100 protein-coding genes, 5 tRNA genes, 5 pseudogenes and 1 riboswitch (1 of these 111 only partly in view) are annotated in these 113139 nt (G+C 71.5%); of the genes and pseudogenes, 61 read left to right on the forward strand and 49 right to left on the reverse strand.

The features are described 5' to 3' along the window. From FJR00_RS01450 to FJR00_RS01475, 6 genes and pseudogenes are all read left to right on the forward strand, one after another. A pseudogene (locus FJR00_RS01450) lies at positions 1 to 182 on the forward strand (nucleotide sugar dehydrogenase); the annotation flags it as partial. Between the two features lie 5 nt (positions 183 to 187). Continuing rightward, positions 188 to 1396 carry a glycosyltransferase gene (locus tag FJR00_RS01455; RefSeq protein WP_238330266.1) on the forward strand — a complete coding sequence of 403 codons (1209 nt, stop codon included), beginning with the start codon at positions 188 to 190 and terminating at the stop codon, positions 1394 to 1396. Further along, entirely contained in the window at positions 1393 to 2385 is a 993-nt protein-coding gene (locus tag FJR00_RS01460) for an ATP-grasp fold amidoligase family protein (protein WP_141337168.1), read from the forward strand. The genes FJR00_RS01455 and FJR00_RS01460 overlap by 4 nt, the downstream gene beginning before the upstream one ends. A gap of 116 nt (positions 2386 to 2501) precedes the next feature. Then, complete coding sequence (locus FJR00_RS01465) at positions 2502 to 3440, forward strand: glycosyltransferase family 2 protein (RefSeq protein WP_141337169.1); 939 nt, start codon at positions 2502 to 2504, stop codon at positions 3438 to 3440. Between the two features lie 56 nt (positions 3441 to 3496). Next, complete coding sequence (locus FJR00_RS01470; RefSeq protein ID WP_141337170.1) at positions 3497 to 4717, forward strand: O-antigen ligase family protein; 1221 nt, start codon at positions 3497 to 3499, stop codon at positions 4715 to 4717. 68 nt (positions 4718 to 4785) lie between these two features. Beyond that, positions 4786 to 6204 carry a lipopolysaccharide biosynthesis protein gene (locus FJR00_RS01475; RefSeq protein WP_141337171.1) on the forward strand — a complete coding sequence of 473 codons (1419 nt, stop codon included), beginning with the start codon at positions 4786 to 4788 and terminating at the stop codon, positions 6202 to 6204. A gap of 173 nt (positions 6205 to 6377) precedes the next feature. On the opposite strand, the gene FJR00_RS01480 is transcribed toward FJR00_RS01475, so the two are convergent. From FJR00_RS01480 to FJR00_RS16165, 5 genes and pseudogenes are all read right to left on the reverse strand, one after another. Continuing rightward, a complete protein-coding gene (locus FJR00_RS01480; RefSeq protein ID WP_272949562.1) occupies positions 6378 to 6572 on the reverse strand; it encodes a hypothetical protein in 195 nt (64 codons plus the stop codon). A gap of 215 nt (positions 6573 to 6787) precedes the next feature. Further along, positions 6788 to 7014: pseudogene (locus FJR00_RS16620) on the reverse strand (integrase core domain-containing protein); the annotation flags it as partial. A 14-nt stretch (positions 7015 to 7028) separates the two neighbouring features. Further along, positions 7029 to 7220, reverse strand: a pseudogene (locus tag FJR00_RS16625) (IS110 family transposase); the annotation flags it as partial. Between the two features lie 839 nt (positions 7221 to 8059). After that, entirely contained in the window at positions 8060 to 8404 is a 345-nt protein-coding gene (locus FJR00_RS01500) for a hypothetical protein (protein WP_141337173.1), read from the reverse strand. Positions 8405 to 8514: 110 nt separating this feature from the next. Continuing rightward, positions 8515 to 9237: pseudogene (locus FJR00_RS16165) on the reverse strand (transposase family protein); the annotation flags it as partial. A gap of 56 nt (positions 9238 to 9293) precedes the next feature. Between FJR00_RS16165 and FJR00_RS01510 the strand changes: the two are divergent. After that, positions 9294 to 9641, forward strand: a pseudogene (locus FJR00_RS01510) (IS1634 family transposase); the annotation flags it as partial. A gap of 668 nt (positions 9642 to 10309) precedes the next feature. Here FJR00_RS01510 and FJR00_RS16630 read toward each other — a convergent pair. The 6 genes from FJR00_RS16630 to FJR00_RS01540 form a co-directional block, all read right to left on the reverse strand. Further along, on the reverse strand, positions 10310 to 11230 hold the full coding sequence (locus tag FJR00_RS16630; RefSeq protein WP_141337175.1) for a methionyl-tRNA formyltransferase: 921 nt from the start codon (positions 11228 to 11230) through the stop codon (positions 10310 to 10312). Further along, positions 11217 to 11987 carry a sugar transferase gene (locus tag FJR00_RS01520; RefSeq protein WP_238330242.1) on the reverse strand — a complete coding sequence of 257 codons (771 nt, stop codon included), beginning with the start codon at positions 11985 to 11987 and terminating at the stop codon, positions 11217 to 11219. The genes FJR00_RS16630 and FJR00_RS01520 overlap by 14 nt, the downstream gene beginning before the upstream one ends. Next, positions 11885 to 13192 carry a glycosyltransferase family 4 protein gene (locus FJR00_RS16635; protein WP_420359008.1) on the reverse strand — a complete coding sequence of 436 codons (1308 nt, stop codon included), beginning with the start codon at positions 13190 to 13192 and terminating at the stop codon, positions 11885 to 11887. Before FJR00_RS16635 ends, FJR00_RS01520 begins: the two co-directional genes overlap by 103 nt. A 137-nt stretch (positions 13193 to 13329) precedes the next feature. Further along, positions 13330 to 14526 (reverse strand): DegT/DnrJ/EryC1/StrS family aminotransferase, encoded by a 1197-nt coding sequence (locus FJR00_RS01530; protein WP_141337178.1) that lies wholly within the window; start codon positions 14524 to 14526, stop codon positions 13330 to 13332. 121 nt (positions 14527 to 14647) lie between these two features. After that, positions 14648 to 16423, reverse strand: a complete 1776-nt coding sequence (locus tag FJR00_RS01535; protein WP_238330244.1) for a polysaccharide biosynthesis protein — start codon at positions 16421 to 16423, stop codon at positions 14648 to 14650. A gap of 165 nt (positions 16424 to 16588) precedes the next feature. Further along, positions 16589 to 16873 (reverse strand): DUF4235 domain-containing protein, encoded by a 285-nt coding sequence (locus FJR00_RS01540; protein WP_141337179.1) that lies wholly within the window; start codon positions 16871 to 16873, stop codon positions 16589 to 16591. 144 nt (positions 16874 to 17017) lie between these two features. Here FJR00_RS01540 and FJR00_RS01545 point away from each other — a divergent pair, with 144 nt between their 5' ends. After that, positions 17018 to 18205 carry a thiamine ABC transporter substrate-binding protein gene (locus FJR00_RS01545; protein WP_141337180.1) on the forward strand — a complete coding sequence of 396 codons (1188 nt, stop codon included), beginning with the start codon at positions 17018 to 17020 and terminating at the stop codon, positions 18203 to 18205. Between the two features lie 24 nt (positions 18206 to 18229). On the opposite strand, the gene FJR00_RS01550 is transcribed toward FJR00_RS01545, so the two are convergent. Both FJR00_RS01550 and FJR00_RS01555 read right to left on the reverse strand, forming a co-directional pair. Beyond that, positions 18230 to 18478: a hypothetical protein gene (locus FJR00_RS01550; RefSeq protein ID WP_141337181.1), complete on the reverse strand. Its 249-nt coding sequence runs from the start codon at positions 18476 to 18478 to the stop codon at positions 18230 to 18232. An 80-nt stretch (positions 18479 to 18558) separates the two neighbouring features. Beyond that, the gene (locus FJR00_RS01555) at positions 18559 to 19350 is read right to left on the reverse strand and encodes a 3'(2'),5'-bisphosphate nucleotidase CysQ (protein WP_141337182.1); all 792 of its coding nucleotides are present in this window, start codon (positions 19348 to 19350) and stop codon (positions 18559 to 18561) included. Positions 19351 to 19406: 56 nt separating this feature from the next. Next, positions 19407 to 19513: riboswitch (TPP riboswitch) on the forward strand. Between FJR00_RS01555 and FJR00_RS01560 the strand changes: the two genes are divergently transcribed. Both FJR00_RS01560 and FJR00_RS01565 read left to right on the forward strand, forming a co-directional pair. Further along, complete coding sequence (locus FJR00_RS01560; RefSeq protein ID WP_141337361.1) at positions 19510 to 21249, forward strand: ABC transporter permease; 1740 nt, start codon at positions 19510 to 19512, stop codon at positions 21247 to 21249. Its footprint overlaps the riboswitch before it by 4 nt. 1 nt (position 21250) lies before the next feature. After that, positions 21251 to 22285 carry an ABC transporter ATP-binding protein gene (locus FJR00_RS01565; RefSeq protein WP_238330245.1) on the forward strand — a complete coding sequence of 345 codons (1035 nt, stop codon included), beginning with the start codon at positions 21251 to 21253 and terminating at the stop codon, positions 22283 to 22285. Between the two features lie 25 nt (positions 22286 to 22310). On the opposite strand, the gene FJR00_RS01570 is transcribed toward FJR00_RS01565, so the two are convergent. Continuing rightward, entirely contained in the window at positions 22311 to 22787 is a 477-nt protein-coding gene (locus FJR00_RS01570; protein WP_181409452.1) for an RDD family protein, read from the reverse strand. Between the two features lie 317 nt (positions 22788 to 23104). On the opposite strand from FJR00_RS01570, the gene FJR00_RS01575 reads away from it, so the two are divergent. Further along, complete coding sequence (locus FJR00_RS01575; protein ID WP_141337184.1) at positions 23105 to 24649, forward strand: N-acetylmuramoyl-L-alanine amidase; 1545 nt, start codon at positions 23105 to 23107, stop codon at positions 24647 to 24649. Positions 24650 to 24741: 92 nt separating this feature from the next. Here FJR00_RS01575 and FJR00_RS01580 read toward each other — a convergent pair whose 3' ends face one another. The 4 genes from FJR00_RS01580 to FJR00_RS01595 all read right to left on the reverse strand — a co-directional run bounded on the left by FJR00_RS01580 (position 24742) and on the right by FJR00_RS01595 (position 32663). Next, the gene (locus FJR00_RS01580; protein WP_141337185.1) at positions 24742 to 27702 is read right to left on the reverse strand and encodes a S8 family serine peptidase; all 2961 of its coding nucleotides are present in this window, start codon (positions 27700 to 27702) and stop codon (positions 24742 to 24744) included. Positions 27703 to 27928: 226 nt separating this feature from the next. Beyond that, positions 27929 to 30700, reverse strand: coding sequence for a S8 family serine peptidase (locus tag FJR00_RS16475; protein WP_141337186.1), 2772 nt, complete (start codon positions 30698 to 30700; stop codon positions 27929 to 27931). Between the two features lie 152 nt (positions 30701 to 30852). Continuing rightward, on the reverse strand, positions 30853 to 32022 hold the full coding sequence (locus tag FJR00_RS01590; RefSeq protein WP_141337187.1) for an SGNH/GDSL hydrolase family protein: 1170 nt from the start codon (positions 32020 to 32022) through the stop codon (positions 30853 to 30855). Between the two features lie 53 nt (positions 32023 to 32075). Further along, positions 32076 to 32663, reverse strand: a complete 588-nt coding sequence (locus tag FJR00_RS01595; RefSeq protein ID WP_141337188.1) for a hypothetical protein — start codon at positions 32661 to 32663, stop codon at positions 32076 to 32078. Positions 32664 to 32809: 146 nt separating this feature from the next. Here FJR00_RS01595 and FJR00_RS01600 point away from each other — a divergent pair, with 146 nt between their 5' ends. Further along, positions 32810 to 33427: a DUF4230 domain-containing protein gene (locus FJR00_RS01600; protein WP_141337189.1), complete on the forward strand. Its 618-nt coding sequence runs from the start codon at positions 32810 to 32812 to the stop codon at positions 33425 to 33427. 200 nt (positions 33428 to 33627) lie between these two features. Here FJR00_RS01600 and FJR00_RS01605 read toward each other — a convergent pair whose 3' ends face one another. Continuing rightward, positions 33628 to 34413, reverse strand: a complete 786-nt coding sequence (locus FJR00_RS01605) for a thioesterase family protein (protein WP_238330247.1) — start codon at positions 34411 to 34413, stop codon at positions 33628 to 33630. Between the two features lie 22 nt (positions 34414 to 34435). Between FJR00_RS01605 and FJR00_RS01610 the strand changes: the two genes are divergently transcribed. Together FJR00_RS01610 and FJR00_RS01615 are read left to right on the forward strand one after the other, a co-directional pair. Next, on the forward strand, positions 34436 to 35488 hold the full coding sequence (locus FJR00_RS01610; protein WP_141337191.1) for a DUF2891 family protein: 1053 nt from the start codon (positions 34436 to 34438) through the stop codon (positions 35486 to 35488). After that, positions 35485 to 37008 carry a sensor histidine kinase gene (locus tag FJR00_RS01615; protein ID WP_141337192.1) on the forward strand — a complete coding sequence of 508 codons (1524 nt, stop codon included), beginning with the start codon at positions 35485 to 35487 and terminating at the stop codon, positions 37006 to 37008. Before FJR00_RS01610 ends, FJR00_RS01615 begins: the two co-directional genes overlap by 4 nt. A gap of 51 nt (positions 37009 to 37059) precedes the next feature. On the opposite strand, the gene FJR00_RS01620 is transcribed toward FJR00_RS01615, so the two are convergent. After that, positions 37060 to 37323 (reverse strand): hypothetical protein, encoded by a 264-nt coding sequence (locus tag FJR00_RS01620; RefSeq protein WP_141337193.1) that lies wholly within the window; start codon positions 37321 to 37323, stop codon positions 37060 to 37062. 236 nt (positions 37324 to 37559) lie between these two features. Then, positions 37560 to 38606, reverse strand: a complete 1047-nt coding sequence (locus tag FJR00_RS01625; protein ID WP_141337194.1) for a PDDEXK family nuclease — start codon at positions 38604 to 38606, stop codon at positions 37560 to 37562. A 282-nt stretch (positions 38607 to 38888) separates the two neighbouring features. On the opposite strand from FJR00_RS01625, the gene FJR00_RS01630 reads away from it, so the two are divergent. From FJR00_RS01630 to FJR00_RS01685, 12 genes are all read left to right on the forward strand, one after another. Continuing rightward, positions 38889 to 39554 carry a response regulator transcription factor gene (locus FJR00_RS01630; RefSeq protein WP_141337195.1) on the forward strand — a complete coding sequence of 222 codons (666 nt, stop codon included), beginning with the start codon at positions 38889 to 38891 and terminating at the stop codon, positions 39552 to 39554. 101 nt (positions 39555 to 39655) lie between these two features. Beyond that, positions 39656 to 40915, forward strand: a complete 1260-nt coding sequence (locus FJR00_RS01635) for a glycosyltransferase family protein (protein ID WP_141337196.1) — start codon at positions 39656 to 39658, stop codon at positions 40913 to 40915. Beyond that, the gene (locus FJR00_RS01640; RefSeq protein ID WP_141337197.1) at positions 40905 to 42287 is read left to right on the forward strand and encodes a glycosyltransferase; all 1383 of its coding nucleotides are present in this window, start codon (positions 40905 to 40907) and stop codon (positions 42285 to 42287) included. Before FJR00_RS01635 ends, FJR00_RS01640 begins: the two co-directional genes overlap by 11 nt. Continuing rightward, positions 42284 to 43612, forward strand: a complete 1329-nt coding sequence (locus FJR00_RS01645) for a glycosyltransferase family 4 protein (protein ID WP_141337198.1) — start codon at positions 42284 to 42286, stop codon at positions 43610 to 43612. The genes FJR00_RS01640 and FJR00_RS01645 overlap by 4 nt, the downstream gene beginning before the upstream one ends. Continuing rightward, on the forward strand, positions 43599 to 45410 hold the full coding sequence (locus FJR00_RS01650; RefSeq protein WP_238330248.1) for an ABC transporter ATP-binding protein: 1812 nt from the start codon (positions 43599 to 43601) through the stop codon (positions 45408 to 45410). Before FJR00_RS01645 ends, FJR00_RS01650 begins: the two co-directional genes overlap by 14 nt. Beyond that, positions 45407 to 47662: a phosphotransferase gene (locus FJR00_RS01655; RefSeq protein WP_141337199.1), complete on the forward strand. Its 2256-nt coding sequence runs from the start codon at positions 45407 to 45409 to the stop codon at positions 47660 to 47662. Before FJR00_RS01650 ends, FJR00_RS01655 begins: the two co-directional genes overlap by 4 nt. Beyond that, on the forward strand, positions 47659 to 48282 hold the full coding sequence (locus FJR00_RS01660; RefSeq protein ID WP_141337200.1) for a hypothetical protein: 624 nt from the start codon (positions 47659 to 47661) through the stop codon (positions 48280 to 48282). Before FJR00_RS01655 ends, FJR00_RS01660 begins: the two co-directional genes overlap by 4 nt. A 34-nt stretch (positions 48283 to 48316) precedes the next feature. Continuing rightward, positions 48317 to 49141 carry a CPBP family intramembrane glutamic endopeptidase gene (locus tag FJR00_RS01665; RefSeq protein WP_141337201.1) on the forward strand — a complete coding sequence of 275 codons (825 nt, stop codon included), beginning with the start codon at positions 48317 to 48319 and terminating at the stop codon, positions 49139 to 49141. Positions 49142 to 49167: 26 nt separating this feature from the next. Continuing rightward, positions 49168 to 49518: a GNAT family N-acetyltransferase gene (locus FJR00_RS01670; RefSeq protein WP_141337202.1), complete on the forward strand. Its 351-nt coding sequence runs from the start codon at positions 49168 to 49170 to the stop codon at positions 49516 to 49518. Further along, on the forward strand, positions 49515 to 49775 hold the full coding sequence (locus FJR00_RS01675) for an RNA-binding S4 domain-containing protein (RefSeq protein WP_238330249.1): 261 nt from the start codon (positions 49515 to 49517) through the stop codon (positions 49773 to 49775). The genes FJR00_RS01670 and FJR00_RS01675 overlap by 4 nt, the downstream gene beginning before the upstream one ends. A 45-nt stretch (positions 49776 to 49820) precedes the next feature. Then, positions 49821 to 50630 carry a bifunctional hydroxymethylpyrimidine kinase/phosphomethylpyrimidine kinase gene (locus FJR00_RS01680; RefSeq protein WP_141337203.1) on the forward strand — a complete coding sequence of 270 codons (810 nt, stop codon included), beginning with the start codon at positions 49821 to 49823 and terminating at the stop codon, positions 50628 to 50630. A 1-nt stretch (position 50631) separates the two neighbouring features. Beyond that, the gene (locus FJR00_RS01685; protein WP_141337204.1) at positions 50632 to 51033 is read left to right on the forward strand and encodes a hypothetical protein; all 402 of its coding nucleotides are present in this window, start codon (positions 50632 to 50634) and stop codon (positions 51031 to 51033) included. A gap of 43 nt (positions 51034 to 51076) precedes the next feature. Here the strand turns inward: FJR00_RS01685 and hisC are convergent, their stop codons facing one another. Continuing rightward, positions 51077 to 52183 (reverse strand): histidinol-phosphate transaminase, encoded by a 1107-nt coding sequence (gene hisC / locus FJR00_RS01690; RefSeq protein ID WP_141337205.1) that lies wholly within the window; start codon positions 52181 to 52183, stop codon positions 51077 to 51079. Between the two features lie 90 nt (positions 52184 to 52273). Between hisC and FJR00_RS01695 the strand changes: the two genes are divergently transcribed. From FJR00_RS01695 to FJR00_RS01720, 6 genes are all read left to right on the forward strand, one after another. Further along, positions 52274 to 52651, forward strand: a complete 378-nt coding sequence (locus tag FJR00_RS01695) for a phage holin family protein (protein WP_075957978.1) — start codon at positions 52274 to 52276, stop codon at positions 52649 to 52651. A 4-nt stretch (positions 52652 to 52655) separates the two neighbouring features. After that, on the forward strand, positions 52656 to 53408 hold the full coding sequence (locus FJR00_RS01700; RefSeq protein ID WP_141337206.1) for a dienelactone hydrolase family protein: 753 nt from the start codon (positions 52656 to 52658) through the stop codon (positions 53406 to 53408). 146 nt (positions 53409 to 53554) lie between these two features. Next, positions 53555 to 54733, forward strand: coding sequence for a pyruvate dehydrogenase (acetyl-transferring) E1 component subunit alpha (gene pdhA / locus FJR00_RS01705; protein WP_238330250.1), 1179 nt, complete (start codon positions 53555 to 53557; stop codon positions 54731 to 54733). Positions 54734 to 54744: 11 nt separating this feature from the next. Next, positions 54745 to 55794, forward strand: coding sequence for an alpha-ketoacid dehydrogenase subunit beta (locus FJR00_RS01710; protein WP_075957980.1), 1050 nt, complete (start codon positions 54745 to 54747; stop codon positions 55792 to 55794). A 10-nt stretch (positions 55795 to 55804) separates the two neighbouring features. Next, positions 55805 to 57355, forward strand: coding sequence for a dihydrolipoamide acetyltransferase family protein (locus tag FJR00_RS01715; protein ID WP_141337208.1), 1551 nt, complete (start codon positions 55805 to 55807; stop codon positions 57353 to 57355). Positions 57356 to 57445: 90 nt separating this feature from the next. After that, the gene (locus tag FJR00_RS01720; protein ID WP_075957981.1) at positions 57446 to 57847 is read left to right on the forward strand and encodes a hypothetical protein; all 402 of its coding nucleotides are present in this window, start codon (positions 57446 to 57448) and stop codon (positions 57845 to 57847) included. Between the two features lie 157 nt (positions 57848 to 58004). Here FJR00_RS01720 and FJR00_RS01725 read toward each other — a convergent pair whose 3' ends face one another. The 3 genes from FJR00_RS01725 to FJR00_RS01735 all read right to left on the reverse strand — a co-directional run bounded on the left by FJR00_RS01725 (position 58005) and on the right by FJR00_RS01735 (position 60549). After that, positions 58005 to 58961, reverse strand: a complete 957-nt coding sequence (locus FJR00_RS01725) for a patatin-like phospholipase family protein (protein WP_238330251.1) — start codon at positions 58959 to 58961, stop codon at positions 58005 to 58007. A gap of 2 nt (positions 58962 to 58963) precedes the next feature. After that, on the reverse strand, positions 58964 to 59875 hold the full coding sequence (locus FJR00_RS01730; protein WP_141337209.1) for a maleylpyruvate isomerase family mycothiol-dependent enzyme: 912 nt from the start codon (positions 59873 to 59875) through the stop codon (positions 58964 to 58966). Between the two features lie 128 nt (positions 59876 to 60003). After that, a complete protein-coding gene (locus FJR00_RS01735; RefSeq protein ID WP_141337210.1) occupies positions 60004 to 60549 on the reverse strand; it encodes a hypothetical protein in 546 nt (181 codons plus the stop codon). Between the two features lie 173 nt (positions 60550 to 60722). Here FJR00_RS01735 and FJR00_RS01740 point away from each other — a divergent pair, with 173 nt between their 5' ends. From FJR00_RS01740 to FJR00_RS01755, 4 genes are all read left to right on the forward strand, one after another. Beyond that, complete coding sequence (locus tag FJR00_RS01740; RefSeq protein ID WP_141337211.1) at positions 60723 to 62708, forward strand: bifunctional copper resistance protein CopD/cytochrome c oxidase assembly protein; 1986 nt, start codon at positions 60723 to 60725, stop codon at positions 62706 to 62708. Beyond that, positions 62705 to 63526 (forward strand): carbon-nitrogen family hydrolase, encoded by an 822-nt coding sequence (locus tag FJR00_RS01745; RefSeq protein ID WP_141337212.1) that lies wholly within the window; start codon positions 62705 to 62707, stop codon positions 63524 to 63526. The genes FJR00_RS01740 and FJR00_RS01745 overlap by 4 nt, the downstream gene beginning before the upstream one ends. Before the next feature lie 153 nt (positions 63527 to 63679). Then, a complete protein-coding gene (locus FJR00_RS01750; protein WP_075956786.1) occupies positions 63680 to 63910 on the forward strand; it encodes a DUF6458 family protein in 231 nt (76 codons plus the stop codon). After that, positions 63858 to 64388: a GtrA family protein gene (locus FJR00_RS01755; protein ID WP_238330252.1), complete on the forward strand. Its 531-nt coding sequence runs from the start codon at positions 63858 to 63860 to the stop codon at positions 64386 to 64388. Before FJR00_RS01750 ends, FJR00_RS01755 begins: the two co-directional genes overlap by 53 nt. A 16-nt stretch (positions 64389 to 64404) precedes the next feature. On the opposite strand, the gene FJR00_RS01760 is transcribed toward FJR00_RS01755, so the two are convergent. The 3 genes from FJR00_RS01760 to FJR00_RS01770 form a co-directional block, all read right to left on the reverse strand. Further along, on the reverse strand, positions 64405 to 66267 hold the full coding sequence (locus tag FJR00_RS01760; protein ID WP_141337213.1) for an acyl-CoA dehydrogenase: 1863 nt from the start codon (positions 66265 to 66267) through the stop codon (positions 64405 to 64407). A 179-nt stretch (positions 66268 to 66446) separates the two neighbouring features. Beyond that, positions 66447 to 67520, reverse strand: coding sequence for a glycerate kinase family protein (locus FJR00_RS01765; protein ID WP_141337214.1), 1074 nt, complete (start codon positions 67518 to 67520; stop codon positions 66447 to 66449). A gap of 9 nt (positions 67521 to 67529) precedes the next feature. Then, positions 67530 to 68915 carry an FUSC family protein gene (locus FJR00_RS01770; RefSeq protein ID WP_141337215.1) on the reverse strand — a complete coding sequence of 462 codons (1386 nt, stop codon included), beginning with the start codon at positions 68913 to 68915 and terminating at the stop codon, positions 67530 to 67532. Positions 68916 to 69007: 92 nt separating this feature from the next. On the opposite strand from FJR00_RS01770, the gene FJR00_RS01775 reads away from it, so the two are divergent. The 5 genes from FJR00_RS01775 to FJR00_RS16585 are packed head-to-tail and all read left to right on the forward strand — an operon-like array spanning position 69008 to position 74463. After that, entirely contained in the window at positions 69008 to 70609 is a 1602-nt protein-coding gene (locus FJR00_RS01775; protein ID WP_238330253.1) for an ABC transporter substrate-binding protein, read from the forward strand. 54 nt (positions 70610 to 70663) lie between these two features. Beyond that, positions 70664 to 71614, forward strand: coding sequence for an ABC transporter permease (locus tag FJR00_RS01780; RefSeq protein WP_141337217.1), 951 nt, complete (start codon positions 70664 to 70666; stop codon positions 71612 to 71614). Beyond that, positions 71611 to 72540 (forward strand): ABC transporter permease, encoded by a 930-nt coding sequence (locus FJR00_RS01785; RefSeq protein ID WP_141337218.1) that lies wholly within the window; start codon positions 71611 to 71613, stop codon positions 72538 to 72540. Before FJR00_RS01780 ends, FJR00_RS01785 begins: the two co-directional genes overlap by 4 nt. Continuing rightward, a complete protein-coding gene (locus tag FJR00_RS16580) occupies positions 72537 to 73598 on the forward strand; it encodes an ABC transporter ATP-binding protein (protein WP_337678379.1) in 1062 nt (353 codons plus the stop codon). Before FJR00_RS01785 ends, FJR00_RS16580 begins: the two co-directional genes overlap by 4 nt. After that, entirely contained in the window at positions 73591 to 74463 is an 873-nt protein-coding gene (locus FJR00_RS16585; RefSeq protein WP_141337219.1) for an ATP-binding cassette domain-containing protein, read from the forward strand. The genes FJR00_RS16580 and FJR00_RS16585 overlap by 8 nt, the downstream gene beginning before the upstream one ends. Before the next feature lie 36 nt (positions 74464 to 74499). Here FJR00_RS16585 and FJR00_RS01800 read toward each other — a convergent pair whose 3' ends face one another. Further along, positions 74500 to 75789, reverse strand: a complete 1290-nt coding sequence (locus tag FJR00_RS01800) for an MFS transporter (protein ID WP_141337220.1) — start codon at positions 75787 to 75789, stop codon at positions 74500 to 74502. 83 nt (positions 75790 to 75872) lie between these two features. Between FJR00_RS01800 and FJR00_RS01805 the strand changes: the two genes are divergently transcribed. From FJR00_RS01805 to FJR00_RS01820, 4 genes are read left to right on the forward strand one after another with little or no spacing between them, the layout of a single operon-like run. Beyond that, positions 75873 to 76520 (forward strand): helix-turn-helix domain-containing protein, encoded by a 648-nt coding sequence (locus FJR00_RS01805; protein WP_141337221.1) that lies wholly within the window; start codon positions 75873 to 75875, stop codon positions 76518 to 76520. Further along, positions 76517 to 77626: a P1 family peptidase gene (locus FJR00_RS01810; protein WP_141337222.1), complete on the forward strand. Its 1110-nt coding sequence runs from the start codon at positions 76517 to 76519 to the stop codon at positions 77624 to 77626. The genes FJR00_RS01805 and FJR00_RS01810 overlap by 4 nt, the downstream gene beginning before the upstream one ends. A 28-nt stretch (positions 77627 to 77654) precedes the next feature. Continuing rightward, the gene (purU, locus tag FJR00_RS01815; protein ID WP_141337223.1) at positions 77655 to 78554 is read left to right on the forward strand and encodes a formyltetrahydrofolate deformylase; all 900 of its coding nucleotides are present in this window, start codon (positions 77655 to 77657) and stop codon (positions 78552 to 78554) included. 44 nt (positions 78555 to 78598) lie between these two features. Continuing rightward, complete coding sequence (locus FJR00_RS01820) at positions 78599 to 79429, forward strand: SDR family NAD(P)-dependent oxidoreductase (protein ID WP_181409454.1); 831 nt, start codon at positions 78599 to 78601, stop codon at positions 79427 to 79429. Here FJR00_RS01820 and FJR00_RS01825 read toward each other — a convergent pair. Further along, positions 79413 to 81095, reverse strand: a complete 1683-nt coding sequence (locus FJR00_RS01825) for an AMP-binding protein (RefSeq protein ID WP_141337224.1) — start codon at positions 81093 to 81095, stop codon at positions 79413 to 79415. The genes FJR00_RS01820 and FJR00_RS01825 overlap by 17 nt on opposite strands. A gap of 95 nt (positions 81096 to 81190) precedes the next feature. Between FJR00_RS01825 and cutA the strand changes: the two genes are divergently transcribed. After that, positions 81191 to 81604 (forward strand): divalent-cation tolerance protein CutA, encoded by a 414-nt coding sequence (gene cutA / locus FJR00_RS01830; RefSeq protein WP_075956774.1) that lies wholly within the window; start codon positions 81191 to 81193, stop codon positions 81602 to 81604. A gap of 21 nt (positions 81605 to 81625) precedes the next feature. On the opposite strand, the gene FJR00_RS01835 is transcribed toward cutA, so the two are convergent. The 3 genes from FJR00_RS01835 to FJR00_RS01845 all read right to left on the reverse strand — a co-directional run bounded on the left by FJR00_RS01835 (position 81626) and on the right by FJR00_RS01845 (position 82718). After that, entirely contained in the window at positions 81626 to 81991 is a 366-nt protein-coding gene (locus tag FJR00_RS01835) for a VOC family protein (RefSeq protein WP_141337225.1), read from the reverse strand. Positions 81992 to 82055: 64 nt separating this feature from the next. Beyond that, complete coding sequence (locus tag FJR00_RS01840; protein WP_141337226.1) at positions 82056 to 82517, reverse strand: VOC family protein; 462 nt, start codon at positions 82515 to 82517, stop codon at positions 82056 to 82058. Positions 82518 to 82644: 127 nt separating this feature from the next. Continuing rightward, a tRNA-Gly gene (locus tag FJR00_RS01845) sits at positions 82645 to 82718 on the reverse strand. Between the two features lie 110 nt (positions 82719 to 82828). On the opposite strand from FJR00_RS01845, the gene dcd reads away from it, so the two are divergent. Beyond that, a complete protein-coding gene (gene dcd, locus FJR00_RS01850) occupies positions 82829 to 83410 on the forward strand; it encodes a dCTP deaminase (protein ID WP_075956771.1) in 582 nt (193 codons plus the stop codon). Positions 83411 to 83431: 21 nt separating this feature from the next. On the opposite strand, the gene FJR00_RS01855 is transcribed toward dcd, so the two are convergent. Continuing rightward, a complete protein-coding gene (locus FJR00_RS01855) occupies positions 83432 to 85969 on the reverse strand; it encodes a (Fe-S)-binding protein (RefSeq protein WP_141337227.1) in 2538 nt (845 codons plus the stop codon). Positions 85970 to 86129: 160 nt separating this feature from the next. Between FJR00_RS01855 and cysK the strand changes: the two genes are divergently transcribed. Next, entirely contained in the window at positions 86130 to 87065 is a 936-nt protein-coding gene (gene cysK / locus FJR00_RS01860; RefSeq protein WP_141337228.1) for a cysteine synthase A, read from the forward strand. Then, on the forward strand, positions 87065 to 87679 hold the full coding sequence (gene epsC, locus FJR00_RS01865; RefSeq protein ID WP_141337229.1) for a serine O-acetyltransferase EpsC: 615 nt from the start codon (positions 87065 to 87067) through the stop codon (positions 87677 to 87679). Before cysK ends, epsC begins: the two co-directional genes overlap by 1 nt. Before the next feature lie 91 nt (positions 87680 to 87770). Here epsC and FJR00_RS01870 read toward each other — a convergent pair whose 3' ends face one another. Then, on the reverse strand, positions 87771 to 88115 hold the full coding sequence (locus tag FJR00_RS01870) for a YtxH domain-containing protein (protein WP_238330254.1): 345 nt from the start codon (positions 88113 to 88115) through the stop codon (positions 87771 to 87773). A gap of 119 nt (positions 88116 to 88234) precedes the next feature. Continuing rightward, a tRNA-Ser gene (locus FJR00_RS01875) sits at positions 88235 to 88317 on the reverse strand. Positions 88318 to 88596: 279 nt separating this feature from the next. Here FJR00_RS01875 and FJR00_RS01880 point away from each other — a divergent pair. Continuing rightward, positions 88597 to 88800, forward strand: coding sequence for a cold-shock protein (locus FJR00_RS01880; RefSeq protein ID WP_075956768.1), 204 nt, complete (start codon positions 88597 to 88599; stop codon positions 88798 to 88800). 99 nt (positions 88801 to 88899) lie between these two features. Here FJR00_RS01880 and FJR00_RS01885 read toward each other — a convergent pair whose 3' ends face one another. After that, positions 88900 to 90549, reverse strand: coding sequence for an LCP family protein (locus FJR00_RS01885; protein WP_141337230.1), 1650 nt, complete (start codon positions 90547 to 90549; stop codon positions 88900 to 88902). 133 nt (positions 90550 to 90682) lie between these two features. On the opposite strand from FJR00_RS01885, the gene FJR00_RS01890 reads away from it, so the two are divergent. Next, a tRNA-Ser gene (locus FJR00_RS01890) sits at positions 90683 to 90774 on the forward strand. 85 nt (positions 90775 to 90859) lie between these two features. Here FJR00_RS01890 and FJR00_RS01895 read toward each other — a convergent pair. Further along, complete coding sequence (locus tag FJR00_RS01895) at positions 90860 to 91195, reverse strand: hypothetical protein (RefSeq protein WP_141337231.1); 336 nt, start codon at positions 91193 to 91195, stop codon at positions 90860 to 90862. Then, on the reverse strand, positions 91195 to 93018 hold the full coding sequence (locus FJR00_RS01900; RefSeq protein ID WP_141337232.1) for a phosphoenolpyruvate carboxykinase (GTP): 1824 nt from the start codon (positions 93016 to 93018) through the stop codon (positions 91195 to 91197). The genes FJR00_RS01895 and FJR00_RS01900 overlap by 1 nt, the downstream gene beginning before the upstream one ends. Before the next feature lie 148 nt (positions 93019 to 93166). On the opposite strand from FJR00_RS01900, the gene FJR00_RS01905 reads away from it, so the two are divergent. Together FJR00_RS01905 and FJR00_RS01910 are read left to right on the forward strand one after the other, a co-directional pair. After that, complete coding sequence (locus tag FJR00_RS01905) at positions 93167 to 94477, forward strand: cation:proton antiporter (protein WP_202876571.1); 1311 nt, start codon at positions 93167 to 93169, stop codon at positions 94475 to 94477. Between the two features lie 15 nt (positions 94478 to 94492). Then, positions 94493 to 94565 (forward strand) — tRNA-Arg (locus FJR00_RS01910). Between the two features lie 68 nt (positions 94566 to 94633). On the opposite strand, the gene FJR00_RS01915 is transcribed toward FJR00_RS01910, so the two are convergent. Further along, positions 94634 to 95596 carry a 2-hydroxyacid dehydrogenase gene (locus FJR00_RS01915; protein ID WP_141337233.1) on the reverse strand — a complete coding sequence of 321 codons (963 nt, stop codon included), beginning with the start codon at positions 95594 to 95596 and terminating at the stop codon, positions 94634 to 94636. A 115-nt stretch (positions 95597 to 95711) separates the two neighbouring features. On the opposite strand from FJR00_RS01915, the gene FJR00_RS01920 reads away from it, so the two are divergent. Further along, positions 95712 to 97130, forward strand: coding sequence for a sugar porter family MFS transporter (locus FJR00_RS01920; RefSeq protein ID WP_141337234.1), 1419 nt, complete (start codon positions 95712 to 95714; stop codon positions 97128 to 97130). A gap of 18 nt (positions 97131 to 97148) precedes the next feature. Here the strand turns inward: FJR00_RS01920 and FJR00_RS01925 are convergent, their stop codons facing one another. Genes FJR00_RS01925 through nirB form a run of 3 tightly spaced genes read right to left on the reverse strand, consistent with a single transcriptional unit; the run spans position 97149 to position 101919 of the window. Beyond that, complete coding sequence (locus tag FJR00_RS01925) at positions 97149 to 98294, reverse strand: uroporphyrinogen-III synthase (protein WP_238330255.1); 1146 nt, start codon at positions 98292 to 98294, stop codon at positions 97149 to 97151. Then, positions 98291 to 99313: a uroporphyrinogen-III C-methyltransferase gene (gene cobA / locus FJR00_RS01930; RefSeq protein ID WP_141337235.1), complete on the reverse strand. Its 1023-nt coding sequence runs from the start codon at positions 99311 to 99313 to the stop codon at positions 98291 to 98293. Before cobA ends, FJR00_RS01925 begins: the two co-directional genes overlap by 4 nt. Then, on the reverse strand, positions 99313 to 101919 hold the full coding sequence (gene nirB / locus FJR00_RS01935) for a nitrite reductase large subunit NirB (RefSeq protein ID WP_141337236.1): 2607 nt from the start codon (positions 101917 to 101919) through the stop codon (positions 99313 to 99315). The genes cobA and nirB overlap by 1 nt, the downstream gene beginning before the upstream one ends. A 247-nt stretch (positions 101920 to 102166) precedes the next feature. Between nirB and nirD the strand changes: the two genes are divergently transcribed. From nirD to FJR00_RS01955, 4 genes are read left to right on the forward strand one after another with little or no spacing between them, the layout of a single operon-like run. Further along, positions 102167 to 102556: a nitrite reductase small subunit NirD gene (nirD, locus tag FJR00_RS01940; protein WP_141337237.1), complete on the forward strand. Its 390-nt coding sequence runs from the start codon at positions 102167 to 102169 to the stop codon at positions 102554 to 102556. Next, a complete protein-coding gene (locus FJR00_RS01945; RefSeq protein WP_141337238.1) occupies positions 102553 to 103968 on the forward strand; it encodes an MFS transporter in 1416 nt (471 codons plus the stop codon). The genes nirD and FJR00_RS01945 overlap by 4 nt, the downstream gene beginning before the upstream one ends. A 56-nt stretch (positions 103969 to 104024) precedes the next feature. Continuing rightward, positions 104025 to 106241: a molybdopterin oxidoreductase family protein gene (locus tag FJR00_RS01950; protein ID WP_141337239.1), complete on the forward strand. Its 2217-nt coding sequence runs from the start codon at positions 104025 to 104027 to the stop codon at positions 106239 to 106241. After that, complete coding sequence (locus FJR00_RS01955) at positions 106238 to 107878, forward strand: FAD-dependent oxidoreductase (protein ID WP_141337240.1); 1641 nt, start codon at positions 106238 to 106240, stop codon at positions 107876 to 107878. The genes FJR00_RS01950 and FJR00_RS01955 overlap by 4 nt, the downstream gene beginning before the upstream one ends. Here FJR00_RS01955 and def read toward each other — a convergent pair. Continuing rightward, on the reverse strand, positions 107852 to 108421 hold the full coding sequence (gene def / locus FJR00_RS01960) for a peptide deformylase (protein ID WP_141337241.1): 570 nt from the start codon (positions 108419 to 108421) through the stop codon (positions 107852 to 107854). The genes FJR00_RS01955 and def overlap by 27 nt on opposite strands. 47 nt (positions 108422 to 108468) lie before the next feature. Between def and FJR00_RS01965 the strand changes: the two genes are divergently transcribed. Further along, a complete protein-coding gene (locus tag FJR00_RS01965) occupies positions 108469 to 109095 on the forward strand; it encodes a YgjV family protein (RefSeq protein WP_141337242.1) in 627 nt (208 codons plus the stop codon). A 28-nt stretch (positions 109096 to 109123) separates the two neighbouring features. Here FJR00_RS01965 and FJR00_RS15645 read toward each other — a convergent pair whose 3' ends face one another. The 5 genes from FJR00_RS15645 to upp form a co-directional block, all read right to left on the reverse strand. Then, positions 109124 to 109291 carry a hypothetical protein gene (locus tag FJR00_RS15645; RefSeq protein WP_022922122.1) on the reverse strand — a complete coding sequence of 56 codons (168 nt, stop codon included), beginning with the start codon at positions 109289 to 109291 and terminating at the stop codon, positions 109124 to 109126. Positions 109292 to 109432: 141 nt separating this feature from the next. Next, entirely contained in the window at positions 109433 to 110278 is an 846-nt protein-coding gene (locus tag FJR00_RS01970) for a PH domain-containing protein (protein ID WP_141337243.1), read from the reverse strand. 5 nt (positions 110279 to 110283) lie between these two features. After that, positions 110284 to 110454 carry a hypothetical protein gene (locus FJR00_RS15650; protein WP_181409455.1) on the reverse strand — a complete coding sequence of 57 codons (171 nt, stop codon included), beginning with the start codon at positions 110452 to 110454 and terminating at the stop codon, positions 110284 to 110286. Between the two features lie 160 nt (positions 110455 to 110614). Next, positions 110615 to 111796 (reverse strand): aminotransferase class I/II-fold pyridoxal phosphate-dependent enzyme, encoded by a 1182-nt coding sequence (locus FJR00_RS01975; protein ID WP_141337244.1) that lies wholly within the window; start codon positions 111794 to 111796, stop codon positions 110615 to 110617. A 12-nt stretch (positions 111797 to 111808) separates the two neighbouring features. After that, positions 111809 to 112447, reverse strand: a complete 639-nt coding sequence (gene upp / locus FJR00_RS01980) for a uracil phosphoribosyltransferase (RefSeq protein ID WP_141337245.1) — start codon at positions 112445 to 112447, stop codon at positions 111809 to 111811. Between the two features lie 83 nt (positions 112448 to 112530). Here upp and FJR00_RS01985 point away from each other — a divergent pair, with 83 nt between their 5' ends. Further along, positions 112531 to 113019 (forward strand): nucleoside deaminase, encoded by a 489-nt coding sequence (locus FJR00_RS01985; protein WP_075956799.1) that lies wholly within the window; start codon positions 112531 to 112533, stop codon positions 113017 to 113019. 60 nt (positions 113020 to 113079) lie between these two features. After that, positions 113080 to 113139 (forward strand) — tRNA-Ser (locus tag FJR00_RS01990); it runs 27 nt beyond the window's last position.

The raw sequence follows: 113139 nt of genomic DNA on the forward strand, positions 1-113139 counted from the left end.
GGACCTCGGTGCCAGAGGCCGTCCGGGTCCAGGACGCCGCCGCGGCGGTCGCGCAGGCGGACCTGAGCATCCTGGTGCAGAACCACCGTGAGTACGACGTCGACGCTCTCGCCTCCGCCTCGCAGGCCTTCTTCGACACCCGCGGCAAGGCCACCGAGGGGGAGAAGGTCACCCGGCTGTGATTGAAATGGCACCGACAAATGAGGAACCTTGCGAAGGGGACATTGGGCCCGGAACTGCAATTTGCATCCCGCCCACGGCCAGTCTCCGCATACTGTTTCTACTGGGAGGCGATGGCGCAGGAGGAACAGAAAAGCAGGCCGCTCGACTTGTAGAAGAGCTACGGAGACGGGGGCACACGGTGACCCTGGCTGTTCTCGAAGGCCACAACAATTTCCACGGCGTGAACGCGGACGTTCACTTTCACATTGAACGACGGCTCACTCCCAGAAACATGCTCCGGTGGATGAGGATGCTTTTCTACATGCTCCGACACCTGAATTCAGACCAGTACGATGTGGCCCACGCTGCCATGGCCCGAGCATACACAATCGCACCCATCCTCGCGACCTCTTCGAGGGCGCTTCCCGTCGTCGCCTGGCGGCGAAACCTGGGGATTCACCTAAACGGCAAACCGACCCTCAGAAGCTTGGAAAAGTATGCGGCCCGAAGAACCAGGACCATCCTTTGCAATAGCACGGAAGTCCGAGATTACTGGATTCAAGAATACGGGTTGCCCAATGGTCGCTACAAAATCGTGCCAAATATTGTCGACACTAATGCCACCCCATTAAACATAGCGACACCGGGCGCTCTCAAGCGAGGAAAGGCCCCAGGCGCTGCAACCCTAGTATCTATTGGAGTGTTGAAAAAGATAAAGCGACATGACATGTTGCTGGACGCTTTGGCGAACATGCCATCCCCCTGTCACCTTATGATCATCGGCGACGGCCCAGAAAAATCCCGACTAGTCGACAGGTCGGCGCTACTACCCGAACACGTCACAGTGGAGTTTGCGGGCTATAAGGAAATGCCATTTGATGGTCTCGCGCCCGGATCAATCCTGGTCCATAGCTCAGATTCCGAGGGTATGAGCAACGCCATCCTAGAAGCCATCGCTCGAAAAATGCCGGTGGTCGCAACTGACTCGGGAGGACTCGCTGCCGTTTTCGGTCAGGACGTGACGACTGTACCCCCAGGTCGCCCAGATTTGCTGCTTCAAGCGATAAAGAATGTGCTGGAGGATCCGGCTTTAGCTGCGGATCGGGCAAATGCGGCTGCGAATAAATTACGCTCAGCGTTTTCCCCACAGGCTGTCGTGAGTGCGCACGAGGCCATTTACGCTGAAGCCGTCGCCCGCGCCGCGCCCGGCAACAGGAAGAAAGGAAGGTCATGAAGTCATACAAGAAGATCAAGACGAAAACTCGGAATCGACTGATGCAGACGTCTGTGGGGCATGCGGCATATCAGACGGCCAACCATTTTCGAGTCGGATTGTCCAAAAAGCTTCCCGACCACATCGTTGCCCACATACGCTATCGTGAACGGACGGGCGAACCGTTAAACCTGAAGGATCCTCGGGGGTTCAACGAAAAGCTCTGGTGGCTAAAGTTGAACAATAGGGATCCGCTAATGACATTGTGTTCAGATAAGAGCGCCGTTAGAGAGTACGTTGCGCGCGAAGGGTACCAGCACATCCTAAGTGAGCAGTACGGAGTTTATGAAAGTCCGAACGCTGTCGACTTCGCAAAACTCCCCAAGAAGGAGTTGTTCTTTAAAACAACGCACGGCAGTGGGGGAAACCTGATCGTCGACAACAGTGCACCTGTGGCCCGGCGCAAATTTCGCAAGTTCTTCAAGTCTGCTTTGAAGGCTAACTACTTCTGGCAGTCCAGGGAATGGAACTACAAAGATATCCCTCCTAGATTGGTCTGCGAGGAAGTGTTAAGGGACTCTAGTGGATCGCTTCCTAACGACTTCAAATTCATGTGCTTTGATGGAGAGCCGCGTCTGCTCTACTATTCCGAAGGTCTCGCCAGGCGGGATGGTCGGCATGAAACACAGAACCGATATACAAACATCTATGACATGGACTTTGACCTCCAGTCGTTCAAGCGGAGCGACTTTGCAGTGAACCCTGACTACGTCCTGCCACCCAAGCCTATACTCGAAGAAATGCAGGCAATCGCGGCGAGACTATCTCGTCCATTTGTCTTTTGCAGAGTCGACCTGTATGAGGTGGACCAACGGATCTACTTTGGTGAAATTACCTTCTTTCCAGCAGGCGCATCCGGTACGGTGGAACCAGAGGAATGGGAGCTTCGTATGGGAGATTGGATCAACCTTTCGAGCTCGAAGATCAAGCTTAAGGATCGGAGTGACTAGCGTGGCCGGCCACCACCTCCTGGGTGGAAGAACGCCTTTCGATTACGTTCTTTGCCACGGTAGAAGAAGCACGTACGGTGATGCATTTGCCGGGTCCAGAAACAGGGATTTAGGATATGTCTGACTGTAAAAAACAGCCGTTCTTCACCGTCTTCATTCCATCCTACAATCGAGAGAAGACGCTTCCCAGGCTTTTCCGCAGCTTAGGCGCTCAAAGTTTCACGGACTTCGAGGTTGTCTTCGTCGACGACGGCTCGACGGATGGCACTAGGCAAGTTGTTGACGAGTGGAGAGACAAGCTTAAACAACCGGTGCGGTATCTGTATCAGCCGAATATGGGGAAGCCTAGTGCCCGCAACGCCGGCGTGGCGATGGCGAGGGGCTTCATGTTCAAGACCGTCGACTCAGACGACATCCTTGATGCGGATGGCTTGAGGCGTCTCCATGAAGAGTGGGGCAGCATTGAGGGCGACAAGTCCAAGTGTGCCGGTGTGGTCGGCCTCTGCCTTGACTACGGCACGGGCCGCGTCCTTGGACGTCCCTTTCCTAATGCGCCAGTACATAGCACACATGCGGCATGTCGTGAACTGTTTGAAGTGACGGGTGACAAAAGTCAGTGCGTCCGTACTGACATCATGAAGAAGTACCCCTACCCTGTTCTCTCTGGTGAGAAGTGGATAGCTGAATCCCTGGTGTGGAACCGGATCGGACTACACCACACGTTTCGGTTCGTGAATAGGGTTATCAAGCACGTCGAGTACCAAGACGACGGCCTGAGCTCCCAAGCGATCTCGTTGCGTTGCGCTAACGCACGCGGAGCAACGCTCTACTATTCTGAGTACCTCGACAAGATCCTCCCGAGCCTAGGCAATCCCCGAAAGGCTGTATTTCGAACCAAGATAAATCTTGTCCGGTTCTCGCATCACTCTAAGCACCATCAATGGGGAATCACGACCCAATCGCATCGTCCATCGGCCGAGGACGTCGCCTGCTTTCTTATCGGTAGCCTAGTGTATGTGCGAGATCGCTGGCTCCTGCAACGGGGATCAAAGTGAAGGATGGGGGTCGCGGAACGAATGTCCCCGTTTTGTGCCTCCATGGAGCAGTTTTCATGACTCCGTTTGATGCGCTCCGCCTGCCGTTCGCTTATTTGACACTGGCCGATCTCCTGTTCCTCGTCTGTGGGATGTTGGTATTCCGGCGTGCCGACGTCGGACCGTCCCGGAATCCGTTCGGGCCGTTTTGGGTATTAGGTCTGTACATGATTCTTGTCGGATACTTTTCAGGGGCACTATTTAATGGAAGTGCCCCAGCCATGGACTCGGTGACTAATGGCCTTCAGTTGGCGTTCGTCTTTGCTTACCTTCCATGGCTTATCGCTAGATACGGCCAAATGGACCATCTACTTCTGTTGCGGACGTTCGTCCTGGGATTGACCGCATCCGTGGTAGCTGGAGCTGTTATCCAAACGTATTTTCCGGGAATGCACGGAACCTTGTCGTCGCTCGGCTTGTACTCGACTTCTGAAAGGCGATTCGGGGCGTTCATAGGATCCAATGGACTGGCCAAGTTGATAGCCTCTATGGTGCCGATAGTCATACTTCTCATCGTCTCGAAGAGGTTCGATGTCCGTAGCGGTGCGGTCGTCTTGGTGACGTTGCTCTTTGGGCTTGTCCTTACTGCCAGTAATGGCGGGGCTCTTGCGCTAGCGGTTGGCCTGGTTTCCATTCTGCTGCTGGTGCGCGGACCTAAGGTTCGGCGCGTTCTCTTCGCGGTGATGGTTCTGACGGCTGGTCTAGTTTGGCTAGGCGTTCGTGTCCTAGGGCTCAACACCTCTGTCTTCACGACGCGAGTCTATGAGACTTTGCTCGCGGGGGATATTGAGTCTGCCGGTAGCTTTGAACAAAAGCTGGCGATTGTTCGGGTGGCATTGGGAGAACTTGCGAGGAACCCACTATTGGGCCGTGGGGCGGGTTGGTTTGCGGATGCCTTCGGCATCAACGTGCATAACACTTATCTCCTGATATGGGTCGAGGCGGGTGCATTCGGGCTGCTTGGTCTAATTCTGATCCTAACAACCCAGGCAACGCTAAGTCTCAGGATGGGTAGATTTGCGCAGCCCAGTCCCCTTGCTGGTCTCGCTCTTTCGTTTCTGATTGTATTCTCTTTCAACCTCTTGACAGGTACCGACATGTATCAACGGTTCCGGATACTGCCTCTGGCTTTGCTTGCCTTTGTCTTGGATGCAGAGTTCAGACGGTTGCTTTCTGAATCTCCCGACCATGGTAGGGGTCGAGGTGAAGATTCAATGACGGCCGGGGCATCGTCGTGAGAGGGGTTTCGCGGAATGTTTTTGCTGCGCTTGCCTCCTACATCATTATACTAGGTTGTGCATTTGGTGTGCGGACCGCCTTCGTGAGGTCTCTAGACGTCGAGTATCTGGGGCTGAACGGGCTGTTCACCAGCTTAACAAATATTCTATCTGCCGCCGAGTTGGGTATTGGTACGGCTATCGCGTTTCGTTTATATGCAACCCTTGCCAAGGGTGAAAAAGCGGCAGTTTCGGGGTACTACAATCTGTTGAAGCGGATAAATTTCGGGTTAGCGGGGGGAATTGTAGTTCTCGGGCTGCTGAGTCTCCCCATCATCGGCTGGTTTATAGGCAACGTGCCTCAGGTGCAGGAGAGTGTCAGTCTGCTGTTCCTGCTGTACCTTGCAGCGACAATCGTGACCTATGTTTTCGCTCACTACAGTGCCTTGTTGATTGCAGATCAAAGTGAGTATCTGGTAGCTGCATCGTTGGCCGTCGTAACGGTGGTCGTTAGCGTAGCTCAAGGTTATGTACTGTTGAGTGGTCGCGGTTTTGTTGCCTATCTGGCTCTGCAGCCAGTTATTCCGCTTGCTCAGGGTCTAGTCATGTGGGCTTTGGTGAGGCGGCGCCTTCCTTTCGTTCGGGAAGAGTCCAAGACGTTGGGTCCTGAGGCGAGACGCGATTTGTGGCGTGACGTCAGGGCCGTAGCCATTTTTCGCGTCGCAGGGGTTGTTATCGCTGGCGCGCCGCTGTTGCTCATGGCTGGGTTGTTTGGAGTCGTCACTCTCGGTGTCTTCAGCAACTATCACATGCTGGTTCATGCACTGCAGAACGTCATTCGGAAAGGGTTTGCTGCTTTGACGCCGAGTCTGGGCGCCTTAAATGCCAAGGCGCGAGTTGAGCGAAAGTCGGAGGCCTACCGTGGTGTGTCATTCGCCGCAGTGCTGATCTTGGGGGCTGCTGCTGCAGGGCTGTTTGATTCGCTGAACGGTTTTGTGGTCGCGTGGATTGGGGCTGAGTATCTCCTTGACGCTCGGGCTGTTTTGGGTTTGTGTCTGGTGTTTTTCTTGCAGGGTGTTACGAGAATCTCCAACGTGTTTAGAGACGCGTTCGGACTGTTCCAGCAAGGTCAGTTGCGGCCACTTTTCCTAGCGATACTTGTTGTAGTCCTGGCCTGGCTGGGCGGTACCTTCTTGGAGATACATGGATTCCTAGGGGGGTGGGCGTTAGCTTACTGCTTAGTCCCTCTTTGGTTCGACCCTTGGGTTGTCCATCGACACGCGTTGAACCTTCCAGTGGGTCCATTCTTCCTCCGTATGCTTGGTTGGACCGCGACGGTGATTGGTGCGTACGCAGTTGTTCGACCATTGGATCTCGGCGGTTTCTGGGGAGTAATTGGTCCGGTTGCCGAAGGTGCGGTGACGATGGCCGCGATCGTCGTGATGGGTGTGGCCGCCTGGTGGAAGTCGGCGGAGTGCAGATGGCTCGTGCGGAGAGTTTGGAAATAGAACTGTTGGACAACCGTCGTGGCTGCGGAGATGAGGGTGAAATGCCCCAGGTTGTCCGCGGTTCTCACCTGGTGTCAAGGGACAGTGGGACTTCCCTGTAGCCGGACAGTAAATCACCTTGCTGGCGGACAGTTCATCTCCCTGTCCGTGGTCAGCTGATCTCCCTCGAGCGGTTAGGTCAAGGGGATCACTCCTCGTCCGGTGGTGGCCTCGCCGAGGCGGAGTGAGGTGCCCTCGGTCATGGTGACGTGGGCGTGGTGCAGAAGCCGGTCGGCGGCGGCGGTGGCCAGCGTCTTGGGGATGATCGTGTCGTACCCGGAGGGGTGGATGTTGCCGGCGCTCAGGTGAATCTCCCCAGTTCTGCTCACTGAAATTCCCCACCCTGTGGCCCCATCCGGGGACGGGCGGGGCTCCTTCGATGATGGCGGTCTCTGACCACACGCCTACTCGAAGGAGCCCCTCGTCCCATGCTGTCATGGGAGGAAGTGAGTGTGCCAGTCTGAAGTGGCCCCACTTGGGGGTTTAGTGGTGCTTTGAAGTGGCCCCACCCTCGACCTGAAGCGCCCCAGGTTCTCTGCCGCTCTCATGTGGGCTGAGGCTCGGGGTTGAGTGCGCGTAGTGGTCCTGCTCGTACTCGGCCGGTGGGACGTTGCCTAGGGTCGAGTGGAGCCGGCGGTTGTTGTACCAGTCGACCCAGCCGGCGGTCCCGTACTCGACGTCGGCGATGGTCTTGTAGGGGCCGTCGTGGAAGACGGTGGTGCGGATGCACTCGGCCTTGTACAGGCCGTTGATCGTCTCCATGAGCGCGTTGACGCCCCTATAGGTCAAGACTGGCGGTCGAGGGGTGCTGGAGCTGTGCGTTGCCGGGCACGGTGGTCGGTCATGACCGCCTGGTAAATCTCGCGGGCGAGGTACCTCTTCAGGCAGCGGATGATGTCGCGCTTGGACAGGCCTTCGGCGGTGCGTCGGGTCACGTAGTCGATGGTCGGCTGGTGGAAGCGCATCCGGACGATCACGACCCACCAGATCAGGGTGCCGTTGAGGGACTCGATCCAGGCCTGGTCGGTCGGGGTGGCGGGCCGGCCGAAGTGCTGGGCGATGGCGACCATGGCCATGAACTTGCGGGTGTGGCCCGCGATCATCTGCGAGCCGTTGTCCGAGACAGCCAGCAGCAGCGGGGTGGCCTCGTCGACCCCGTCCAGGCCCAGGGGTGCGCCGATAGCTTCGGCGCGGTCCAGGGCCGCCTCGAGCAGCCCTTCGGCGTCCAGGGCCTGCTCGAAGGCGAGGCGGACCTGGGTGTGTGTTTCCTGCGCCGAGACGACGTGGGTCAGCCACTTGCGCGAGACCAGGTCCTCGATGATCAGCACCGCCATCCCGGCACGCGGGAAGTGCGTCGAGTCGTAGATCCAGATCGAGTTCGGGGTGTACGTGGCCCAGTCCGGGAACGGTCGCCGTTCACCGCGTGGTGGGCGTGGAGGGTGACGAAACCGCAGGTCATGATCGTTCAGGACGCGTCGCACGGTGGACGGGGAGGCCCAGAACAGGTCCTCGTAGGAGCCGCGGTGGGCCAGGCGCCGGTGGGAGAAGTCCTTATCCCCGAAGGTCTCGAACGCGGACACGATGGCTTCGATCTCCGCCGGCGTCAGCGCGTTCAGGGAGGCACCTGGGCGGGCGTCGACCAACGGGGTCCCGGTGTCCTTGCGCCGGGTCCAGCGGCGGGCCCGGCGTTCCTCCAGCCCAAGCACGGCGCAGGCCTTCACCAACGGCCAGCCTGCCTCCAGCGCGTGGTTAACGGCCTCGAGCAGGACTGTCTTGGTGGCCGCGTCGACGCGGGCCGGCACCGGGGCCATGGGCATCAGTCCAGCCCCCCTTTTTTCTCCAGCAGGGTCAGCTTGACCGCCAGCTCCTTGACCGCCTCGCCGAGTCGGTCGATCTCGGCGTTGGCCTCCTCCAGCTCCACGTCTCGGGCGCTCTTGCCCGGTGTCCCAGGACGGGAGGCGGCCAGCGCCGTGAGGGCACCGTCCTTGGCGACCTGCCGCACCCGGATGATCGTGGACCGGTCCACCCCGGCGCTGGTCGCGGCCTGCCCGATCGTGGCCTCACCTCGGACCAGCTGCAACCAGATCTCGTACTTCGCCGACGCTGACAGGACCTTCTTCGGCCGACGCTTCCTCGGGACCGAGGCATCGCTCGTGCTCATCGCGCACCCTCCTACAGGTGTCACGAAGACCGTACAGATGTTGCTTGATCCTCAGCCCGAAACCGGACACGAACGCTGGAGCAACCCACAGGTGGGTGCGGGCGTAGCGGAAGTAGTTCTCCTGGCGCCACCGTGAACCCATCCGGTGCAGGGATCGTGGTCCGCACGACCTTGTCGCGGCGTACCCCGGACAGGCCCAGGATGGTCATGGCCCGGTCCACCGCCCCGGCCGAGGCATCAGGAAGGACGGTGCGGCGCACGTAGGCGGTCATCTTCCGACGCCCGTACAGGCCTTCAGGGGTCAGCTTGCGCCAGCCGTGACGGTCGGTCCTCCAGGCGATGTCCCGCACGGCGTCCACGACCTGGGCGTCGGTGACCGTGCGCGCGGCCAGCACCCGGGTGGTGCACCTCCAGCTGCGGTAGGTCCGTGCGGCGATCTGGCAGCCCTGCTCGCGCAGGACCCGGCAGACCGACCCGGGCCGCGTGGCCCTGGGCCCTCATGGTGTCGATGAAGCCCATGATCAGCGGTTGCGGGGGTCGAGCTCCCCCACGAAGAAACTCGTGGCCGCCTTCAGGATCGCCACGTCCTCGCGCAGCCGCCGGTTCTCGGCCTTGAGGCGCTTGATCTCCTCATGCTCGGCACTGGAGACGCCGGGACGTTCACCGGCGTCGACCTGGGCCTGGGTGACCCAGCGACGCACCGACTCCCGCGCCACCCCCAGCTGGTTGGCGACCGCGGTCATCGCCTCGGTCACCGTGGCGTAGTCCTGCTGATGCTCCCTGAACAGACGCACCGCCCGGGCACGAAGCTCCGGATCGATCTTCCTCGGCATGGTGCTTCTCCTCCTGTACTCAAACAGGAGCGGCATCAAACCCGGGGCGCTTCAACGTCACCAACATCGGCCTCGAGCAGATGGACGGCCCCGCGGTCGTGGCCGCCTACCAGGACCTGTACCAGGTCGAACGCTCCTTCCGGATGGTCAAGTCCGACCTGCGAGCCCGGCCGATCTTTCACCACCTGCGCGACTCGATCGAGGCGCAACTGACCATCGTCTTCGCCGCGCTGGCGATCTCCCGCGAGGCCCAGCAACGCACCGGAGCCTCGATCAAGAAGATCCTCAACACCCTCCGGCCGCTGCGCACCGCCACCATCACCGTCGGCGGCCACCAGATCACCGTCGACCCCCAGATCCCCGACGAGGCGCGCGAACTCCTGAACTACCTCAACCCCGGGGTGCAACTAAAACGTCACAACTCAGGCCCGGGACACCGCGCGCGGCTCGGCCCGACAGACCGTGATCACCCGCTCGACCAGCCGCGGCGTCACCCTCGCCCGCGGCGGGCAGCTGGTCGGTCTCCTCGGTGAACGACCGTCGTGGGCACAGCGCCTCGGTGCAGGCGTAGCGGCGCTTGCTCACGAGCACGTCGAGCCGCTGCCCGCCGCACGGCACGACCTTCACGCGCCGAGTGGGCCGGGCCTGGACCCGAGAGGACAGTACCCCGCAGGAGAGGGGCAGGCGCCCTCAGTCGTGGTCGTCTCGATCAGCACCTGCCGCGGCTGCTCATCGCCGACGGCAGGACTGGCCGAGAGGACTCGGTAGCCGGACAGGTTGAACAGGATCGACGCCGCATCGACGCCGAACGTAGGCTGGTGCACGCTCGCGGTCCTCGCTCATTGGATGCCAAGACAACACCATGTTGGCGCAGGGCCGCGAGCCCTACTTCAGGGCCCCCCACCACGCGCAAAGTTGAAGAGCCGGACTAGTGCGCAGAATCGGCGGCCAGCAGCCACGAACCCGCTCGTCACACGGGGTAGTGACAGTTCCGCCCCTGTGCACCGACCCCACACCGCCTGCGGGACCCGGCCCCCGTCACCCGGTTGATCACACTACACGGTCAGTACATTCAGGTCAACGTCTGTCGTGGCGACCGGATAACGTCGTGTGCGGGCTTTAGGACGCCGTCAACTAGGATCGTACGGATGAGCAAAGCTTCACCAAGTCCACATAACACCTCGACGCCTTTCGAAGAAATGCGCCCGACGCGACCCGGCACGTGACCCTCAAAAATGGGCCCCGCGACCGGCTCGCACTCGACCAACACAATTTTTGTGCCTTCCAAGAAGCAGAACGCGCCCGGGAATGGCGGTGCTACAGCGCGGACAAGACGATCGATTCGGGCTGATGAATCCCGCCAGTCGACTCGACTATCCGAGGGGTTTCGTGCGCACCCATACGTAGCGAGATCTTCGTTCTGCGGGATAGCAGTTGCAATAGCCTTGTCTAGGTGCGGAAGAACCTCGTCAAGAAGATCTTTCAACACTTTCAGAGACTTAGAGTACAAAGTATTGATGTCGTCGCGGGGTCCAATCAGGATAGGACTGGAAGCGACGATAGGGCCCGAGTCCACCTCGTCCTGCAATATAAAAAGACTTATGGCCCACTCCGGTTCCCCATTGATTATCGCCCAGTGAAGAGGCGCGAAACCTCGGTAGCGGGGCAATGGCGCAAAGTGCGTCCCGAGAGAACCTTTGCTTACCGCGTTTCGGAGCTCCCTTGAAATCATACGACGATAGCCAAAACTCATCAAGTACTGAGAACTCGTTGTCCGCTGCCAAGCGTCCAAGGCATCTGCGGAATTGGAGATAATTGAAATCCCTAAACGCACACACAGACGCTTGATTCTGTCCCAGTCGCCGGGGTCTTCGTGGGCGTGCGGGCGGTCGAGTATCACGGTGTCGATGCGAAATTGACTATCAGCCACCGCCTTAAGTGCGCAGATGCCAACCGCGCCTCCGAGAAAGAGGGTCGCGCTAGGTTGCGACATTCGAGTCTCCACGGGATGTCTGATGTACTCGAGCGATACCCACTGGGGTGACCAGCGACACAAACGTTCTCAATAGAATCCGCAGATCGAAAAGCACAGACACATTACGGGCGTAGAACACGTCATTACCCAACCGTTCCGACCAGGGGATGGAATTCCTGAAGTAGGCCTGGTTGTAGCCCGTGACTCCAGGCCGAACAGTCAATTTCTTACGCGTCAGGTCATCGTAGTACATGGCTTGCTCAATCAAATCCGGCCTTGGACCCACAAAACTCATGTCTCCCCGAAACACGTTAAAAACTTGCGGCAACTCATCAAGACTCGTCTTGCGCAAGAAGTTCCCTAGGTGTGTTACGCGAGGGTCGTTGGGTCCGCTGTATGTAGAACCATCGGGGTTGCGCAAATCCGGCGCGTCGACCTGCATCGTCCTCAGTTTAAACATGGTAAAGGGGGCTCCATGTAACCCGACACGAGTGGCCTTGTGGAAGACGGGTCCACCATCCTTCAGCTTGATAGTCGGGGCCAGCAAACCGATGACGACCGCGCTGAAGGGGCTCAAAATCAAGGCCAATCCGAGATCGCAAATACGCTTCCCCCGGCGGGCGTAGAAGCTTGATGCTCCAGAAAACGGCCTACCGGCGACACGGCCCATTGTCACGGTTCTCCCTTCCTCTGCGAAGAAGCGGCGATCATTCGCGGTTGTGAGTGCATACTTGGAGGCGGGGTAGCACCCGTACCTGCGCCGCTCGAACGCCACGCATGTGCAATTAACTGACCTGTCACGGCACGGACATCGAATAAGGCTCGGGCTCGCGTCCTGGCCGCTACACCGTGCGTCTGGACTAACTTCGGCGACGAGATGTAGACCTCCATTGCTTCCGTAAGTTTGGCGACGTCTTTGACGGGGACGACGATGCCACTCTCTCCGTCGACTATAACATCCCTGCATCCCGGCGCGTTCGACGTGATAATCGCCCGCCCCATAGACATTGCCTCGAGCGTGCTTCTGGAAAGCCCCTCCCTGTGCGACGGGAGAATGAACACATGACTATTTGCCAGCGCGTCTCGTACATCGCTCAGATGCCCACAGAGTTCCACCTCTGGGAGGCCGTCGACGAGCCCTGACAATTCAGCCTCGGTGATGCTGTCCGAGTGGCCGAGGTCGTGCCATCCGACCAAGCGCAGGCGGAAATCGGCGCCGGACTGGTGCAACGACCTGGCAGCCCGGAGTAGTTCAACAAGCCCTTTGGATTTAAGGAATCGGCCCACGAATACGAAACTAATGGGTGGCGACTGAAGGGGCCACTGGGGATACGAATCGGTGTCTACGCCTGATCCGCGGACGATGTCAGTCAACGAATCTGGAGGAATTAATCCCATCGAGTGGAAAAGGTCATTATCATCAGAGTTTTGAAATATGATGCGATGAAAACTGGGTAGCGCACGGCGATACAAATGTCTCTGTAGCGACGGCACGATCCCTCTGCTATTCGCATTGAAGCCGATGCCTAGGCCCGTGATGACGGCAACGCCGTGGGGCGATGTACGCAACATCCGGAGTGCCAGCCCCCCATACATGACTGGCTTGGGGCCAAAGCAGTATACGATGTCAGCGGATTCTTGCATCAAAATCCGCGAAAGCATAACCACGGATAGAACCTCCTTGAGCGGGTTTGTGCTCCGCCGGCTGAGGAAAAACCTTCTTGGCCGAATGCCCTTGCGTTTAAGGAGGCGGCGTTGCGATTGAGTGAAGCGCGGTGCGGCGACTGTTATCGTGTGTCCTTCGGCGATCAACTCATCTAAGAAGTGTGATCGAAAGGTGAAAATAGCTCTCTCGTGCGCCTCGATCGCGAGCGTCTTGGGGCGTCCGGTTGGCCCCTGGGGCGGGAGTGCGTGACCCCGTGATCGTGGGCAGCGTGCGCGTTCTCTTGGTTTCCGCTGGAACCGTAGTGGGGCGGGCATTTCGGCAACTCTTCCTGATCCTGGTGTGGAGGTTCGTTGTCCCGGTGCTTCCTGCGTCCGCAGACCGACCTTGTTTGTCCTTGGGTGGGTGGTTCGGGTGGGCGGCGAGAGTTGGGCCCGTGCTCCCTCGCGGGCTCTCACGGCATGACTAGACGAGAGTAGCGATCAATGACATACTCCGCCTGTTCATCCGTCATGCTTGTGAATAGAGGGAGCGTGACTTCGCTTCGGTAGTAGTCCATGGCGTTGGGTGTGGAGGCGATCGTGTGTCCATGTCGCTGGTATGCAGTCATTAAAGGGAGGGGTTTATAATGCACGTTGGCGGCGATCCCTTGGGTGCCCAGATCCCCGATTATCTTGTCGCGCTCATCGGTGCGATGAGATGGCAAGCGCGTTATGCAAAGATGCGCGCTCGACTTCATGCCAGGTCCATCATGTGGCATAAATTCGACGTTCGGCGACGCCGATGTGTAGATCGAAATAAGTTCGTGTCTACGTCGAAGTGACGCGTCGTATCGGCTGAGCTGCGATAGTCCGAGCGCTGCTAACGTATCTGGCATGTTCAGTTTGTAGCCGAGTTCCACGACGTCATAATCCCAGGCTCCTGCCCGTGACTTCGCCAGAGCATCCTTGCTCTGCCCGTGGAGCGCTAGCCGCCTGATCTTGGCTGCCATGGCTGCTTGTTCTGCTGGAAGATCGCTCCTCCAGGTCAATGCGCCGCCTTCGGCAGTGGTGAGATTTTTTACGGCGTGAAACGAGAACGCCGTGAAGTCGCCCAGGGATCCTGAGTTCTGGTGGTTGCGGACTGCCCCCAGAGAGTGGGCAGCGTCGGTGATCACTGCCGGCCGCCCCAGGGCCGCCTGCATGTCCGACGCGGGGGTAAACTTAGTTGTGGCGAGGGCGTCGCGTAGCCGGTCGGACGGGTAGGGGACGCCGCCAATGTCTACTGTGATGACGGCCTTAGTGCGCGGTGTTAGGGCGGTCAAAAAATCGTCAATGCTGGGGGTGGGGGATCCAGCTGCGCTATCCACAAGAATTATATTGGCAGCGACGTGGTCGACCACGGCTGCCGATGCGCTGTAGGTGTAGGCAGGGACGAGTACATCATCGCCGTCGCCTATGTCAAGAATTCTTAGGGCGATCTCTAGCGCTGCGGTACAGGAGTTCAGAACGACCGTCTCAGTGGTTCCGCAGCGGCTAGAGATCGCTTCCTCAAGTCGTTGCGCCACAGGTCCAGTCGTGATCCACCCCGACCGTAGTACGTCGGTCACGGCCCTAATGTCGTCTTCTGATATGTCTGGGGGAGAGAATGGGACTAAGAGTGGATTAGCCACCTGAGCTCCTTGTGGCGTGAGGTGCGCGGCGCATGAGCATTCGTGGGCCTTAGTCTAGCGGGCAACGAGTGGGTCGCGCCCCTGGTGCCTAATGTCTCCAGGGGTGTCCCCGTGAAGGGGATCAGGACCGCGCTCCCCAGTTCAGGTCTTCGGTTAGGCATGTGGGGGGCAGACTTGGCACGTCCACGGCCGTCATGAGGGGGTGGTCGGTTGGGAGGTGTTCTTCACCGAGCGTGAAAAGCACCTCGGTCAATTTTTCCCCAGGGCGAAGCCCCGTAAATTGTATGTCCAGGTTGCGCCCGGATAGGGATATCAGTTCCCGCGCAACGTCAACGATCTTCACCGGCGTGCCCATGTCCAAGACCATCACTTGTCCGTCACGGCCGATGGCTCCCGCCTGCAGGACAAGCTGGCACGCCTCGGGGATGAGCATGAAGTAGCGCTGGACGTCGGGGTGGGTGACGGTGATAGGTCCCCCCCGGCGGATCTGCTCGGTAAACGCGGGAATAACGGACCCGCGGGAGCCGAGGACGTTGCCAAAGCGCACCGAGACGTAACGGCCCGGCTGTGTCTTTGCGTAGTGCGCGGTCAGGCGTTCCGCCATCCGCTTCGAGTAGCCAAGAACGGACGTGGGGCTGGCCGCCTTGTCCGTGGAGATGTTGACGAACGTGCCGACGCCTGCAGCCGCTGCGGCCTGGAGGACGTTGTGGGTGCCGAGGACATTGGTCTGCCAGGCCTCCTGCGGGTAGCGCTCAAGCAGGCTGAGGTGCTTCAGCGCTGCGGCGTGAAAGACGACGTCCGGGCGTATCTCGGCGAACGCCTCCTGCAAGCGGGCCTCGTCTCGGATGTCGGCGAGGAGCAGGTCCTCACCCTCGAGCAGTCCACGCCCGGTCATCGACAGCTGGACGGCGTGGAGTGCGGACTCGTCACGGTCCAGCATGACCAGGCGTGCGGGGTTGAACCGCTGAATCTGGCGGCAGAGCTCCGAACCGATTGAACCTCCGGCCCCGGTGACGAGAACGACCTTGCCGGTGAGGTGCTCGGCAATGGCCTCCTGGTCGAGCTCGACGGCGCGCCGGCCGAGGAGGTCCTCGAGGTTGATGTCGCGCAGATCGGTGGCTTGGGGGTCGGACGCCCGCAGCCACTGCTCGATCGGGGGGAGGGTCTTGACCTGGAGGCCGGCCTCGCGGGCCTGCTCCTGGATCTCCCGCAGAAGGTCAGAGTCGGCCCGGGGGATGGCCACGGCAAGATACTTCGCCTGCGTCCGATCGGCCACGGCGGCCAGGTCGCCGCGGGTGCCCATGACGGGGATGCCCTCGATCTTGAGGCGACGCTTGGAGCGGTCATCGTCCAGGAGCCCGACCGGCGCGAACTCGGAACGGTCGTCGTGCAGCATGTTGCTGATAAGGCGACGACCGGCCAGGCCCGCCCCCAGGACGATGACACGCTCACCGTCCGGGTTCTGCGCCACCTGACGCGAGCGGTAGGTGCGCACGGTGAAGCGGACCGCGAGCATCAGCACGATCGCCAATGCCGGAGCCAGCACCGCGACGGACCGGGGGAGGAAGACCTCCGGCGTCGCCCAAGCGATTGCGATGATGGCCAGCCCAGTGATGAGAGCAGTTTTGACGACAGAGGTGACCTCATCGAAGCTCCCGCGCATGTGTCGGACCATGTATGGGCCTGTCGTGAGGCCGATGGCTCCGTGCAGGACGGCCGCCAGACCCGCGACGATCCAGGGGGAGGCCTGGGTGAGCAGGTCCGGGTCGAGACTGAGCCGCGTCCAGAGAGCCAGGAGCACGGCGATGGCCCACGAGGCGCCGTCGGTGAGCACCCACAGGGCTCGGACCATCAGCTCACGGCCTGATCGTGGATCGATCGGCTGCTCCTGGGACACGACGCATTACCCCTCTGCGACATAAGGGACGGGACCAGCCAATACTGCCGCAGGTTGACGACGTACGCAATGTGACGGCGGAGACTAACGGTGCGCCGGGCAATTTGTGGGGAGGTTGTGAGGGCGTGTCGGGCACCGCTGGGCGGTGTGTGCCCGCCGGTCAACTCACTTGTTGGTCTCGTCCGCCAGCTGTTTGGAGCTCTTGCCCTGACCCTTGGCCACGACCTTGGTGGTCTGCCGGTTGGCCAGCATGCGCACCATCCCGACGACCGCACCGGAGAGCACCGCGAAGGCGATGGCCTCCTTGATGTCGATGTCCGGGTCCTCCGGGTTGCTGGGGGAGTCCTTGCCGGTGACGAACTTCCAGGTGCCGTCGGTCATCTTGCGGGCGACGACGCTGGCGCCGATCGCGGCGGCGGTGGTGGCGAGCTTGGCGACGAGGTTACCCATGGGCCCGATCCTGCCACAGCGGTGCTAGCGTGGATAACGGAAACGACAGGGGAGCGCCCCGAAGCGCTGAGAGTGCGGCACCCGCCGCAGACCCTCGAACCTGCACCGGTTAGCACCGGCGAAGGAAGTCGACAAGGAGACGCGATGATGCCCACCCACCGGTCCACCACCCGTGCCCTGGCCCTGACGGCCGCAGCCGGCCTGGTCCTGAGCTCCTGCACCCTGCTGGGGGGTGAGGACGAGGAGCCCGCCCCGGCTCCGGCTCCCGCTCCGACCCAGGACGGGGAAGGCACGACGGGTGCCGGCGCCGACGGTGACAGCTCGACCGCCACCGACGGCGACACCAGCACGGCGACTGCCGCCGCGCCCACCACCGACGAGGTCGTCCTCGTCACCCACTCCTCGTTCAACGTGCCCGAAGAACTCGTCACGGCCTTCGAGGCCGAGACCGGGTGGGACCTGACGATCCAGTCCTCCGGCGACGCCGGCGAGCTGACCAACCGGCTCGTGCTCACCGCCGGCAGTCCCATCGGCGACGCCGTCTTCGGCATCGACAACACATACGGCACCCGCGCCCTCGACGAGGGCGTGCTGGCGGCATACACCCCCTCCGACCTACCCGAGTCGGCGGAGGAGCACGCGCTGCAGGGGGGTGCGGCATACCTGACCCCGGTCGACTTCGGCGACGTGTGCGTGAACGTGGACGACGTGTGGTTCGCCAACAACGGGATCGCTCCGCCGCAGACGCTGACGGACCTGACGGAGCCGGAGTACGAGGACCTCTTCGTCACGCCGGGGGCGAGCACGTCCTCGCCGGGGATGGCGTTCCTGCTGGCAACCATCGGGGAGTTCGGGCCGGGGCAGTGGCAGGGCTACTGGGAGGACCTGATGGCCAACGGGGCCAAGGTCACCAGCGGCTGGACCGACGCCTACACCGTCGACTTCACCGCCGGCGGGGGCGGAGGTGATCGGCCGATCGTGCTGTCCTACGCCAGCTCGCCGCCGTTCACCATCCCCGAGGGCGGCTTCCAGCCGACGACGCGGGCGCTGATGGAGACCTGCTTCCGGCAGGTGGAGTACGCCGGGGTGCTGGAGGGGGCGGAGAACCCCGAGGGCGCGCAGGCGGTCGTGGACTGGCTGGTGAGCCCGCAGGTGCAGGCCTCGATCCCGGACAGCATGTTCATGTTCCCCGTGGACGAGGAGGTCGAGCTGCCCGAGCTGTGGGCGCAGTGGGCCACCGTGGCCGAGGACCCGATCGTGGTCCACCCGGACCAGATCGAGGCCGAGCGGGAGACCTGGCTGCGGGAGTGGGCGGACATCGCGACCGGGTGAGCCGGGCGCTGTCGGCGGGGTCGGTCAGCGGCTGCGGTCACCGGCGCGTCGGAACAGGCTGCGGCGCTGGAGGGCGCGCGGCGTCTGGCCGCCGTAGGGCGACACGGCGAACTCCGCGAGCTGCTCGCCGGTCCGGCTGACGACGGCGACGCTGCCGCCCTCGACCGCGCAGCGGCGGCGCGCGAAGCCCTGCGCGCGCAGCTTGTCACCCGAGAAGAGGCGTTTGCCGGTGTCGTCCAACACCTCCCAGCTGCCACGGTCGTTCATCTTCACCACTAGACGTGTCACGGTCGTTCTCCCCTGAGTCCTCATCGTCGAGACGGGAGATTGTGACACGGCTGTGTCGCAACGGGTTAACGGCGTAAGCAGCGGTCTGCGCCAGCGTCCGGCAGGACCGCGATCGTGGTCAGCAGCAGGTCTGCGACCTCCGGTCGGCACACGACCAGGTCCGGCAGCCACGGGTCCGGCGCGTTGTAGCGCAGCGCTGACCCGTCGGTCCGGCTCGTGTGCAGCCCGTGGGCCCGGGCCACCGCCACCGGGGCCGCGGAGTCCCACTCGAACTGCCCGCCGGCGTGCACGTAGGCGTCGACCGTCCCGTCGACGACCGCCATCGCCTTGACCCCCGCCGAGCCCATCGGCACCAGCTCGGCCTGCAGCCGCTCCGACAGGTCCACGACCAGGGCATTCGGGCGGGACCGGGAGACGGCCAGCCGCAGGGGACCGGGACGCCGCGTCGGGGGCCGGCCCGCGGCGAACGGCCCGGTGCTGTGGACGACCCCTCGGGCCGGCAGGGCCACCGTCCCGGCGACCAGCTCGCCGCGCTCCCACACCGCCACGTGCACCGCCCAGTCGTCCCGTGGCGGCTCGCCGAACTCGCGGGTACCGTCCAACGGGTCGACGATCCACACGCGGTCGCGCGACAGGCGCCGCAGGTCGTCGGGCGCCTCCTCGCTGAGCACGGCGTCGCCCGGGTGGAGCCGGGTCAGGCCACCGGCGATGGACTCCTGCGCGGCGCGGTCGCCGGCGCGCTTCATCTCCCGGGGCCCGACCCCCTCGGCCCGCAGCCGGGCGCGCAGCTCCAGCAGCACCGCACCGGCCTGCTCGGCCAGGTCGCGAGACGAGGAGTGCAGCGTCCGGTCCGTCATGGCCGTTCCAGTGTGGCACTCGGCCGCGGGTCGGCACGCGTGGCCTGTAGCCTGGAGGGGTCCGACAGGGGAGCGCCCCGGCGCTGAGAGTGCGGCCCGCAGCCGCAGACCCTAAGAACCTGCCCCGGTTAGCACCGGCGAAGGAAGTCGACCTTGGCCCTGCCCACCACCTCGTCCCCGCGGAACCCGTCCGCGCCGGGCCCGCCCGACCCCGCGCCGGGGCGCACGTCCGCGCGGCGCCGGCGCGCGGCATACCCCTCCGGGCCTGGCCTGGTCCTCGGCCTGGCGGCGCTGCTGCCGCTGGCCTTCCTCGCCGTCTTCTTCGTGCTGCCCGTCGGCGGGATGCTGGCGCGCGGGTTCCTGCCCGACGGGCGGCTCGACCTCTCCGGGGTGCCCGAGGTGCTCGGGCGGGCGCGCACGCTGCGGGTGCTGTGGTTCACCCTGTGGAGCTCGGCGGCCGGCACGGCGGGCACGCTGCTGCTGGGGCTGCCGACGGCCTACGTCCTGCACCGCCTGCGCTTCCCCGGCCGCGGCCTGCTGCGGGCGGTCGTCATCATGCCGTTCGTGCTGCCGACCGTGGTCGTCGGCGTGATGTTCCGCTCGCTGCTGTCGACGGGCGGGCCGCTGGGCTTCCTCGGGCTCGACGGCACGTGGGTGCCGATCCTGCTGGCGTTCGTCTTCTTCAACCTCGCCGTCGTCGTGCGCACCGTCGGCGGGATGTGGGAGGGGCTGGACCGGCGGGCGGAGGAATCCGCCGCCACCCTCGGGGCCACCCCCTGGCAGGTATGGCGCACCGTCACCCTCCCCGCGCTCGCGCCGGCGGTGGTCTCGGCGGCCACGCTCGTCTTCCTCTTCTGCTCCACGGCGTTCGGGGTGGTGCTGACGCTGGGCGGGCTGCGCTACGGGACGGTGGAGACCGAGATCTACCTGCTGACCACCCAGTTCCTCGACCTGCAGGGCGCGGCGGTGCTGTCGGTGCTGCAGCTCGTGGCCGTCGTGGTCATGCTGACCCTGGCCGCGCGGACCCGGCGGCGCACCGAGGGGGCGCTCAAGCGGGTGGGCGCCCGGGCGGCGGCGCGTCGACCGCGCCGGGAGGACGCCGCCGCCCTGGCGGTGACCGCGCTGGCGGTGGCGCTCGTGCTCGTGCCGGTGGGGACGCTCGTCGTGCGGTCGCTGCGACGGGGCGGGGCGTGGACGCTGGAGAACTACCGCATGCTCACCGACCCGACCTCGACCCCGGTGCTGCGGGTCAGCGTGACCGACGCGGTGGAGAACTCCCTGCGCACCGCCGTCGACGCGACGGTCATCGCGATGACGCTCGGGCTGATCGTCGCGCTCGTGGTCTCGCGCCGGCCGCGGTCGCCGGGGTGGGCGCGGGCGGTGTCGCTGCTCGACGGGGCGTTCATGCTGCCGCTGGGGATCTCGGCGGTGACCGTGGGCTTCGGCTTCCTCATCACCCTCGACCGGCCGCCGCTGGACCTGCGCTCCTCGCCGGTGCTCGTGCCGATCGCCCAGGCGATGGTGGCGCTGCCGCTGGTGGTGCGCACCCTCACGCCCGTGCTGCGCTCGGTCGACCCGCGGCAGCGGGAGGCGGCCGCGGCGCTGGGGGCCGGGCCGTGGCGGGCGGCGTGGACCGCTGAGGCGCCGGTGCTCGCGCGGCCGCTGGCGGCGGCGACCGGGTTCGCGTTCGCGGTGTCGCTGGGGGAGTTCGGCGCGACGGCGTTCCTGGCACGGCCCGACCGGCCGACGGTGCCGGTGGTGATCTACCAGCTCATCTCGCGACCCGGGGCGGAGAACCTGGGGATGGCGCTCGCCGCCTCGGTCGTGCTGGCGGGCCTGACGGTGGCGGTGATGGCGGTCGTGGAGCGGCTGCGCGTCGGGTCGGTCGGGACGTTCTGAGATGGTTGAGGCGATGCTGGAGCTGAGGGACGTCACCGTGCGGTTCGGGGCGCTGGCGGCGGTGCGCTCGGTCTCGCTGTCCGTGGCCGAGGGGGACGTGCTCGCGGTGATCGGGCCGTCCGGGTGCGGGAAGTCGACGCTGCTGCGGGCCGTCGCCGGGCTGGAGCCGCTGACCGCCGGGTCGGTCGTCTGGGACGGGCGCGACCTGGCGGGGGTGCCCACGCACGAGCGCGGGTTCGCGCTGATGTTCCAGGACGGGCAGCTGTTCAACCACGCGTCGGTGGGGGAGAACATTGCGTATGCCCTGCGCCTGGGTGGCATGGGGCGCGCGGCGCGGCGCGGGCGGGTGGAGGAGCTGCTCGAGCTGGTGGGGATGCAGGGGTATGCCGACCGCCGCCCCGCGACCCTGTCCGGCGGGCAGCAGCAGCGGGTGGCGCTGGCGAGGTCGTTGGCCGCGGACCCGGCGCTGCTGCTGCTCGACGAGCCGTTGTCGGCGCTGGACCGGTCGCTGCGGGACCGGCTGGCGGGCGACCTGCGGGAGATCCTTGTGCAGACCGGGACCACGGCGGTGATGGTCACGCACGACCACGACGAGGCGTTCACGGTGGCCGACCGGATGGCGGTGATGCTCGAGGGGAAGATCGCCCAGGAGGGGCCGACCGGCGAGGTGTGGCGGGCGCCGGTGTCGCGGGAGGTGGCCGAGTTCATCGGCTACGAGACGTTCCTGTCGGGGGAGGCCGCGGAGCGGGTCGTGGGGCGGGAGGTCCTTGGACACGAGGTGTGTGGTGGCGGTGCCGGTGGGGGAGCGGACGGGCGGGTCGTGGCCCTGCGGCCGAGCGCGCTGCGGGTCGACGAGGCCGGCGGGCTCGCCGGGGTGGTCCGACGGGCGGTGACGGTGTCGGACGCCGTGCACCTGGACGTCGACGCCGAGGGCGTCGGGACGGTCGCGGCCCTGGCCGACGAGCCGGACCACCGCCTAGGGGACGAGGTGCGGCTGCGGCTGGACGACCGAGGGGTGGCCCTGCTGCCGCGGTAGGCGGGGGCGGGCCACCTGCGGCCGGTCAGGGCCGGAAGATCTCCTTGCCGAACCGGGCGCGCGGGTAGCCGCCGAGCACCGAGGCGCTGACGATCGCGTCGTGCAGCGTGCGGTTCTTGCGGTCCCACAGCGGCCACAGCATCGACAGGACGACGAGGAGACCTCCGGTCACGGGGCCGACGAGCCAGAGCACGCCCGTGCGCACCAGGCCCACCGGCCCGCCGAGGGTGGAGCCGTCGGCGTCGCGGACGACCCGCAGGCCCAGGACGGCCTTGCCCGGAGACTGGCCCTTGCTGCCGTTGAGCCAGGCCATCCAGCCGGCGAGGCCGAACCAGGCCAGCGCCGCCAGCCCGCCGAGGGTGTCCGAGACGTCCGTGAGGGTGCCCGCCACGAGCAGCGCCGCCAGGAGGACGCCGCCGTCCACGAGGCCCGCGCCGACCCGCTCGCCCCAGTCCGCGTAGCGTGTCCCGGCGGGCGGGGGCGGAGGCGCGCGGCGCTGCATACCCTCCGCGTGGGTCGGGCCCGGTGGGTTGTAGGTGGGGATGGGCGGCGGCCCGCCCGACCACGGGGCATCGTCGGGCGGCCCCTGGGTCCCTCTTCCGGGCGCGTCGTCCTGGGGTGCCCAATGCTGTCCACGGTCTCGAGACCCGTCGTCGAACCTGTCCTCGGGCGGCCAGGTCATCATGGGCGTCCTCCCCGCATCGTCCGCCCGGCCTCGTCCTCGAGAGCTGGGCTCGCCACCCAGTCTGCCGCACCTGTCCCCCTGTCGGCCCGGGGTGGTTCACTTGCCTCCTCATCCCTCCGAACCCTGGAGCTGCCGTGGCCACGTCCCTGAGCCGCAAGACCGTCCTCTACGCCGCCGTCGTCGGCCTGCTCGCCTCGATGCTGGTCTGGATCCAGCCGTCGGTGGCCGTCATGGCACCCAGCACGCTGGCCGACCGCAAGCCCGTGCAGGCCGGGCCGGTGGAGCCCGGCTTCCCGATGGACTTCGTCGGTGTCCTGCACGACGCCCCGGGGGCGCACGGCCACAGCCAGGAGCACGGGCACGCCACCTCCCAGGCCGCGGTCCGCCTGCGCCACGACGGGGTATGGGGTGACTGGCTCCCGCTGCAGGAGGACGGCGCCCAGGCCGAGGACCGGTGGACCAGCGCGCTCGTGCCGGCAGCCGGCGCGACGGCATACCAGGTCCGGGGCCTGCCCGCGTCCGCCCTGGACGCGCAGGCGGTGGCGATCAACACGACCGACGGCCCGCTGGAGAAGGTGGGGGAGCGGCCCGGCGGGGCGGCGAACGCGTGGTCGACCACGGACTGCGTGGCCCGGGCGGGGTGGGGCGCCGACGAGAGCCTGCGCGAGGAGTTCGAGCTGTCGTTCCATGCGCCCCAGGCGCTCACCGTGCACCACACGGTGACGGCCAACGACGACCAGAACCCGGCCGCGACCGTGCGGGCGATCTACCGCTACCACGCGGTGGACAACGGATGGGGCGACATCGGCTACCAGTACCTCATCGACGAGAGCGGCACCGTCTACGAGGGCCGCTGGTCCGGCACGGCGAGCACCTCGTGCGAGGACTTCGGCCACGAGGACGGTGGCGAACGTGTGGTCACCGGCGCGCACACGGGCGGCTGGAACTCCGGGAACGTCGGGGTCGCGCTGCTGGGGGACTTTACCGGGCGGGGCCGCTACAAGAGCGCGCCTAAAGCCGCGGCCGTCGACGGGCTGGAGGGGCTGCTGGCCGACTTGTCCGTGCGGCACGGGCTCGACCCGGAGGCTGAGGTCACCTACGTGAACCCGGTGAGCTTCGAGGAGAAGGTCGTCCAGACCATCGGCGGCCACCAGGACTACAACGCGACCGCGTGCCCGGGCGAGCTGCTCTACGCGCAGCTGCCGGAGATCCGGACGGCCGTGGCGGAGCGGATGGCGGCGGCCGATTCCGGTGACCCGACAGACCCGACAGACCCGACTATCCCCACCGATCCGGTTGACCCCGATCCGACCGACCCTCCGACCACCGACCCGGAGCCGCCGACGACCATGCACGTCGGTGACCTCGACGCGACCACTGTCGACATCAAGAACCAGTGGCGCGCGGACGTGTCGGTCACCGTCCTGGACGGCGATGGCACGCCGGTCGAGGGCGCCACGGTCTCCGGCACGTGGTCCACGACCGGAGGTGCCGGTTCGTGCGACACCGCCGCCGACGGGACGTGCACGGTGACCGAGACGACCGGTAAGAAGGACAACGCCCTCACCTTCGTCGTCAAATCTGTGACGGCAGGCGACCTCGCCTACGTGTCGGCCGCCAACACCGACCCCGACGGCGACTCGGACGGCACGACGATCACGGTGGTGCGGGCCGGGTAAGAATCCGGCAGCAGCACGAAGGAGGCCCCTCCCGGACGGATCCGGGAGGGGCCTCCTCGTGGGTTCGACGGTCTAGCCGTCGGTGCTCATCCTCAGGGGTTGACGGTCACAAGCGTGCTGCCCGCGAGCGTCGTGCCGTCGAGGAAGTTGACCTGACCGAGGTAGCGCTCGCTCGCGTCCAGCCCGGACCACGTCGCGGTGAGTGTGGTGGTCTCCGTCATCGTGACGGGGACGGAATCCGGCTCCACCGTGAGGTTCCCTTCGTCGATGTCGGACAGCTGCCAGCTGTGCAGCTTCAGAGACGAGACCGGCTCCTCGCTCCACACGTCGACCGCCAGGACGTAGGTGGCAGCCTCAGGATCTTCCACCGTGATCATCTCCGTCGAGCTGGCGGACCCACTGCCGGCAACGGGGTAGAGGAACTCGCCATCGTACGTGTAGAGGTTGAGGTCGATATCAGCGGCATCGACCTCCTCCCTGTAGGTCGCGAACCGGAGCACGTCGATACCTTCCGGGACCTCGAAGGCCTCGTAGCCGTCTTGGAGGGTCGGGCCGCTCTCCACCGTCATGTCTGTTGCAGTAGAGGGCAGGAGTCCGCTCACACTCGTGTTCAAGGTTCCAGTGAAGCCTGTCGTCACGGACAGGTCGGTGGACCCGTCCGTTCCGGTGCCAGCGACCTCGACCGGTGCGGCGACACCGACCGGACGAACAGCGATCGGGCTGCGGACCTCGCTGACGACCGAGTCGCTCGGGACCCAGGTGAGCGCACCGAAGGTGTACTCCTCTAGAGCAGCGTCCGTGCGGGTGATCGTGACCTCGAAGTCAGCCTCGCCACCGGCCGGCACAGTCAAGGTGCTCGGGTTCACGTCCACCGTCGTACCAGCGGGGACATCCACCCGCGCGGTGTAGGTCATCGCACCCTGGCCCACGTTGGTGACAGTACGGGTGACCGTCTGGGTTCCGGTGAGGTCTCCGACGGCGATGCTCGGGTAGTTGAGGTCGCTCGGGTTCATCGGCTCCTGTGCGGCGCAGTACCCTGCCCCGCCGACCAGCTGCAGCTGGTCGATCGAGCACGCGTAGGCGTACCAGTCCTGCCAGTCCGAGTCGTAGACCAGACCGGGGTTGTAGGACCTGGTCGGCACGACCTCGCCGGAACCGAAGTTCAGCGGGGTGGCGTCGCCCCCGGCCCACTGGATGGGCTGGCCGGCGTCAGTGGTCTGACGAGCCGTGGTCATCATGGCCGACTTGACCGCCATCGGGCTCCACGTGGGGTTCTTCTGCTTGAGCAGCGCAGCCAGCCCAGCGATGTGCGGGGCCGACATCGAGGTGCCGGAGATCTGGTTGAACGTCGGCTCACCGGTCTCGGGGTCCTCGTGGTAGGCCGCGGCGACGTCGACACCCGGAGCGGTGATGTCGGGCTTGAGCAGGTCACCGCCACCGGCCAGAGCCGGTCCGTAGGACGAGAAGCCGGCCATCGAGGGCGCGTCGACAGGGTCGGTCGACATGGCGGAGATGGTCGCGGTCGCCTCGACACCGACAAGGTCCTCGTACGCCTTGATCTCGGCGCCGTCTGTCCCGTCAACGTGGATGCTCGGCACGTGGTGGAAGTCCGCGTTGAGCGACTCGACGTCGTTGTTGTTGGCCTGGATCATGCCGATGCCACCGGCCTGCTTGACCGCCAGGCTCTTGTCGACCCGGGCGATCGCGCCGCGGTCACAGATGACGATCTTCTCGGCCGCCTCGGTGGCGTCGAGAGAGCCGGGGTAGCACAGGGCCGCGTCTGCGGACTCGGAGTCGGCGGCGGGGATGTCGCCGGCGTAGACGAGCGGCGCAGGACCGACGGCCTCGCCGACACCCACTCCCTCGTAGACCTCGCCGTTGCCTAGGGTGACGGTCTTCTCCGCGCCCCGGTTGTGCGTGCTCGCAGCGACGGTCATGGTCCACGGGGAGTTGTGGGCCACCGAGGACGTGCCGACGGTGTCACCGCTGTTGCCGGCCGAGGTGGACACGAACACGCCAGCGTCAGCCGCCCCGAGGAACGCAAGCTCGTCCGCCGTCACGACATACGTGCTCGAGCCGGAGACCGAGTAATTGATGACGTCGACACCGTCAGCGACAGCGTCGTCGATCGCGGCCACCAGTCCCGAGGACGTGCCGGAGCCGTTCCCATCAGCCGTCTGCCACAGCGCCTTGTACACCGCCACGTGAGCGGCGGGTGCCATGCCGGAGCCCGCGCCCAGGTCGGTGCCCATGATGGACATCTCGACGCCGTGGTTGCCCACAGCGGTGCCGGCGGTGTGCGAGCCGTGACCGTTCATGTCCCGCGGGCTCTCGTAGTCGTAGGCGACATTGTTGTCGTACTCAGTGCCGTAGTAACGGGCGCCGACGATCTTCTTGGAGCACTTGAACTCGGGATCCCTTGGAGTCGCACACTTGAACTTGCCCTTGGGCTTCTTCACTTTGTCGATCTGGGCGAAGCTCGGGTTGTCCGGGTCGATGCCGGTGTCGATGACGCCGACGACGATCCCCTTGCCTGCATCTGCGTCGCCGCCGAACTGCTCCTGCCACACGCCGTTGGCGCCAGTCATCCCGAGGTAGTCCGGCGTGGACACGGTGTCCGCGTGGCGGAGCTCGTCCTCCCACACGTTGACCACGCCTGTGGTCTTGGAGAGCTTCGCGGCCTCGCTTGCGGTCAGGTCAGCAGTGAAGCCGTTGATAGCCACCGTGAACTCGTGGACCTTGGCCTCGGCGGGAAGGCCGGCCTGGCGGAGGGCCTTGGCCTGCTCGTTGCGCAGATGCATCTCGTAGGCGCGGGCGTTGGCCGACTCAGTGTCCACCTTTTCGCCCTTGGCTGGCTTGGTGGCCGGGATGCCGGCGACGCCGCCGGTGTAGCTGGCTACCGGTGCGGCCTCCAGCTGGACGATGTACGTCTTGCGGCTCTGGTCCACCTGCAGCTGCGGTGCTGCGTTGGCGGACAGGGCGAGCGGCGAGACGACGACGGTGGCGGCGGTGGCGAACGCAGCGACGCGTGCACCCCGGCGCGGGGACGTCATACCCACGGGGTTCCTCTCTCACAGGGATGGGACGGATCCGGGTGGTCACAGCGGTGTGACTCCCGGACCCGCCCCGATCCTCCGCTCTCGGAAACGAGATGTACACGGTCTTTGCCAGATTGTTACCAGCAAGTCACCCCTGGGGGTGGGGCCGGCCAGGACGTGGGGGAGCCCCGGTCACCTGACGGTGACCGGGGCTCCCCGGGTGGTGATCGCTAGGACAGAGTCACGGACGTCCCTTGCCCTTGCCAGGGTTGGGGCCGTTGCCGGCACCGGTGTCCGACCCCTCGCCCCACTCGACCGTGAAGGCCGGGGAGGTCCAGGTCTCGACGTGGTCCGGGTTGCTCGGGTCACCCAGGGCCCGCAGCACCTCGATCTCGAGGACGTAGTCGCCGTCGGCAACCTTGCGCGCCTTGTCGTTGCCCTTGCCGTTGTTGCCCTGGTGGGTGCCGTCCCAGGCCAGGATGTCCGGGTCGAACGTGCGGCCCAGGTCGGTCAGGGTCAGCCAGTTGTGGAACCGGCTGTGCACCTTCTTGCCCTTCTCGCCGTCCTCGTTCGCCTCGTAGACGTTGATGGCGAGGGAGGAGACCGGGTACTCGCGGTGGTGGATCAGGTAGGGCACGTCGTCACCCACCATCGAGTAGGTGTAGCCCGCCTCGTCGTTCAGGTAGAGCCCACCGTCGATCACCACGCCCAAGGACGGGAGGGGCAGGCCGGTCGGACCGTCCGTCAGCACCTCGAGCGCCTGGTAGTCGCCGGACATCCCGGCAAACGGCACCGACAGGGTGTCGGTCTCGGTGCTGAAAGTCAGCCACCCGCCGTGGATGACGCCGTCGGTCTGGTAGGGGTCGCCGATGGTGACGTCCACGGAAGCGGACCCGCCCGCGGGGACCGTGACTGAGTCGGCGGAGAAGGTGACGTCGGTGCCGGGGCCGTAGAAGCCGGGTGCGCTCGTGCTGCCGGCGGTGGCGATACCGGCGAAGGCATCCAGCTCGTACGTGACGTCCTCAGCACCGTCGTTGGACACGGTCAGCGTGGTGGTGACCGGGCCCGCCTCGCCCTCGCCGAGCGAGATCTTTGACGCCTCGACCTTGGTGGCGGTGGTGACGGCCTGCGGGATGTCGATCAGACCGGCGCCCTGCCGGTGGACCGGCTCCAGGTATGCACCCGGGGCGCGGTACCAGCCGAGCTGGTCGGCGGTGTTCTGCAGTGCCGTCCGCACGTCGAGCGGCTCCAGGTCGGGGCGTGCCTCGAGCAGCAGTGCTGCGGCGCCTGCGGCGTGCGGCGCGGCCATCGAGGTGCCGGAGAGAGACGCGTACTCGCCGTTCTCCAGCGGGTAGGTGGAGTTGATGCTTCCACCCGGGGCCGCCACGTCGGGCTTGAGCGTCAGGTCAGCAGCCAGCCCGTAGGAGGAAAAGTCGGACATCAGACCGCCCGTTGGGTTGTCGAAGGCGACCTTCTCGTCGGTCCAGGTGATCGTGGTCGTGTCGTCCCCGATCTCCTCCTGGAGCGCCAGCCCGTCCGCCTGCAGGATGGTGACGGCCGGGATGGTGATGGGGGGATCTCCCGCGACGGTCGCGTTGATGACGCCCTCGACGTTGTTGTAGATCACGACGGCCTCGTAGCCCGCCTGCTGCGCGTTGAGCGCCTTCGAGTGGAAGGAGCAGACACCGCGCTCGACCAGCAGGGCCTGGCCCGCACTCGCCTCGGGTGCTGGCGCTGCGGCAATCGGAGGATCCGCGTCCGGATCGGCCAGGCAGGCCCTGGCCGCGTCACTCCCGGCCGGCCCGGCCGACACGAGTTCCAGCGATCCGGAGGTCGGTGCGGCCGGCGCGTCGCTGGCCTCCGCGTAGGCGACCGAGAGTCCGCCGGCCGTCTCGAAGGTCGAGGCGAGGAAGTGCGTGTTGTCCACCGACGCGACCGTGATCACGTCGTGCGCGACGCCCGGAGCGCCACCGGAGAAGGTGCCGCTGGTCCCGGAGTTGCCCGCCGAGACCGTGTAGGTCTGGCCGGCCGCGGTGAAGGCGTCGGCCGCCTGGGCGGTCGGGTAGGACGGCCAGGTCATGAACCCGGCACCCAGGGACATGTTGACCACGTCCATGCCGTCCTCGAACGCCTGCTCCATCGCGGCGAGGATGATCTCGCTGTCGGAGGAGCCCTCGCAGCCGAAGACCCGGTATGCGCCCAGGTCCGCCTCGGGAGCAACGCCGGTGATCTCGCCGGAGGCGCCGACGATGCCGGCGACGTGGGTGCCGTGGCCGTTGCAGTCGTCGGGGAACTCGTCCGGCACCGGGTTGGGGGTGCCGTTCTCGCCCGAGGCGTCGTAGTCGTCGCCCACGAAGTCGTAGCCGGCGACCACGCGGTCGTTGGGGAAGTCGACGGCCTCGTCGTTCGTGCCGCTCCCACCCAGGTCCGGGTGGTTGTAGTCGATGCCGGTGTCGATGACACCGACCTTGACACCCTTCCCGCTGAGGCCGAGCTCGGTCTGGGCCACGTCGGCGCCGGTCATGGCGACGGCGTAGTCCATCTGCGGCTCGGCCGAGGTGGTCGGACGCTCCACCTCGACGACGGGGAACACGCCGACGACGCCGGCGACGTTGCGCAGGGCCTCGACGTCCCGGTCGGCCACGTGGGCGGAGAACCCGGTCCAGCCGGCCTCGAAGGCGCGGTCGACCTTGACGTCCACGCCGTCGGCACGGGCCGCCTGGACGACGGCGGAACGGGCCCGGTCGGCGGCCTTTGCGCTGCCGCCGGCCACGCGCGGAGCGCTGTCGACCTGGACGAGCCACCGCCCCTCGATGGCGGACTCGCTGAGGTCGACGCTGGTGTCGTCGACGGTGGGCGGGGTGATGCCGAAGTCGGCGGCGCTGCCGAGGTACTCCGGCTGCTGGGGGTCGGCGGACGTCGGCAGGGCCGTGGTCCCGACCAGGCAGACGCCCGTCAGTCCGGACAGCACACCTGCTGCCAGGCGACGACGCCCTTGTGGTGCGGCTGGCATGAATTCTCCTTGGTTGCGTAACAGGCACGGGCTACCCCGACCGGGGATGGGCGGGGTGCCGACAGTCTGCCCCGGGCCCGGCCGTTTAGGGAGGCTGTTGACCCAATCGTTACCTTGCGGTAGGGGAGCCCGGCAGGCTGCTCCCGGGTGCTCTAGTTCTGGACCCGCCGCGCCTCGAACTCGGCGTCCAGCTCCTGCAGCTCGATCAGACCGGCCTCCTGGACGGCGGCGTTGGGGCTGCGCAGCTTGGCGACCGCGCGGGTGAGGCGGCCGGTGTCGACGCCGGCGACCTCGGCACGACGCAGGTTGGCCTCGGTGTCCAGGTCCATCGCCAGGACGGCCTGGGCCTGCTCGCGGACGGTGAGGTCGGACGTCCGGGTGGGGCGGTCGGCCGAGGGCGACTGGCGCACGGTGGCCGTGGCTGTCAGGTCGGCGTCGGCGGTGGCGACCTTCTTGCCCTTGCCGCCACCTCCCTTGCCGCCGCCCTTGCCCCCGCCACCGGTGGAGCCGTCGTCGCCGCCCCCGCCGCCGGGGGAGGTGACGAGCGCGGGGGCGAGCGCGACGGCATACCCCTCGTTGCCCAGCCTGTTGGGGTGGTAGGACTCCACGACCGGGTTGCTCAGCCCGTTGATCCACTCCGGGTCGTCGCAGACCGCGTGCCCGAGGAAGGGCTCGCGCACGTCGACGTAGGTGAAGCCCACGCCGGTCGCCTTGGCCTCGATGAGCGTGTCGAGCTCGGCGGTGCCTGCGTTGAGCTCGCGCATCTCGCCGGAGGAGAAGAAGGTGGCCAGGTTGCAGTCCTCGCCGTTGAACAGGTACGGGTAGCCGGCGACCACGACCGTGGCCTGCGAGGCCCGCGACCGGATGTCGCCGTAGAGCGCGTCGAGCCGGCCCGGCAGCTCACCGTCGAGGATGGCGCGCGAGCGGTCGATCTCGCCGTAGCAGTTGCTCATCCACCCCGGCAGCGCGCACTCGGTGATGACGTCGGCGAAGCCCACGTCGTTGCCGCCGATCGTCATGGTCACGTATGCCGTCGCGTCGGTGAGCGTGCCCAGCTGGTTGGCGTGCACGTCGGCGGTGGTCGCGCCGGAGCAGGCCTGGTAGTCGAGGGCCAGCTGCTGGCTGGACGCGAGCAGGGCCGGGTAGCCGTAGGGGGAGCGGTAGCACTCGTCCACCGCCGCCCGGGTGCCGGTGCCGGCGGAGAAGCTGTCGCCCAGGGCGACGTAGTGCTCGCCTGCGGCCTGGGTCGGGCTCGCGGCGAGGGTGGCGGTCAGGGCGGATGCGCAGAGGGCCGTCAGGGCGGCTCGTGTCGTCGTTGACATGGGGGGATGCTTCCACCCGGCCGGGACGGCGGCAAGGGGAAACGTGTTTCAGGTCACATGTCGGACGGTGCCGTGCCCCCGCCGGAGGGCGCCGTCGGGTTGGCGCAGTAGGTGAACGGACCGTCCGCCGCCGCGTGGTAGCTGGCCTGCTGCCCGTCGACCGCCAGGACCAGCTGCCGGCCGGGGACCAGCGCCTGGGTGTACATCATCCCCGGCTTCGGGCAGCCCAGGCTGCCGTCCGACCAGGTGACGGTGGCGTAGCCGACGACCTCCACGTCCTCGGGGTCCACGCCCTTCCGGTCGGCCTCCGCGGCGATCGCCTCCTGGACGTCGTCGTTCTGGAGGACCGCGTCCGGGACGGGCCCGGTCGGCAGCGCCGGACCGGGCACCGGGATCGGGGTCCTGCTCGGGTCCATGTCGTCCTCCGTGCTGTCGTTGGTGTCCGCCTGGTCGGGGGCCGGCGTGGTCGCGGTGTCGTCGGTCGCCTGGCCCGGCGCGGTGGTGGCCGCCCCGTCGGACGCGGCCGGGTCGGACGTGTCCCCGCAGCCGCCCAGCACGAGGGTCAGCGCGGCCAGGCCAGCGACGACCCCCCGGACCCGACCCTGGTGGTGCGTCCGTGCGGTCCTGCGTCCGTCTCGCATCCTGGCCTCCTCGCCCTCGTCCTGAGCATCTCACCCCTGCTGGTGCGACGGGCCGGGGGTCCCGGACGTTCCCCACGGTGCCCCGGGCGTCCCTTCCGGACCTGCCCGGCGGGAGGCGGGCGAGGCCCCGGCCGTAGATTGCCTCCATGGGTGTGGTGCTCCGGCTGGTCTCGACGTTGGCGGTCGCGGTGGTCCTCGCGGTCGTCGCTCTCCTGCTCTTCGGCCGGTTCGACCTCCCCAACCCGTTCCGGACCGAGACTGTCGACCGCAGCCAGCCGGTCCTGCTGGAGTCGGTGCAGGAGATCAGCCAGTTCCACGCGGCGGTGGGCACCTTCGAGGTGATCCTCGACCAGGAGGAGGAGGTGCGCTGGGTTCCCGGCTTCATCGCCGGGGAGCGCTCGCTGTTCGTCGCGGCGGGCACGGTGAACGCCTACGTCGATCTCTCCGGGCTCGCGGACGGCGACCTGACCCTGTCCGAGGACGGCACGACGGCCCGGATCCGGCTGCCCGAGGCGCAGCTGGATCCGCCCAACCTCGACCACGACCGGACCTATCTCTACTCGCAGGACCGTGGCGTCATCAACCGGCTGGGGGATGCGATCTCCACCCAGGACCAGCAGGAGCTCTACCAGCTCGCCGAGGAGAAGATGACGGCCGCGGCGCAGGAGTCGGGCCTGACGCAGCAGGCCGAGGAGAACACGCGCACCATGCTGACCGGCATGTTCAGCGCCCTCGACATCCAGCTGACGGTCGTGGGCGACTGATCCGCAGGTGGTGGGGTGCCGGTCCCCTGAACCAGCACCCCACCCCTGCTCCCCCAGGGTGAGTCACGTCGCTGTGAGGCGCCCCTCGTGACTGCCATCGGGTGTCCCGTCCCGACATCAGTAAAGACGTCCGGGAACCCCCGTTCGTTGCCCCGATTCTCTGTGATCTGTGTCACATCTGCCGGAACGGACCGCCCCCGTCAGCCCCTCGGCCGGATCGTCAGCGCCTGCTCGACCGTGCCCACCGGCCCGGCCACGTCGTGCACCACCGACGACGTCTGCCCCGCCCCGGTCGGCCCCCAGCTGACCGAGGTGTCCAGCCCGACCCACTCGCCCTCGGGCTGCCGGTGCAGGTGCAGCGTGAGGTCGACGTTCGGATACAGCCACTCGGTCGGCGCCTGCCGGTTGGCGATCCCGTTGGCCACGTCCAGCAGTCCGCACCACCGCGCGAACCCGCTGCTCTCCTCCCCGTCCACCAGGCCCACCGGCGTGCGCGCCCACGCGTGCCCCCGCCCCGGCCGGGTCTCCGCGGACCGGAACTCCAGCGAGCTGATGAACCCGCCGCCCCAGTGCTCCATCCCCGTCCACACCGGCACCTCCTCCGGCCCCGGCATCGACGGCGCCTCCACGCCGGCGACCTCGGCGGTGTCCGTCCGCGCCAGCCGCCACGCCGTCGCCCGCACGACTTCCCGGCCGCCGGCGCTCGCGGTCGCCTCCACCAGCTCGATCGTCCGCCCCGGCCGCAGCGTGCGCGTCACCACCGTCGTCTCCTCGAGGTGGATCATCCCCAGGATGTCGAAGCTGATCCGCGCCCACTGCAGCTCGGGCCGCGGGTCGTGCCGCTCCAGGCAGTGCACGAGCAGCCCGGCGACCGGCGCCATGTGCTGCTCGGTCTCCTGCCACGCCCCCTGCGCGTTGCGGGTCGGGGCATACCGCCCGTCCCCCTGCGCCACGTAGTAGTAGCCCTCGTTCTCATCCGCGCTCACCCGGCGAGTGTAGTAATGGACCATGTCCCCCCTCCCACCGCCCGCCGACGCCGCCGTCTGGAGCCGCATCGCGCGCGCGGTCGTGACCACGCCGTACCCGTGGTCGCCCGGCCACCTGGTCACCGGCCCCGACGACACCACCCTGGTCCCCGAACGCCTGCACCCCGCCTTCCACGGCGCCCTCGACTGGCACTCCTGCGTGCACGTCCAGTGGTCCCTGGTCACCCTCCTGCTCCGGTATGCCGACGCGCTCGGCGAGCAGGAGACCGCCGCCGTGGTCGGTCTGCTGGGGGAGCGGCTGACGGTCGAGAACGTCGCGGCCGAGGTGGCCTACCTGCGGGAGCGGCCCTCGTTCGAGCGGCCCTACGGCTGGGCCTGGGCGACCCAGCTGGGAGCGACAGTCGCGGAGGGGGCCCGACGGCATACCTCCTGGTCGTCCTGGGCCGACGCCCTGGCACCGCTGGGGGAGGTCCTGGCCGAGCACGTCCTGGCCTGGCTGCCCCGGCAGACCTATCCGGTGCGCCACGGCAAGCACCAGAACGACGCGTTCGCGCTGTGGCTGCTCATCGACGGCTTCGGCCGGCTGGGGCGGGACGACGTCGTGGCCGCGTGCCGGGAGCGGGCGCTGGCGTGGTTCGGCGAGGACGTCGACGCCCCGACCGCGTGGGAGCCGGGAGGCACCGACTTCCTCAGCCCCGCGCTGACCGAGGCCGGGTTGATGACGTGCGTGCTGGAGCCCGGGGCGTTCGCCGGGTGGCTGGAGGGGTTCCTGCCCGGGCTCGGCGAGGGTCGGCACGAGCACCTGCTGGCGGTGCCGGAGGTGGGTGACTCGACGGACGGGCAGTACGCCCACCTGCTGGGCCTGGCGCTCAGCCGGGCCTGGCAGCTGCGGGTGCTCGCGGGGCGGGTCGACCCGCGGGTGGCCGCGCGGCTGCGGGCCGGTGCCGACGCCCAGGAGCGGGCGGTGCTGCGGGAGATCACCGACGGGGACTTCATGGCGACCCACTGGCTGGTGTCGTTCGCGCTGCTGGCGCACGGGGTGCTCGAGGAGCGGGGGGCGGGGGACGTTCCGTGAAGGGTCGCGCCTGGTCGGTCCGGCAACGGCTGCTCGCCCTCGTCGTCGCCGTGATGACGGTCGGGCTGGTGGTGACCGGGCTGGTCAACTACGCGCTGGGCTACCGGTCGCTGGCCGAGCGGGTGGACGCCGAGCTGCTGCAGGAGCAGGCCGAGCTGATGCTGCTGGCCCAGTCGGGGCCGGAGCAGGACGGACGGCCCTACCAGGACGCCGACCAGCTCTTCCTGGCGTTCCTGCAGACCGCCGTCGCCGGGGAGGACGAGGCGCTGCTGGCGCTGGTGGACGGGCAGGTCGCGCTCTACTCCGGCGGCGAGCGGCCGTTCAGCGTCCGCCACCCCGACGTCCTGGCGGCCGTCGAGGAGCTCGCCGTCGCGGAGGGCAGGGCCGGGGTGACGTCGGTCCGCACGCAGGGGACGACGCTGCGGATGCTCGTGACGGACGTCCAGCTGCCGGAGGAGACGAGGGAGGCCACGTTCGTCGTCGTCATCGACCTGGGCCGGCAGAGCGCGCAGCTGACCAGGCAGGCGCTCACCTACGCCGGGCTGTCGCTGGCGGTGCTCACGGTCGCGGCGCTCCTGGCCCACCTGTCGCTGGGGCGGCTGCTCCGCCCGCTGCGCGACCTGCAGCAGGCGACCGCGCAGACGACGACCGAGGACCTCAGCCGACGGGTCGAGGTGGAGTCGGCCGACACCGAGGTGGCCGAGCTGGCGGTGCGCTACAACGAGATGCTCGACCGGATCGAGGCCGGGGTGCGCGAGCAGCGGCAGTTCCTCGACGACGCGGCGCACGAGCTGCGGACCCCGCTGACCGTGATCCGGGGCAACGCCGAGCTGCTCGACCCTCGGGACGCCGAGGACGTGGAGGCCTCGCGACGGCTGGTGCTGGACGAGGTCGACCGGATGCAGCGGCTCGTCGACGACCTGCTCATGCTGGCCCGGTCGCAACGCCCGAACTTCCTGCGCCCGGCCGAGACCGACGTGACCGAGCTGGCCGTCGAGGCGATGGACCGGATGGTCGCGCTCGGCCCGCGGGCCTGGCGTCTGGACGCTGACGCCGAGGGTCTGGTGGAGGTGGACCGGCAGCGGGTCCTGCAGGCGCTGGTCCAGCTGGCCGCGAACGCCGTGAAGTTCAGCGACGAGGGGTCGGTCGTCGAGCTGTCGACCGCCTGGGCCGACGCCGGCTCCGAGCAGGGGCGACGGGCCCGGGAGCTGGGCGCCCGGCCCGCGCCGAGATATCTCGTGCTCGGCGTGGGCGACCAGGGGATCGGGATCCCGACGGAGAGCCGTGAGCGGGTCTTCGACCGGTTCGCCCGGGCCGAGAACGCCGCCCGGACGGAGGGCTCTGGGCTGGGACTGCCGATCGTCCGGGTCATCGCCGAGTCGCATGGCGGGGTCGTCGAGGTGGAGTCCGAGGAGGGCGCCGGGTCGACGTTCCGGATCTTCCTGCCCGCGACCGCGGGTCGTGAGGCCCTCGGTGCCGCGGAGCAGCCCACCGATGTCCGGGAGGGTGTCGTCAGCTGAGGGGGCCGGCTCAGCGCCGGGCGAAGGATGCCGCGGGGTGAGGCGGCCGGCTCAGCGCCGGGCGAAGGGTGTCGTGGGGTGCGCGGTGGCGGGGTCGTGGTGCCCCGTCTCGCCCTCCGGCAGGTCCGGGAACGCCACCCCCATCGCCAGCAGACCCACGCCGCTGGTCACCAGGGCGTAGGTGCAGGCGGTGAGCAGCGGCTGCAGCAGGTCGGGGGCGGTGGTCCGGTCGACGAGGGCAGATCCGGCGGCCAGGAGGACGAGGCCGACCATCAGGCAGGCGACGCCAACGCGCACGAGGGTGTGTGAACGCATCGGAGGACCATAACGCCGCACCCAGGCTTTCCCAAGTCCGGTGTCCACAGGCGTGTTCCGGCTCGGCATCGTCGCTGGTCGGAGGGCTGTTCGAGGCGTGACTCGGCGTTCGGGAGGGGTGTCGTCCAGTATGCACGGGGGTGTCATCCGGTTTCACCACCGCCCGGGCACGTTTCCGCAGGTCGCCCGACCAGCGACCCGTGCAAAGCGGCCGAGACCTCGACGGCAGTCGGTCCTCAGGACGCGAGCTTCTCCCACCGCACGGTCCTGGCGGCATCCTTGATGTGGCGGTCGATGAGGTCCGGCCTCCGCAGATCCTGGCTGCCTACCCGGACCACCCCGTACCCCAGGCGCCGGATGCGGTCCTCGCGCAGCTTCTCGGCCACCACCGCGTCACCGTCCCCTGAGCCGTCGGGCCGGACGTACTTCACCCGTCCGTCGAACTCGACGACGACCCCGAGCTCGGGCAGGTAGAAGTCCACCCGCGCGAAGACCCGCCCGTCCTCGCAGATGGTGTGCTGAGCCACGACCGTGTAGCCGAGCTCGACGAGGATGAGCCGCAGCCAGGACTCGGGCGGCGACTCGGCCAACCCGTCCGACTTCGCCAGTGCCTCGCGGACGTGCGGGATCCCGGGGACGAAACGCATCCGGTCGAGCCACTCCCGCAGCTCGGGCACGGTCGCGAGCCGACGCTGGCGGACGGCGTCGATGATGCTCACCGCGATGCTGGTCCGGGTGAGCTGCGCGCTCTGGATGGCGGCGACGGCCGGGTGGACCACAAGGACGGTGCCGGTCGCGGCGGGCGAGGGCCGGGCGTCGGCGTCGTCCGGCCCGGGGTCGCCGGCAGGCAGGACGAGGCCGAAGGTGTTGGACGACCGGACGACCTCCGCCGGGACGACCGCGTCCTCACCGGGGCAGCAGTGCACCGTGAACTCCCGGTGGACCCGGGTCGTGCCCTTCCTGGTGCGGTGGCAGACATGCATCCGCTCCAGCTCGGAGGCAGGGACGGGCAGGCCCCACATCGCCGCGGCGCTGGTGTGGCTCGCCGCGACGTCCTCCGGACGGGTCCGCAGGAGAACGGTGGTGCGCAGCACGTGGCGCGCCTCGTAGCTCACGGCCAGCATCGCCGACCTCGTGACGTATCCGCCGCGGACCACCCGGACCAGCTCCCCCGTGCGCACAGCCGCCTGGATCTTCTCGGTCCTGATCCCGACCGACCTGGCCTCGCGTGCCGTGATGATGTGGTCGTGCTCGTCCAGGTAGCTCTCCAGGTCCCCATCCATGCCGAAGCACGATGACGCATGCGGGCGTTGCGCCGCTGGCGTGCTGCGCCGGCCTGTGGACGACGATCCACGCCCGTGATCGTCCGATCCACCCAGGTGCAGTCGGCACGCCCCGGGGTCTCATCCACTTTGATCACCGCGCGACCGCGTTTCTGCAGGTCACCGATCACGACCTCTGGCCAAACCGGACGACACCTCTGAACAGGCCAGTCGACACCTCTGAACAGGCCGGTCGACACCTCGCCGGCCGCTGCCCGTTCCGCCCGCGACTACCCTGACGCCATGCAGCACATCCTGATCGCGGAGGACGAGGAGGGCATCGCCCGCGTCATCGACCGCGGTCTGCGGGGGGCCGGCTACCGGACGACGGTCGTCGGCGACGGCCTGGCGACCCTCGAGGCCGTGGCCGAGGGCAACGTCGACCTCGTCGTCCTGGACGTCGGGCTGCCGCGGATGGACGGCTTCACCGTGCTGAGGATGCTGCGCACGATGGAGGACCCGGTGCCGATCATCATGTGCACCGCCCGCGACTCCCTCGAGGACACGGTCTCCGGCCTGGAGAGCGGCGCCGACGACTACCTCGCCAAGCCCTTCCGGGTCGAGGAGCTGCTCGCCCGCGTCAAGGTCCGCCTGCGCCAGTCCGCCGCCGCGCCCGCCGACACCCAGCAGGTCGTCGCCGGCGGCGTGGTCCTCGACCTGGTCGCGCACACCGCCGCGGTCGACGGCCGCCCGGTCGAGCTCTCCGCCCGCGAGTTCGCCCTCGCCCGCGAGCTCATGGAGCACGCCGGGCAGGCCCTCAGCCGCGACCAGCTCCTCGACCGGGTGTGGGGCTACGAGGTCACCGGCAGCTCCAACGTCGTCGACGTCTACGTCCGCTACCTGCGCGCCAAGCTCGGCGCAGACCGCATCACCACCGTCCGGGGCATCGGCTACCGCTTCGAGTCCTGACCATGAGAGCACTCTCACCGAGACGTCATCCTGCGCTCATCCCCCGGTAGTTGACTCGTCCCACGGCCGCCACCCCGGCGGTCGGGACGAGGAGGACGACCATGAGCAGGTATGCCGTGCCGGAACCGGTCCGGGTGGTCTTCTACTCCCACGACTCCCAGGGCCTGGGCCACTTCCGCCGCAACCGCGCCCTGGCGCACGCGCTCGCCGACGGGCTGCCCGGGCTCACCGGACGCCAGGTCACCGGCCTGCTCGTCAACGGCGTGGCCGGCACCTCCGGGGCGTCGGTCCCCGAGGGCTTCGACGTGGTCACCCTGCCCGGGGTCGGCAAGAACGGCACCTCCTACGGCCCACGCAGCCTGGGCATCGGGATGGCCGCCGTCACGGGCCTGCGCAGCGAGATCGTCCGCGCCACCCTCACCGCCTTCGCGCCCGACCTGGTCGTCGTCGACCGGCACGCGCTGGGCGTCGACGGCGAGCTGGCCCCCGCCCTCGCCGAGCTGCGGGCCACCCGCCCCGGGGCCCGCACGGTCCTGGGCCTGCGCGAGGTCCTCGACGACCCCGCCGCCGTCGCGGCCGAGTGGGCCCGCACGCCCGCGTCCCTCGTGCGCGAGCTGTTCGACGAGATCTGGGTCTACGGCGACCCGCGCGTCCACGACCTGCGGACCACCGGCGAGCTGCCCGAGGCCCTCCACGACCTGGTCCGCTACCAGGGCTACCTCGCCCACGGCCGGGCCGAGGACCCCGACGACCTGCACCCGGCACGGCCCTACCTCATCACCACGGCCGGCGGCGGCAGCGACGGCACCGCGCTGTGCCGGGCCGCCGCGGCCGCCGAGGTGCCCGCCGGCCACCACCACGTCGTCGTCACCGGTCCCCAGATGACCGACGCCGACCACCGCGAGGTCGAACGGGCGGCCGGCCCCTCCACCCGGGTCGTCCGGTCGGTCCCCGACGCCGGCGGTCTCATCCGGCAGGCCGTCGCGACCGTCTCGATGGCCGGCTACAACACGGTCGCCGAGACCATGGCCACCGACGTCCCCGCCCTGCTCGTCCCCCGCGACTGGCCCCGGCGCGAGCAGCTGATCCGCGCCGAGGGCCTGACCGCCGTGGGCGCCGCCGACGTGCTGCGCCAGGGCGACCTGACGCCGGAGCGGATCAGCGGCTGGTGGGCCTCCGTCCTCGGCCGCCGGGTCGACCGGAGCTCCCTCGACCTGGCCGGGCTGTCCACGGTCGTGCGCTCGACGGCCCGGCTGACCTGCGAGGCGACCCCCGCCCAGGCGGAGGCCGCCCACCCCGCCCGCGTGACCGCATACCCCACCCCTGCCGCCCGACCCGAGGAGCTGCGCCATGCCGGCTGAGACCGTCACCCCGACCCGCCGCACCGCCTACGTGCTCAAGGTCTACCCGCGGTTCTCCGAGACCTTCGTCGTCACCGAGATCCTGGCGCGGGAGGCGGCGGGGGAGGAGCTGGCGATCTACGCGCTGCGGCCGACCAGCGACGCCCGTTTCCACCCGCAGCTGGCCCAGGTGCGCGCGCCGGTCACCCACCTGCCGCGGCCGCACAAGCTGGCCACCGAGTGGGACGTGCTGGCCCGCGCGCAGGCCGAGCTGCCTGGGTTCGGCGAGCGGTTCGGCGCGCTGATGCCGCTGCTCGTCCGGCTCGACCCGTCCGTGGTCGCCCAGGGCGTGGACCTGGCGCTGCGGCTGCGCGCCGACGGCATCACCCACGTGCACGTGCACTTCGCGTCGATGGCCTCGTGGGCGACCGCGATCGCCTCCGCCCTGACCGGCATCCCCTACACCGTCACCACGCACGCCAAGGACCTCTTTCACGACAGCGTCGACCGGGTCGTGCTGGGCGAGGTGCTCCACCGGGCCGAGCGGGTCGTGGCGATCAGCGACTTCAACCGCCGGTTCCTGCTGGACATCGACCCGGCGCTGGCCGACAAGGTCGTGCTCGTGCGCAACGGGCTGGAGCTGGGGCGGTTCCGCTACCGCGACCCGCAGGAGCCGCAGGGCCCGTTGCGGGTGCTGGCCGTCGGGCGTCTCGTGGAGAAGAAGGGCTTCGGCCACCTCGTCGAGGCGGCCCGGCTGCTGGCCGGCAAGGGGGAGGGGGCGACCGGGCCCGAGCGCTTGCCGCTCGACGTGCGGATCGTCGGCGACGGCGAGCTGAAGGCCGACCTCACCGCCCAGGTCGAGGCCGCCGGGCTGGGCGAGACCGTCCAGCTCCTCGGGCCCCGCAGCCAGGCCGAGCTCGTCGAGGAGCTGGCCGCCGCCGACGTCCTCGTCGCGCCCTGCGTCGTCGGCGCGGACGGCAACGCCGACGGCCTGCCGACCGTGCTCCTCGAGGCGATGGCCAGCGGCGTCCCCTGCATCGCGAGCGACGTGACCGGCATCCCGGAGGCGGTCCACCCGGCCGGGGAGCAGGGTCCGGCCACCGGCATCCTCCTGGGCGCCGACCCCTCCGACCTGGCCGAACGGCTCGCCGCCGCCCTCGCCGAGGTCGCCGACCCGTCGTGGCCGCGGGTGGAGGTCGCCCGGGCCGCCCGGGCGCTGGTGGAGAGGGAGTTCGACACCGCCCGCCAGAGCCGTCGGCTGGCCGCGCTCGAGGGTATGCCGCGGGCCGGGGAGGGTGCCGACGACGCCGTCGAGGGCGTCTTCGCGGATGGTGGCGACGGTGCTGCCGCGGAGCCGACGGGTGCCGTCCCGACCCTGGCCGGTGCGCGATGAGCCTCACCGTCGCCTACGTCTGCGCCGACCCGGGCATCCCGGTCTTCGGGACCAAGGGCGCCAGCGTGCACATCCAGGAGCTCGTCCGGGCCTGGCGGGCCCGCGGTGCCCGCGTCGAGGTCTTCGCCGTCCGCCGTGGCGACGACGTCCCCGCCGACCTGGCGGACCTCCCCGTGCACGTCGTGCCGGTCGCCAAGGTGCCGCGGGAGCGTTCGCGGACCGTGCAGGTCGCCGAGCGTGAGCGGGCCCAGCAGCGGGCGGCCGCGCAGCTGGCCCGGATGGTGACCGAGCTGGCGCCCGACGTGGTGCACGAGCGCTACTCGCTGTTCTCCACCGTCCTGGGGCAGGTGCAGGACGTGCTGGACGCGCGTGGTGCCGACGTCGCCACGATCCTGGAGGTCAACGCCCCGCTCATCGACGAGCAGCGCACCCACCGCGTCCTCGTCGACGAGACCGCCGCCCGGGAGGCGCTGGCCGACCAGCTGGCCGCCGCCGACGTCGTCGCCTGCGTGTCCGAGCCGGTCGCCGACTGGGTGCGCGGCGAGCACGATCGGCAGGCACGGCAGTCGTGTCACATCGGTCGCCCGGACGACCGATGTGACACGACAGCGGCGCACATCGGTCAGGGCGTTGGCCCCGCGGTCGTCGTCACGCCCAACGGCGTCAACACCGACCGGATCCGCCCGACCACCCCCGACCTGTCCGACGACCCGGTCGTCGTCTTCGTCGGCACGCTCAAGCCGTGGCACGGCGTCGAGGACCTGCTCCGCGGAGCAGCCCTGGCCCGCCGTCCCTGGCGGCTGCGGATCGTCGGCGACGGGCCCCAGCGCTCGGCGGTCGAGGAGCTGGCCGCCACCTGCGGCCGGCCCGTCGAGCTGGTCGGGGCCGTCGCGCCCGACCAGGTCCCGGGCACACTCGAGGGGGCGCTCGTAGCCGTGGCGCCCTACCCGGAGTCGGGCGACCACTACTTCTCCCCGCTCAAGGTCTACGAGTACGCCGCGGCCGCCCTGCCCGTCGTCGCCTCGCGGATCGGCCAGATCCCGCAGGTCGTCGAGCACGGCCGCACCGGCCTGCTCGTCCCGCCGTCCGACCCCGCCGCCCTGGCCCGGGCGATCGACGACCTCGTCGCCGACCCGGCCCGCGCGCAGGAGCTGGGCCGGGCCGGCCGCGCGCTGATGGTCGAGCACCACTCCTGGCACGCGGTGCTGGACGCCACCCTCGCCCCGCTGGGACGGCCCGGCGACCCCCACCCGGGCCTCGCCCGGACGGCGGACGCGCCCGCCGGCGCGACTCCATACCCCGGAGGTGCCCGTGGCGTCGCGTGACACCCTCAGCCCCTCCGCCCTGCGCCGCACCCTGGGGCTGCTGCGCCCGCACCTGCCCGGGCAGCGGCTGCTGCTCGCCGGCGGGGGCGGGCTGCTGCTGCTCGAGGTCGTCTTCCGGATCCTCGAGCCGTGGCCGACCAAGCTCGTCGTCGACGCGGTGACCCGCAGCCTGGGCGCCGACCTGGGCGAGCCCGGCCCGACCGCCGGCGTCCAGCTGCTCCTGGCCTGCGCGCTCGCAGCCGTCTCGATCATCGGCCTGCGGGCGGTGTGCAACTTCGGTGCGACCGTTGCGTTCGCGCTCGGCGGGTCGCGGATCGCCACGGCCCTGCGCGCGCGGGCGTTCGACCACGTGCAGTCGCTGAGCCGGACGTTCCACGGCACCGCCCGCTCGGGCGACACCGTCCAGCGGCTCGTCGCCGACGTGGGCCGGCTGCAGGAGGCGGCCGTCTCCGCCGGTATGCCGCTGCTGGTCAACGTCGTCACGCTGATCGCGATGCTGGGCGTCATCACCTGGCTCGACCCGGTCATCGCCGTCGTCGCCCTGGCCGCGGTCGTGCTCTTCGCGCTGTCCTCGCCGCGCAGCAGCAGCCGGATCACGCACGCCTCCCGCAAGACCCGCCGCAGCGAGGGCGACCTGGCCAACATCGCCCAGGAGACGCTCGCGGGTATGACGCACGTGCACGCCTACGGGATGGAGGAGGACCGCGCGCAGCACTTCCGCGGCTCCAACGCCCGCTCGCTCAAGGACGGCGTGCAGGCCAAGCGGCTGGCGGCCGGGCTGGAGCGGCGCACCGACGTGCTGGTCGGGGTCGCGACCGCGGCGGTGCTGTTCATCGGCGGGCTGCGGGTGGTCCAGGGCGCGATGACCCCCGGCGACCTGGTCATCGTCCTGACCTACCTCAAGACGGCGATGAAGCCGCTGCGCGACATGGCCAAGTACACCGGCCGCATCGCCCGCGCCGCCGCCTCCGGCGAACGGGTCGCCGACCTGCTCGACGTCACCCCCGACATCACCTCCCCGGCCGAGCCGACGCCGCTGCCGCGCACCGTCCGGGGGGAACTGGAGTGGCGGGACGTCGACCTGTCGTTCGTGCCGGGCGTCCCGGTGCTCGACCGGTTCTCCCTGCATGTCCCCGCGGGCCAGCAGGTCGCGCTGGTCGGGCCGTCGGGCTCGGGCAAGTCGACGCTCGTCGCCCTCGCGCTGCGCCTCGTCGACCCCGACCAGGGCAGCGTCCGGCTCGACGGGATCGACCTGCGCCGCCTCGACGTCGGCGAGCTGCGCGCGCAGACCGCGCTCGTGCAGCAGGAGGCCGTTCTGTTCACCGGCACCGTCGAGGACAACATCCGCCACGGCCGCCCCGGCGCCACCGACGCCGAGGTCGCCCGGGCCGCCCGGCTGGCCGGGGTGGACGAGTTCACCCGGGCCCTGCCGGAGGGTATGCGGACGCTCGTCACCGAGCGTGGCGGCAGCCTCTCGGGCGGTCAGCGGCAGCGGATCTCGCTGGCCCGGGCGTTCCTGCGGGACGCCCCGGTGCTGCTGCTCGACGAGCCCACGACCGGGCTGGACCCGGAGAACGTCGAGCTGGTCAGCCGGGCGATCGAGCAGCTCTCCCGCGGACGGACCTGCCTCGTCGTCACGCACGACGCGCAGACCGCCCGCCGGGCCGACCGGGTGGTCGTCGTGGAGGGCGGCCGGGTCACCTGGGACGGCCCGCCGCAGGACGCACCGCTGGAGCGGGTGCTGGAGGAGGAGACGGCCGGGGCCGGAGAGCAGACCGCCCTGCGGAGCGTCTCGTGAGCCTGGGCGACGCGGGCCTGTCCCTGCTGCTGGACCCCGACCGGCTGACGGTCCTGGTAGGTCGCCCTGTCCGGGCCACCCACCTGCGCGCCAAGCCGGGGGTGAGCGCGACCGCCACGCTGATGGACGAGGACGACCGGCCGTGGGGGTGGGTCCGGACCCTGACCGGCCAGGCCCGGGTCAAGGGCGACAAGGCCAGGGCCGTGGCCGACGAGGTGGGCCTGGCCGGCGAGCTGCGCGAGGCCGAGCTTCCCGGCCGGGACACGGTCGTCCAGTGGGGGCCGGTCGCGACCGACCCCCGGCTGGCCCGCGAGCTGGCGCGGGTCGCCCGGGTGCTCACTGTGCAGGACGCGACCGTCCTGCGCTACAACCCGTTGCGTCGTCTCGTCCTGAGGCACGACGACCTCGTCCTGCGCGTCACCGAGGACCGGCACCGCCGCCGGCTGGTGGGCACGACCCGGCCGCTGGCCGCCGCCGGCGTGCCCGTCGTCGGGTCGTGGCGCGCCCACCCGGCCGCCTCGTCCCGCACCTCCGTCTGGTCGTGGGTCCCCGGCCGGGACGCCTCGGGCACGACGGACCTCGTGACCCAGCGCGCCGTGGGCGAGGCACTCGGCCGGCTGCACCGCGCCGACCCCGCCCTGCTGCCCGACCTGCCGCGCCGCGGCTGGGCCCAGCTGCGTGCCGCCGCGGCCGACTCGGTCGCCCTCCTGGAGCAGGTCGCGCCGGGGGCCGCGTCCGCCGCCGCCCGCGCCCTGGCCCGGCTGCCGGAGCAGGACCCCGGCCCCCACCTGCCGCAGGTCGTGGTGCACGGGGACTTCTCCCTGGACCAGTGCGTCGTGGCCGGCAAGACGCCGGCCCCGGTCGTGCGGCTCCTCGACCTCGACCGGGCCGCGCTCGGTGCCCCGGTCCTCGACCACGCCGTCCTGCTGGCCACCGCGCTCGCGTCGGACGACCCGGTCCTGGACGCGCCGGGCGGGCTCGCGGCGCTGGGCGAGGGGTACGCCACCAGGACCGGACGGCCCGTCGCCGTGCCCGGTGCCTGGGCCGCGGCAGCGCTCCTGGCCCGGGTGGCCGAGCCCTGGCGCGGGCAGCGACCGGGGTGGCAGGTCGAGACCGCGCGGCGCTCCCTGCTGGCCGCCCGGCTGGCCCAGGAGGAGGACGCCTGGGCGGAGCGGGCGCCCGGCAGGCAGGTCATCACCGTCCAGCGTGCCTGGCCCGGTCGTGCCCGGGACGGGGTCCGCGAGACCACCGTCGAGGGACGCGACGCCGACGGGAGGCTGCGGGCCGGGACCGTGGGGCCCGACGGCATACCCCGGGTGCTGCCGCCCGGCACCGACCCCCGCCTGCCCGCGCTGTCCAGGGTCGCCCCCCTGGGCGAGGTCGTCGTGCACCGGGCCGGGCGGCGCGCGGTCGTGCGGACCGCCGACGCCTACGTCAAGGTGCTCCGACCAGGTCGGGCCCCCGCGGTCGCGCGGGCCGGGGCGGCCGGGGCGGCGCTGGCCCGGGCCGCCGGTCTTGCGGCCCCGGAGGTGCTGGGCAGCGACGAGGACACCGTCACCTTCGCGGTGCTGCCCGGGCGGTCGGTGCACGAACTCTCCGCGGACCCGGGCTGGACCGAGGTATGGCGTGCCTGGGCCCAGGCGTGGACCCGCCTGCAGGCGCTCGGGCCGGGGGACGCCGCGGCGGCTGGGCTCCCGACCCACACCGGGGACGACGAGGCCGGGGTGGTGGAGACCTGGGTGGGCCGGGCCGTCGAGGCCGGGCTGCTCGACGACCTCTGGGCCCGGCGCGGCCGGGAGGTCGCGGACCGGCTGAGGGAGGCCGGCGACCCCGTCCGGCTGGTCCCCACGCACCGCGACCTGCACGACAAGCAGCTGCTCTGGGACGGAGCCGCGCCGGTCGGGCGACGGCTCGGGGTGCTCGACCTGGACACCGCCTGCCTGGCCGACCCGGTGCTGGACCCGGTCAACCTGGCCGTCCACGCCGACCTGCGCCGGGCCCAGGGGCTCTGGTCGGCCACGGCCTCCGGGGTGGTGGTGGCCGCGGCGCGCTCCGTCGTCGACGACGCCGACCGCTGGGCGGTCGCCGAGCTGGCGACGGTGGTGCGGCTGGTCTGCGTCTACGCCTTCCGTCCGCAGTGGCGGGAGACGGTCGCCCGGTGGGCCGAGGACCGGTGGGAGCGGGCGGATGAGAGTTCTCTCATCGACGTCTCACGGCCCTCTCCTGCCGACCGGGCATTCTGGGTCTCATGAAGGTCCTCGCGTCAGCCATCGCGCTGCTGCTCGTCGGTCTCACCGGGGTGTGGCTGTGGTTCGACGCGACCGCCGAGGCGGGGCAGGACCGCGCCGGGGTCGTCATCACCGGCGAGGCCGACCTGGCCACGACGCGCGAGCTCGCCGAGGCTGCCGGTCTGGACGGGCCCCCGGTGGTCCCGGGGGAGGAGGAGACTGCTCCGCGGAGCACCGAGCCTGCCAGCGCGGCCGACGAACCGTCCCTCGACGAGCAGGACGGGGCCGAAGTCCAGGAGGCTGCCGAGGCCCAGGAGGCTGCGCGGGCCGGCCAGGTCGTCGACGTCCTCCTGGGGGCCTCTGCCGACCTGCGCCTGCGCGTGCGGGAGGCCATCGAGGCCATCCGCGCCGAGGAGGCTGCCGAGGCCGCCGAGCAGGCTGAGGCCGAGCGGGAGGCCGCCGAGAAGGAGGCCGCCGAGAAGGCGGCAGAGGAGCCGGCCCCTGCGCCCCGGCCGGCGACCGTCCAGCCCGTGCCGGTCCAGCCCCCGCCCGTCGTCGTCCACGACGACGACTGGGACGACGATGAAGACTGGGACGATGACGACTGGGACGACGACGATGACGACGACTGGGACGACCACTGACTGACTGACGGCTCGCCCCGGCTACCGTGACCCGGTGACCACGACCGACCGCCGCACGCTGCTCACCGAGACGGTGCTCGTGCTCGGGCTCAGCCTCGGCGCCTCCGCCGTCTGGTCCCTGCTGTCGCTGGTCCGCAAGCTCACCGCCGAGGCCCCGCTCTCGGCCCAGACCACGGCCATGAACACCAGCCGGGTGCCCGACCGGCCCTGGCTCGACCTGGCCTACCAGCTGGCCGACGTCACCCTCGCGCTCGTCCCCGTCCTGCTCGCCCTCCACCTGCTGGCCCGCGACCCGGGGCCCGCCGTCCCCGGCGCCCTCGGCACCCCGGGCACCCTCGTCACGCCCGGTGCTGCCCACGCCGCCGGCCCGCCGCACCGGCTCATGGGCCTGGACCTGACCCGGCCGACCCGGGACTTGCTGCACGGGACCGCCCTGGCCGCCGCGATCGGCATACCCGGCCTGGGCCTGTATCTCGGGGCCCGCGCCCTGGACCTGAGCACCACCATCGCCCCGGCGAACCTGCCGCAGGTGTGGTGGGCGGTGCCCGTGCTCGTCCTCGCCTCGGTGCAGAACGCGCTGCTCGAGGAGGTCGTCATGGTCGGCTACCTCTTCCGCCGGTGGTCCCAGGCGGGCTGGTCGACGGTGACGGTCGTCGTGGTGTCGGCGCTGGTCCGCGGCACCTACCACGCCTATCAGGGCTTCGGCGGGTTCGTCGGCAACGTGGCGATGGGGCTGCTGCTCGGGTGGGTCTACACGCGCACGCGCCGGGTCATGCCGCTCGTCGTGGCCCATACCCTCCTCGACGTCGTGGCGTTCGTGGGGTATGCGGTGCTCGCCGACCGCGTCGGGTGGCTGTGACGGGGCTCGCCGCTAGGCTGGGGCGCATGACCAACGTCGCAGTCGTGCACCGTCCCGCCGAGTCCCGCTGGGAGGCCATGAGCGGGGAGGACGTGGTGGGGCACCTGTCCTACGACACCACCGGCAACACGGTCGACCTGCACCACACCCTCGTGGAGCCGGCCCACCGCAACAAGGGCGTGGCCGACAGGCTCGTCGAGGAGGCCGTGCGGGAGATCCGGGCCGAGAAGATGAACCTGCGGCCCACCTGCTCGTACGTGCGCGCCTGGATGGAGCAGCACCCCGAGCACCAGGACCTGCTCGAGCCCAGCCTGCTGCCCGAGGACCAGGACGAGGCGGGGCAGGACGGGTCCGGTCCCGCCGAGCCCGCGTCGTGACCCCCGGCCAGGGCGGGCAGGACCCGGGCTCCGAGGGGATCCCGGTCGAGCTGGTGCCGATCCGGGACGAGTCGATCCGACTCGGCCAGCTGCTCAAGCTGGGCAACCTCGTGCAGGACGGCGCCATGGCCCGGATGGTCGTGGAGAACGGCGAGGTCAGCGTCGACGGCGAGATCGTCGTGCGACGCGGCACCCAGGTCCGTCCGGGCCAGGTGGTCGAGTACGCCGGCCAGGCGATCAGCCCCGTCCGCCGCTGAGGCGGTCGTTCGCACCCTGCCCGGGGCACCTGCGATCATCGAGGGATGCACACCCCTCCTGTCGCACTCACCATCGCCGGCTCCGAGGCCACCGGCGGCGCCGGCGCCCAGGTCGACCTCAAGACCTTCCAGCAGCACGGCGTCTTCGGCTGCATGGCCCTGACCTGCATCGTCTCCTTCGACCCCAAGGACGACTGGAACCACCGGTTCGTCCCCGTCGACCCGCAGGTCATCACCGACCAGCTCGAGGTCATCACCACCACCTACCCGCCGGAGCAGCTGCGGGTCGCCAAGATCGGCATGCTCGGCACGCCCGCCACCATCGGCACGGTCGCCGAGGCGCTGCAGCAGCGGCAGTTCGAGCACGTCGTCCTCGACCCGGTCCTCATCTGCAAGGGCCAGGAGCCCGGCGCCGCGCTCGACACCGACGAGGCGCTCAAGGCCCAGGTGCTGCCGTTGGCCACCTTCGTCACCCCCAACCACTTCGAGACGATGTCCTTGTCCGGCATGGACTCCATCGAGACGGTCGAGGAGCTCACCGAGGCCGCCCGGCGGATCCACGAGAGTTCCGGAGCCATCGTGCTGGCCAAGGGCGGGGTGCACCTGCCCGGCGACGAGGCGCTGGACGTCTACGTCGACGCCGAGCGCACCGAGGTCCTCGCCGCCCCCAAGCTGGGCGACGGCGCGCAGGTCGCCGGGGCCGGCTGCACCCTGGCCGCCGCCGTGGCCGCCCGCCTCGCGCTGGGCGACGACCCGTTCGGCGCGGCCAAGGCCGCCAAGGAGTTCGTCACCCGCGGGATCGAGGGACGGCTGGCCAGCGCGGCACCCTTCGACGTGGTCTGGCAGGGCGCCTGAGGTGACCCTCTCGCCGAGCGGCTCCGACGCCGTCGTGACCGGTCACCCCGGTCGCGCGTGGTCGATCATGCTGATCGGCGGGGTCCTCGGCTGGATCTCCGGCCAGTCCTGGAGCATCGACCGTGGGTTCGGCGAGGCGTTCTCCCTCTTCATGGCCTTCGGCACGCTCGCGGTCATCGCCGCCCCGGCCCAGATGACGGCGGGCCGGGCGGCGCGGCCGGTCTGGGTGGCGGTCGCCGGGGCCATCGGCATCACGGTGCCGTGGTTCTTCGACCTGGCCATCGAGCTGGGGGGCGACGGCGTGTGGCTGCCGACCCTGTTCGTCCTGGTCGTCGGGTTCGGCGTGACCTACGGCGTGGCCACGTTCACCCGGATCGCGATGCACCGCCTGGAGGACTGGTAGACCGCCGACCGGCAGGGCACCGGCGGGCAGGCCACCGGCCGGGTCACTCCCGGCTGTGCAGCCACTCCCCGGCGATCCCGAGGAGCCGGTCGTTGGCCTCGGTCTCCCCGATCGAGCAGCGCACGCCCTCGCCCGCGAACGGCCGCACGGTCAGCGCCCGCGCCTGGCAGGCCTGCGCGAACGGCACCGCGTCCTCGCCCAGCGGCAGCCACACGAAGTTGCCCTGCGCGGCGGGCACGTCCCAGCCCTGCTCGACCAGCGCGGCGTGCACCCGCTCCCGCTCGGCCACCAGCTGCTCGACCCGGACCATGAGCTCGTCCCGGGCCGCGAGCGAGGCGATCGCCGCCTGCTGCGCCAGGTCGGTGACCCCGAACGGCGTGGCCGCCTTGCGCAGCGCCGTCGCGACCTCCTCCTGCGCCACGGCATACCCCACCCGCAGCCCGGCCAGGCCGTAGGCCTTGGAGAAGGTGCGCAGCACGACCACGTTGGGGTGCTCGCGGTAGAACGCCAGCGCGTCCGGCACCGACTCCTCGGTCGTGAACTCCAGGTAGGCCTCGTCGATGACCACCACCACGTCGCGCGGGACCTTGGCCACGAACGCCCGCAGCTCGTCGCCCGTGACGGCCGGCCCGGTCGGGTTGTTGGGCGTGCAGACCAGCACCAGCCGGGTCCGGTCGGTGACCGCCTCGGCCATCGCGTCGAGGTCGTGCCGCGCGTCGGCCGTCAGCGGCACCTGCACCGAGGTCGCGCCGGAGAGCGCCACGACGATCGGGTAGGCCTCGAAGCTGCGCCACGCGTAGACGACCTCGTCGCCGGGCTCGCAGGTGATCTGCACGAGCTGGGCCAGCACGGCCACGCTGCCGGTGCCGGTGGCCAGGTGCCCGGCCGGCACGCCGAGGTGCTCCGCGAGCGCCTGGGTCAGCGCGACCACGCCCATGTCGGGGTAGCGGTTCATCGTCGCCGCCGCGTCCGCCACGGCCCGCACCACCGAGGGCAGCGGCGGGAACGGGTTCTCGTTGGAGGAGATCTTGTAGGCGGTCATCCCCTCCACCGGTGCCGGCGGCCTCCCGGGGGAGTAGGCGGGCACCTTCGCCAGCGCCTCGCGCAGGCGGACGGGGACGGGCCGGTCGGCGGGCTGCTCGGACGTCATGGGGCGAAGCCTAGTGAGGCGGGGCGACACACGTGGCGGCAGCCGGGTCAGGGCGAGGCGGCTGTCGGTGCCGCGTGCCACGATGGTCCCATGAGCATCCTCATGCAGATCATCGCCAACGGCGTGGCCCTCTGGGTGGCCTCCCTGCTGCTCGACGGCATCGAGTTCGGCGGGTCCGGCACCAACAAGGTGCTGACCATCGTCGGGGTGGCCGTCATCTTCGGGCTGGTCAACGCCCTGGTCAAGCCGCTGCTAAAGCTGGTCTCCCTGCCCCTGGTCGTGCTGACCCTGGGGCTGTTCCTCATCGTCATCAACGCGCTGATGCTGCTGCTGACCTCCTGGCTCTCCGGGGTGGTCGGCCTCGACTTCACCGTGCAGTCCTTCTTCTGGGACGCCGTCCTCGGCGGCATCATCGTCGGCGCCGTCGCCACGGTGGTCGACATGCTGCTGCCCGACGGTCGGGAGTGAGCCGATGATCGAGCCGGTCCCGCACGAGATCCCCACCGCCGACGGGGCGCTGCCCGGCCTGCTCTGGCTGCCCGAGGGGGCCTCGGCCGACGCCCCCGTGCCCGGGCTGGTCCTGGTGCAGGAGATCTTCGGGCTCAGCGACTACGTCCGCTCCCGCGGCGCCGACCTCGCCGCGCTGGGGTATGCCGTGCTCGCCCCCCAGATCTTCGGTCGCCTCGACCCGCCGGTCGTCGCGGTCGAGGACGACGACCCCGACGTGCTCGGCACCGCCATGGGCCTCGTCGGCCAGGTCGACTGGGAGCTGGCCGCCCGCGACGTCCTGGGCGCCCGGGACGCGCTCGTGGCGATGCCCGAGGTCGACGACCTCGCGGTCGGGCTGGTCGGCTTCTGCTTCGGCGGCGGGCTCGCCTTCGACGTGGCCGCCCGCGCGGCCCAGGCGCAGACGCCGGTCGCTGCGCTGGTCAGCTTCTACGGCTCGGCGCTGCCCGGGCTGCTGGACCGGGCCGGGCACGTCACCTGCCCCAGCCTGCACGTCTTCGGCACGGCCGACAGCTACATCCCCATGGAGCAGGTCGAGCAGATCCGCGAGGCCGTCACCGCCGGCGGCACCCGGGAGCAGGTGCGCTTCGAGCTGCACGAGGGCGCGGGCCACGCCTTCGACAACCCCAACCCGATGTTCCACCACGAGCGGGCCAGCCGGGAGGCGTGGGCGCAGGCCGAGGAGTTCCTCGCCGAGCACCTCCCGACGGGGCGGTAGCGCACCCGCGGGGCGCCTCCGCATACCCCCTCGTGGGTGGTTGACGTGCACGTCCGGCAGGCCCTGGGCGGTGAGGTAGCCTGCCACCGAACGAAGCCGTCACCGTCACGCCGCGGCACGCCGCCGCACCGATGAAGGAGTCAGCGTTGAGCGACGAGGAAGTCGCGCGGTCCACCGCGCCCAGCACGCACGAGCCGCCTGAGCGGGACATCACCGACGGTGGCCCGGACATGGTCCAGTTCCTCGCCGCCGACGGCACCCGGGTCGAGCCGACCGAGGTGAGCGCGCCCTACCTGTCCTTCCTCGACGACGTCGACGACGAGGCGATGCGGGGGATGCTGCGCGACCTCATCCTCGTGCGCCGCGTCGACGCCGAGGGCTTCGCGCTGCAGCGCCAGGGTGAACTGGGGCTGTGGCCCAGCCTGCTCGGGCAGGAGGCCGCCCAGGTCGGCGCCGGCCGGGCGATGCGGCCGCAGGACTACGCCTTCCCCGGCTACCGCGAGCACGGGGTGGCCTGGTGCAAGGGCGTCCCGCCGGAGAACCTGCTCGGCATGTTCCGCGGGGTCAACCACGGCGGCTGGGACAGCAACGAGAACAACTTCCACCTCTACACGATCGTCATCGGCAACCAGATGCTGCACGGCGTCGGCTACGCGATGGGCGTCCAGCTCGACGGCGACGTCGCCACCGGCGACCCGGAGCGGGACACGGCCGTGATGGCCTTCACCGGCGACGGCGGCACCGCCCAGGGCGACTTCAACGAGGCCCTCGTCTTCGCCTCGGTGTCCAACGCGCCGGTCGTCTTCTACGTGCAGAACAACCACTGGGCGATCTCCGAGCCCAACGAACGCCAGTTCCGCGTCCCGCCGTACCGCCGCGCCGACGGGTTCGGCTTCCCCGGCGTGCGGGTCGACGGCAACGACGTGCTGGCCTCGTACGCCGTCACCCGCGCCGCGCTCGACCGCGCCCGGGCGGGGGAGGGGCCCACGCTGATCGAGGCGTTCACCTACCGGATGGGCGCGCACACCACCTCGGACGACCCGACGAAGTACCGCATCTCCGCCGAGGTCGACGTCTGGAAGGCCAAGGACCCGGTCGACCGGATGAAGAAGTACCTCCTGACCGAGGGGATCGTCGACGAGGACTGGCTCACCGCCGTCCACGAGGAGGCCGACGAGCTGGCCCGGCGCATCCGGCACGCCTGCCAGACGATGCCCGACCCCGGGCACGAGGAGATGTTCCAGCACGTGTATGCCGACGCGCACCCGCTGGTCGAGCGCGAGGCCGCCGAGTTCGCGGCCTACCAGGCCGGCTTCGAGGACTGAGGAGGAGAACGATGACGACGACGACCAGCACCTCCTCGGGCGGCGCCCCGGCCAGCACCGCGAGGCGGACCACGATCGCCAAGGCGCTCAACGCCGGGATGCGGGCGGCGATGGAGCGCGACGACAAGGTCCTGCTCATGGGCGAGGACATCGGCAAGCTCGGCGGGGTCTTCCGGATCACCGAGGGCCTGCAGAAGGACTTCGGCGAGCACCGGGTCCTGGACACGCCGCTGGCCGAGGCCGGGATCATGGGCACCGCCGTCGGCCTGGCCCTGCGCGGCTACCGCCCGGTCGTGGAGATCCAGTTCGACGGGTTCGTCTACCCGGCCTTCGACCAGATCGTCTCCCAGGTCGCCAAGATGCACTACCGCTCCCAGGGCACGCTCAAGCTGCCGATGGTCATCCGCATCCCCTACGGCGGCGGCATCGGGGCGGTCGAGCACCACAGCGAGTCCAACGAGTCCTACTTCGCGCACACCGCCGGGCTGCGCGTGGTCACCGCCTCCACGACCGAGGACGCCTACTGGATGATCCAGCAGGCCATCGCCAGCGACGACCCGGTCGTCTTCTACGAGCCCAAGCGGCGCTACCACGAGCGCGGCATGCTCGACCTCGGCGACGGGAGCGCGCCCGACCTGGCGGACGCGCCATACTCCCTGGACCAGGCCGTCGTGCGGCAGGAGGGCAGCGACGTCACCGTGCTGACCTACGGGCCGATGGTCAAGGTCGCCATGGCCGCCGCGCAGGCCGCCGAGCTGGAGGACGGCCCCTCGATCGAGGTGCTCGACCTGCGCTCGCTCTCGCCGATGGACACCGACGCGATCGAGGCGTCGGTGACCAGGACCGGGCGGGTGATCACCCTGTCTGAGGCGCAGACGTTCACCAGCGTGCACGCCGAGATGGCCGCGTGGGTCCAGGAGCACTGCTTCTACCACCTCGAGGCGCCGGTCCTGCGGGTCGGCGGCTACAACATCCCCTACCCGCCCAGCCGGCACGAGGAGGTCTTCCTCCCCGACCTCGACCGCGTGCTCAACGCCGTCGAGACCGTGCTGTCCTACTGAGGAGCCACGCATGCCCGAGTTCAAGCTGCCGGACCCCGGTGAGGGGCTGGTCGAGGCCACGATCGTCCAGTGGAAGGTCGCCGTCGGCGACACGGTGAAGACGAACGACATCGTCGTGGAGGTCGAGACCGCCAAGTCGCTCGTCGAGCTGCCCGTCCCCTGGGACGGCACCGTGACCGCGATCCTCGCCCAGGAGGGCGACGAGGTCGAGGTCGGCACCCCGATCATCACCATCGACACCGGTGACGGGGCGGGGGCCGACGGCGGGTCCGCGGGTGAGACCGCCGGGGACGAGGGCACGGCTGATGGCGCCGGGACGGACGGCACGACGGCCGAGGACGTCACCGACGCCGCGACGGCCGCCTCCGACGACATGGTGCCCACGCCGCCGGACGGTGGTGGCGACGAGGGCGGGCCCGGGCCGGGCGGCCGGGAGGCCGTGCTCGTGGGCTACGGCGCCATCGAGACCTCCACGACCCGGCGGCGTCGCCGCGGCGCGGCCGCGGCCGAGGAGGCCGCCGAGCAGGCGGGCGCGCCGCGCCGGGCCAAGGCCAAGCCGCCCGTGCGCAAGTACGCCAAGGACAAGGGCGTCGACCTGACGCAGGTGACCCCGAGCGGTGAGGACGGCGTGGTCACCCGCGCCGACGTCGACCGCTACCTCGCCGGGGGTGCCGCGAGCGGGTCGGCCCAGCACGCCGCCGCCGAGCACGCCGTCCCGCCGGCCCAGGGCGCCGCCACCGGCGACGCGGCCCCGGGCGTCGGACCCGACACCGCGGGCGGTGACACCGGCGCAGGCGGCCGCGAGTCGGCATACCAGCGTCCGACCCTGTCCCACTCGGGCGAGCGTGAGGAGCGCACCGACGTCAAGGGCGTGCGCAAGATGATGGCGCAGGCCATGGTCAGCTCGGCCTTCACGGCGCCGCACGTCACCGAGTTCATCACCGTGGACGTGACGCGCTCGATGGAGCTGGTCGAGCGGCTCAAGTCGGACCGCTCCTACGGCATGAGCGACCTCAAGGTCAGCCCGCTGCTGTTGCTGGCGAAGGCCATGTGCCTGGCGGTGCGGCGCAACCCGGGCATGAACGCCGTGTGGGACGACGAGGCGCAGCAGGTCGTGCAGCGCAACTACGTCAACCTCGGGATCGCGGCCGCGACCCCGCGCGGGCTGGTCGTGCCGAACATCAAGGACGCCGACCTCATGGACCTGCGTCAGCTGGCGGAGGCGCTGGGCGACCTGGTGACGACCGCCAAGGCCGGGCGCACGCAGCCGGCCGACATGGCGGGCGGGACGATCACGATCACCAACGTGGGCGTCTTCGGGGTCGACACCGGCACGCCGATCATCAACCCCGGCGAGTCGGCGATCGTGGCCTTCGGCGCGGTCCGGCGGATGCCGTGGGTCGTCGGCGAGGGCGCGGACGAGCGGATCGAGCCGCGCTGGGTGTCCCAGCTGGCCGTGTCGTTCGACCACCGGCTCATCGACGGGGAGCTCGGGTCGAAGTTCCTGGCCGACCTGGCCGCGATCATGGAGGACCCCGCCCGGGCGATGGTCTGGGGCTGAGGGCTGAGGGCCCAGGGCTGAGGGCTCGACCAAGGGCTGGGCCGCGGGGCGTCGCGGCCCGCGGCGCCGGGTCCGCATACGATCGCGCACATGGCTTCCCGCGCCCGGCTCCAGGACCGGCTGTTCTCGCTGCTGACCACGGTCGCGGCGCTGGTCGTGCTGGTCGTGGGCCTGTCGCGCGGCAACGTGCGCTTCGCCGTGCTGGGGATGCTGTTCTTCCTCGGCTACGGGGTGCTGCACTCGGTCAGCCGGCGGCTGATGCCCGCGGCCCGGCTGCTCGACGGCTCGGAGGCCGACCAGGCCGAGCGGATGGCGCAGTTTCGGGCGACCCGGCTGACCGGCCAGGTGGCCCTCGGCGTGGCCGCCGTGGCGTTGGTGGCCGAGCTGTCGGTGCAGTGGCCGCCGGCCCTGTGGGTGGCCGGGACGGCGATGCTGGTCGTGGCGGTCTTCGTCGGGGCGCTGTGGTTCTACGGCCGGGGTGCCCGGCGCTGAGGCTGACGGTCGGTCGCCGGCCCCGGAGCCGGTCGGCCTGTGCAGCAACCGTGTCCTGACGCGGGACACGCCGCAGCGCTGACGGCACAGTGCACGACACGCCGGGCCGATCGGCCGGCCTGTGCGCGACACGCCGGGCCAAGCGGCCGACAACCGGTCAGTCGGCCTCGGTGCCGGGGGCCCGGTCGTCGGCGCTGTCGGCGCGGACGCCCGGGCCGACGCGGTTGTGGCGGCGGGCGGCCAGCGAGCGGAGCTGGTCGACGCGGCCGCGGGCGGCCTCCTCGCCGGCGTCGATGGCCACGGCGCTGCGGTGGAAGTCGCCGATGTCCACCCCCTCGATGTGCGGGTCGATGAGCACGTCCGGCCGGTAGAACCCGAGCCGGGCGGCCGTCAGCTGGGCCTGCATGACGTCGATCGCCCGGAACGCCTCGCGCAGCGTCCCCAGCGCGTGCCGTCGCTGGTAGCGGTCGGCCTCGATGTCCGGGGCCGACATCGGGGTCAGGGCGGTGGCGTCCACGGCGATCACCCGTCGGGCGCCGTGGGCCAGCGCCCCGTCGACCGGGATCTGGTTGAGGATGCCGCCGTCCACGAGGAGCGCGTCGCCGGCCGGCACCGGCGGGATGACGCCGGGGTAGGCGGTGGTCGCCCGCAGCGCCGTGATGAGGTCGCCCTGGGACAGGTAGTGCAGCCGCCCCTCGACGATGTCGGTGGTGGCCAGCACCAGCGGCAGGTCGAGCTCCTCGAAGGTGGCCGGCAGGTGCTCGGCCAGCCAGGCGGCGATCCGCTTGCCGCTCAGCAGCCGGCCGCTGATCCGCCAGTCGATCATCGAGGCCCAGCGCACCTCGAGGGCGACCTTGGTCATCTCCTCGGCGGTGTAGCCGGCCGCGATGAACGCCCCGACCAGCCCGCCCATGCTCGTCCCGGCGACGAGGTCGGGGCGGATGTCCAGCTCCTCCAGCACGCGCATGACGCCGACGTGGCACAGCCCCCGCGCGCCGCCGCCCCCCAGCGCCAGGCCCAGCGGAGACTCCAGCCGGCGCAGCTCGGCCTGGTGGTCGTGGGCCTCGGGCCCGTCCGGGCGGCCCCGGTCGCGGCGGGCTGACGGCAGGGGCACGGTCAGGGAGTGAGCGAGAGGGCGTCGAGGACGGTCCGGGCGAGCTCCTCGTCGCCGGTGACGTGGTATGCCGTGCCGTCCGTCGGGCAGCGACCCGCGGCCCGACGTCCGAGGGCGTGGGTGGACAGCGCGATGGAGGTGGTGCGGTCGGCCGACTCGTCGTCGACGCTGGGCACGTCGTCCTCGTCGCTGGTCTGACCGGTGAACAGCTCGTGCGCCACCGGGTCGCCGTCGGCGTCGGTGCCGATGCGCACCCCGCCCCGGGCGGTGACCGGGCCGGTGCACTCGAGGATCACGACGGTGCCGGGCTCCGGGCGGACCTTCTCCAGCACGATCCGCGGCAGGGCGTCCAGCACCTGGGAGACGACCTCGCTCGCACCGGGGGAGTCCAGCGAGCCGGGCCGGTCGAGGGCGTCGCGCAGGTCCTGCTCGTGCACCCACACGTCGAAGATCCGGCGACGAGTCAGCTCCTCGAAGGTCGCCTGCCGGCCCCGCAGCGACCGGACGGGGGTGTCGAGCTCGAGGTCGGGGTCGTACATCCCGGCCGCCCGCACCTCCACGAGGCCGCGCAGCTCGGCGACCATAGCCCGCGGGTCCTGGCCGCGGCGGGCCCGGACCCCCTCCTCGATCCAGACGCCGAGCGAGTGACGCACGTGCTCGGGCTCGCCGACCCGCACCGGCTCGTCGTCGGCGCCGCTCCAGCCGGCCCCGGGGTGCTCGGAGCCGGACAGGTAGTCCTCCACGTGCACGACGTGGGCGAGGTGGTCGCGGGCGGTCCATCCCGGGCAGGCGGTGGGCAGGTCCCACTCCTGCTCCCGGAGGGAGTCGGCGACGTCGCAGAACGAGCTGAGCGTCTGCCGGTAGGCGTCGACCAGCTCGGTGACGTCGGCGGGCGGGGCGGGGTGGACGGGCATGACCTCAGGCTACGCGTCGCGCCCGGCACCGCCCCACTTCTGCAGGTGGGAGGGTCCGGAGACGCCGACGGCCCCGGGTCGCGGGGACCCGGGGCCGGAGCGTGACGGCATACCCGTCGGTGGTGGGCTCAGGAGGTGCAGGAGCTGAGGAACTCCTCCTGCGCCGCGGCCGAGTCGGTGGTGTCGACCTCGGGGACGGTGATCTCCGCGTCGGAGACCGTCTGGTCCGGGTCGTCCAGGACGGCGTCGCGGACCTCCACGAACGGGGCGTTGATCCGCTCGAGCAGCTGGGCCTGGTCGGCGGAGGCGTCCTCGACCAGGTCCTCGATGCGCTGGCTGAGCAGGCTGATCTCGCCGTAGGAGGCGGGGTCGCCGACCTGCGCGTCGTCGAGCATCTGCCGGTCGGTCTCCGCACGGTCGGCCAGCTGGACCGCACCGCTCTGGAAGAAGTCGACGCAGACCTCGTCGTCCATCGGGGCGGCCGCCGCGTCCGCGGTGCCGCCGGTCGTGTCGGTCTCCTCGGCCCCGGCGTCGCCGGTCCCCTCGGTGCTCTCGGTGGTGCCCTCCTCGGTGGCGGCCGGGGTCACGGCCTCGTCCGCACCGTCGTCGGAGCAGCCCGCCAGCACCAGGGACAGGCCCAGGGCGGCGGTCAGGGTGATGCCTCGCATCGTCATCTCATCCGTTCTTCTCGTCGGTTCCTCGTCGCAGCGGGGGGAGCCCACGGAGGGAAGGAGATACAGGGTGCCCACCGCGGACCGGCACCCTCGTCGTCTGCGACCTCCCATTATGACCGCTCGGTAGCCGGCCGCGAACCCGGGTCGTCAGGAGGCCGACCTAGCATGGGTCCATGTCCCTCACCAGCGCCCCCGCGACCCGGTCGCCGCGGTGGGCCACCCCCGTCACCGTCCTGCTGGTCGCCCTGGTGACGGCGGTCCCGGCGGCCGCGCTCTCCGGGGCCGCGGCCCCGCTGGTGCTGGGGGACGCGGGCCCGCTCGTGCGCTGGGGTATGCCGCTGCTCGGGGTCGTGCACGACCTCGCCGCCGCGCTCACGGTGGGGCTGCTCGTGGTCGCCGCCTTCCTCGTCCGGGAAGGACGGACCACCGACCGGCGCGGCACCGCCGCCCGGCTCGCGGTGCGCTCCACCGCGGTCTGGCTGGCCACGGCCGCGGTCGGGCTGGTGCTGACCTTCGCCGAGCTGGCCGGGATACCGGTGGGGACCCCCGGCTTCCTGACCGACCTGGTGGACAACGTCTGGCGCCTGGAGCTGACCCGGCTGCTCGTCACCGAGATCCTCCTCGTCACCCTGCTCCTGCTCCTCGTGTCCTGGGCACGCACCCGGGGTGCCCTGGCCTGGTCGGCGGCGCTGGCCCTGCTGGCCCTGACGCCGCTGGCCTTCACCGGGCACTCCGCCTCGGCCCTGGGGCACGAGACGACGGTGACCGGCCTGGGCCTGCACCTGGTGGGCCTGTCCGTCTGGGTGGGCGGGCTGATGGCCATCGCCATGCTGCTGCCGGTGCTGGGCCGGGCGCTGCCGGACACGGTGCGCCGCTACTCGGTGCTGGCGCTGTGGAGCTACGTGGCCGTGGGCCTGTCGGGGGTCATCTTCGCCACCGTGACGCTGGGCGGGGTGGGCAACCTCGCCACGCCCTACGGCCTGGTCATCGTGGCCAAGGTCGTCCTGCTCGTGGTGCTCGGGGTGTTCGGGTGGCGGCAGCGGCGCACCGTCGTCGACCGGGGCGTGGACTCCCCGGGCCGGTTCGCCCGGCTGGCCTCCGTCGAGCTGGCCCTCATGGGAGCGGCCGTCGCCCTCGGCGTCGTGCTCTCCCGGACCGAGCCGGCGGTGCCGGAGCAGATCGACATCAACTCGGTCATCGACCTGACCGGCTACCCGATGCCCGAGCCGTGGGCGGCCGGACGGCTGCTGACCACGTGGCGGGTGGACTGGCTCTTCCTCCTCATGGCCCTGACCGCCGTCGGTCTCTACGTGTGGGGGATGGTCCGGCTGCGGCGCCGGGGAGACGGGTGGCCGGCCTGGAAGCTGCTGCTGTGGGTGCTCGGCTGGGGCGTGTTCGTCTACGTCACCAACGGTGCCCCCGGGGTCTACGGACGGGTGATGTTCTCGGTCCACATGGTCGAGCACATGGCCCTGATGATGGCGGTGCCGATCCTGCTGGTCCCGGCCAACGCCGTCACCCTGGCCATGCGGGCCCTGCCGGCCCGCCGCGACCGAACGCTGGGTCCACGGGAGGTGCTGCTGGCGGTCGTGCACTCCCGGTGGGCCGCGTTCGTCGTCAACCCGGCCGTCGCCGGCGCCCTGTTCTTCGGCAGCCTCGTCGTCTTCTACTGGAGCGGCATGCTGGAGTGGGCGCTGACCACCCACACCGGCCACCTGTTCATGGTCATCCACTTCACCCTGACCGGCTACGCCTTCGTCTGGTCGCTCGCGGGCACCGACCCCGGGCCGCCCAAGTGGCCCGCGCCGTTCCGGATGATGGTGCTGCTGGCCACGCTCGCCGGCCACGCCTTCTTCGGGCTGGCCCTGATGCAGGGCGCCTGGCTGCTGGCCCCAGAGTTCTTCAAGGCCATCGAGGTGCCCTGGGTGCCCGACCTGCTCGCCGACCAGCAGCTCGGCGGCACCATCGCCTGGGGCATCGGCGAGCTGCCGACCGTCGTGCTCATGCTCATGGTCGGCCTCGACTGGCTGCGCCGGGACACCCGCGAGGCGGTCCGGTCCGACCGGCAGGCCGACCGGGACGACGACGCCGAGCTGCGCGCCTACAACGAACGCCTGGCGGCCATGTCCGCCCGCACCGACCGGAGGAGCACACCATGAGGATCGCCGTCGTCCAGCTGTCCTACGGCGAGGGGGCCGACGAGAGCGTCGCCGAGCGGGCCGCCCGCGTCGCCGACCTGGTCCGCGAGCACGCGCCGGGGCACGACCTCGTCGTCCTGCCGGAGCTGTGGAGCGCCGGCGGCTTCGCCGTGTCCGAGTGGGAGGAACGCTCCCAGTCGCTGGAGGGGCCAGACCTGCCGGAGGCCCTCGCCCCGCTGCGGGAGGCGGTCCGCGGCACCGGCGCGGTACTGCATACCGGGTCGGTCGTGGAACGCACCGCCGCACCGGGCCCCGAGGGTCGCCACCTGCGGAACACCTCGGTGGTGCTCGACCCCGAGGGCGAGGTGGTGGCGACCTACCCGAAGATCCACCGGTTCGGCTTCGGCGGCGGGGAGCCTCGGCTCATGGAGGCCGGGGGCGACCTCGTCGTCACCGACCTGCCCGCACCGGCCGACGCGCTGACGGTGGGCCTGTCGACCTGCTACGACCTGCGCTTCCCCGAGCTCTACCGGGCGCAGGTGGACCTGGGCGCCCAGATGTTCGTCGTGCCGGCGGCCTGGCCGGCGCCCCGGGTGGAGGCCTGGCGTCTCCTGCTGCGCGCCCGGGCGATCGAGGACCAGTGCTTCGTGGTCGCCTGCAACACCGCGGGCGAGCACGCCGGGATCCGGATGGGCGGCTTCAGCGCCGTTATCGACCCGTGGGGCACGGTGCTGGCCGAGGCGGGCACCGGGCAGGAGGTCCTCTCGGTGGAGATCGACCCCGGCCAGGTGGACCGGGCGCGGACCGACTTCCCGGTGCTGGGGGACCGCCGGCTCTGAGGCCACCCCGCCGGCCGCCGCGCCCTGCCCCGACGGTCGCCGCCCCATGCCCGGGCGGCACCGGGCCTGGCCAGGGCCGCCGCAGCGCGTCGGCAGGCCGGTCGGCGTCGGACGGGCTACCGTGGTGGACGGTCTTCACGGAAAGGAACCACCATGGGCCTCGGCCTCGGCATCTTCCTCCTCGCCGTCGGCGCGATCCTCGCGTTCGCGGTCAACTACGCGGTCTACGGCATCGAGCTGCAGACGGTCGGCTACATCCTCATGGCGGCGGGCGTCCTGGCCCTCCTCCTGGGCCTGGTGATGAACACCCAGCGCGCCAACACCACCCACCGTGAGGTCGTCGACCGGCGCGACGACACCGACGTCCGTCACCGCGACGTCTGAGCCGTCGGCCCCCGCGCCCGGCACCGCGGCGGACCGGTTCGCCGCCGCCCGGGACCGGGTGCACGCCTGGCTCCCACGCGGGCTGGCGCAGATCCTGCCCGCCACCGCGATCGGCTTCGCGGCGATCAGCTCCTTCACCTACGCCGTCGACCTGACCGTCCTGGCCGTCGGCTTCGACGTCCTGGAGCTGCCCTACCCGGTCGCCGTCACCGTCGGCTACCTCGTCGCGTTCACCCTGGCGTTCGTGCTCAACCGGTGGCTGAACTTCCAGTCGCACGGGCCCGTCGCCGGGCAGACCGGCCGCTACGTGCTGACCGTCGCGGCCAACTACGTGCTGTTCATCCTGCTGCTGTCCAGCACGCTCGAGGCCACCGGCGTGCACTTCCTCGCCGCCCGGCTCGCCGCCGGGGCGTGCGAGGCGGTGTTCATGTACCTCATGATGCGGATCGTCGTCTTCCGGCAGAAGCGCTACGCCTGAGGTGCCGGCGACGTCCTCAGAAAGACTCCTCCGGCAGGTCCATCAGCTCCGAGGCGTCGCCGGCGGTGACGACCCGACGGTCCGCGCCCAGCCGGGGCAGCACCTCGGCGGCGAAGAACCGGGCGGCGGCCACCTTGCCCTTGAGGAAGGCCTCGTCGGCCGGCCGCTCGCCGGCGGTCAGCAGCCGCTGGGCCACCTCGGCCTGGCGCAGCAGCAGCCAGGCGATGACGAGGTCGCCGGCGGCCATGAGTAGCCGGGTGGTGTGCAGGCCGACCGCGTAGATCTGCTCGGCCTCCTGCTGGGAGGCCATCGCCTTGCCGACGAGGTGCTCGACCATCGCCTGCAGCTCGCCCAGCGCCCGCATCACGGCCTGGCGCACCTCGCCCAGCCCGTCGTCGGTCTGCGCGGTCGCGGTGGCCATGATCTGCTGCGCGACGTAGCCCAGGGCCGCGCCCTTGTCGCGGACGATCTTGCGGAAGAAGAAGTCCAGGCCCTGGATCGCGGTCGTGCCCTCGTAGAGGGAGTCGATCTTGGCGTCGCGGACGTACTGCTCGACGGGGTAGTCCTGCAGGAAGCCCGAGCCGCCGAAGGTCTGCAGGGACTCGGTGCCCAGCAGCACCCAGGCCCGCTCGGAGCCGCAACCCTTGACCAGCGGCAGGAGCAGGTCGTTGACCTTGACCGCCATCGCGGCCTCGGAGTCCGGCTCGACCTGCTCGTGCCCGGACGCCAGCTGGGCGGCCTGCACCGTGTCCTGGAAGGAGGCGGTGTAAAGCATCAGCGCCCGCAGCCCCTCGGCATACGACTTCTGCAGCATGAGCGAGCGCCGCACGTCGGGGTGGGAGGTGATCGTCACCCGCGGGGCGGTCTTGTCCGTCATCTGCGTCAGGTCGGCGCCCTGGACCCGCTCCTTGGCGTAGTCCAGCGCGTTGAGGTAACCGGTCGACAGGGTCGCGATGGCCTTGGTGCCCACGAGCATCCGGGCGTACTCGATGACGCGGAACATCTGGGCGATCCCGTCGTGGACCTCGCCGAGCAGCCAGCCGACGGCGGGCCGCGACTCGTCCTCGCCGAAGCGCAGCTCGCAGGTGGTGGAGACCTTCAGGCCCATCTTGTGCTCGATGTTGGCCACCTGCACGCCGTTGACCTCGCCGATCTCACCGGTCTCCAGGTCGACGTGCTTGCCGGGCACGACGAACAGCGACAGCCCCTTGGTGCCCGGGCCGGCACCCTCGGGACGGGCCAGGACGAAGTGGATGACGTTGTCGTAGAACGGGGCCGTGCCGCTGGTGATGAACCGCTTCACGCCGCTGATGTGCCAGGAGCCGTCCTCGGCCTGCACGGCCTTGGCGCGGCCGGCCCCGACGTCCGAGCCGGCGTCCGGCTCGGTGAGCACCATGGTCGCGCCCCACTTCCGGTCCACCATGAGCTGGGCCAGCTTCTGCTGCTCCGGCGTGCCCAGGCGGTAGAGGACCGTCGCGAAGGAGAAGCCGGCGGAGTACATCTTCACCGCGGGGTTGGCGCCCAGGACCATCTCGGCGACGGCCCAGGCCAGGCTCGGCGGGGACGCCGTGCCGCCCAGCTCGGTGGGGACCTCCAGGCGCCACCACTCGTTGTCCACCCAGGTCTGGTAGGACTTCACGAACGACTCGGGCATGGTCACCGAGCCGTCGGCGGGGTCGAGCACCGGGGGCGTGCGGTCGGACTCCAGCAGCGAGTCCCCGATGGGCCCCTCGGCCAGCTCGGCGACCTGGTGCAGCACGTCGCGTGCCGTCTCGACGTCGATGTCCTCGAACGGCGCGGTGCCCAGCACGTCCCCCCGCTCCAGCACGTCGAACAGCATGAACTCGATGTCACGGACGTTGCTCCGGTAGTGACCCACGGTCGCCTCCACGTTGAGTCCCGGTACCCGGTACCGGGAGTACCTACTTCTTGGTAACAAGTGTGGACCACGGGTCCGGGGAAAGCAACATCGGGGGTATGCCGTCGCGCCGGGGTGCGGGGCACGCGCCGGACCCGTACCTGCGGACGTGCGTGCGGACCGTCGACGGTGCTGCCGGGTCAGAGCCGGAGCAGCTGCTCGCGGGTCGCCCGCGCCAGGCACTCGGCGGTGCGGTGCCAGGAGGCGTGCGCGCCGAACCGGGCGGACAGGTCGACGGCGCTGACCCGGCCCACCTGGCCCACGGGGGTGCCCGGCCGCACGGTGCCGACGAGGACCACGACCGGGATGCCGTGCCGCGCCGCGGCCGAGGCCACGCCGCCGACGACCTTGCCGCGGAAGGACTGCTCGTCCAGGGCCCCCTCGCCGGTCAGGACCGCGTCGGCCCCCTCCAGCGCGGCCTCGAGCCCCACGTGCTGGGCGACGACGTCGAAGCCGGGGGCCAGCCGACCCCCGAGCGCCACGAGCCCGGCGCCGAGGCCGCCGGCGGCACCTCCGCCGGGCATCGTGGGCAGGTCCACCCCGGCGGCGGCGAGACGCTCGCCGAAGACGTCGAGGTACTCCGCCTGCACCCGTTCCAGCCGCGCGGTCAGCTCCTCGACCTGCTCGGGGTCGGCGCCCTTTTGCGGGCCGAAGACCCGAGCGGCGTCGGTGAGCACGGTCGTCACGTCGCAGGCGGCGACGACGTCGACACCCAGCCCCAGGGGGGTCCGGCCGTCCAGCCGCTCGAGCACCGCGGCGACCGCGTCGCGACCCCCGTCGGTCGTGGCCGACCCGCCCAGCCCGACGATGACGGTCCGGGCCCCGGCGCGCACCGCCTCGGCGACCAGCTCACCGGTGCCGCGGCTCGTGGCCCGCACCGGGTCGTTGGCTGCGGCGCCGCCGGCCAGCGCCAGGCCGGAGGCCTGGGCGCTCTCGATGACGGCCGTGCCGTCGTCGCCGAGCCGCCAGGCGGCCTGCACCGGACGGCCGTGCGGCCCGGTGACCGTGCTCGTGCGGGTCGCCCCGCCGAAGGCGTCGAGCATGCCCTCCCCCCCGTCGCAGAACGGCATGCCCCGGACCTGCCAGCCCAGCTCCTCGGCGGCGGGGGTGACCGCGGCGACCACCTCGGGGGCGGTCAGCGACCCCCGGAACTTGTCCGGGGCCACGACGAGCACGCGCGAACGTCCGGCGTCCTGCGTGCGGTCCCCATCCATCTGCCGATGCTACGTCCCCCCGCTGCTGTCCTTCCGATCGGTCGTCGCGGGCACCCCGTCGTCCTCCCCGCCCCCCGACGTCTCCTTCTTGTTCTTCCGCTCCTCCTTCTCCTGCTTCCTGTGCTCCTTCTCCTGCTCCTTCCGAGCCTTCTCCTCCTCGCGCCGCTGCTCCTCGTCCTCGTAGGACTTCTCCCGGGACGCCAGCATCTCCAGGGTGCGCGACATCGTGATGAGGACGGCGGTGGCGGTGGGGGAGGCCGGGGTGGAGGGGTCGTTGACGACCTCGTCCAGGGCCTCGGTGGCCCTCCGCATGCGTCGCAGGTCCAGGGTGTCCATGGGCAGGCGCCAGCCGTCGAGCAGTTCCTGCAGCGCGCGCAGCGCCTCGCAGGTGACCTCGGCCACCGGCTCCCGCATGGCCGGCCCCCTCAGGTCGCTGCCGGCGGCGACCATCCCCATCGCCGCCGCGGCGAACTCCCAGGTGCGCAGCTGGTCCTCGGCCCGGGCGATCGTGGCGCCGTGCTGGTAGGCGCGCTGGTTCTTGCGCCGGGCGTCGCGCAGCTCGGCCACCGACTCCCGCGCCCTGGCCAGCTCCTGGTCGAGGTCGGGGGCCCGGCCCTTCCCGGGGTCCTTGGCGTCCTCCGCCATCTCCTCGGCGCTGCGGGCGTCCTCCTGCCGGGTCCCCTCGGTCTCCGTCCCGCCGGTCGTCGCCGCCCCCCGGGTCTCGCGCTGGTCCCCCCGGCCCTGGGCGTCCGCGGAGTCCTTCTGCTCCTCGTCATCCTCGTCCTCCTCCTGCGCGGCCTCCAGGTCGTCCTCGAGCCGGTCGATGACGTCCTCGACCCGGTGGGACAGGGCGTAGCGCAGCCGGTCCAGGTTCTGCTCAGCGAGCGCGACCGGCTGGCCGGGCAGGACGACGGCGATGAGGATCGCCATGACCGCACCGAGCAGGATCAGCAGCGTGTAGTACCCGACGAACGGCAGGTCGCCGCCGCCGAAGATGAGCGTGAACAACGCGGCCGTTGGCACCCAGGACCCCATCGGACCCAGCCAGCGGAAGGAGCCCAGGACCACCGCGATGCCGACGGTGATCCCCATCGCGAGCCAGCCGTCGTGGTCGCCGAAGAAGTCGGCGACGATGGCCGCCGTGCCGCCCAGGACGATCGCGGCCGAGGCCTGCAGCGCGGTGCGCAGCGAGCCGCCGGGGTTGTTGGTCGTGGCGATGACCGCGCCCAGCGGCGCGTAGTAGGCGTAGTTCGACGCCTCGCCGGGCAGGTTGTAGGCCACGATCCAGGCCAGCGCGACCGCGAGCATCGTGCGGAACGCGTTGGCCACGATCGGGTTGCGGTCCCAGAGGGACACGGACCTGAGCAGCGCCTGTCGGGGGGTGGGGGTGGCCACCCCCCGATTGTGGCCCAGATGCCTGACGACGGCAGGGGCGGGTGGCGGTGGCGGGGTGCCATGCAGGATGATGCGGAGCCATGAGGACGTCGATGAGGACGAGAACCCGCGCCCGCGCCGTCGCCGGCGTCGCCGCGGTGGCCCTGCTCGCGGGGTGCAACGCGGGCGCCGGCAGCAGCGACCCGACCACCGACCCGGGGGACGGGGGCACCGAGGAGGGGACCGACCCGACCGACGCCGAGGACGACACCGGTGGCGCGACGGGGGAGGCCGCCGGCGGCGGCAGCGACGAGACCGTGCGCATCGGCCTGGTGGCCGAGCCGGCCAGCCTCGACTTCTCCACCACCGACGGCGCCGCGATCCCGCAGCTGCTGCTCGACAACGTCTACGAGACGCTCGTGCGCGTCGACGTCGAGACGGGGGAGGTCGTCGGGGCGCTCGCCGAGGACTGGGAGGTGAGCGAGGACCGGCTGACCTACACCTTCACCCTCAAGGACGGCGTCACCTTCAGCGACGGCTCGGAGTTCACCGCCGAGGACGCGGCGTTCTCCCTCGAGCGGGTCTCCTCCGACGCCTGGACCACGAGCCTGAAGGCCCAGCTCGACGTCGTCGAGGGCGTCGAGGCGGTCGACGACCGGACGCTCGAGGTCACCCTCTCCCGGCCCAGCAACCAGTTCCTCTACGCCCTGACCACCCGCGTCGGCGCGATGTACGACACCGAGGGCGTGGACGACCTGGCCAACGACCCGGTCGGCACCGGCCCCTACGTCTTCGACGAGTGGCAGCGCGGCTCCCGGATCACCCTGCAGCGCAACGAGGACTACCACGGCGAGACGCCGTACTTCGCCACCGTGGAGATGCACTACTTCCGCGACCCCAACGCGCTCAACAACGCGATGCTCACCGACGCCATCGACATCGTCTCCACCGTCCAGGCACCGGAGTCGCTCGACCAGTTCGAGGGCGGTGACTACCAGATCGTCGAGGGCACCACCAACGGCGAGGTCGTCCTGTCCTTCAACAACGGCGACGGCCCGTTCACCGACCTGCAGGTGCGCCAGGCGGCGCGCCACGCGATCGACCACCAGAGCCTGCTGGACACCTGCTGGGCCGGCCGCGGCGAGCTCATCGGCAGCATGGTCCCGCCCACCGACCCCTGGTACGAGGACCGCACCGGCGACTACCCCTTCGACCCCGAGCGGGCCCGCACCCTCCTGCAGGAGGGCGGCGCCGAGGGCGAGGAGGTGCGCCTGCGCCTGCCCACCCTCCCGTATGCCGTCGCGTGCGGCACCGTGGTCGAGTCCATGCTCGAGGACGCGGGCTTCGAGGTCACCGTCGACGAGCTGGAGTTCCCCTCGGCCTGGCTGGAGACGGTCTACACCAACAAGGACTACGACATGTCGATCGTCGCGCACGTCGAGCCCCGCGACCTGGGCAACGTCTTCGGCAACCCGGACTACTACACCTCCTACGGCACCGAGGAGCTGCGGACCCTGCTCGACGAGGCCGACGCCGGCACCCAGGAGGAGCAGGTGCAGAAGATGCAGGAGGCCGCCGAGCTGATCAGCACCGACGCGGCAGCCGACTTCCTCTTCCTGCTGCCCAACCTCATGGTCGCCGACCCGGACATCACCGGGCTGCCCGAGAACGCGATCACCGAGTCCTTCCGCCTGGCCCAGCTCGGCCGCGGCTGACCGGCGCCCCGACGGTCCGCACCCGCCCGAGGCGAGACGGAGACCACCTTCCCCATGCTCCTGCGAGTCGCGCACCGGCTGACGGTGCTGCTGGTGAGCCTGGCGCTGGCCTCGGTGGTGGTCTTCGCCTTCATGCGCGTCCTGCCCGGCGACCCGGCCCGGGTCGCGCTGGGGGTGAACGCCTCGGAGGAGGCGGTGCGGGCGCTGCGCACCCAGTTCGGGCTGGACCGGCCGGTGCTCGTGCAGTACGTCGACTGGGTCGGCGGGCTGCTCACCCTCGACCCGGGCGTGGAGTTCCTCTCCCGCGCCCCGATCGGCCCCCAGATCGCCGACCGGCTGCTCGTGACGGCATGGCTCATCGTCTCGGCGATGCTCCTCGCGCTCGTCGTCGCCGTGCCGGTCGGCCTGTGGATGGCGCTGCGGCACCGCCACTGGGACGGGATCGTCCTCTCCGGGCTCTCCCAGGTCGGCGTGGCCGTGCCCGCCTTCCTGGCGGGGATCCTCATGATCTCGGTCTTCGCCGTCCGGCTGGGCTGGCTCCCCTCGGGCGGGTGGGTCGTGCCGGCGCAGGACCCGGTGGGCTTCGCCCGGCGGCTGGCGATGCCGGCGCTGTCCCTCGCGCTGGTGCAGGGGGCGGTGCTGGCCCGCTACGTGCGCTCGGCCGTGCTCGACGTGCTCCGCGAGGACTACCTGCGCACCGCCCGGGCCAAGGGGCTGCGGCCGGTGCAGGCCCTGGTCCGCCACGGCCTGCGCAACGCCGCCGTCCCGGTCGTCACGGTCCTGGGCCTGCAGCTGGCCACCCTGCTCATCGGCGCGGTCGTCGTCGAGCGCGTCTTCGTCGTCCCCGGGCTGGGCTCGCTGCTGCTGGACTCGGTCGCCAAGCGCGAGCTGCTCACCGTCCAGGCCGTGGTCATGGTGCTCGTCGTGGCGGTCCTGGTCATCAACTTCGTCGTCGACCTGCTCTACCTGCTGATCGACCCGCGGCTGCGGACGGGGGCCCGATGAGCGGGGGCGGCGGGGCCGTGACCGGGCCGGGGACGCCGGAGGGACCGGTGACGGGTGCGCGCGGGGACGGGCCGGCCCTGGAGGCCCCGCAACCCGCGGACCGCGCCTGGGGGCGCCGGCTCAACCCCAGCCTGGTCGTCGGCGGGGTGCTCGTGACCGCGATCGTCGTGCTGGCCCTGGTCTCCTACGTCTGGACCCCCTGGCCGCCGATGCGGGTGCTGCCCGTCGAGGCGTACCAGACCCCCAACGCCGAGCACTGGCTCGGCACCGACCGCTTCCGGCGCGACGTGTTCACCCAGATCCTCGTCGGCGCCCGCACCACCCTCTACGTCGGGCTGGTCGCCGTCGGCGTGGCCGCCGTCGTCGGCGTGCCGCTGGGCATCCTGGCCGCCATGTCGCCGGGCTGGCTCGGCCAGGTCGTCATGCGCACCAACGACGTGCTGCTGGCCTTCCCGGCCCTGCTGCTGGCGATCATGTTCGCCGCGCTCTACGGCGGGTCCACCCGGGTGGCGATGATCGCGATCGGGATCGCCACCATCCCCGCCTTCGCGCGGATCACCCGGTCGGGCGCGCTCGGGGTGATGAAGAGCGAGTACGTCGTCGCCGCGCGCGCCGCGGGCCGCTCCCCGCTGGCCATCGCCTGGCGGCACGTGCTGCCCAACGTCGCCGGGCTGGTCATCGTCCAGGCCTCGGTGTCGTTCGCGATCGCGATCCTCGCCGAGGCGGCGCTGGCCTACCTGGGCCTGGGCACGCCCACCGGGCAGGCATCGTGGGGCCGGATGCTCTACGAGGCGCAGACCACGCTGCGCTCGGCGCCCCACCTCGCGCTCGTCCCCGGCGCCGCGATCGCCCTGTCGGTGCTCGGCTTCAACCTCTTCGGCGACGGCCTGCGCGACTGGCTCGACCCGCGGCTGGAGCGGCGGTGAGCAGCGTGGCCGGCGCCGTCGGGGACGGCCAGGAGGTGCAGGAGGTGCCCGACCGCACCGTCCTGCGGGTCGACGGCCTGGACGTGCACGCCGGCTCCACGCCGCTGCTGCAGGACGTCTCCTTCGCGATCGACCGCGGCGAACGGGTCGGGCTGATCGGCGAGTCCGGATCGGGCAAGTCGCTGACCGCCCTGTCCGTCATGGGCCTGCTCCCCGAAGGGCTCGGGGCGACGGGCGACGTCCGGCTGGCCGCGCGCACCCCGGCGGAGCACAACCTGCTCGAGCTGGGGGAGCGGGCGCTGGCCCGGATGCGCGGCGACGGCATGTCGATGGTCTTCCAGGAGCCGATGACCGCGCTCAACCCCACGATGCGGGTCGGCGCCCAGGTCGCCGAGGTCATGCTGCTGCACCGCACCCGCTCGAGGAGGGCCGCCCGGGAACGGACCGTCGAGCTGCTCGACCAGGTCGGCCTGCCCGACCCCGCCCACGTCGCCCGCGCCTACCCGCACGAGCTCTCCGGCGGCCAGCGCCAGCGGGTCGTGCTGGCGATCGCCCTGGCCAACGACCCGGCGCTGCTCATCTGCGACGAGCCCACGACGGCCCTCGACGTGACCGTCCAGGCGACCGTCCTCGACCTCGTCGTCCGTGGCGTCGAGGCCCGTCAGGCGGCCCTGCTGTTCATCACCCACGACCTCGGCGTGGTCGCGACCGTCTGCGAGCGGGTGCTCGTCATGTACGGCGGGCGCATCGTCGAGGCCGGCCCGGTCCAGGACGTCTTCGGCGACCCGCGGCACCGCTACACCCAGGGGCTGGTCGCCGCCAGCGACCTCGCCGGGGCCGACGGCCGGCGCGAGCGCACCCGGCTGCCGACGATCCCCGGCTCGGTGCCGCCCGCCGGCCGCTTCCCCGCCGGCTGCGTCTTCCGGACGCGGTGCGCGCACGCCACCGACGTCTGCGCGACCCCGCCCCCGTGGACGCCGCGCGCGGAGCACCCTGCGGGCGCGACCGCATACGGGTATGCCTGCTTCCACCCGGCGGGAGGTGAGGAGGATGGGTGAGGGGACCGGCACGCCCGCCGTCGAGCTGCGCGGGGTGAGCCGGCAGTTCCGGCGGCGGCGCACGTCCCTGCTGACGCCGGCGCCGGTCGTCGACGCCGTCCGGGACGTGAGCGTCACCGTCGCCCGGGGCGAGCGGTTCGGCATCGTCGGCGAGTCGGGGTCGGGCAAGTCGACCCTCCTGCGCCTGGTCAGCGGCCTCGACCAGCCGACGGCCGGGGAGATCCTCGTCGAGGGCCGGCCGGTGCACGACCAGCCCGCGCGTCGGCTCGGCTGGCTGCGGGAGACGCTGCAGCTGGTCTTCCAGGACCCGATGAGCAGCCTGGACCCACGGATGCGGGTGCGCGACATCGTCGCCGAGCCGCTCGTCGCCCAGGGCCGGCACGACAACCGCGAGCGTGTGCACGAGCTGCTCGAGGCGGTCGGGATGTCGGCCGAGGCGGCCGACCGCTACCCGCACCAGTTCTCCGGCGGGCAGCGTCAGCGCATCTCGGTCGCCCGCGCGCTCGCGCCGGGGCCGGACATCCTCGTGGCCGACGAGCCGGTCAGCGCGCTCGACGTCTCCGTCCGCGCGCAGGTGCTCAACCTCATCGACGAGGTGGTCGACGGCTTCGACCTGACGTTGATCTTCGTCTCCCACGACCTGTCGGTGGTGCGGCACGTGTGCGACCGGGTCGCGGTGATGCGGCGCGGGGAGTTCGTCGAGGTCGCCCCGACCGAGCAGCTGTGGAACGACCCGCAGCACCCCTACACCCAGCAGCTGCTCGCGGCCGTCCCCGACCTGCACGGGGCGCTCGCCGGCCGGACCGCGCGGGACCTGGCCGCCGACGTGGCCCGCCGCGGGCAGGACGGGGACGGGACGGGCTGACCGCCCTGGCCGACGTCGGGGCCCCGTCCCGGGACCTCACGCCCCGGACGCGGCCCAGTCGGCGGGGCGCGGCAGGGTGCGCAGCGCGCGGCTGGACAGGACCGCACCCACCGCCAGCAGGCAGATCGCGGCGCAGGCCAGCAGCGTCGGGCGCAGGCCGAGCAGGCTCAGCCCCCAGCCCGCCAGCACCGGCGCGAGCGGCAGGGCACCGGCCCCGACCAGCTCGGCCGCGCTCATCACCCGCCCCAGCACCCGGCGTGGCGTCTGGTGCATGAGGTAGCTCATCATCGCCGCGTTGGTCGCCGGGCCGCCGAGGATCCCCACGGTCAGCACCGCCAGGGTGCCCCAGAACCCGGGGACGAACGGCAGCACGAGCATCGACAGCCCCGCCAGGGACATCCCCGCCATCGCCACCGGGCCGGAGGGGAAGCGCTGCACGACCGGGCCGGCGGCCACCGCGCCCACGAGCATCCCGACGCCGAGGGCGGTCGAGACCAGCCCGATGCGCGCCGGGTCCTCGCCGGTCGTGGCCAGGTGGTAGAGCAGCGTGGTCACGGCCGCGTTGAGGCCGAGGTTGAGCAGCAGGGCCACGGTCATGACGCGCCGCAGCTCGGGGCGCGCCCACAGCCACCGCAGGCCCTCGACGGCCTCGGCGCGCACCGACGCGACGTCGGTGGTCCGCTCCGCCCGGAAGTCGCCCCGGAGCACCAGCGCTCCCACCGCGGCGACGAGGTATGCCGCGCCCGCGGCGGCGAGCGCGGGGAGCGCCCCGATCCCCAGCAGCAGGCCGCCGAGCGGCGGGCCGCCCATCGCCACGGCGGCGTCCCGGGCCTGGTTGGCGCTGGAGGCGGTCGGCAGCAGGGCGGGCGGCACGACCTGCTTGAGCGCCGCGTCCGAGGCACCGGCGAGCAGGCCCGCGCGGACGCCCGCCAGCAGGTTGAGCGCTCCGAGCGCGACGAGGCCGAGGTCCAGCGTCAGGACCGCGACCATCCCGGCGACGACCGTCGCGGCGAGCGTCCCGCTGAGCGTCATCAGCCGGCGCAGGTCGTGCCGGTCGGCCAGCACCCCGCCGAGGAGCGTGGTGGCGATGCGGCCCCCGGCGCCGAGCGCGGCGACCGTGCCGGCCGCGGCGGCGCTGCCGCTGACGACGACGACGAGCAGGGGGACGAGGAAGAACTGCAGCGACGAGCCCAGGGCCTGCCCGGTGTCGCTGAGCAGCCAGGCCCAGTAGGCCCGGTGCCGGTGCAACGCGGGGAGGGCCGGCGGGACGGCCGTCCGGCCGGCGGGGCTGGGAGCCGACGGGTCGGCCGGTGCGGTGGTGGTCATGGACCGACAGTAGACCCGCACCGAGAATTGCGCAATAGAATGTGCGCAAGTAAATGTGCGGGATGGTCGGTAGGGTGGCCGTCATGACCGACGACCCGTCCTCCGCGCCCGCCGCCGGGCCGGCGTCCGGCACCGTCCGGCTCACCTCGCCGATGCTCAAGGCGATGGCCCACCCGCTGCGCCGACGTCTGCTGGAGCTGATGCACGAGGACGTGCCCCGCCGTGCGGCCGACCTGGCCGAGCTGGTCGACGCGCCGGCCAACTCGGTGAGCTTCCACCTGCGCCAGCTGGCCAAGGCCGGCCTCATCGTGGAGGCACCGGAGCACGCCCGGGACCGGCGCGACCGGGTCTGGGTGGCCTCCGGCAGCGGCTTCACCGTCGGTCCGCCGGAGGGCCCGGTGACCGCGGACGAGGAGCTCGTGCTGCGCTCCTTCATGGACCAGGAGGCGCTCGACCTGCACGACCTGGTCGCCCGCATCACCGCGTGGGCGGCGGCGTGGGGCAGCGGACGGGAGGAGTCGGTCCGCGCCGCGATCCACACCGGGCTCGTCGAGCTGACCGAGGAGGACGTGCGCTGGCTCAGCGGCGAGCTCGAGGCGCTCATGGACCGGGCGATCGAGCGCAGCCGCACGCCCACGGAGCAGCCGAAGAAGCTCTGGCGGATGGTCTCCCTCGTCGCCGACGACTCGCTGCCCCGCCCGACCCACCCCGACCACGGAGAGGCACCATGACGACCCAGCCCACCGCCGGCCCCACCAACTCCCTCGTCGACGTCGCCGGCCTGTCGGTCGGCCACCACACGGCTGCCGGCGAGGGGTGGCTCACCGGATCCACCGTGGTGCTCGCCCCGCCGGAGGGGGCCGTCGGCGGGGTCGACGTCCGCGGCGGCGGCCCCGGCACGCGGGAGACCGACCTGCTCGACCCGCACAACCTCGTCGACCGGGTGCACGCCGTGTCGCTGTCCGGCGGGTCGGCGTTCGGCCTGGCCGCCGCCGACGGCGTCATGCGCTGGCTGCTCGACGAGGGGCGCGGCTTCCCGATGGGTGCGCCCGGCCAGGTCGTCCCGATCGTCCCCGGCGCGGTCATCTTCGACCTCGGCCGCGGCGGCAGGTGGACGAGCACGCCGGACGCCGAGTTCGGCCGGCAGGCCTGCGAGGCGGCCCGGGACGTGCTCGCCGACGGTACCGACGGGCGTGCCGCCGCGCCCCCGGTCGGGGCCGTCGGCGCGGGCACGGGCGCCCAGGTCGCCGGAGGGCTCAAGGGCGGGGTCGGCACGGCGAGCCTCGTGCTCGAGGACGGGACGACCGTGGCGGCGCTGATCGTCCTCAACGCCGTGGGGTCCACGGTCGACCCGGCCACGGGCGAGCTCTACGCCGCCCACCGCCTCCTGCCCCGCGACCTGGAGGACCTGCCGGGCTTCCCCGAGGGGGCGCGGCTGCATACCCCCGAGCCGGTGGACGTCGAGGCCGCCCGCACCCGGGCGGCCGAGCTGGGGTCGGAGGGCCTGCCGCGCACGCTGGCCACGACGATCGGGGTGATCGGCACCGACGCCGCCCTGTCCAAGGCGCAGGCCTCCCGGCTGGCGATGAGCGGGCACGACGGCATGGCGCGGGCGGTCGTGCCGGCGCACACGATGTTCGACGGGGACACCCTCTTCACCCTGGCCACCGGCGAGCGCGAGGCGCCGGACGCGTGGGCCATGCACCAGCTCCTCCAGGGCGCGGCCGACGTGGTGGCCCGCGCGATGGTGCGGGCGACGCTGGCGGCCCCCACCGTGACCACCTCGGCCGGGACGTGGCGGGGCTACGTCGACGCCTTCCCCAGCGCCGTGTGGTGAGAAGCCTGCCGGCTGGCACCTAGACTCGCTGCCCGTGACCGCCGAGCCCGGACGCGACGTCGTCCTCACCCTGTCCAGCCCCGACCGCCCCGGGATCGTGCACGCCGTCTCCGGCGTGGCGCTCGAGCAGGGGCTGACGATCACCGACAGCCAGCAGTTCGCCGACCCCTCCAGCGGCGAGTTCCACCTGCGGATGGAGCTGCGGCGCGACGGGGACGGCGCGCAGGGGCGGCCGGCCACGGGGCCGGCCGGGATCGCCGACCTGCGCGCCGCGTTCGCCCCGGTCGGGGAGCGCTTCGGCGCGCAGTGGGACGTGCACGACCGGGCCGAGCCGCACCGGGTGCTCGTCATGGTCAGCCGGATGGGCCACTGCCTCAACGACCTGCTCTTCCGGGCCCGCAACGGCCAGATCCCGATCACTGTCCCGGCGATCGTGTCCAACCACGAGGACTTCGCCGACCTGGCCGCCTGGCACGGCATCCCGTTCCACCACGTCCCCGTCACCAGGGACACCAAGCCGCAGGCCGAGCAGCGGCTGCGCGAGCTGCTGGCCAAGCACGACGTCGACACGATCGCGCTGGCGCGCTACATGCAGGTGCTCTCCCCGCAGCTGTGCGCCGACATGTCGGGCCGGATCATCAACATCCACCACTCGCTGCTGCCCAGCTTCAAGGGGGCCCGGCCCTACACCCAGGCGCACGACCGCGGCGTGAAGGTCATCGGCGCGACCGCGCACTACGTCACGGCCGACCTGGACGAGGGCCCGATCATCGAGCAGGACTTCCGCCGCGTCGACCACCGGCTGACCCCCGAGCAGCTGGCGCAGGCCGGCCAGGAGGTCGAGGCCGCCGCGTTCTCGCGGGCGGTGCGCTGGCACGCCGAGCACCGGGTCGTGCTGCGCGGCGGTCGCACGGTCGTCTTCAACTGACCTCCCCCTGGCCGTCCCGGCGCGGGCGCTGCCAGGATCGGGGTATGACGTCGCTGGACTACGCCCGCATGTTCCGTCTCGACGGCCGCCACGCGGTGGTGGTCGGCTGCGGCGGCATCGGGGCCGAGATCGCCGCCGGGCTGGCCGCCCAGGGGGCCCGCGTGAGCTGTCTCGACAAGGACGAGGCGGTCGCCGTGGCCGTGCGGGACCGGCTGTCCCGCAACGAGAGCGACGGGGAGGCGGGCACCGGCGACGGTGACGGGACCGGCGGTGCCGGGCACGCGGCATACCCCGTCGACGTGCGGGCCGAGGGCGCCCTGGCCCGGGTCGCCGAGGAGCTGGGCGACGTCGACGTGCTCGTGCTCACCGCGGCCATGAACGTGCGCAAGCGGCTGCTCGACTACACCGGCGAGGAGTTCGACCGGGTCGTCGGGCTCAACCTGCGCGCCACCTTCGACGCCGCGCGGGCGTTCGCGCCGCGGATGGTGGAGCGGGGCACCGGGTCGGTCGTGGTGCTGACCTCCATCCGGGCGGTGACCGTCGAGCCGGGGCAGGGCGTCTACGCCGCGACCAAGGCCGGGGCCATGCAGCTGGTGCGGACCCTGGCGGCCGAGCTCGGGCCGGACGGGGTGCGGGTCAACGCGGTCGCGCCCGGGGTCGTCGAGACGCCGCTGACGCAGCAGATCCGCGACGACGCCGAGTGGGGGCGGGCCTACGCCGAGAAGTCGGCCCTGGGCCGGTGGGCGCGGCCCGAGGAGATCGTCGGGGCGGTCTGCTGGCTGGCCTCGGACGCGGCCAGCTTCGTCACCGGCAGCCAGGTCATGGTCGACGGCGGGTGGACGGCGGTCGACGGACGGTTCACGCCCCCGACCTGAGGCCGGGGCCGCCCTCCTCCTGGATCAGCTGCTCGCCCTTCTCCCGCAGCTCGACCTTGCGGATCTTGCCGGTGACCGTCATCGGGAACTCCTCGGCGACCTGCACGTAGCGCGGGATCTTGTAGTGCGCCAGCCTGCCCGAGCAGAAGTCGCGCACGGCCTCGGCGTCCAGCCGCGGCGCCCCGGCCCGCAGCCGCAGCCAGGCCATGAGCTCCTCGCCGTACTTCTCGTCCGGCACCCCCACGACCTGGGCGTCGACGACGTCCGGGTGCGACATGAGGAACTCCTCGATCTCCCGGGGGTAGATGTTCTCCCCGCCGCGGATGACCATGTCCTTGATCCGGCCGGTGATCTCCACGAAGCCCTGCTCGTCCATGACGCCGATGTCGCCGGTGGCCATCCAGCCGTCCCGCACGACCTCGGCGGTCTTCTCCGGCTCCTCCCAGTAGCCGAGCATCACCGAGTAGCCCTTCGTGCAGAACTCCCCGGGCTCGCCGCGCGGCACGACCTCGCGGGTCACCGGGTCCACGATCTGGATCTCCAGGTGCGGGCCGACGCGGCCGACGGTGCCGACCTTCTTCTCGAACGGGTCCCGGGGCGAGGTCTGCGTCGACACCGGGGAGGTCTCGGTCATCCCGTAGGCGATCGTCATGTCCCGCACCCCGGCGTCGATGAGCCGCTGCATGACCGACGCGGGGCACAGCGACCCCGCCATGATCCCGGTGCGCACCGTGGCCAGGTCCTGGACGGAGAACCCCTGATCGGCGTCGATCAGCTCGAACATCGCGATGAACATCGTCGGCACCCCGTAGAGCGAGGTGCACGCCTCCTCGCGCACGGCCGTCAGCGTGGCCGCCGGGTCGAACCCCGGCCCCGGGATGACCATGCAGGCGCCGTGGGTGACGCACGCCAGGTTGCCCATGACCATGCCGAAGCAGTGGTAGAAGGGCACCGGGATGCAGACGACGTCCTCCTCGGTGTAGCCGCAGCCCACGCCCACGAAGTAGCCGTTGTTGAGGATGTTGCGGTGCGAGAGGGTCGCGCCCTTGGGGAAGCCGGTGGTCCCGGAGGTGTACTGGATGTTGATCGGGTCGGTCGGGGAGAGCCGCCCCTGCAGCTCGGTCAGCCGCGCCCTGCTCACCTGGTGGGCCCCGCCCCGGAACTCCTCCCACGCGTGGCCGCCGATCACCAGCACCTGCGCCAGCGTCGGGCAGTCGCGGCGGACCTCCTCGACCATCGCCGGGTAGTCGCTGGAGCGGAACCTCTCGGCGACCACGATCGTGCTGATCCCCGCCTGGTCGAGGACGTAGGCCAGCTCGTGGGTGCGGTAGGAGGGGTTGATGTTGACGAGGATCGCGCCCATCTTGGCGGTGGCCAGCTGCACGAGGGTCCACTCGGCGCAGTTCGGCGCCCAGATCCCCACCCGGTCCCCGGTCCGCACCCCCGAGGCGATGAACGCCCGGGCCAGCAGGTCGACGTCCTGCACGAGCTCGGACCAGGTCCAGCGCCGCCCGCTGGCGGACTCCACGAGCGCCTCCCGGTCCGGGTGGGCCCGGGCGGTGTCGTCCAGCGCCTGCCCGATGGTGGTCTCCAGCAGAGGTATGTCGTCGCGCCCCCGGGCGTGGGACAGGTCGGGCGAGGGGGCGGGGACTGCGCTGTCGTCCATGGGGCCATCCTGCCCCCGCCGGGGGCACCCGCTCCACCCGGGGCCGTGGCCTCCTGCCTGCGGCGTGGGGGAGGTCGGCACGGCATACTCGACGCATGACCGACACCGCTGCCACCGCCGGCCCGGACGACGCGACCGCCCAGGAGCTGCCCGCCCTGGTCGAGGCCCACGTCAGCGTGCCCGACACGGACACGGCGCAGCGCATCGCCAGCGACCTCGTCGCCCGCCAGCTGGCGGCCTGCGTCCAGGTGCTCGGGCCGATGACCTCGGTCTACACGTGGGAGGGCGAGGTGCACCGCAGCGAGGAGTGGCTGCTGCTGGCCAAGACGACCGCCGTGTCCTTCCCGGCGCTGGCGCGGGCGGTCCGCGCGCTGCACGGCTACGAGGTGCCCGAGGTCGTCGCCGTGCCGATCACCCAGGCGCTGGGGGAGTACGCCGCCTGGGTGCGCCAGCACGCCGACGGCATCGACGACGCGGAGCTGTCCGGCCGGGCGGACGCGCCCGGCTGAGCGGCCGGCGGTGCGGGCCGGTCAGCCGGTGCTCGTCGTGCCCTCGTAGAGGCCGACCTGGTTGCCGTCGGGGTCCTCGAAGATCGCCCACCAGCTGGTCTCGCTGATGGGGCTGCGGTCCATGACGACCCGGCCGCCCCGCTCCTGCACGGTCCGCAGCGTGTCCTCGATGGAGTCGACCTCGACGTAGGAGCGCGGCTGGCTGAAGTCCTCGCTGCGCGGGGCCAGCCCGCCGCCGCTGATCTCGTTGGGGGCCTGCCACATCGGGTAGCCCTCGAAGCCGGGGGACTCGGCGATCTGCCACCCGAACAGGGCGCGGTAGAAGTCGGTCGCCCGGGCGGTGTCCGAGACCGGGATGTCGATGTGCGTGATGTCTCCGTGTGCCATGGGACCTCTCCTGCGGTGAGACGGGTGTGACGTGGGTGCGACCGGGGGGCCGGCCGCCGGGGGGTCAGTCCAGGCAGAACTCGTTGCCCTCGGGGTCGGCCATGACGATGAACCCGTGGGTCATGGGCGGGTCCGGCTCGAACCGCTGCAGCCGGCGCGCGCCGAGGGCGACCAGACGCTCGCACTCGGCCTCGAGCGTGGCCATCCGCTCCTGGCCCTCCTGCCCGGGAGCGGCGCGCACGTCCAGGTGGAGGCGGTTCTTGGCGACCTTGTCCTCGGGCACCTGCTGGAAGTACAGGCGCGGCCCCGACCCGTCGGGGTCCTCGAGGGCCGAGGCGCTGTTGCGCTGGTCCTCGGGCACCCCCGCCTGCTCCAGGAAGTCGTCCCAGGCGGCCAACGGGTCGGCGCCCTCGGGCAGGTCGACGCCCGGGGGCGGGGGATGGACGTAGCCCAGCACGTCCCGCCAGAACACGGACAACGTCCTGGGGTCGTAGGCGTCGAAGGTCACCTGGATCTGCCGGGTCACTGGTCCTCCTCGACGGCGGGTCACCTCCTTCCACTGTGCCGCAGCAGGGCGGCGGAGGGAAGAGCCTGGTGCGACCCGGACCGGAACGGCAGAAGGCCCCGCCGGTGGTCGGCGGGGCCGTCTGCGCTGGAGCGGGCGACGAGAATCGAACTCGCGTATTCAGCTTGGGAAGCTGATGTTCTACCATTGAACTACGCCCGCAACGGCTCGACCCGAGGTCTCCCGGGTCGGGTAGAGAGCATACCCCACCTGCGCACTCGCCCCGAAACCCGGCCGTCCCGGGCCTCCCGGAGGCCCACTACAGTGGCTGCGTGCTGCTCTCCGACCGCGACATCCGCGCCCAGATCGACGCCGGCAGGGTCGTGCTCGACCCCTGGGACCCGGCGATGGTCCAGCCCTCCAGCGTGGACGTGCGGCTGGACCGGTTCTTCCGGCTGTTCGACAACCACAAGTACCCGGTCATCGACCCCGCCCAGGACCAGCCCGACCTGACCCGTCTGGTGGAGGTCGAGCCGGAGGAGTCGTTCGTGCTCCACCCGGGGGAGTTCGTCCTGGGCTCCACCTACGAGCAGGTGAGCCTGCCCGACGACGTCGCCGCCCGGGTGGAGGGCAAGAGCTCCCTCGGCCGGCTGGGACTGCTCACGCACGCGACCGCCGGCTTCGTTGACCCCGGCTTCACCGGGCACGTGACGCTCGAGCTGTCCAACGTGGCGACCCTGCCGATCGTGCTGCACCCGGGCATGAAGATCGGGCAGCTGTGCTTCTTCCAGCTCAGCTCGCCGGCGGAGCACCCGTACGGCTCGGACGTGCGGGGCAGCCACTACCAGGGGCAGCGCGGTCCGACCGCCAGCCGGTCCTGGTCGGGCTTCCACCGCACGCGCATCGTCAGCTGACGCGCGCCCCGACCGGGCCCCTCAGCGCTCCGGCGTGCCGTCGGTGTCGGCCGTCGGGGAGGAGTCGGAGGGGCGGTCGACCGCCGACTCCGGGCCGTGGGTCGCCTCGACCGACTCGTCCTGCGTCGGCGCCACCCCCTCCTGGAGGGCGTCGTCCTCGGCCTGGGCCTGCTCGGCCACCGGGGCCTGGTCCCCGGGCGCCTGCGCATCGGCGGGCTCCTCGGCGGGCGCGTCGGCCGCGGGCCCCTCGACGAGGGGCTCCTCCGTGCCGGACTCCTCGGCGGCGGGCTCGTCCGCGCGGCGCACGGCGGCCAGCAGCATCTGGGCCACGTCGACGACCTCGACCTCCTCGCGGGCCCCCTCGGACTGCTTCTGGGTCAGGCCGTCGGAGAGCATGACGCGGCAGAACGGGCAGCCGATGGCGATCCGGTCGGCGCCGGTGGCCAGCGCCTCCTCGGTGCGGTTGAGGTTGATCCGGGTGCCGAGCTTCTCCTCCATCCACATCCGTGCACCGCCGGCGCCGCAGCAGAACGACTTCTCCCCGTGGCGGGGCATCTCGCGCATCTCCACGCCGGGCAGCGCGCCCAGGAGCTCGCGGGGCGGGGCGTAGACCTGGTTGTGCCGGCCCAGGTAGCAGGGGTCGTGGTAGGTCACCGACGAGGCCGTGGAGGCCACGCCGGCGGTGTCGGCCTGGTCGGGCCGGGAGACCGGGGTCAGGCGCTTCTCCCGGACGAGCCGGTTGAGCAGCTGCGTGTGGTGGACGACCTCGAACTGCCCGCCGACCTGGGGGTACTCGTTCTTGATCGTGTTGAAGCAGTGGGCGCAGGTCACCACGATCTTCGTGGCGTTGACCTCCTTGAGGACCTCGACGTTCTGCATCGCCAGCATCTGGAAGAGGAACTCGTTGCCGGCCCGCCGGGCGGGGTCGCCGGTGCAGGTCTCACCGTCGCCGAGGACCGCGAAGGACACCCCCGCGGTGTGCAGCAGCTCGGCCACGGCCCGGGTCGTCTTCTTGGCGCGGTCCTCGAAGGCGCCGGCGCACCCGACCCAGAAGAGGTAGTCGACGGCGGAGAGGTCCTCGACGTCGGCCCCGGCCATCGGGACCTCGAACGGCAGGTCCTTGGCCCAGTCCATCCGGAGCCGGGCGTTCATCCCCCACGGGTTGCCCTTGTTCTCCAGGTTCTTGAACAGCCCGCCGAGCTCGTTGGGGAAGGCGGACTCGATGAGGTTCTGGTAGCGGCGCATGTCGACGATCGAGTCGACGTGCTCGATGTCGACGGGGCACTGCTCGACGCAGGCGCCGCAGGTGGTGCAGGACCAGAGCACCTCGGGGTCGATGACGCCGCCGCCGGCGGGGACGGTCGGGTCGCCGACGGTCTCGCCCACGAGCGGGCGGGCGGCCTCCGCCACGGCGGTGGTGGGGATGCCGTGCAGCTGGTCGGGGCGCTCCCCGTCGCCGAGGGCCTCGAAGGCCTTCATCGCCGCGTCGCGGTGCTCGCTGTCGGCGAGCAGCCACGGGGCCTTGGCGTGGTGGTGGTTGCGCAGGTTGACCACGAGCATCTTGGGCGAGAGCGGCTTGTCGGTGTGCCAGGCCGGGCACTGCTCCTGGCAGCGGCCGCACTCGGTGCAGGTGGAGAAGTCGAGCAGGCCCTTCCAGGTGAAGTCCTCGACCTTGCCGACGCCGAGGGCGGCGTCCTCGTCCAGCTCCTCGATGTCCTCGAAGTCCACCGGCCGGCCGTCGACGGCGATCGGCTGCAGCTCGCCGAGGCTGGTCCGGCCGTCCGCGTGCCGCTTGAACCAGATGTTGACGAAGGCCAGGAAGCGGTGCCAGGCCACGCCCATCGTCGGGGTGACGGCGACGGTGATCATCCACCCCATCGAGATGAGGATCTTCAGCAGGGCGACCGCGACGATCGTGTTCTCCAGGGCCTGGACCGACATGCCCTCGAAGAACCGGCCCAGCCAGCCGGTCGTCGGGAAGTGGACGAGGTCGGCCCAGTCGGCACCGGTGGCCCGGCCGAGGGCATACTCCAGCCCGCGCAGCGCGACGATGCACAGGCCCACCCCGAGGATGACGAACTCCACGACGTAGGCCTGCCAGAAGGTGGACCCCCAGAACCGGCTGCGCCGCTCCAGGGAGCGCGGGTGCTGGCGCTGCCGGACGACGATGAGCGCGACGATGCCCAGGATCGTGAACCACCCGAACAGCTCGGCCAGCCAGATGTAGGGCGGCCAGTGCCCGATGAGGGGGAGCGCGAAGGAGGGGTCGAACAGCTGGCCGTAGGCGGTGGCCAGGGTCGTGGTCAGCAGGAGAAACCCGAGCATGACGCCCCAGTGCGCCACGGCGACGAGTGGTTTGCGGGCCATCCGGGTGTGCCCGAGGAACTCGCGCAGGAGCGTCAGCGTCCTCGACCCCGGCTCGTCGGTGCGCTCCTCGGGCTGGCCGAGCCGGAACTTGGCCACGAAGCCGACGATCGTCCGCACGAAGAGGGCGACGGCGGCCAGCGTGACCAGGCCTGCGACGACGATGGCGAAGACCTGCAGCATGCTGACGTCCATGGGTGCAGGGTAGCCGTCGGGGCGGACGGGCCGACGGGGGCTCGGCGCCGAGGACCCGGGGGACCCCGGCCGGGGGGCCGCCCCACGATGGAATAACTCCGGATTGCGTGATGTATAACTGCTGGAAGACATCGCCATCCCCTCGACGAAAGGTCCCCTCGTGCCCGTCTTCGACGACGTCACCCAGGTCATCGGCCACACCCCCCTGGTGCGCCTCAACCGGCTCACCGACGGCATCGCCGACGGTGCCCAGGTGCTGGCCAAGCTCGAGTCGCAGAACCCGGCCGCCTCGGTCAAGGACCGCATCGGCGCCTCCATCATCGACGCGGCCGTCGAGTCCGGCGAGCTGCAGCCCGGCGGCACGATCGTGGAGGGCACCTCCGGCAACACCGGCATCGCCCTGGCGATGGTCGGCGCGGCCCGCGGCTACAAGGTGTGCCTGGCCATGCCGGACACCATGTCCCTGGAGCGGCGCGCGCTCCTGCGCGCCTACGGCGCCGAGCTCGTCCTCACCCCGGGCGCCGAGGGGATGAAGGGCGCCGTGGCCAGGGCCGAGGAGATCGCCGCCGAGCGCGGTGCCGTCCGGGCCCGCCAGTTCGCCAACCCCGCCAACGTCAAGGTGCACTACGAGACCACCGGCCCGGAGGTCTGGGACGACACCGACGGCGCGGTCGACGTCTTCGTCGCCGGCGTCGGCACGGGGGGCACGATCACCGGGGCCGGGCGCTACCTGCGGGAGCAGAAGCCCGACGTGCGGCTGGTCGCCGTGGAGCCGGCCGCCAGCCCGGTCCTGTCCGGCGGCCAGCCCGGTCCGCACAAGATCCAGGGGCTGGGTGCCAACTTCGTGCCCGAGATCCTCGACACCGAGCTCTACGACGAGGTCGCCGACGTCGAGCTGGACGACGCCCTCACCACCGCCCGGGCGCTGGCCACCCAGGAGGGCATCCTGGCCGGCATCTCCTCCGGGGCCAACGTGTGGGCCGCCCTGGAGGTGGCCCGCCGCCCGGAGAGCGCCGGGAAGACGATCGTGGTGATCATCCCCTCCTTCGGCGAGCGCTACCTGTCCACCGTCCTCTTCGAGGGGCTGCGCGACTGATGCCGATCCGTTCCACCCTGGGTGCGCTGGCCCGCGCGGCCGGCGACCTCGCCGCGCACGTCCGGGAGGACCTGGACGCCGCGGTCTCCCGCGACCCGGCCACCGACTCGCGGCTGGAGATGGCCCTGGCCTCCCCGGGGCTGCACGCCGTCTGGACCCACCGGGTCTCGCACGCGCTGTGGACCTCGGGCTCGCGGCTGCCCGCACGCCTGCTGTCGCAGGCGGCCCGGGCGGCCACCGGGGTGGAGATCCATCCCGGTGCCCGGATCGGGCGACGCTTCTTCATCGACCACGGCATGGGCGTGGTCGTCGGGGAGACCGCCGAGGTCGGGGACGACGTCATGCTCTACCACGGCGTCACCCTGGGCGGCCGGTCCATGGAGTCGGTCAAGCGGCACCCGACCCTCGGCGACGGCGTCACCATCGGCGCCGGGGCCAAGGTGCTCGGCGACATCGTCCTGGGGCACGGGGCGCAGGTGGGGGCCAACGCGGTCGTCACCAAGGACGTCCCGTCGATGGCGGTGGCCACCGGGATCCCGGCCAAGATCCGTCGCACCGACGGCACGATCGACCCGCAGCACGCGCTCTACGACGAGCCGGCCCTCTGGATCTGAGGGCTCCCCGCCCCGAGGAACAGCCCTCGCACGACGGAACGGCCCGCCCCGGAGATCCGGGGCGGGCCGTCCGCGTGTCGTGGGGTGCCGGTCAGGGCAGCTTGTCCCCGCCCGGGCCGAACTGGGTGGAGTCCACGTCGACGCCGGTGTTCGGGTCGTAGGACCCGGTGGCGTTGGAGTAGGAGCCGTCGGAGGCGGTGCTCTCGTGCCCGCCGATCTTGGACCGGGCCTCGCCGGCCTTGGACTTGGCCTGCTCGGAGACCTTCTGGGCGACCTCGGGGGCCTTCTCCTTGACCTCCTCGACCTTGGTCTGCACGCGCGGGTCGGTCCACAGCTTGTTGGCCTGGTCGGCGATCTGGTCGTAGCGCTCGCGGCCGGCGCGGGCCCCCAGCACGTAGCCGACTCCGGCACCGACGAGCAGCAGCAGCTTGTTCATGATGACTCCCTTCCGTGGGTCAACGTCTTTCCCCCCGACCCTACAAGCCCCCGGCGACGATGGCACACCGAAGCGGACGCACCCCGCCCCCGCCCCGCGGCGGACCGCGGCGCTCTCGGCGGAGGGTGTGGGATTCGAACCCACGGAGGTCTCCCTCGGGCGCTTTCAAGGCGCCTGCACTCGGCCACTATGCGAACCCTCCAGCACCGCCGGCGACCGGCGGCGGACGACCAGTGTCCCACGAGCCCCCGGCTCGCTGTGGACGATGCGAGCAATCGACCCCGGTGCTGCTACCGTTGTCGGTGGTTGACGTTGCATTTCTCTGGCTGTGAAGGACACCGGCCCACGACCGCTCCGGCGGGCGCAGGACGGCTGAGCGCACGACCCCGGGTCACCGGGTCGCTAGGGGGTTCATCGCTCACCGTCCCCTGCCGACCTGGTGGGGGGCCGCACCTGGCAGTACTGCAGAAAGAGACATCCCATGGCACAGGGAACCGTGAAGTGGTTCAACTCGGAAAAGGGCTTCGGCTTCATCGCACAGGATGGCGGTGGCCCCGACGTGTTCGTCCACTACTCGGCCATTGAGAGCACCGGGTACAAGTCCCTCGAGGAGGCGCAGCGCGTCGAGTTCGAGGTCACCCAGAGCCCCAAGGGCCCCCAGGCGGACGCCGTCCGCCCGATCTGAGCCCCGGCTCACCGAGCTTCTCGAAGGCCCTCGCCACCACTGGTGGCGGGGGCCTTCGCCTGTGCCCGGCAGGCAGGGCGTGCGAGAGACCGGGCGACCTCAGTCGCAGACCGCCCCGATCTCCTCCAGCTCGTCGCTGGGGGGCTCGCTGGTCGTGGCCTCCTCGTCCGCCGGCGTCCCGCCGCCGTCCTCGTCCGGTCCGTCCGTCGACGTGTCCCCGTCCGTGGCGGTCGCCCCGTCCTCGGGTGCGGGGGTGGCCGGCGCCGCGGTCGGCTCGGGCTCGGGCGTGGGGTGCAACGCCTCCCAGACGCGGTAGCGGATGTGGGAGTAGTTCGGGTCGGCGGTGTCGGTGTTCTGGGCGGTGAACGGCAGGCTCTTGATCGTGGCGTCCTGCACGAGCAGCGTCAGCTCGGCCCAGGCGCCCAGGTCCCCCTGCGGGATGTCGGTGACGACGTTGTCGCCGACGGCGGTGATGATGGCCGGGTAGCGCTGCAGCAGCGTCATCGGGTTGGCCTGGTCGATGACCGCGGCCACCATGCACCGCTGCCGCCGCATCCGGTCGAAGTCGTCGGACATGACCCGCGAGCGGGAGTAGCCCAGGGCCTGGAAGCCGGTCAGCGTCTGGGTGCCGGGCTCCAGCCACTCCAGCTGCGGGGAGTCGGGGTCCAGCTGCAGCTTGCCGTTGGCGTCGGTGTAGGTCCGGCCGTTGATGGGGATCTCCTCCTTCACCGTGACCGTGACCCCGCCCATCGCGTCGATGAGGTCCTCGAAGCCCTGCAGGTTGACGATCACCGTGTGGTGGATCGGCACGCCCAGCACCGTCTCCAGGGTGCGTCGCGTGGCGGTCAGGCCCACGTTCGGGTCGCCGGCGTAGAGCTCGGGGTTCTCCTCGGCGTGCGCCTCGGCCTCCATCCAGACCGCGTTCATCAGGCACTGGTCGCCGCAGTCGTAGCCCTCCGGGTACACCTCGTGCAGCGGGTGGTCGCGCGGGAAGGGCACCTGCTGCAGGTTGCGGGGGATGGAGAAGAGCACCGAGTCACCGGTGGTGGTGTCGATGCTGACCACGATCATCGTGTCGGTGCGGGTGCCCTCCCGGGCCTCGGCCGCGTCCGAGCCCAGCAGCAGCATGTTCACCCGGGGCAGGTCGGCCCACGGGTCCGCACCCGGCCGCACCGAGGAGGTGGCGCCGGTGCCGTCGGCCGTCCCGCCGCCCCCGCCACCGACGGTGCCGTCGGTGAAGACCTTGTCCATGGCGGCCAGGTGGCTGTCGATGTAGCGCACCCCCATGACCGCCGGCGCGCTGACGACCAGGCACAGCAGCCCGGTGAACGCGGCCAGGGTCACCCGTTGGCCGGTGGTGGACCGACGGGGCTGGGTCATCAGGGCGGTCAGCGAGATCGCCCCGATCCACACGACCGTGCCGGCGACGAGGATGGCGATGATCGTGCGCAGCCGCCCCCCGTCGGCGGCCGTCCGCAGGGCGGTGCTCGTCAGCCCCTCCCGGGAGACCCACCAGACGAGGGCGACGACGGCGAGGAGCGCCAGGCCCACGAGCAGCAGGCCGAGCCACCGCCGCCGGGTCGGCAGCAGGCCGGCGCCGGGCACCACGGCGCTGAGGGCGGTCAGGCCCAGGGCCCGTCGCAGCGACTGCGGGGTGCGCCGACGCCGGCGGTCCGCACGGGTGCCGTGCGCAGCGTGCCGACCACCGCCGGAACCCTCAGGACGGGCGGCGTCGCGCGACTCGTTCATCGGGCCGGGGCAACCTTTCATCTCAACACGTGAGCAACCATCATGTCCTACCAGCCGTCGCTGGTGAACCGCTGGGAGGGCACGGCGTGGTTTGGGGGGCGGACCAGGGGTGCAGTAGGCTGATCCGCGATCTGGAGGCGTCGCCTAGTCTGGTCTATGGCGCCCGCCTGCTAAGCGGGTTTGGGGTTTAGAGCCCCATCGAGGGTTCAAATCCCTCCGCCTCCGCCGATCGACTGCCACCGCGCAGACGCAGAAGCCCCCGGACCCTCGTCCGGGGGCTTCTGCATACCGAGGGGTATGACGCGCCCGCTCAGTCCGGCACGTCCGTGCCCTCGCCGTCGTCCGTGGGGTCGGCGTCGGCGTCCGCGCCCGAGGCGGCGTCTCCGGTCTCCTCCGGGTCCCCGGGACCGTCGGCCGGCTCGCCGTCCTCGGTCTTCTCCTCACCCTCCTCGTGCTGGCCCTCGCCCTCGACGGCGTCGGCCGCCTCCTCGGCCGCCCTGGCCTCCGCGGAGCCCGACGCGCGGACGCTCTGCTCGATCTCGTCGACCGTCTCGACCCGCTCCTCCTTGCCCGGGGGGAGGGGCTCCTCGGCGAGCAGCGGCTCCTCCTCGTAGGGTCCGGGCTCGGTGCCCGGGACGATGCCCATCAGGCGTCCGCCCCGGCCAGACGCTCCTCGAGCGTGGCCAGCTCGTCCTCCATGGCCGAGGGCAGGTCGTCGCCGAACTTGGCGAACCACTCCTTAATGAGCGGCAGCTCCTGCCGCCACTCCTCGGCGTCGAACTTCAGCGCGGCCGCGACGTCCTCGGTCGAGGTCGCCAGCCCGTCGGTGTCGATGTCCTCGGGGTGGGGCAGGTAGCCGATCGGGCTCTCCTGGGCCTCGACGTCGCCCTCGATCCGCTCGAACATCCACTTCAGGACGCGGGAGTTCTCGCCGAAGCCCGGCCAGAGGAAGCCGCCGTCCTCGTCGCGGCGGAACCAGTTGACCATGAAGATCTTCGGCAGCTTGTCGGCGTCGGCCTGCTTGCCGATCTCGAGCCAGTGGTCGACGTAGTCGCCGGCGTTGTAGCCGATGAACGGCAGCATCGCCATCGGGTCGCGCCGCACGACGCCGACCGCACCGGTTGCCGCGGCGGTGGTCTCCGAGGACAGGGTGGCGCCGACGAAGGTGCCGTGCTGCCAGTCGCGGGACTGGGACACGAGCGGGACCGTCGTCTTGCGGCGGCCGCCGAACATGATCGCCGAGATCGGCACGCCGTTGGGCTCGTCGTACTCCGCCGCGATGGTCGGGCACTGGGTGATCGGGGTGCAGAACCGGCTGTTCGGGTGCGAGGAGACCTTGCCCATGTCCGGGGTCCACCGCTCGCCGTGCCAGTCGATGAGCTCGGCCGGCGGCTCCTCGGTCATGCCCTCCCACCAGACGCCCCCGTCGGGGGTGCGCGCGACGTTGGTGAAGATCGAGTTGCCCTTCTCGATCGTCGCCATCGCCACCGGGTTGGTGTCCGCGCCGGTGCCGGGGGCCACGCCGAAGAGGCCGAACTCGGGGTTGACGGCGTAGAGGCGCCCGTCGGGGCCGAAGCGCATCCAGGAGATGTCGTCGCCGACGAGCTCGGCCTTCCAACCGGGCATCGTCGCCTGGATCATCGCCAGGTTGGTCTTGCCGCACTGCGACGGGAAGGCGCCGGCGATGTAGTGGGTCCTGCCCTCGGGGTTGGTCAGCTTGAGGATGAGCATGTGCTCGGCCATCCAGCCCTCGTCGCGGGCCATGACCGAGGCGATGCGCAGGGCGTAGCACTTCTTGCCGAGCAGGGCGTTGCCGCCGTAGCCGGAGCCGTAGGACCAGATCGCCAGCTCCTCGGGGAAGTGGACGATGTACTTGGTCTCGTTGCACGGCCAGGGCACGTCCTGCTGACCCTCGGCCAGCGGTGCGCCGACGGAGTGCAAGCCCTTGACGAACGGGGCGCCGGTCTCCTCCATCTTCGCCAGGATCTTCGCCCCGATGCGGGCCATGATGCGCATGGAGGCGACCACGTAGGCGGAGTCGGTGATCTCCACGCCGTACTTGGGGTCCTCGGCCTCGAGGTGGCCCATGACGAACGGGATGACGTACATCGTGCGGCCCTCCATCGATCCCTCGTAGAGCGGCCACAGGAGGTCCTTCATCTCCTGGGGGTCCATCCAGTTGTTCGTGTGGCCGGCGTCCTTCTCCTCCACCGAGCAGATGTAGGTGCGGTCCTCGACCCGCGCCACGTCGTCCGGGTCGGAGAGCGCGTGGTAGCTGTTGGGCAACGTGTCCTCCGCCAGCTTGGTGAAGGTCCCCGCCTCGACCAGCTCGGCGTTGATGCGCTCGATCTCCTCGTCGGACCCGTCGATCCACACGACCTCCTTGGGCCGGGTGTGGGCGGCCACCTCCTTCACCCACGCGTCGAGCTCGGCGTGGCTGGTGCCTCCGACGGTCTGCGTCTGCTGCATGAATGAGTCCCTTCCCTGGCCTCGGCGCCATTGGTCCCTGCAAGGCGTCATCACCTTGACCTTTACCGTATCGTGACCCGCCGGTCCCGCAGCCCGGGGTCGCCCGTCGGCGGCGCGAGATCGGTCACACCGGGACTACGCTGCGCTGGTGCCCGCCGAGATCGTCTACGTCGTCCTGGGCCTGGGCCTGCTGATGGTCAGCCTGCTGCCCACGATCGCCGAGGGGCGGGCGTTCTCGGCGCCGATGGTGGTGCTCTCCTTCGGCGTCGTCGTCGGCCTGGTCGTCCCCGGGGAGGACCCGGTCAGCCCGATCCTGGACGCGCGGGCCACCGCCCACATCGCCGAGGCCACGGTGATCATCGCGCTCATGGGGGTCGGGCTGGCCCTGGAGCGCCCGTTGAACTGGCGGACGTGGATGCCGACGTGGCGGATGATCGGCCTGGCGATGCCCCTGGGGATCGCCGGCGTCGCGCTGCTGGGGTGGTGGGCCATGGGCCTGACGGTGCCGGCGGCGGTCCTGCTCGGCGCGGTGCTCGCCCCCACCGACCCGGTGCTGGCCAGCGACGTCCAGGTGGAGGGGCCACGGGGCCTGGGCCAGGACCGCACCGAGGAGCAGCGGGCCGACGGCCGGGCCGAGGAGGACGAGGTCCGGTTCACGCTCACCTCCGAGGCCGGCCTCAACGACGCCTTCGCCTTCCCCTTCGTCTACCTCGGGCTGTTCCTCATGGGCCGCGGCGCCTGGCAGGAGTGGGGTATGGAGTGGCTCCTGTGGACCCTCGTCGGCAAGATCGTCGTCGGGTGCCTGGTGGGGTGGCTGTCCGGGCGTCTCCTCGGGGCGCTGCTCTTCCGCGGCCGTCTGCGTGGACGGCGGGTCGCCGAGGTCGGCACCCCGATCTTCGCGCTCGCCGCGACCTTCGCCGTCTACGGGCTGACCGAGGTCGTCCACGGCTACGGCTTCCTGGCCGTCTTCGTCGCGGCGCTGGCGCTGCGCGGCGCCGAGCGCGACCACGGCGTGCACACGGCCCTGCACGGATTCGTCGAGCAGACCGAGACCATCCTGACCCTCGTCCTGCTGCTCATGGTCGGCGCCGCGATGTCGGCGGGCCTGCTGGCCGGGCTGACCTGGGGCGGGGCGGCCGTCGGCGTGCTGCTGGTCCTCGTCGTCCGGCCGCTGGTGGGCTGGCTCTCGCTGCTCGGCTCCCGGGGGGTCGACCGGGCCGAGCGGGCCGCGATCTCCTGGTTCGGCGTCCGCGGGATCGGTTCGATCTACTACCTGGCCTACGCCCTCAGCAGCGAGTACGTCGCCGAGGGCCTGGAGCTGTGGTCCGTCGTCGCGTTCACCATCACGCTGTCGGTCGTCCTCCACGGGCTGACCGCCACGCCCGTCATGCGCCGCCTCGACCGGCGGCCCCGCCGTGGCCCCGGCGGCGATTTCGCCGCCTCCGCACCCGTGGGCTAAGGTAGGTCGTCGCAAGCGCCCGTAGCTCAACGGATAGAGCATCTGACTACGGATCAGAAGGTTAGGGGTTCGAATCCCTTCGGGCGCGCGCTGTGTTGAGACAGTAGGCCGAGGGCCCCACCGGATGCGGTGGGGCCCTCGGCATGTCCGGCCACCTCAGCCCACGGGCGTGAGGGGCTCCTGGCCGCCGAGCACGGCGACGACGTTGCGCGCGGCCAGCAGCGCCATCTGCGTGCGCGTCTCCACGGTGGCCGAGCCCAGGTGGGGCAGCAGGACGACGTTCTCCAGCTCCAGCAGCCCGGGGTGGACCCGCGGCTCGTGCTCGTAGACGTCGAGCCCGGCCCCTGCGATCGTCCCTCCGCGCAGCGCCGCCACCAGGGCCTCCTCGTCGACGACCGGGCCGCGGGCGGTGTTGACCAGGTATGACGTGGGGCCCAGCCGGGCCAGCTCGTCCGCCCCGAGGAGGTGGTGGGTCTCCCGGCTGTAGGGCAGGTGGAGCGAGAGCACGTCGGCGGCCTCCAGCAGCTCGGGCAGCTCGACCCGCCGCGTCCCCAGCTCCTCGACCACCTCCGCCGGCGCGTCCCGGCGTCCGGTGTAGAGGACCTGCATCCCGAAGGCCCGGGCCCGTCGTGCCGTGGCCCGGCCGATGCCGCCCAGGCCGACGATCCCCAGGGTGCGTCTCTGCAGCCCCCGGCCGAGCATGAACCCCATCCCCCACTGCCAGGGCTGCCCAGAGCGCACGAGCCGCTCCGCCTCGCCCAGACGCCGCGTCGTCATGAGGACCAGGGCCATCGCAAGGTCTGCGGTCGCCTCCTCGAGCACCCCCGGGGTGTTGGTCACCACGACGCCGCGCCCGGCGCAGGCCAGCACGTCCACGTTGTCGTAGCCCACCGCCACGTTCGCCACCACCCGCAGCCCGGTCCCGGCCGCGTCCAGCAGCTCGGGGTCGACCTTCTCGGTGACCAGCGTGACGAGGGCGTCGGCACCGGCGACCAGCCCGAGCAGCTCCTCGCGGGGCACCGGCTCCTCGTGCTCCCACGCCCGCACCTCGTGCCCCGCCCCCCGGAGCGCCGCGAGCGCCTCCTCCGGCAGCCTGCCCGTCACCACGACCGTCGCCATCGCCCCAGGGTATGCGGCGCGTCCCGTGTGGCGTACGTCATACCCAGGGTGCAGACTGGCCCGCACCTCCCGTCACCGACGACGGCCACCGCACCACCCCGGGAAGGACGGCACCATGGCGACGACCACGGACGAGGGTCAGCAGCGGGACTACGTGCTCGGCAAGGCGATCCACCTGGCCTCGGTCGCCGCCCTCGGCGGCTTCCTCTTCGGCTTCGACACCGCCGTCATCAACGGCGCGGTCAACGCGATGCGCGAGGACTTCCAGATGGGGTCGGCGCTGACCGGGTTCGTCGTCAGCTCCGCCCTGCTGGGCTGCGTGCTCGGCGCCTACCTGGCCGGCCGGCTGGCCGAGCGGATCGGCCGGATCAGGGTCATGGTGCTCGCCTCCGTGCTGTTCACCGCCTCGGCGGTCGGGTCCGGCCTGGCGTTCGGCGCCTGGGACATGATCCTGTGGCGGGTCCTCGGCGGCGTCGGGGTCGGTGCCGCGTCGGTCATCGCGCCGGCCTACATCGCCGAGATCTCGCCGGCCTCGATCCGCGGGCGGCTGGGGTCCCTGCAGCAGCTGGCCATCGTCACCGGCATCTTCGTGGCGCTGCTGTCGGACTACTTCATCGCCACCGTGGCCGGTGGCTCCGCGGAGCCGCTGTGGGGCGCGACCGCCTGGCGCTGGATGTTCCTCACCGAGGTCGTCCCCGCGATCTCCTACGGCGTGCTCGCCCTGACGATCCCCGAGTCGCCCCGCTACCTCGTCGCCCGCGGCCGGGTCGAGGAGGCCAAGGAGGTCCTGGGCCGGGTCATGCTCAAGGGCATCTCCGAGCGGATCGCCGAGATCAAGCGGACGGTGCGGCAGGAGGCGAGGGCCTCGCTGTCGGACCTGACCAGCGACGCGGGCAAGGTGCTGCCGATCGTCTGGATCGGGATCGCGCTGTCGGTCTTCCAGCAGTTCGTCGGCATCAACGTGATCTTCTACTACTCCTCGACGCTGTGGCAGGCGGTCGGCTTCACCGAGGAGGACGCCCTGACGCAGACGGTCATCACCTCGGTGACCAACATCGTCGTCACGCTCATCGCCATCTCGCTCATCGACAAGATCGGCCGGCGCAGGCTCCTGCTCATCGGCTCGGCCGGCATGTTCGTCTCGTTGGGCGTGATGGCCTGGATCTTCGCCACCGCCACCAAGGTGGCCAACGACGCCGGGGAGATGGAGCCGGTGCTGGGCGACACCCAGGGCCTGGTCGCTCTCGTCGCTGCCAACGCCTTCGTCGTCTTCTTCGGCATGTCCTGGGGCCCGGGCGTGTGGGTGCTGCTCGGCGAGATGTTCAACAACCGCATCCGCGCGACCGCGCTCGGCATCGCCGCCGCCGCGCAGTGGCTGGCCAACTTCGCCATCTCCACGAGCTTCCCGGTCATGGCCGACCTGGGGCTGGGCTTCGCCTACGGCTTCTACACGCTGTGCGCGCTGCTGTCCTTCTTCTTCGTCCTGCGGTGGGTGCCGGAGACCAAGGGCCGGGAGCTGGAGGACATGGACTGAGGGCTCCACCGGGCCGGCTCACAGCACGGGCACCCGGTAGCCGCGCTTGGCGACGGTGCGGACCAGGCCGGGCACCGGCAGCGCCCGGCGCATCCGGCTGACCGCCACCTCGACGGCGTGCGGGTCGAGCGTCTGGGGCAGGGCGCCACCGAGCTGCGCCTGGCTCAGGGTGCGGCCCTCGGCGTCCAGCAGCAGCCGGAGCAGCCCGGCCTGGCCGGGGGTCAGCGTGGCGTGCGCGCCGGCCACGCTGACCCGCCGTCCCCGCAGCTCGACGTGGCCCACCTCGGTGCTGGCGCGCACCACGCGGGTGCCGGCGAGGTGGTCGCTGAGCAGCTTGATCAGCGCGCCGGTGCGGTAGCGCACCGGTACGAGCGGGGTCAGGCCCGCCTCGTGCAGCGGTGCGGCGGTGACCGGGCCCACGCAGGCCGTCACCACGTCCTCGCGCAGCGCCCCCAGGAGGTCGTCCAGCAGCCGCTGCCCGGCGGCCACGGCGAAGAACGCCTCCACGGCGGGTGCGCTGGTGAAGGTCACCGCGTCGAGCGCCCGCGCGCACGCGCCCTCGACCAGGCGCAGCACGGCGGCGGAGTCGGGGTGGTGCTGCCAGCGGTAGGGCGAGACCGCCAGCACCTGGGCGCCCGCCGCGCGCAGCCGGTCCGTCGCCTCGGCGTCCAGGTAGCCGGCGTGCTGGATGCCGACGACACGGCCGCGCACGTCCTGCTGCAGGACCCGGTCGACCAGAGCGGTCATGGTCTCCTGCTCGCCCGAGCCGGCGTCCTCCAGGCCCACGGCACGGACCGCACCCCGGGCCTTCGGCCCGCGGACCAGCAGCCGGCTCGCCGCGAGCACCTCCAGCAGGTCCTCGAGCAGCCCCTCGGCGTCGGCGAGCTCCAGCCAGCGGCGCATCCCGTAGCCGGTGCTGGCCAGCACGATGTCGGGGCGGGCGGCGATGAGCGCGCGGGTCTCGGCGAGCACCGCCGCGTCGTCACCCGTGCCCGTCTGGATCGTCGGGGCGTGCACGACCTCGGCGCCGCGTCGCTCGAAGGCGGTGACGTACTCCGCGGCCCGGCGGTCGTTGGTCAGGCCGACGCTGTAGCCGGTCAGCGGCAGGGGCTCCGGCTCCGGCCGGCCTCGTCCCGGCCCGGCCGACGGGGCTGCGCGGGTCACGGCAGCCCGCCCACGCTCGCGGCGAGGGCGGCCGCGCCGTCCGCGCCGGCCAGCCGCACCACCTCGCCGACCACGACCACCGCGGGAGAGGTGGCTGCGGGCACCCCGCCCCGGGAGGCGACCGCGCCGACGGTGGAGACCGTCGTGCGCTGGCCCGGCAGGAAGCCGCGCTCGACCAGGGCCAGGGGCATGCACGCGTCCATGCCCGCGCGCAGCAGCCCGGCGGTCACCTGCGTCAGCGTCGCCACGCCCATGAGGATGACCAGCGTCCCCCCGACGCCGCGCAGGTGCGCGTACTCCTCCTCGTCGAAGGGCACGTGGCCCGAGACGACGGTGAAGGACCGGCTCAGCCCGCGGTGGGTCACCGGGATCCCCGCCGCGCCGGGCACCGCCACGGCGCTGGTGACGCCGGGGACGACGGTCACGGGCACGCCGGCGGCGCGGCAGGCCTGGACCTCCTCCGAGCCGCGGCCGAAGACGAAGGGGTCGCCCCCCTTGAGCCGCACGACGTGGGCGCCGCCGAGCGCCCGCTCGACGAGCAGACGCTCGATCTCGCGCTGGGGGACGGCGTGGTGACCGGGGGTCTTGCCGACGTCGACCAGCTCGGCCCCCGGTGCCAGCGCACCGAGCCGCTCGCGCGGGCCGAGCCGGTCGTGCAGCACCACGTCGGCGAGGGCGAGCGCGTCGCGGCCGGCGACGGTCACCAGGTCCGGGTGGCCGGGGCCGCCCCCGACCAGGGTCACCCGGCCGCGCGGGCCGGCCGCCGGAGCGGTGGTCACCGGCAGGCGGGCGCCCCGGGCCAGCCGGCGGACCTGGTCGTGGTGACGCCGCGGCCCCTGCACCCAGACCACGAGGTCGACCCGGTCGGGGCTGGCGGTGAGCAGCGTGACGGCGCCCGCGGACGGGACGACGAGGGGCGTGCCGCCGGCCACCTCGACCCAGGCCCGCGCCCGCCGTGCCGCGGCGGCGGCGCCGACCACGAGCACGGTGAGGCCGTCGAACTCCAGCTGGCCGAGCATCACCGGCCTCCCGGTGCCTCGTCCGCGCCCCGCACCTGCAGGGTGGCCCCGGCGATGACCGTGGCCCGCTCGGCCGGGGTGGCCGGTCGCAGCTGGCCGCGCTCGGGCACCATGACGACCTCCGGGTCGGGGTGGTCGGGGGCGTTGACGAACGACCGGAACCGCGCCAGCCGCTCCGGGTCCTCCAGCGTCGCCGCCCACTCGTCCCGGTAGCTGTCCACGTGCCGGGCCATCGCCTCCTCCAGCTCGGCGGCCAGCCCGAGGGAGTCCTCGCAGACGACCTCACGGACGTGCTCGAGGCCGCCGGGCAGCTCCTCCTGCCACCGGGACGTGCGCTGGAGCCGGTCGGCGGTCCGCACGTAGTACATGAGGTAGCGGTCGACATAGCGGACCAGGGTCTGCCCGTCCAGGTCGGTGGCGAGCAGCTGGGCGTGCGCCGGCTGGAAGCCGCCGTTGCCGCCGACGTAGAGGTTCCAGCCCTGCTCGGTGGCGATCACGCCGACGTCCTTGGACCTGGCCTCGGCGCACTCGCGCGCGCAGCCGGAGACGCCGAGCTTGATCTTGTGCGGCGACCGCAGGCCCCGGTAGCGCTCCTCGAGCCGGATCGCCATGGCGACCGAGTCCTGCACCCCGTAGCGGCACCAGGCGGAGCCGACGCACGACTTGACCGTCCGCAGGCTCTTGCCGTAGGCGTGCCCCGACTCCATCCCGGCGTCGACCAGCCGGCGCCAGATCTGCGGCAGCTGCTCCAGCCGGGCGCCGAGCAGGTCGATCCGCTGCCCGCCGGTGATCTTGGTGTACAGCCCGAAGTCGCGGGCCACCTCGGCGATGACCATGAGCCGTTCGGGCGTGATCTCGCCCCCGGGGACGCGGGGGACCACCGAGTAGGTGCCGTCCTTCTGCAGGTTCGCCAGGGCGCGGTCGTTGGTGTCCTGGAGCGGACCGGAGCCGCCGTCGAGGATGTAGCTCCCGGTCTGGGTCGCCAGCACCGACGCGACGACGGGCTTGCAGATGTCGCACCCGAGGCCGCTGGCGAAGCGGCCCATCACCTCGCCGGCCGTCCGCAGACCCAGGACCCGGACCGCCTCGAAGAGCTCGGCCCGGCTCAGCGCGACGTGCTCGCACAGGGCCCGGGAGACGCTCACTCCGGCGCGGGTCAGCTCCGCCTCGAGCGTCCGCTTGACCAGCGGTGTGCACGAGCCGCACCGCGTCCCGGCGCGCGAGCACGCCTTGAGCGTCGCCAGGTCGGTGCACGGCTCGCCGTGCTCGCCACGGATCCAGCCCGCGATGCAGCCGGCCGTCACGTTGTTGCACGAGCACACGACGGCGTCGTCCGGCAGGTCGCCCGCCGCCGGGGCCTGCCCGCCCGCGGACAGGTAGGCCGCGGGCTCGGCGTCGAGCGGGCGCCCCACGAGCGGGCGCAGGGCGGGGTAGGGGGAGGCGTCGCCGACGAACATCCCGCCGAGCAGGGTGCGCGCGTCGGCGCTGACGACGAGCTTCTGGTAGAGGCCCCGGGCCGGGTCGGCGTAGACGACCTCCAGGGCGCCCTCGGAGCGGGCGAAGGCGTCGCCGAAGCTGGCCACCTCCACGCCGGCGAGCTTGAGCCTGGTGGCGTCGTCCACGCCCGGGAAGGCCGCGTCGCCGCCCCAGAGCCGGTCGGCCACGACCTCGGCCATGGCGTTGGCCGGGGCGACGAGCCCGATGCACCGGCCGCCGACGGCGGCCACCTCGCCGACCGCCCACACGTGCTCGGCGCTGGTGGCGCAGGTGTCGTCGACGAGCACGCCACCGCGCTCGCCCAGGGCCAGCCCGGCGGCGCGGGCCAGCTCGTCGCGCGGGCGGATGCCGACCGAGAGCACCACGACGTCGGCCTCCACCACGGTCCCGTCGGCCAGCCGGGCCCCGCGCACCCTGCCCTCGTCGACCAGGACCTCCTGCGGCGGGCTGCCGAGGTGCAGCTCCACGCCGGCGGCCGAGACGAGACGCCCGAGCGCCTGCCCGGCGCCCTCGTCGAGCTGGGTGCCCATGAGCCAGCGACCCAGGTCGACGACGGCGGCCCGCGCCCCCAGCCGGGCGGCGCCGCCGGCGGCCTCGAGCCCCAGCAGGCCGCCGCCGACGACGAGCACCGCGGCCGGCCGTCCCTCCCGCTCGCGCACCCGGGCGAGCTCGGCGACGAGCCCGTCGACGTCCTCGAGGGTGCGGTAGACGTGGGCCGCCCCGGCGTTGCCGACGGGCGGCACGAACGGGCTGGACCCCGTCGCCAGGACGAGCTCGTCATACCCCAGCACCTCCCCGTCGGCGAGGCTGACGGTGCGCGCGGCGGGGTCGAGCGCCGTCGCCGACGCCCCGGTGCGCAGGGTGACGGCCGGGTGGTCCCACACGTGCGGCGCCAGGGTGAGGTCGGCCGGTCCGTCGAGCCGCCGGGACAGGGCGACCCGGTCGTAGGGCCGGTGCGGCTCCTCGCTGACGACGGTGACGCGCAGCGCGCCGGGGTCGGGGGCCGCCTCGAGCCGGGCGACGAGCGCCTCGGTGAGGCGGTGGGCGGCCGGCCCGCCGCCGACGACCACGACGTGCCGGCGGGGGGCAGGGTGCTGGTCGGAAGTCATGGGACGTGCTCCTCGCAGGAGGGATCGCTGACCGTGACGACGCTAGCGGGGGTGCGTGTCGATCGTGTTTCCCCGACGTAACGGCAGGTGACGCCTGCCTCACGGGGCCCTCGGCGGCTGTGCGCAAGAAGTTACGAGCCCGAACCACGAGCAGCGACGAGCCGAAACACGAGCCGCATAACGTCGTCCGCACCGGCGCCCCCCCGCACCGTCGAGGGGACGCGACACCCGACCGAGAGGAGCTCTCGTGAGCACCACCACGACGACCTCGCCGCACGTCTGGACCCCCGTCTGCCGACGGTCCGACCTCGTCCCCGGCTGGGGCGAGGCCGCCCTCGTCGGCGCCGACCAGGTCGCCCTGTTCCTGGTGGCGCAGGACGGGCAGGAGCACGTGCACGCCGTGTCCAACCTCGACCCCGCCACCGGGGCCGCGGTCATCTCGCGGGGCATCGTGGGCTGTCGGCAGGGCCGGCCGACCGTCGCCTCCCCGTTGCACAAGGACGTCTTCGACCTCCGGACGGGCGAGTGCCTCACCGACCCGTCCCTGCACCTGCCGGTGTGGCAGGTGCGGGAGCGCTACGGGCTCGTCGCCGTGGCGCCGCTGCCGCTGTCGGCCGACGCCGCGGTGGCGGGGTGAGCGGCTTGACGACGCTCACCCCGGCGCGCGGGGGCACACCGACCGCCACCTCCGGGCCCGCCGGCCTCACCGTGCTGCCCGGGCGCTGGGTGGAGGGCTGGGACCCCGAGGACCGGGCGCAGTGGGAGGGCGGCGGCAAGCAGGTGGCCGACCGCAACCTGCGGTGGTCGATCTTCGCCGAGTTCCTCGGCTTCTGCGTCTGGCAGCTGTGGTCGGTCGTGGTCGTCTGGCTGCCGGCCGCCGGCTTCGAGCTGAGCACCGGCCAGCTGTTCTGGCTGATCTCCATGCCGGCGCTCGTCGGCGCCACCCTGCGGATCCCCTACACCCTGGCGGTGTCCCGCTTCGGGGGCCGCAACTGGACGATCGTCTCGGCCGCGCTGCTGCTGCTGCCCACCGTGGCGCTCGCGGTCGTGGTGCAGCACCCGGGGACGCCGTTCGGGGTGCTGCTGGGGGTGGCCGCGCTCGCCGGCGTCGGCGGCGGCAACTTCGCCAGCTCGATGGCCAACATCACCTTCTTCTACCCGCAGCGCCGCAAGGGCTGGGCGCTCGGCCTCAACGCCGCGGGAGGCAACCTCGGTGCCGCCGTGGCGCAGCTGGCGGTGCCGGTCGTCGTCACCGTCGGCGCCGGCACCGTCCTCAACCTCCCGCTGGCCGGGTGGGTGTGGGTGCCGCTGGTCCTGCTGGCCGTCGTCGGCGCGGCCACCCGGATGGACAACCTGACCGCCGCCCGCGCCGACGTCTCCGCGGTCCTCGCCGTCCTGCGCGAGCCCCACCTCTACGTGATGTCGCTGCTCTACGTCGCCACCTTCGGCTCCTTCATCGGCTTCGCCGGCGTCTTCCCCAAGCTCCTCGCCGACCAGTTCCCGCAGTTCTCCGCCTTCCAGGTGGGCTCGGCGACCCTGTCCCTGGCCTTCCTGGGCGCGCTCGTCGGGTCGCTGGCGCGGCCCTACGGAGGCCGCCTGGCCGACCGGTTCGGCGGCACGGTGGTGACGATGGGAGCCCTGTCGGTGATGGCCCTGGGCGCGCTCGGGGTGAGTCGGACGATCGAGCTGGCGACCTTCCCCGTCTTCCTCGGTCAGTTCCTGCTGCTCTTCGCCGCCGCCGGGATCGGCAACGGGTCCACCTACCGGATGGTGCCGACGATCTTCGCCCTGCGCGCGGGCGAGCGGGAGGCCCACCACCGGCCGGGGGACGTCGGCGCCCAGCGCGCCGCCTCGGCCGCCCTGGGCCTGATCTCCGCCGTCGGCGCCTACGGGGGCTTCCTCATCCCCCAGGCGCTGGGGCGCTCCCAGGTGGTCCACGGGACCTACGAGGTCGGGATGCTCTGGTTCGTCGGCGCGTATGCCGTCGCGCTCGCCCTCACGGCCGGGGTCTACCTGCGGATGAGCCGGCGCTGCGGCGTCCGGATCTGACGCCCGCGTCCACGGCATACCCCGTCCCCGCACCCCCACGACCCGAGGAGGTCGGCGTGCCCTCGCCCCAGGACACCCACTGCCCCTACTGCGCCCTCCAGTGCGGCATGCGCCTGACCCGGTCGGGGAGCACGGCCCAGGTGGGCGCCCGCGACTTCCCGACCAACCGCGGAGGTCTGTGCCGCAAGGGCTGGACCGCCGCCGAGGTGCTCACCGTCGGTGACCGCGTGACCACACCGCTGGTCCGGGACCAGCACGGCGCGCTGGCACCGGCCCCGTGGGACCGCGCGCTGGACCGCGTGGCCGAGGGCCTGGTGGCCGCGCAGGCGCGCCACGGGCGCGACGCCGTGGGCGTCTTCGGCGGTGGCGGGCTGACCAACGAGAAGGCCTACCAGCTCGGCAAGTTCGCGCGGGTGGCGCTGCGGACGTCGCGGATCGACTACAACGGGCGGTTCTGCATGGCCTCCGCCGCCGCGGCGGGCAACCGGGCGCTCGGGGTCGACCGCGGGCTGCCGTTCCCGGTGACCGACCTCGACGAGGCCTCCACCGTCCTGCTGCTCGGCTCCAACCCGGCCGCGACCATGCCGCCCTTGCTCTCCCACCTGCAGGGCGCCCGGGACCGCGGCGGGCTGGTGGTGGTGGACCCGCGCCGGTCGCAGACGGCCAGGCTGACCGAGCAGGGCGCAGGGCTCCACCTCGCGCCCGCACCGGGGACCGACCTGGTGCTCCTGCTCGGCCTCACCCACGTCGTGCTCGCCGAGGGCCTGGCCGACGAGGCCTACCTGCGGGAGCGCACCGAGGGCCTGGAGACCGTGCGGCCGGTGGTCAACGCCTGGTGGCCCGAGCGGGTCCAGGCGGTGACCGGGGTGCCGGCGGCCGAGGTACGCCGGGTCGCCCGCCGGCTCGCCGCCCGCGACGGCGTCTACGTCCTCACCGGCCGCGGGGTCGAGCAGCACGTCGACGGGACCGACACGGCGACCGCCGCCCTCAACCTGGCGCTGGTCCTCGGCCTCGTCGGCCGGGTCGGCTCCGGCTACGGCACGCTGACCGGGCAGGGCAACGGCCAGGGCGGGCGCGAGCACGGCCAGAAGTGCGACCAGCTGCCCGGTTACCGCTCCATCAGCGACCCCGCGGCCCGGGAGCACGTGGCGGGCGTCTGGGGCGTCGACCCCGCCGACCTGCCCGGTCCCGGTGTGCCGGCCGTGGAGCTGCTCGGGTCGCTGGGGCGCCCTGGCGGGGTGCGGGCGCTGCTGGTGCACGGCTCCAACGTGGTGGTCAGCGCCCCGGCCGCGGGCGAGGTGCGGGCTGGTCTCGCCGCGCTCGACCTGCTGGTGGTCTGCGACTTCGTCCTCTCGGAGACGGCGCAGCTGGCCGACGTCGTCCTGCCGGTGACCCAGTGGGCCGAGGAGGAGGGGACGATGACCTCGCTCGAGGGCAGGGTGCTGCGCCGCCGGGCCGTCCTCGAGCCGCCCGGCCTGGCGCGCAGCGACCTGTGGGTCCTCGCCGAGCTGGCCGCGCGCCTGGGTGCTGCCGGTGCCTGGCCGACCGAGCCGGCCATCGTCTTCGACGAGCTCGCGCGCGCCTCCGCCGGCGGCGTGGCCGACTACTCCGGGCTCTCCCACGCCCTGCTGGACACGGGAGTCGCCGCCTACTGGCCGTGCCCGGCACCCGCAGCACCGGCACCCGGAGCACCGGGCGCTGCCGCGCCGGCCCCGGACGCGCCGGCCCCTGCCACCCCGGCCGTGGTCGGGACCCCCCGGCTGTTCACCGACACCTTCCCCCGGCCCGGCGGCCGGGCGCGGCTCGTGCCGGTGCGCCCGCTGCTGCGCGAGCCGGTGGGTCAGCGCGGCGGTGAGCTGACGATGGTCACCGGCCGCCTCCTCGAGCACTACCAGTCGGGGGCCCAGACCCGTCGGGTCCCCGAGCTGATGGCGGCGCAGCCGGTCCTCGCCGCCGAGCTGCACCCGGCGACCGCGGCCCGGCTCGGGCTGCGCGACGGCGACCCGATGCTCGTCAGCACCGACCGGGGACGGGTGCGGGCCCGGACCCGCCTGGACGAGGGCATCCGCCTCGACACCGTGTTCCTGCCGTTCCACTACTCCGGCCCCGAGTGCACGAACCTGCTGACCGAGGCCGTCACGGACCCCGTGTCCGGGATGCCCGAGTTCAAGCGCACCCTCGTCACCGTCAGCCCCCTGGACCCCCCCGACCGGACCCCGTCCGCCCCCGCCGACCGGACCCCGTCCGCCCCCGCAGAGGAGCGCCCGTCATGACCTCCGTGCCCCGACCCTCGCCCGCCCGGATCGTCCTCATCGGCTACGGCCCCGTCGGGGCTCGGCTGGTGGAGGGCCTGGTGCCCTCCGTCGCCGCGGGCACCGTCGAGCTGACGGTGCTCGGCGCCGAGCCCGAGGACGCCTACAACCGGGTGCTGGTGGGGGAGTACGCCGTCGGTCGCGCCGACCGTGCCCGGCTGGAGATCACCGACACCGCGGCGGCCCGGGCGGCGGGCGTGTCGATCCGGACGGCCGAGGTGGCGGTGGCGGTCGACCGCTACCGCCAGACCGTCCTCACGGGCGCCGGGGAGCATCTTCCCTACGACCGGCTGGTGCTCGCCACCGGGTCGCGGGCCAACGTGCCGCGCCTCGGCGGGCTGGAGGGCGTCGGTCGCTCACCCGCCACCCCGCCCGGCGCCCCGCACGACCTCGACCGGGGGCGCCGGCGTCCCCCGCAGGGGGTGGTGGCGCTGCGGGACCTGCCGGACGCGGACGTGGTCCGCGAGGCGGTGGGCGCCGGACGCGAGATCGTCGTCCTGGGAGCCGGGGTGCTCGGCATGGAGATCGCCCTGGCGGCGTGCGACCAGGGGGCGGCCGTGACGGTGGTCCACCACGGTGAGACGCCCATGGCCGGGACGCTGGACCGCGACGGCGGGCGCATGCTGGCCAGGGCCGCCCGGCGGGCCGGCGTGCGCATGCTGCCGCACGCGGTCGCGGAGTCGGTCAGCCTGCGGCACACCGGCTCCGGGGCGTGGTTCCGGGGGGTGGTCTGCGCCGACGGCACCTTCGTGCCCGGTGACCTGCTGCTGCTGTCCTGCGGGGTCCGGCCCCGGGCCGAGCTGGCCGAGGCCGCAGGTCTGGAGACCGAGTTCGGGATCCTGGTCGAGCCCGACCTCCGCTGCTGGGCCGACCCGGACGTCTTCGCCGTGGGCGACTGCGCCCAGGTCGCGCCGTCGGGCAGCCGGGGGCCCGACGGGCGGGTCGGCGGCGCCCCGGCCGGGCTGCTCGCACCGGGCTGGCGCCAGGCCGAGACGCTGGCGGCGCGGCTGGCCGCCGAGGCGGCCGGGCAGCACCCCTCCCGCCGGGAGCCGGCGACCGGGCGGCCCCACGTCGTGATGGTCAAGGCCACGGGCGTGGACGTGGTGGCCGGCGGGCGGGTCAACGTCGACCCCTGGGACGAGGACGGGGAGGCCGTGACGGAGGTCGCGCAGTGGCTCGACCCCGCGCGCGGCCGCTACGTGCGCAGCGTCGCGCGGGCAGGGGTGCTCGAGGGGTTCGTCGCCGTGGGCGCCCCGCGGGCGGGGGCCGAGCTGACGCTGCTGCTGGAGCGAGGTGCCGAGCTGCCCGCCGACCCGGGGACCCTCCTGCGGCTGGATGCCAGCGAGGAGGCCGCGCCGCGCAGCGACCCGGACGACCCGGGTGCCACCGTGTGCTGGTGCAACGGCGTCAGCGTCGGCACCGTCTGCGACGCCGCCGCGGCAGGCGCCACGACCGTGGACGGCGTCAGCGCCACGACCCGGGCCGGCACGGGCTGCGGCGGGTGCCGCGGGCGCATCGCCGAGCTGCTGCAGCGACGGGCCCCGGCCGTGGAGACGGCCGGGCCCCGGACCTCAGACCTCGTCGGCCTTGGTCGATGACGGGTCCCACCGGAGCACGCCGTCGGCGGCCCAGCCGCGGTCCTTGACGGCCTCGCGCGCCTCCGCCTTGACGGGGCCGGTGAGCCGGTCCACGTAGAGGTAGCCGTCGAGGTGGTCGGTCTCGTGCTGCAGGCACCGGGCCAGCAGGCCCTCGCCCTCGACGACCACCTCGTTGCCGTCGAGGTCCGTGCCGGTGACCCGCGCCCGGGGGTGACGGGCCAGCGGGAACCACTCGCCGGGCACCGACAGGCAGCCCTCACCGTGGTCCTCGGCCTCCAGCGGCGGCGGGGTGCCGAGCCGCTCCAGCACGGGGTTGACGACGACACCGCGGGCGTTGGGCCCGTCCGGCACGGGGCAGTCGTAGACGAAGATCCGCACCCGCGAGCCCACCTGGTTGGCGGCCAGCCCGACACCCTCGGCCGCCTCCATCGTCTCGAACATGTCCTCGACGAGGGTGCGGATCTCCTCGGTGACCTCCTTGACCTTCTTGGTCGGGGAGTGGAGGGCCTTGTGGCCGATGACGGTGATGGGACGGACTGCCATGGAGGGGATTCTAGGTATGCCGTGCACCCAGGCCCTAACCTGCTCGGGTGAACTGGATCGAGGTCCTGGGCTGGACCGGGTCGGCCGTCCTCGTGCTGTCCCTGCTGCAGACGCGGCTGCTGCGGCTGCGCGTGATCAACCTGGTCGGCTGCCTCGTGCTGCTGGTCTACAACACCATCGTCGAGGTCTGGCCGATGGTCGGCCTCAACGTCGTGCTCGCGCTGATCAACGTCGTCTACCTGTGGCGGATGCTGCGGACCCGGCACGACGAGCGCAGCTACACCGTGCTGGAGGTGCCCGCCGACGACGCCTACCTGGCCTACGTCCTGGACCGCCACCGCGAGGACATCGCGCGCATCAACCCCGGCTTCACCTTCGCGCCCGCCGACGTGGACGCGGCATACCTCGTGCTGCACGGGGACGCCACCGTCGGGGTGGTGCTGGCCCGTGACGCGGGCGGGAGCACCTCCGAGGTGCTGCTCGACTGGGTGACGCCGGCCTACCGCGACTTCTCCCCGGGCGAGTTCGTCTTCCGCGACTCGGGCCTGTTCAGCGGACGCGGGGTGCGGCGGGTGCTCACGCCCGCGGGCATGCAGAACCCCTACTACGGCCGGATCGGCTTCCGCCCCGAGGGTGACCGCTGGGTGCTCGACGTCGAGCCCGCCCGGGACTGACCCGTCGGAACGACTGACCGGCGCCGGCTCAGGCGATCAGGTTGCCCAGGAACCGGCCCAGGTTGAGGAAGGCCGGCGCGACGAGGTCCCACGCGTCCTGCAGGAACGCCGAGGCCCGGTCGGGCGCGGTGATGATGACGAAGACGACGAAACCCCATACCAGGAGCTGCAGGGTCCCCTTGACCGACAGCGACATGTCCCCTCCCACGGGTTGTGATAGACGTCACGGTGCCTATCTCGCCAGTGTGGCAGAGCCGGGAGGCTGCGGGCGGGGGAATCGTCCACCGACGGTCCACGGTTTCCCCACAGTTCTGCTACGTGCGGTCCACAGGAGGGCTCAGGCCCAGGGCGGGGTGGGGTCGGGGTCGGCGGCGACCCCGCGGCGGCGGGTCGCCGAGCGCGCCCGGCGGGCCTCGTCCTCGACCCACTCCCAGTCGCGCGGCAGCTCCTCGCGGCGCACCTGCTCCCAGCGCTCCCGCCGCGGCTCGCGGCGCACGGGCCCGGGCCGCTGCCCGACCGGGACCTGGACGATGTCGGGGTCGAAACGGTCGGTGGGGTGGGGCGACTCGTCGTCGAAGGTGGTGTCCCAGGGGTCGGGGTCGACGTGCTGGTCGAAGGCGTCCTCGACCCGGTGCCAGGCGTTGTCGTCCTCGTCGTCACCGTCCGGGCCGAAGATCGTGGCGCAGATGCGGCGGTACTTCTCGTCGGGCTCGGGCACCCAGCTGATCGTGCGCATCGCCTGGTCCTGGCCGGCCGACTCCAGCACGAACTGGCCGTAGCCGAGCAGGCGGCCCAGGACCGAGCGGCCGTAGTTCATGTCCGTGACCTTGCGCAGCGGCATCATCGCCACCTTCTGCGTCAGCAGCCCGTAGACGAGCAGGATGCGCCGGTCGGTGGCCACGAACCACTCGTTGCGCCACTCGGCGAAGCGCCAGACCGCCCGTCCCAGCACCGCGAACCACGCCCACCACAGCACGGCGACGAGCTGGCCGACGGTCTCCTCGACCGTGGGGGAGACCGCGGCCACCGCGACGAGGGCGGCCAGCGTGGTCGCGACGGGCTCGACGAGGTAGGCCCAGTGCTGGCGGGTGGCCACGACCGGACGCTCGTCGTCGAGCAGGTAGCGCTGCAGGATGCGCCGGCTGAGCCGGATCCCGTCGTCGGTCGTGGCGGCCGCGGACATGTCCGCTAGCCGTTGACGATGTTGCCGAAGAAGCGGCCGATGTTGAGCACGCCCTGGCTGATGATGTCCCAGATGGCGCGGACGATGTCGGCGGCCCGGTCGGGGTTGGTGACGACCGCGTAGATGATGAACCCCCACAGCAGCCAGTGCAGGACCTTCTTCACCGTGGCTGGCATCGGACGTCCTCCAGAGGGTCGGGGTCGGGGTCGGTCACGCGTGTGCCACCGGGTGCCGCCCCGGTCACAGTCCTGGTGCCAGTGTGGCAGAAGTGACCGGGTATGCCGTGCTGCGTGCGGTCGGGAGTGTCGCAGCTGCGTCGCGGCCGGACCTGGTCGCTCAGGCCCGCAGCAGCGACGAGGCGGCCATCCGGTCCAGCGCCTCGGCCACCTCGGCGGTCGACCCGGCGAAGGACAGGCGCACCATCCGGTGGCCGTTCGCCGTGTCGAAGTCCACGCCGGGCGTGATCGCCACCCCGCAGTCGGCCAGCAGGTCCTGGCACCAGGCCACCGAGTCGTCGGTGAGGTGGCCGACGTCGCACCAGGCGTAGAAGGCCCCGTCCGGCGGGGCGTCCATCCGCAGCCCGACCTCGGGCAGGCGGGCGACGAGGAGCTCGCGGGTGGCGGCATACCGCTCCCGGTGCCCCTCCAGCTCGGCCCGGGCCTCGGCGGTGAAGGCGCCCAGGGCCGCGTGCTGGCTGATGCCGGGCGGGCAGATGTTGAGGTTGCCGGTGAGCACCTCGAGCGGGCGGCGCAGCGACGCCGGCGCGAGCAGCCAGCCGACCCGCCACCCGGTCATCGAGAAGTACTTGCTCACCGACCCCACGACGACCGCCTCGCGCGAGGTCTCCCAGGCGCTCGCCGTCGGGCGGCCGTAGGTCAGCCCGTGGTAGATCTCGTCGCTGACCAGCAGCGTCCCGTGCTCCTCGCACCAGCGGGCCAGGGCGGCCAGCTCGTCGGCGTCGATCACGGTCCCCGTCGGGTTGGCCGGGGAGGCGACGATGAGCCCCGCCGGCGGCCCCGACTCGGCCGCCAGGTCCTCGAGCATCGCCACCGTGGGCTGGTAGCGGGTCTGCGGACCGCAGTCGACCTCGTGCACCCGCACGCCCAGCGCCTGCAGGGTGTTGCGGTAGGCGGGGTAGCCCGGGCGGGCCATCACGACCGTGTCGCCGGCGTCGAACGCCGCCAGGAATAGCGCGGTGAACGCCCCCGACGATCCGGGGAAGACGAGCACCTCGTCGGGGTCGACCTCGATGTCGCTCAGCTCACGGTGGTGGCGGGCGATCGCCTCCCGCAGCGGCAGGATCCCGATGGACTCGGTGTAGCCCAGCACCTGGGAGGTGGCCGCCTCGACCGCGGCCCTCACGGCCGGCGCCGGGGCGGGGGTCGAGGGCTGCCCGGCGCACAGCATGAGGACGTCGCCGTGGGTGCGCTGGCGCTCGGCCGCGGCCTTGAGCACCTCCATCACGTGGAAGGGCTCGACCGCGGACCGCCGCGAGACCCGCGCCGGGCGCGACGGCATACCCGGTCCTCCTCAGACCACGCCGTAGAGCCGGTCGCCGGCGTCCCCGAGCCCGGGGACGATGTAGCCGTGCTCGTTGAGCCGCTCGTCGATCGCCCCGGTAACGATGGTCACCGGGCAGGAGAGGTCGGACAGCTCGGACTGCAGGCGTTCGATCCCCTCGGGTGCCGAGAGCAGCGTGATGGCGGTGATGTCGTCGGCGCCCCGCTCGGCGAGGTAGCGGATGGCCGCGGCGAGGGTCCCGCCGGTGGCCAGCATGGGGTCGAGGACGTAGCACTGCCGCGCCTCGAGGTCGTCGGGCAGCCGGTTGGCGTAGGTGTGCGCCTCGAGCGTCTCCTCGTTGCGCAGCATGCCCAGGAACCCGACCTCGGCGGTCGGCAGCATCCGCATCATGCCGTCGAGCATGCCCAGCCCGGCCCGCAGGATCGGCACGACGAGCGGCTTGGGGCTGGCCAGGTGGATGCCCTGGGTGGGGGCCACCGGGGTCTGGATGTCGAAGGGCGCGACCCGCACCTCGCGGGTGGCCTCGTAGGCGAGCAGCGTCACCAGCTCGTCGGTCAGCCGGCGGAAGGTCGGGGTGTCGGTCCGCCGGTCGCGCAGGTAGGTGAGCTTGTGGGCGATGAGGGGGTGGTCGGCAACGTGCACGCGCATGGGCAAGACTCTAGGTCGTGACGGACGACGACGGCACCCCGGTGGGGGAGGACGGGCCCGGTGGGGCGGACGGGGCGTCCGGCGTGCGCGTCGGGTCGGGTGCGGGGCCGGCCGTCCCCCCGCGGTATGCGGAGTGGCTGCGGCTCGCGCTCGCCGAGGCCGAGGGGGCGCTGACCTCGGGCGACGTGCCGATCGGAGCGGTCGTCGTCGACGCGGACGGCCGGGTGGTCGGCCGCGGACGCAACGTGCGTGAGGCGGAGCACGACCCGACGGGCCACGCCGAGGTGGTGGCCCTGCGGGAGGCCGGCCGGGCGCTGGGGCGGTGGCGGCTGGACGGCTGCACGCTCGTCGTGACCCTGGAGCCGTGCGCGATGTGCGCGGGGGCGGCGGTGCTGGCCCGGGTCGACCGGGTCGTGTTCGGCGCGTGGGACGAGAAGGCGGGGGCGTGCGGGTCGGTCTGGGACCTGCCCCGCGACCGGGCGGCCCTGCACCGCCCGGAGGTCGTCGGGGGCGTGCTGGCGCAGGAGAGCGCCCGCCTGCTGCTGGGCTTCTTCGGCGACCGGCGGGGCTGAGGGGTCGTCGCCGGGGCGATGATTATTGGCGGTCGCGGGCGTTCGGGTAGCCTGATCCGCGGTGGCGTGTCCGAGCGGCCTAAGGAGCACGCCTCGAAAGCGTGTGAGGGCGCAAGTCCT

Source organism: Ornithinimicrobium kibberense, assembly GCF_006519705.1.
Lineage (GTDB): Bacteria > Actinomycetota > Actinomycetes > Actinomycetales > Dermatophilaceae > Ornithinicoccus > Ornithinicoccus kibberensis.

Coding starts and splice junctions, on each gene's coding strand:
- FJR00_RS01455 (WP_238330266.1), top strand. CDS start 188: ATGGCACCGACAAATGAGGAACCTTGCGAAGGGGACATTGGGCCCGGA.
- FJR00_RS01460 (WP_141337168.1), top strand. CDS start 1,393: ATGAAGTCATACAAGAAGATCAAGACGAAAACTCGGAATCGACTGATG.
- FJR00_RS01465 (WP_141337169.1), top strand. CDS start 2,502: ATGTCTGACTGTAAAAAACAGCCGTTCTTCACCGTCTTCATTCCATCC.
- FJR00_RS01470 (WP_141337170.1), top strand. CDS start 3,497: ATGACTCCGTTTGATGCGCTCCGCCTGCCGTTCGCTTATTTGACACTG.
- FJR00_RS01500 (WP_141337173.1), bottom strand. CDS start 8,404: ATGAGCACGAGCGATGCCTCGGTCCCGAGGAAGCGTCGGCCGAAGAAG.
- FJR00_RS16630 (WP_141337175.1), bottom strand. CDS start 11,230: ATGTCGCAACCTAGCGCGACCCTCTTTCTCGGAGGCGCGGTTGGCATC.
- FJR00_RS16635 (WP_420359008.1), bottom strand. CDS start 13,192: ATGCCCGCCCCACTACGGTTCCAGCGGAAACCAAGAGAACGCGCACGC.
- FJR00_RS01540 (WP_141337179.1), bottom strand. CDS start 16,873: ATGGGTAACCTCGTCGCCAAGCTCGCCACCACCGCCGCCGCGATCGGC.
- FJR00_RS01545 (WP_141337180.1), top strand. CDS start 17,018: ATGATGCCCACCCACCGGTCCACCACCCGTGCCCTGGCCCTGACGGCC.
- FJR00_RS01555 (WP_141337182.1), bottom strand. CDS start 19,350: ATGACGGACCGGACGCTGCACTCCTCGTCTCGCGACCTGGCCGAGCAG.
- FJR00_RS01565 (WP_238330245.1), top strand. CDS start 21,251: ATGGTTGAGGCGATGCTGGAGCTGAGGGACGTCACCGTGCGGTTCGGG.
- FJR00_RS01570 (WP_181409452.1), bottom strand. CDS start 22,787: ATGCAGCGCCGCGCGCCTCCGCCCCCGCCCGCCGGGACACGCTACGCG.
- FJR00_RS01580 (WP_141337185.1), bottom strand. CDS start 27,702: ATGACGTCCCCGCGCCGGGGTGCACGCGTCGCTGCGTTCGCCACCGCC.
- FJR00_RS16475 (WP_141337186.1), bottom strand. CDS start 30,700: ATGCCAGCCGCACCACAAGGGCGTCGTCGCCTGGCAGCAGGTGTGCTG.
- FJR00_RS01590 (WP_141337187.1), bottom strand. CDS start 32,022: ATGTCAACGACGACACGAGCCGCCCTGACGGCCCTCTGCGCATCCGCC.
- FJR00_RS01595 (WP_141337188.1), bottom strand. CDS start 32,663: ATGCGAGACGGACGCAGGACCGCACGGACGCACCACCAGGGTCGGGTC.
- FJR00_RS01600 (WP_141337189.1), top strand. CDS start 32,810: ATGGGTGTGGTGCTCCGGCTGGTCTCGACGTTGGCGGTCGCGGTGGTC.
- FJR00_RS01610 (WP_141337191.1), top strand. CDS start 34,436: ATGTCCCCCCTCCCACCGCCCGCCGACGCCGCCGTCTGGAGCCGCATC.
- FJR00_RS01620 (WP_141337193.1), bottom strand. CDS start 37,323: ATGCGTTCACACACCCTCGTGCGCGTTGGCGTCGCCTGCCTGATGGTC.
- FJR00_RS01625 (WP_141337194.1), bottom strand. CDS start 38,606: ATGGATGGGGACCTGGAGAGCTACCTGGACGAGCACGACCACATCATC.
- FJR00_RS01630 (WP_141337195.1), top strand. CDS start 38,889: ATGCAGCACATCCTGATCGCGGAGGACGAGGAGGGCATCGCCCGCGTC.
- FJR00_RS01635 (WP_141337196.1), top strand. CDS start 39,656: ATGAGCAGGTATGCCGTGCCGGAACCGGTCCGGGTGGTCTTCTACTCC.
- FJR00_RS01640 (WP_141337197.1), top strand. CDS start 40,905: ATGCCGGCTGAGACCGTCACCCCGACCCGCCGCACCGCCTACGTGCTC.
- FJR00_RS01645 (WP_141337198.1), top strand. CDS start 42,284: ATGAGCCTCACCGTCGCCTACGTCTGCGCCGACCCGGGCATCCCGGTC.
- FJR00_RS01660 (WP_141337200.1), top strand. CDS start 47,659: ATGAAGGTCCTCGCGTCAGCCATCGCGCTGCTGCTCGTCGGTCTCACC.
- FJR00_RS01670 (WP_141337202.1), top strand. CDS start 49,168: ATGACCAACGTCGCAGTCGTGCACCGTCCCGCCGAGTCCCGCTGGGAG.
- FJR00_RS01680 (WP_141337203.1), top strand. CDS start 49,821: ATGCACACCCCTCCTGTCGCACTCACCATCGCCGGCTCCGAGGCCACC.
- hisC (WP_141337205.1), bottom strand. CDS start 52,183: ATGACGTCCGAGCAGCCCGCCGACCGGCCCGTCCCCGTCCGCCTGCGC.
- FJR00_RS01695 (WP_075957978.1), top strand. CDS start 52,274: ATGAGCATCCTCATGCAGATCATCGCCAACGGCGTGGCCCTCTGGGTG.
- FJR00_RS01700 (WP_141337206.1), top strand. CDS start 52,656: ATGATCGAGCCGGTCCCGCACGAGATCCCCACCGCCGACGGGGCGCTG.
- FJR00_RS01710 (WP_075957980.1), top strand. CDS start 54,745: ATGACGACGACGACCAGCACCTCCTCGGGCGGCGCCCCGGCCAGCACC.
- FJR00_RS01715 (WP_141337208.1), top strand. CDS start 55,805: ATGCCCGAGTTCAAGCTGCCGGACCCCGGTGAGGGGCTGGTCGAGGCC.
- FJR00_RS01720 (WP_075957981.1), top strand. CDS start 57,446: ATGGCTTCCCGCGCCCGGCTCCAGGACCGGCTGTTCTCGCTGCTGACC.
- FJR00_RS01730 (WP_141337209.1), bottom strand. CDS start 59,875: ATGCCCGTCCACCCCGCCCCGCCCGCCGACGTCACCGAGCTGGTCGAC.
- FJR00_RS01735 (WP_141337210.1), bottom strand. CDS start 60,549: ATGACGATGCGAGGCATCACCCTGACCGCCGCCCTGGGCCTGTCCCTG.
- FJR00_RS01740 (WP_141337211.1), top strand. CDS start 60,723: ATGTCCCTCACCAGCGCCCCCGCGACCCGGTCGCCGCGGTGGGCCACC.
- FJR00_RS01745 (WP_141337212.1), top strand. CDS start 62,705: ATGAGGATCGCCGTCGTCCAGCTGTCCTACGGCGAGGGGGCCGACGAG.
- FJR00_RS01750 (WP_075956786.1), top strand. CDS start 63,680: ATGGGCCTCGGCCTCGGCATCTTCCTCCTCGCCGTCGGCGCGATCCTC.
- FJR00_RS01765 (WP_141337214.1), bottom strand. CDS start 67,520: ATGGATGGGGACCGCACGCAGGACGCCGGACGTTCGCGCGTGCTCGTC.
- FJR00_RS01775 (WP_238330253.1), top strand. CDS start 69,008: ATGAGGACGAGAACCCGCGCCCGCGCCGTCGCCGGCGTCGCCGCGGTG.
- FJR00_RS01780 (WP_141337217.1), top strand. CDS start 70,664: ATGCTCCTGCGAGTCGCGCACCGGCTGACGGTGCTGCTGGTGAGCCTG.
- FJR00_RS01785 (WP_141337218.1), top strand. CDS start 71,611: ATGAGCGGGGGCGGCGGGGCCGTGACCGGGCCGGGGACGCCGGAGGGA.
- FJR00_RS16585 (WP_141337219.1), top strand. CDS start 73,591: ATGGGTGAGGGGACCGGCACGCCCGCCGTCGAGCTGCGCGGGGTGAGC.
- FJR00_RS01800 (WP_141337220.1), bottom strand. CDS start 75,789: ATGACCACCACCGCACCGGCCGACCCGTCGGCTCCCAGCCCCGCCGGC.
- FJR00_RS01805 (WP_141337221.1), top strand. CDS start 75,873: ATGACCGACGACCCGTCCTCCGCGCCCGCCGCCGGGCCGGCGTCCGGC.
- FJR00_RS01810 (WP_141337222.1), top strand. CDS start 76,517: ATGACGACCCAGCCCACCGCCGGCCCCACCAACTCCCTCGTCGACGTC.
- FJR00_RS01820 (WP_181409454.1), top strand. CDS start 78,599: ATGACGTCGCTGGACTACGCCCGCATGTTCCGTCTCGACGGCCGCCAC.
- FJR00_RS01825 (WP_141337224.1), bottom strand. CDS start 81,095: ATGGACGACAGCGCAGTCCCCGCCCCCTCGCCCGACCTGTCCCACGCC.
- cutA (WP_075956774.1), top strand. CDS start 81,191: ATGACCGACACCGCTGCCACCGCCGGCCCGGACGACGCGACCGCCCAG.
- FJR00_RS01835 (WP_141337225.1), bottom strand. CDS start 81,991: ATGGCACACGGAGACATCACGCACATCGACATCCCGGTCTCGGACACC.
- FJR00_RS01855 (WP_141337227.1), bottom strand. CDS start 85,969: ATGGACGTCAGCATGCTGCAGGTCTTCGCCATCGTCGTCGCAGGCCTG.
- epsC (WP_141337229.1), top strand. CDS start 87,065: ATGCCGATCCGTTCCACCCTGGGTGCGCTGGCCCGCGCGGCCGGCGAC.
- FJR00_RS01870 (WP_238330254.1), bottom strand. CDS start 88,115: ATGAACAAGCTGCTGCTGCTCGTCGGTGCCGGAGTCGGCTACGTGCTG.
- FJR00_RS01880 (WP_075956768.1), top strand. CDS start 88,597: ATGGCACAGGGAACCGTGAAGTGGTTCAACTCGGAAAAGGGCTTCGGC.
- FJR00_RS01885 (WP_141337230.1), bottom strand. CDS start 90,549: ATGAACGAGTCGCGCGACGCCGCCCGTCCTGAGGGTTCCGGCGGTGGT.
- FJR00_RS01895 (WP_141337231.1), bottom strand. CDS start 91,195: ATGGGCATCGTCCCGGGCACCGAGCCCGGACCCTACGAGGAGGAGCCG.
- FJR00_RS01900 (WP_141337232.1), bottom strand. CDS start 93,018: ATGCAGCAGACGCAGACCGTCGGAGGCACCAGCCACGCCGAGCTCGAC.
- FJR00_RS01915 (WP_141337233.1), bottom strand. CDS start 95,596: ATGGCGACGGTCGTGGTGACGGGCAGGCTGCCGGAGGAGGCGCTCGCG.
- FJR00_RS01920 (WP_141337234.1), top strand. CDS start 95,712: ATGGCGACGACCACGGACGAGGGTCAGCAGCGGGACTACGTGCTCGGC.
- cobA (WP_141337235.1), bottom strand. CDS start 99,313: ATGCTCGGCCAGCTGGAGTTCGACGGCCTCACCGTGCTCGTGGTCGGC.
- nirB (WP_141337236.1), bottom strand. CDS start 101,919: ATGACTTCCGACCAGCACCCTGCCCCCCGCCGGCACGTCGTGGTCGTC.
- FJR00_RS01955 (WP_141337240.1), top strand. CDS start 106,238: ATGACCTCCGTGCCCCGACCCTCGCCCGCCCGGATCGTCCTCATCGGC.
- def (WP_141337241.1), bottom strand. CDS start 108,421: ATGGCAGTCCGTCCCATCACCGTCATCGGCCACAAGGCCCTCCACTCC.
- FJR00_RS15645 (WP_022922122.1), bottom strand. CDS start 109,291: ATGTCGCTGTCGGTCAAGGGGACCCTGCAGCTCCTGGTATGGGGTTTC.
- FJR00_RS01970 (WP_141337243.1), bottom strand. CDS start 110,278: ATGTCCGCGGCCGCCACGACCGACGACGGGATCCGGCTCAGCCGGCGC.
- FJR00_RS15650 (WP_181409455.1), bottom strand. CDS start 110,454: ATGCCAGCCACGGTGAAGAAGGTCCTGCACTGGCTGCTGTGGGGGTTC.
- FJR00_RS01975 (WP_141337244.1), bottom strand. CDS start 111,796: ATGCCGTCGCGCCCGGCGCGGGTCTCGCGGCGGTCCGCGGTCGAGCCC.
- upp (WP_141337245.1), bottom strand. CDS start 112,447: ATGCGCGTGCACGTTGCCGACCACCCCCTCATCGCCCACAAGCTCACC.